This window comes from Streptomyces lincolnensis, assembly GCF_021173675.1.
Classification (GTDB): Bacteria; Actinomycetota; Actinomycetes; order Streptomycetales; family Streptomycetaceae; genus Streptomyces; species Streptomyces lincolnensis_B.
Map to the genome: position 1 here is coordinate 227156 of NZ_JAIHON010000013.1, position 115343 is coordinate 342498.

General features: G+C 72.5%; 91 protein-coding genes and 1 tRNA gene (2 of these 92 running past the window's edge). 48 read left to right on the top strand and 44 right to left on the bottom strand.

Going from position 1 to position 115343, the window contains the following annotated elements:
• Positions 1–73: the 5' portion of an SDR family oxidoreductase gene (locus K4B79_RS35095; protein ID WP_232031406.1), read on the bottom strand. 674 nt of this gene lie to the left of the window's left edge; the window shows 73 of its 747 coding nt (coding positions 1–73); the start codon lies at positions 71–73; its stop codon lies off the left edge, out of view.
• A gap of 164 nt (positions 74–237) precedes the next feature.
• A complete protein-coding gene (locus K4B79_RS35100; protein ID WP_232031534.1) occupies positions 238–1938 on the bottom strand; it encodes an L-aspartate oxidase in 1701 nt (566 codons plus the stop codon).
• Between the two features lie 262 nt (positions 1939–2200).
• Here K4B79_RS35100 and K4B79_RS35105 point away from each other — a divergent pair, with 262 nt between their 5' ends.
• Positions 2201–3274 (top strand): ferritin-like domain-containing protein, encoded by a 1074-nt coding sequence (locus K4B79_RS35105; protein WP_232031407.1) that lies wholly within the window; start codon positions 2201–2203, stop codon positions 3272–3274.
• Between the two features lie 224 nt (positions 3275–3498).
• Positions 3499–5313 carry an ABC transporter ATP-binding protein gene (locus tag K4B79_RS35110; RefSeq protein ID WP_232031408.1) on the top strand — a complete coding sequence of 605 codons (1815 nt, stop codon included), beginning with the start codon at positions 3499–3501 and terminating at the stop codon, positions 5311–5313.
• A 22-nt stretch (positions 5314–5335) separates the two neighbouring features.
• On the opposite strand, the gene K4B79_RS35115 is transcribed toward K4B79_RS35110, so the two are convergent.
• The 3 genes from K4B79_RS35115 to K4B79_RS35125 are packed head-to-tail and all read right to left on the bottom strand — an operon-like array spanning position 5336 to position 15306.
• The gene (locus tag K4B79_RS35115; RefSeq protein ID WP_232031409.1) at positions 5336–5629 is read right to left on the bottom strand and encodes a DUF1905 domain-containing protein; all 294 of its coding nucleotides are present in this window, start codon (positions 5627–5629) and stop codon (positions 5336–5338) included.
• A 39-nt stretch (positions 5630–5668) separates the two neighbouring features.
• Positions 5669–7174, bottom strand: coding sequence for a tryptophan 7-halogenase (locus K4B79_RS35120; RefSeq protein ID WP_232031410.1), 1506 nt, complete (start codon positions 7172–7174; stop codon positions 5669–5671).
• Positions 7171–15306, bottom strand: coding sequence for a type I polyketide synthase (locus K4B79_RS35125; RefSeq protein WP_232031411.1), 8136 nt, complete (start codon positions 15304–15306; stop codon positions 7171–7173). The genes K4B79_RS35120 and K4B79_RS35125 overlap by 4 nt, the downstream gene beginning before the upstream one ends.
• Positions 15307–15512: 206 nt before the next feature.
• On the opposite strand from K4B79_RS35125, the gene K4B79_RS35130 reads away from it, so the two are divergent.
• The 3 genes from K4B79_RS35130 (at position 15513) to K4B79_RS35140 (ending at position 18561) form a co-directional block, all read left to right on the top strand.
• Positions 15513–16181, top strand: a complete 669-nt coding sequence (locus tag K4B79_RS35130) for an NUDIX domain-containing protein (RefSeq protein ID WP_232031413.1) — start codon at positions 15513–15515, stop codon at positions 16179–16181.
• 80 nt (positions 16182–16261) lie between these two features.
• Complete coding sequence (locus tag K4B79_RS35135; protein WP_232031414.1) at positions 16262–17245, top strand: aldo/keto reductase; 984 nt, start codon at positions 16262–16264, stop codon at positions 17243–17245.
• 206 nt (positions 17246–17451) lie between these two features.
• A complete protein-coding gene (locus K4B79_RS35140) occupies positions 17452–18561 on the top strand; it encodes a methyltransferase (protein ID WP_232031416.1) in 1110 nt (369 codons plus the stop codon).
• 18 nt (positions 18562–18579) lie between these two features.
• On the opposite strand, the gene K4B79_RS35145 is transcribed toward K4B79_RS35140, so the two are convergent.
• From K4B79_RS35145 to K4B79_RS35155, 3 genes are read right to left on the bottom strand one after another with little or no spacing between them, the layout of a single operon-like run.
• The gene (locus K4B79_RS35145) at positions 18580–19365 is read right to left on the bottom strand and encodes a GntR family transcriptional regulator (RefSeq protein ID WP_232031418.1); all 786 of its coding nucleotides are present in this window, start codon (positions 19363–19365) and stop codon (positions 18580–18582) included.
• Between the two features lie 34 nt (positions 19366–19399).
• A complete protein-coding gene (gene iolD / locus K4B79_RS35150; RefSeq protein WP_232031419.1) occupies positions 19400–21280 on the bottom strand; it encodes a 3D-(3,5/4)-trihydroxycyclohexane-1,2-dione acylhydrolase (decyclizing) in 1881 nt (626 codons plus the stop codon).
• A 48-nt stretch (positions 21281–21328) separates the two neighbouring features.
• Entirely contained in the window at positions 21329–22210 is an 882-nt protein-coding gene (locus K4B79_RS35155) for a PfkB family carbohydrate kinase (RefSeq protein WP_232031420.1), read from the bottom strand.
• Between the two features lie 299 nt (positions 22211–22509).
• Between K4B79_RS35155 and K4B79_RS35160 the strand changes: the two genes are divergently transcribed.
• The 6 genes from K4B79_RS35160 to K4B79_RS35185 all read left to right on the top strand — a co-directional run bounded on the left by K4B79_RS35160 (position 22510) and on the right by K4B79_RS35185 (position 29472).
• The gene (locus K4B79_RS35160; RefSeq protein ID WP_232031421.1) at positions 22510–23529 is read left to right on the top strand and encodes a sugar ABC transporter substrate-binding protein; all 1020 of its coding nucleotides are present in this window, start codon (positions 22510–22512) and stop codon (positions 23527–23529) included.
• Entirely contained in the window at positions 23529–24605 is a 1077-nt protein-coding gene (locus tag K4B79_RS35165) for an ABC transporter permease (RefSeq protein ID WP_232031422.1), read from the top strand. The genes K4B79_RS35160 and K4B79_RS35165 overlap by 1 nt, the downstream gene beginning before the upstream one ends.
• Before the next feature lie 5 nt (positions 24606–24610).
• Positions 24611–25528 (top strand): ATP-binding cassette domain-containing protein, encoded by a 918-nt coding sequence (locus K4B79_RS35170; RefSeq protein WP_232031423.1) that lies wholly within the window; start codon positions 24611–24613, stop codon positions 25526–25528.
• A 1-nt stretch (position 25529) separates the two neighbouring features.
• Complete coding sequence (locus K4B79_RS35175; protein ID WP_232031424.1) at positions 25530–26432, top strand: sugar phosphate isomerase/epimerase family protein; 903 nt, start codon at positions 25530–25532, stop codon at positions 26430–26432.
• 10 nt (positions 26433–26442) lie between these two features.
• Positions 26443–27462, top strand: coding sequence for a Gfo/Idh/MocA family protein (locus K4B79_RS35180; protein ID WP_232031425.1), 1020 nt, complete (start codon positions 26443–26445; stop codon positions 27460–27462).
• A gap of 1188 nt (positions 27463–28650) precedes the next feature.
• Entirely contained in the window at positions 28651–29472 is an 822-nt protein-coding gene (locus K4B79_RS35185; protein ID WP_232031536.1) for a hypothetical protein, read from the top strand.
• Positions 29473–29547: 75 nt separating this feature from the next.
• Here K4B79_RS35185 and K4B79_RS35190 read toward each other — a convergent pair whose 3' ends face one another.
• From K4B79_RS35190 to K4B79_RS35210, 5 genes are all read right to left on the bottom strand, one after another.
• Entirely contained in the window at positions 29548–30570 is a 1023-nt protein-coding gene (locus K4B79_RS35190) for a Gfo/Idh/MocA family protein (RefSeq protein ID WP_232031427.1), read from the bottom strand.
• Positions 30567–31955, bottom strand: coding sequence for an FAD-dependent oxidoreductase (locus tag K4B79_RS35195; protein WP_232031429.1), 1389 nt, complete (start codon positions 31953–31955; stop codon positions 30567–30569). Before K4B79_RS35195 ends, K4B79_RS35190 begins: the two co-directional genes overlap by 4 nt.
• A 113-nt stretch (positions 31956–32068) precedes the next feature.
• Positions 32069–33073 carry a Gfo/Idh/MocA family protein gene (locus K4B79_RS35200; protein ID WP_232031430.1) on the bottom strand — a complete coding sequence of 335 codons (1005 nt, stop codon included), beginning with the start codon at positions 33071–33073 and terminating at the stop codon, positions 32069–32071.
• Between the two features lie 108 nt (positions 33074–33181).
• Entirely contained in the window at positions 33182–33958 is a 777-nt protein-coding gene (locus K4B79_RS35205; protein ID WP_232031432.1) for an SDR family oxidoreductase, read from the bottom strand.
• A gap of 17 nt (positions 33959–33975) precedes the next feature.
• Positions 33976–35142: a phytanoyl-CoA dioxygenase family protein gene (locus K4B79_RS35210; protein WP_232031434.1), complete on the bottom strand. Its 1167-nt coding sequence runs from the start codon at positions 35140–35142 to the stop codon at positions 33976–33978.
• 182 nt (positions 35143–35324) lie between these two features.
• Between K4B79_RS35210 and K4B79_RS35215 the strand changes: the two genes are divergently transcribed.
• Together K4B79_RS35215 and K4B79_RS35220 are read left to right on the top strand one after the other, a co-directional pair.
• Entirely contained in the window at positions 35325–36356 is a 1032-nt protein-coding gene (locus K4B79_RS35215; RefSeq protein WP_232031435.1) for a LacI family DNA-binding transcriptional regulator, read from the top strand.
• Positions 36357–36365: 9 nt separating this feature from the next.
• Complete coding sequence (locus tag K4B79_RS35220; protein WP_232031437.1) at positions 36366–36959, top strand: poly-gamma-glutamate hydrolase family protein; 594 nt, start codon at positions 36366–36368, stop codon at positions 36957–36959.
• On the opposite strand, the gene K4B79_RS35225 is transcribed toward K4B79_RS35220, so the two are convergent.
• On the bottom strand, positions 36943–38100 hold the full coding sequence (locus tag K4B79_RS35225) for a Gfo/Idh/MocA family protein (RefSeq protein WP_232031438.1): 1158 nt from the start codon (positions 38098–38100) through the stop codon (positions 36943–36945). The two genes, K4B79_RS35220 and K4B79_RS35225, sit on opposite strands and share 17 nt — an antisense overlap.
• Positions 38101–38246: 146 nt before the next feature.
• Here K4B79_RS35225 and K4B79_RS35230 point away from each other — a divergent pair, with 146 nt between their 5' ends.
• Positions 38247–39254, top strand: a complete 1008-nt coding sequence (locus K4B79_RS35230; RefSeq protein ID WP_232031440.1) for a LacI family DNA-binding transcriptional regulator — start codon at positions 38247–38249, stop codon at positions 39252–39254.
• 124 nt (positions 39255–39378) lie between these two features.
• Entirely contained in the window at positions 39379–39891 is a 513-nt protein-coding gene (locus K4B79_RS35235; protein WP_232031442.1) for a hypothetical protein, read from the top strand.
• Between the two features lie 102 nt (positions 39892–39993).
• On the opposite strand, the gene K4B79_RS35240 is transcribed toward K4B79_RS35235, so the two are convergent.
• The 3 genes from K4B79_RS35240 to K4B79_RS35250 form a co-directional block, all read right to left on the bottom strand.
• Positions 39994–41475 carry an MFS transporter gene (locus tag K4B79_RS35240; protein WP_232031444.1) on the bottom strand — a complete coding sequence of 494 codons (1482 nt, stop codon included), beginning with the start codon at positions 41473–41475 and terminating at the stop codon, positions 39994–39996.
• Positions 41476–41586: 111 nt separating this feature from the next.
• Positions 41587–42786, bottom strand: a complete 1200-nt coding sequence (locus K4B79_RS35245) for a sensor histidine kinase (protein WP_232031446.1) — start codon at positions 42784–42786, stop codon at positions 41587–41589.
• Positions 42783–42941: a hypothetical protein gene (locus K4B79_RS35250; RefSeq protein WP_232031448.1), complete on the bottom strand. Its 159-nt coding sequence runs from the start codon at positions 42939–42941 to the stop codon at positions 42783–42785. Before K4B79_RS35250 ends, K4B79_RS35245 begins: the two co-directional genes overlap by 4 nt.
• A 211-nt stretch (positions 42942–43152) precedes the next feature.
• On the opposite strand from K4B79_RS35250, the gene K4B79_RS35255 reads away from it, so the two are divergent.
• From K4B79_RS35255 to K4B79_RS35275, 5 genes are read left to right on the top strand one after another with little or no spacing between them, the layout of a single operon-like run.
• On the top strand, positions 43153–43803 hold the full coding sequence (locus K4B79_RS35255) for a GntR family transcriptional regulator (protein WP_232031450.1): 651 nt from the start codon (positions 43153–43155) through the stop codon (positions 43801–43803).
• 51 nt (positions 43804–43854) lie between these two features.
• The gene (locus K4B79_RS35260; protein ID WP_232031452.1) at positions 43855–44604 is read left to right on the top strand and encodes a PIG-L deacetylase family protein; all 750 of its coding nucleotides are present in this window, start codon (positions 43855–43857) and stop codon (positions 44602–44604) included.
• The gene (locus K4B79_RS35265; protein ID WP_232031453.1) at positions 44601–45323 is read left to right on the top strand and encodes a 4-carboxy-4-hydroxy-2-oxoadipate aldolase/oxaloacetate decarboxylase; all 723 of its coding nucleotides are present in this window, start codon (positions 44601–44603) and stop codon (positions 45321–45323) included. Before K4B79_RS35260 ends, K4B79_RS35265 begins: the two co-directional genes overlap by 4 nt.
• A 23-nt stretch (positions 45324–45346) precedes the next feature.
• On the top strand, positions 45347–46405 hold the full coding sequence (locus tag K4B79_RS35270; protein ID WP_232031538.1) for a 4-oxalomesaconate tautomerase: 1059 nt from the start codon (positions 45347–45349) through the stop codon (positions 46403–46405).
• Positions 46402–47352: a VOC family protein gene (locus tag K4B79_RS35275; RefSeq protein ID WP_232031455.1), complete on the top strand. Its 951-nt coding sequence runs from the start codon at positions 46402–46404 to the stop codon at positions 47350–47352. Before K4B79_RS35270 ends, K4B79_RS35275 begins: the two co-directional genes overlap by 4 nt.
• Before the next feature lie 99 nt (positions 47353–47451).
• Here the strand turns inward: K4B79_RS35275 and K4B79_RS35280 are convergent, their stop codons facing one another.
• Together K4B79_RS35280 and K4B79_RS35285 are read right to left on the bottom strand one after the other, a co-directional pair.
• Positions 47452–49272 carry a hypothetical protein gene (locus K4B79_RS35280; protein ID WP_232031456.1) on the bottom strand — a complete coding sequence of 607 codons (1821 nt, stop codon included), beginning with the start codon at positions 49270–49272 and terminating at the stop codon, positions 47452–47454.
• Between the two features lie 116 nt (positions 49273–49388).
• Positions 49389–49961, bottom strand: coding sequence for a TetR/AcrR family transcriptional regulator (locus tag K4B79_RS35285; protein ID WP_232031457.1), 573 nt, complete (start codon positions 49959–49961; stop codon positions 49389–49391).
• Between the two features lie 304 nt (positions 49962–50265).
• Between K4B79_RS35285 and K4B79_RS35290 the strand changes: the two genes are divergently transcribed.
• From K4B79_RS35290 to K4B79_RS35300, 3 genes are all read left to right on the top strand, one after another.
• Positions 50266–51720, top strand: a complete 1455-nt coding sequence (locus K4B79_RS35290; protein ID WP_232031458.1) for an MFS transporter — start codon at positions 50266–50268, stop codon at positions 51718–51720.
• A 59-nt stretch (positions 51721–51779) separates the two neighbouring features.
• Positions 51780–51853: transfer RNA gene (locus tag K4B79_RS35295), tRNA-Pro, on the top strand.
• Between the two features lie 83 nt (positions 51854–51936).
• On the top strand, positions 51937–53316 hold the full coding sequence (locus K4B79_RS35300; RefSeq protein ID WP_232031459.1) for an MFS transporter: 1380 nt from the start codon (positions 51937–51939) through the stop codon (positions 53314–53316).
• Here the strand turns inward: K4B79_RS35300 and upp are convergent.
• From upp to K4B79_RS35320, 4 genes are read right to left on the bottom strand one after another with little or no spacing between them, the layout of a single operon-like run.
• Entirely contained in the window at positions 53295–53972 is a 678-nt protein-coding gene (upp, locus tag K4B79_RS35305; RefSeq protein WP_232031460.1) for a uracil phosphoribosyltransferase, read from the bottom strand. The genes K4B79_RS35300 and upp overlap by 22 nt on opposite strands.
• A gap of 2 nt (positions 53973–53974) precedes the next feature.
• A complete protein-coding gene (locus tag K4B79_RS35310) occupies positions 53975–55861 on the bottom strand; it encodes an HAD-IA family hydrolase (protein ID WP_232031461.1) in 1887 nt (628 codons plus the stop codon).
• A gap of 47 nt (positions 55862–55908) precedes the next feature.
• Positions 55909–56853, bottom strand: coding sequence for a pseudouridine-5'-phosphate glycosidase (locus tag K4B79_RS35315; RefSeq protein WP_374208543.1), 945 nt, complete (start codon positions 56851–56853; stop codon positions 55909–55911).
• Between the two features lie 36 nt (positions 56854–56889).
• Entirely contained in the window at positions 56890–61029 is a 4140-nt protein-coding gene (locus K4B79_RS35320; RefSeq protein WP_232031464.1) for an amino acid adenylation domain-containing protein, read from the bottom strand.
• Positions 61030–61501: 472 nt separating this feature from the next.
• Between K4B79_RS35320 and K4B79_RS35325 the strand changes: the two genes are divergently transcribed.
• The 9 genes from K4B79_RS35325 to K4B79_RS35365 all read left to right on the top strand — a co-directional run bounded on the left by K4B79_RS35325 (position 61502) and on the right by K4B79_RS35365 (position 71338).
• Positions 61502–62950: a hypothetical protein gene (locus tag K4B79_RS35325; RefSeq protein WP_232031465.1), complete on the top strand. Its 1449-nt coding sequence runs from the start codon at positions 61502–61504 to the stop codon at positions 62948–62950.
• Positions 62951–63082: 132 nt separating this feature from the next.
• Positions 63083–63433 (top strand): NADH-quinone oxidoreductase subunit A, encoded by a 351-nt coding sequence (locus K4B79_RS35330; RefSeq protein ID WP_232031466.1) that lies wholly within the window; start codon positions 63083–63085, stop codon positions 63431–63433.
• Positions 63434–63456: 23 nt separating this feature from the next.
• On the top strand, positions 63457–64752 hold the full coding sequence (locus K4B79_RS35335) for a hypothetical protein (RefSeq protein WP_232031467.1): 1296 nt from the start codon (positions 63457–63459) through the stop codon (positions 64750–64752).
• Positions 64745–65689 carry an NADH-quinone oxidoreductase subunit H gene (locus tag K4B79_RS35340; protein ID WP_232031468.1) on the top strand — a complete coding sequence of 315 codons (945 nt, stop codon included), beginning with the start codon at positions 64745–64747 and terminating at the stop codon, positions 65687–65689. Before K4B79_RS35335 ends, K4B79_RS35340 begins: the two co-directional genes overlap by 8 nt.
• Positions 65690–65699: 10 nt before the next feature.
• The gene (locus tag K4B79_RS35345; RefSeq protein ID WP_232031469.1) at positions 65700–66263 is read left to right on the top strand and encodes an NADH-quinone oxidoreductase subunit J; all 564 of its coding nucleotides are present in this window, start codon (positions 65700–65702) and stop codon (positions 66261–66263) included.
• On the top strand, positions 66260–66565 hold the full coding sequence (gene nuoK, locus K4B79_RS35350; RefSeq protein WP_232031470.1) for an NADH-quinone oxidoreductase subunit NuoK: 306 nt from the start codon (positions 66260–66262) through the stop codon (positions 66563–66565). Before K4B79_RS35345 ends, nuoK begins: the two co-directional genes overlap by 4 nt.
• On the top strand, positions 66562–68397 hold the full coding sequence (locus K4B79_RS35355; RefSeq protein ID WP_232031471.1) for an NADH-quinone oxidoreductase subunit 5 family protein: 1836 nt from the start codon (positions 66562–66564) through the stop codon (positions 68395–68397). The genes nuoK and K4B79_RS35355 overlap by 4 nt, the downstream gene beginning before the upstream one ends.
• Positions 68398–68402: 5 nt before the next feature.
• The gene (locus K4B79_RS35360; RefSeq protein ID WP_232031472.1) at positions 68403–69911 is read left to right on the top strand and encodes a complex I subunit 4 family protein; all 1509 of its coding nucleotides are present in this window, start codon (positions 68403–68405) and stop codon (positions 69909–69911) included.
• Between the two features lie 5 nt (positions 69912–69916).
• On the top strand, positions 69917–71338 hold the full coding sequence (locus K4B79_RS35365; RefSeq protein ID WP_232031541.1) for an NADH-quinone oxidoreductase subunit N: 1422 nt from the start codon (positions 69917–69919) through the stop codon (positions 71336–71338).
• A 64-nt stretch (positions 71339–71402) separates the two neighbouring features.
• On the opposite strand, the gene K4B79_RS35370 is transcribed toward K4B79_RS35365, so the two are convergent.
• Positions 71403–71711 (bottom strand): hypothetical protein, encoded by a 309-nt coding sequence (locus tag K4B79_RS35370; RefSeq protein ID WP_232031473.1) that lies wholly within the window; start codon positions 71709–71711, stop codon positions 71403–71405.
• 207 nt (positions 71712–71918) lie between these two features.
• On the opposite strand from K4B79_RS35370, the gene K4B79_RS35375 reads away from it, so the two are divergent.
• The 8 genes from K4B79_RS35375 to K4B79_RS35400 all read left to right on the top strand — a co-directional run bounded on the left by K4B79_RS35375 (position 71919) and on the right by K4B79_RS35400 (position 82266).
• The gene (locus K4B79_RS35375) at positions 71919–76634 is read left to right on the top strand and encodes an RHS repeat-associated core domain-containing protein (protein ID WP_232031474.1); all 4716 of its coding nucleotides are present in this window, start codon (positions 71919–71921) and stop codon (positions 76632–76634) included.
• 9 nt (positions 76635–76643) lie between these two features.
• On the top strand, positions 76644–77654 hold the full coding sequence (locus K4B79_RS35380; RefSeq protein WP_232031475.1) for a hypothetical protein: 1011 nt from the start codon (positions 76644–76646) through the stop codon (positions 77652–77654).
• Positions 77655–77994: 340 nt separating this feature from the next.
• The gene (locus K4B79_RS35385; RefSeq protein ID WP_232031476.1) at positions 77995–78150 is read left to right on the top strand and encodes a hypothetical protein; all 156 of its coding nucleotides are present in this window, start codon (positions 77995–77997) and stop codon (positions 78148–78150) included.
• Positions 78151–78251: 101 nt separating this feature from the next.
• Positions 78252–78374, top strand: coding sequence for a putative leader peptide (locus K4B79_RS48015; protein WP_269464314.1), 123 nt, complete (start codon positions 78252–78254; stop codon positions 78372–78374).
• 72 nt (positions 78375–78446) lie between these two features.
• Complete coding sequence (locus tag K4B79_RS35390) at positions 78447–79316, top strand: glutathione S-transferase C-terminal domain-containing protein (protein ID WP_232031477.1); 870 nt, start codon at positions 78447–78449, stop codon at positions 79314–79316.
• A 154-nt stretch (positions 79317–79470) separates the two neighbouring features.
• Positions 79471–79557 (top strand): putative leader peptide, encoded by an 87-nt coding sequence (locus K4B79_RS48710; RefSeq protein ID WP_374208544.1) that lies wholly within the window; start codon positions 79471–79473, stop codon positions 79555–79557.
• A gap of 84 nt (positions 79558–79641) precedes the next feature.
• Positions 79642–80859, top strand: coding sequence for an LLM class flavin-dependent oxidoreductase (locus K4B79_RS35395; RefSeq protein ID WP_232031478.1), 1218 nt, complete (start codon positions 79642–79644; stop codon positions 80857–80859).
• Positions 80860–80889: 30 nt separating this feature from the next.
• On the top strand, positions 80890–82266 hold the full coding sequence (locus K4B79_RS35400) for an NtaA/DmoA family FMN-dependent monooxygenase (RefSeq protein ID WP_232031479.1): 1377 nt from the start codon (positions 80890–80892) through the stop codon (positions 82264–82266).
• Positions 82267–82390: 124 nt separating this feature from the next.
• Here K4B79_RS35400 and absR1 read toward each other — a convergent pair whose 3' ends face one another.
• Entirely contained in the window at positions 82391–83476 is a 1086-nt protein-coding gene (absR1, locus tag K4B79_RS35405; RefSeq protein WP_232031480.1) for a beta-glucuronidase AbsR1, read from the bottom strand.
• Positions 83477–83548: 72 nt separating this feature from the next.
• Here absR1 and K4B79_RS35410 point away from each other — a divergent pair, with 72 nt between their 5' ends.
• Positions 83549–85357 carry a LuxR family transcriptional regulator AbsR2 gene (locus tag K4B79_RS35410; protein WP_232031481.1) on the top strand — a complete coding sequence of 603 codons (1809 nt, stop codon included), beginning with the start codon at positions 83549–83551 and terminating at the stop codon, positions 85355–85357.
• 107 nt (positions 85358–85464) lie between these two features.
• On the opposite strand, the gene K4B79_RS35415 is transcribed toward K4B79_RS35410, so the two are convergent.
• The gene (locus K4B79_RS35415; protein WP_232031543.1) at positions 85465–88032 is read right to left on the bottom strand and encodes a CHAT domain-containing protein; all 2568 of its coding nucleotides are present in this window, start codon (positions 88030–88032) and stop codon (positions 85465–85467) included.
• A gap of 170 nt (positions 88033–88202) precedes the next feature.
• On the opposite strand from K4B79_RS35415, the gene K4B79_RS35420 reads away from it, so the two are divergent.
• Genes K4B79_RS35420 through K4B79_RS35430 form a run of 3 tightly spaced genes read left to right on the top strand, consistent with a single transcriptional unit; the run spans position 88203 to position 90786 of the window.
• The gene (locus K4B79_RS35420) at positions 88203–89654 is read left to right on the top strand and encodes a S8/S53 family peptidase (RefSeq protein WP_232031482.1); all 1452 of its coding nucleotides are present in this window, start codon (positions 88203–88205) and stop codon (positions 89652–89654) included.
• A gap of 59 nt (positions 89655–89713) precedes the next feature.
• Positions 89714–90289 (top strand): RNA polymerase sigma factor, encoded by a 576-nt coding sequence (locus K4B79_RS35425; RefSeq protein WP_232031483.1) that lies wholly within the window; start codon positions 89714–89716, stop codon positions 90287–90289.
• A gap of 5 nt (positions 90290–90294) precedes the next feature.
• Positions 90295–90786 (top strand): hypothetical protein, encoded by a 492-nt coding sequence (locus K4B79_RS35430; RefSeq protein WP_232031545.1) that lies wholly within the window; start codon positions 90295–90297, stop codon positions 90784–90786.
• 18 nt (positions 90787–90804) lie between these two features.
• Here the strand turns inward: K4B79_RS35430 and K4B79_RS35435 are convergent, their stop codons facing one another.
• The 8 genes from K4B79_RS35435 to K4B79_RS35470 form a co-directional block, all read right to left on the bottom strand.
• Complete coding sequence (locus K4B79_RS35435) at positions 90805–92028, bottom strand: cytochrome P450 (RefSeq protein ID WP_232031484.1); 1224 nt, start codon at positions 92026–92028, stop codon at positions 90805–90807.
• Positions 92029–92107: 79 nt separating this feature from the next.
• Positions 92108–92905 (bottom strand): N-formylglutamate amidohydrolase, encoded by a 798-nt coding sequence (locus K4B79_RS35440; RefSeq protein ID WP_232031486.1) that lies wholly within the window; start codon positions 92903–92905, stop codon positions 92108–92110.
• 34 nt (positions 92906–92939) lie between these two features.
• On the bottom strand, positions 92940–93161 hold the full coding sequence (locus K4B79_RS35445) for a DUF1963 domain-containing protein (RefSeq protein WP_232031488.1): 222 nt from the start codon (positions 93159–93161) through the stop codon (positions 92940–92942).
• Positions 93109–93723, bottom strand: coding sequence for a DUF1963 domain-containing protein (locus tag K4B79_RS35450; RefSeq protein WP_232031490.1), 615 nt, complete (start codon positions 93721–93723; stop codon positions 93109–93111). The genes K4B79_RS35445 and K4B79_RS35450 overlap by 53 nt, the downstream gene beginning before the upstream one ends.
• Positions 93724–93873: 150 nt before the next feature.
• On the bottom strand, positions 93874–96093 hold the full coding sequence (locus K4B79_RS35455; RefSeq protein ID WP_232031492.1) for an NADP-dependent isocitrate dehydrogenase: 2220 nt from the start codon (positions 96091–96093) through the stop codon (positions 93874–93876).
• A 121-nt stretch (positions 96094–96214) separates the two neighbouring features.
• Positions 96215–97300 carry a mechanosensitive ion channel family protein gene (locus K4B79_RS35460; protein WP_232031547.1) on the bottom strand — a complete coding sequence of 362 codons (1086 nt, stop codon included), beginning with the start codon at positions 97298–97300 and terminating at the stop codon, positions 96215–96217.
• 155 nt (positions 97301–97455) lie between these two features.
• Positions 97456–98994, bottom strand: coding sequence for an amino acid permease (locus K4B79_RS35465; RefSeq protein ID WP_232031493.1), 1539 nt, complete (start codon positions 98992–98994; stop codon positions 97456–97458).
• A 50-nt stretch (positions 98995–99044) separates the two neighbouring features.
• Positions 99045–100040, bottom strand: a complete 996-nt coding sequence (locus K4B79_RS35470) for a hypothetical protein (RefSeq protein ID WP_232031494.1) — start codon at positions 100038–100040, stop codon at positions 99045–99047.
• 288 nt (positions 100041–100328) lie between these two features.
• Here K4B79_RS35470 and K4B79_RS35475 point away from each other — a divergent pair, with 288 nt between their 5' ends.
• Genes K4B79_RS35475 through K4B79_RS35485 form a run of 3 tightly spaced genes read left to right on the top strand, consistent with a single transcriptional unit; the run spans position 100329 to position 104376 of the window.
• Positions 100329–101768: an FGGY family carbohydrate kinase gene (locus K4B79_RS35475; RefSeq protein WP_232031496.1), complete on the top strand. Its 1440-nt coding sequence runs from the start codon at positions 100329–100331 to the stop codon at positions 101766–101768.
• Complete coding sequence (locus tag K4B79_RS35480; protein WP_232031498.1) at positions 101765–103156, top strand: FAD-dependent oxidoreductase; 1392 nt, start codon at positions 101765–101767, stop codon at positions 103154–103156. Before K4B79_RS35475 ends, K4B79_RS35480 begins: the two co-directional genes overlap by 4 nt.
• Entirely contained in the window at positions 103153–104376 is a 1224-nt protein-coding gene (locus K4B79_RS35485; protein WP_232031499.1) for an NAD(P)/FAD-dependent oxidoreductase, read from the top strand. Before K4B79_RS35480 ends, K4B79_RS35485 begins: the two co-directional genes overlap by 4 nt.
• Here K4B79_RS35485 and K4B79_RS35490 read toward each other — a convergent pair.
• Both K4B79_RS35490 and K4B79_RS35495 read right to left on the bottom strand, forming a co-directional pair.
• Entirely contained in the window at positions 104363–105127 is a 765-nt protein-coding gene (locus tag K4B79_RS35490) for a crotonase/enoyl-CoA hydratase family protein (protein ID WP_232031501.1), read from the bottom strand. The two genes, K4B79_RS35485 and K4B79_RS35490, sit on opposite strands and share 14 nt — an antisense overlap.
• Positions 105128–105185: 58 nt before the next feature.
• Positions 105186–106178: a lysylphosphatidylglycerol synthase transmembrane domain-containing protein gene (locus K4B79_RS35495; RefSeq protein WP_232031503.1), complete on the bottom strand. Its 993-nt coding sequence runs from the start codon at positions 106176–106178 to the stop codon at positions 105186–105188.
• Positions 106179–106445: 267 nt separating this feature from the next.
• On the opposite strand from K4B79_RS35495, the gene K4B79_RS35500 reads away from it, so the two are divergent.
• The gene (locus K4B79_RS35500; protein ID WP_232031549.1) at positions 106446–108368 is read left to right on the top strand and encodes an ABC transporter ATP-binding protein; all 1923 of its coding nucleotides are present in this window, start codon (positions 106446–106448) and stop codon (positions 108366–108368) included.
• 33 nt (positions 108369–108401) lie between these two features.
• On the opposite strand, the gene K4B79_RS35505 is transcribed toward K4B79_RS35500, so the two are convergent.
• The 8 genes from K4B79_RS35505 to K4B79_RS35540 all read right to left on the bottom strand — a co-directional run.
• Positions 108402–109583 (bottom strand): PP2C family protein-serine/threonine phosphatase, encoded by a 1182-nt coding sequence (locus K4B79_RS35505; RefSeq protein ID WP_269464358.1) that lies wholly within the window; start codon positions 109581–109583, stop codon positions 108402–108404.
• Positions 109584–109730: 147 nt separating this feature from the next.
• Positions 109731–110429, bottom strand: coding sequence for a carboxypeptidase-like regulatory domain-containing protein (locus K4B79_RS48715; protein WP_374208542.1), 699 nt, complete (start codon positions 110427–110429; stop codon positions 109731–109733).
• On the bottom strand, positions 110426–111016 hold the full coding sequence (locus tag K4B79_RS35515; protein WP_232031507.1) for a TetR/AcrR family transcriptional regulator: 591 nt from the start codon (positions 111014–111016) through the stop codon (positions 110426–110428). The genes K4B79_RS48715 and K4B79_RS35515 overlap by 4 nt, the downstream gene beginning before the upstream one ends.
• 152 nt (positions 111017–111168) lie before the next feature.
• A complete protein-coding gene (locus tag K4B79_RS35520) occupies positions 111169–111750 on the bottom strand; it encodes a TetR/AcrR family transcriptional regulator (protein WP_232031508.1) in 582 nt (193 codons plus the stop codon).
• 133 nt (positions 111751–111883) lie between these two features.
• The gene (locus K4B79_RS35525; protein WP_232031511.1) at positions 111884–112633 is read right to left on the bottom strand and encodes an SDR family oxidoreductase; all 750 of its coding nucleotides are present in this window, start codon (positions 112631–112633) and stop codon (positions 111884–111886) included.
• A complete protein-coding gene (locus K4B79_RS35530) occupies positions 112630–113418 on the bottom strand; it encodes an enoyl-CoA hydratase/isomerase family protein (RefSeq protein ID WP_232031512.1) in 789 nt (262 codons plus the stop codon). The genes K4B79_RS35525 and K4B79_RS35530 overlap by 4 nt, the downstream gene beginning before the upstream one ends.
• Positions 113415–115058 carry an AMP-binding protein gene (locus K4B79_RS35535; protein ID WP_232031514.1) on the bottom strand — a complete coding sequence of 548 codons (1644 nt, stop codon included), beginning with the start codon at positions 115056–115058 and terminating at the stop codon, positions 113415–113417. Before K4B79_RS35535 ends, K4B79_RS35530 begins: the two co-directional genes overlap by 4 nt.
• Positions 115055–115343 carry the final stretch of a CocE/NonD family hydrolase gene (locus tag K4B79_RS35540; protein WP_232031516.1) on the bottom strand. 1463 nt of this gene lie beyond the right edge of the window, so 289 of the gene's 1752 nt are visible here — the last part of the coding sequence; its start codon lies off the right edge, out of view — the gene reads right to left on this strand; the stop codon is at positions 115055–115057. The genes K4B79_RS35535 and K4B79_RS35540 overlap by 4 nt, the downstream gene beginning before the upstream one ends.

Consider the following 115343-nt stretch of genomic DNA (forward strand, 5'->3'; position numbering starts at 1 on the left):
GGCCGTGCTCGCCGAGCCTGGCGACCACCTTCGAGCCGATGAGCCCGGTTCCACCGATCACTACGACCTTCATGACGGAATTCCTCTCGGGTTTTCCTGGTGCCTGCACCAGATGAGTTCTGGTGCCTTTACCAGGGGAGACAGGGCAACGGCTCCGCTTGTGACACGCGCTCGGCGTCATCGGGGGAATTCCCGCAGATTTTCCCGCAGAGCTGCCCGCCGCCGCCCTCGAACGGGCTATTCGGCCAGCTTGCCCTCGGTCGAGACCTCCTCCATCAGGGAGGAGATCTCGGCAGGGACGGCCGGAATGCTCTCGCGCGTGACACCCGTCGTCGGCGACCACACGAGGTTGACCCGCAGAGCGGGATCAGCCTCCGGGTAGTCGCTGCGGTTGTGACAGCCGCGGGTCTCACGCCGTTCCAGTGCCGCTTCGAGCGTGGCCCGGGCCGCCAGTGCGGCGGACTTCAGGTCGAAGGCGTGCGCGAGGTCCTGGTAGCCGGCGATGTCCGGGTGCACGCCGACGTCCTCCATCCTCTTCTCGATCCCCGCGAGCTCCGCCAGCCCGGCGCGCAGGCCCTCTTCGTCCCGTACGACGCCCGCGTGCTCGGTCATGGTGTCGCGGATGGCGCGTTGCAGGGCGCGCACGTTCTCCGGACCGTCGGCGGCGAGCAGGTCGTCGACCTCCGCGCGGGCCCGGGCGACGGCCGGCGCGGACCGCGGCTGCGCGGTGAGGGACCGCGAGTAGGCGGCGACCGCCCGGCCCGTGATCCGGCCGAACACCAGCAGCTCGATGAGGCTGTTCCCGCCGAGCCGGTTGGCTCCGTGCAGCCCGCTGGAGGCCTCGCCGATGGCGTACAGGCCGCGCACGTCGGTGCTGTGGTCCTCGGGGCGCACCCACACGCCGCCCATCGAGTAGTGCGCGGTGGGCGCGATCTCGACCGGGTCGCGGGTGATGTCCAGCATCTGGAGGTCCAGCAGGGTCTGGTACACGCGGGGGAGTCGCGTCATGATCGTCTGCCGGGGCAGGTGGGAGACGTCGAGCCACACGCCGCCCTTGGGCGTTCCGCGCCCCTCCTTGATCTCCGTGTAGGAGGCCAGGGCCACGCGGTCGCGGGTGGACAGCTCCATGCGCTCGGGGTCGTAGCGGGACATGAACCGCTCGCCGAGCGCGTTGCGCAGGATGCCGCCCTCACCGCGGGCGGCCTCGCTGACGAGGGTGCCGGCCGCGTTCTCCGGCTCGATGATCCCGGAGGGATGGAACTGCACCAACTCGGCGTCCCGCAGGCGGGCCCCGGCCTCCACGGCCAGCCGGAACGAGTCGCCGGTGTTCTCGTCGCGCCGCGACGACGTACGCCGCCAGATGCGGGTGTGGCCGCCGGCGGCGAGGATGACCGCGTCCGCGTGGATCAGGTAGCGCTTTCCGCTCGCGAGGTCGAAGCCGTAGGCCCCGAAGACGGCACCGTCGTGCACCAGGAGCCGGGTGATGTAGACGCCGTCGAGCACGGGGATGTCGAGCTGTTCCGCGCGCCGGACCAGGGTGCGCTGGATCTCCAGACCGGTGTAGTCGCCGGCGAAGGCGGTGCGCCGGAACTTGTGGGCACCGAAGAACCGTTGGGAGATACGGCCGTCCTCCTCCCGGGCGAAGGCCATGCCGTAGCGCTCCAGGTCCTCGATGCCGCGGGCGGCACCCTGGGTGACGATCTCCACCGTGCGCGGGTCCGCGAGGAGGTAGCTCTCCTTGAGGGTGTCGGCGGCGTGCTGCTGCCAGCTGTCCTCGGGATCCACGGTGGCCAGCGCCGCGTTGATGCCGCCGGCCGCGAGTGCCGTATGCGCGTCCTCCTTGGGGCGCTTGCCGACGGCGAGGACGTCGACACCGGCCTCGGCCAGCTCGATAGCCGCCCGCAGACCGGCTCCTCCGGTGCCGATCACCAGCACCATGGTGGCAATACGTTGTTCTGTCACGGCCACGGTCCACTCCGATCGCCTGGGTCTTCACCCACTAGGACCGAGGGGTCCCGCGATCTGTGACATCCCGGCCGTGACCTCCCGGCCGTGACATCGCTGCACCGACATCGCCGCACCGCGTGTGTCACACATCCGCCCCGAGCCCTGTCATCCCTGCGAGACGGCCATGAGAGCCATGGCGCGGGGGGCCGTGCCGTCGCCTCTTCCTTCCTTCGACAGCCGAAGCGAGAACATCATGAATCACTCGGAGCACCTCGGCATGCCCGAGGCCCCTTCGACCGCACGGATCGCGACGCTCGACAGCCTGCGCGAGCACCTTCAGTGGGCGATCGAACTGGAACACGCGACTCTGCCGCCCTATCTCTGCGCCCTCTACTCGCTCGACCCGTCTCGGAATCCGGACGCCGTCCAGGTGCTGAGCGGCGTCTTCGTCGAGGAGATGATCCACCTGGCGCTGGCGGCGAACCTCCTCAACGCGGTCGGCGGGCGCCCCCGCCTGGACGCTCCGCACCTGCTGCCCCGCCATCCCCGGCCCCTGCCGCACGCGGACCCCTCCCTGGAGCTGTCACTGGTTCCCTTCGGACCCGAGGCACTGGAGATGTTCCTCCGCCTCGAACAGCCGGCGCTGCCCGGTGCCCCGGCCGAGGGCGACGGCTACGAGACGATCGGACAGTTCTACGACGCCGTGGAAGAGGGACTGCGTCACCTGTGCGCCGAACTCGGTGAACGGGAGGTCTTCCGCGGCGACCCGGCTCGCCAGGTCACCGCCGGCCCCTTCGCCCACACGGGCGGACAACTGACCGCGGTCACCGACCTCTCCTCGGCCCTGGCGGCGCTGGAGGAGATCGTCGAGCAGGGCGAGGGCACGGCCCGCGGCGAGGTCTGGGACGGCGACCAGGACATCTTCCACCCCGAACGCGACGAGGTCTCCCACTACTACCGCTTCCAGGAGCTCAAGCTGGGCCGCCGCTACCGGAAGGGCGACACACCGAAATCCGGCCCCACGGGTGACCCGGTAGCCGTCGACCTCACCGGCATCCGACCCGTACGCCCCAACCAGCGGATGGCGGATTTCCCCGTGGGCAGCCCGATCAGGGCCGCCCAGGAGGGGTTCAACCGGACGTACTGCGACCTGCTCCGTCTGCTGGAGCAGGCGTTCAACGGCAGCCCCCAGACACTCGGGCCCGCGACCGGCACGATGTACGCGCTCAAGGCCCAGGCCCAGGGCCTGATGGAGATGCCCGCCGGGGACGGCACGACGGCCGGCCCCACCTTCGAGTACGTCCCGGCCGAGTCCCGGTCGTCGTAGGAGTCGGCCGAGGGCGCGGCTGCCTGGCGGGTCTGCCGGTGTCGGCGGACCCGCCGGACGCGGGCGGGGCAGATGTGTTCGACCCCTTGCGCATGGCCGAGAAAAATGCATGGACGCCGTCCGCGCCGACGCGGGACACTCCGTTCCTGATCCGCTCGTACTCGCACAGTGACGAAACAAGCACTCTTCGTGTGCGGGCCGCCGTACGAGACCACAGGATGGGGATGGACGCGCCTACATCGCGCGAGGTTCCGCCGGGCAAAGGCCCCGTGATCCTCGCGCTTCGTTATTACGGACGGGAACTGGCCCGGCTCCGGTGGCTGACGCTGCCCGGGATGCTGTTGCCCGCGCTGGGAAACATCGGTCTCTACTACATCGCACCCCTGGTCGTCGCGAAGCTCGTCGGCCACATCGCGGGCGACACCGACACCACCGTCGGCGCCGCCCTGCCCTACCTCCTCGCCTTCGCCGGCGTGATGCTCCTCGCGGAGGCGCTGTGGCGCGTCGGCCTGCACTGTCTGAACCGCCTCGACGCCCGGGGCATCGAGAACCTGTACGTCATCGGCATGGACGAACTGTTCGCCAAGGACGCCGCGTTCTTCCACGACAACTTCGCCGGCTCGCTGACCAAGCGCGTCCTGAGCTTCGCCTCCCGCTTCGAGCAGTTCGTCGACACGATGACCTTCAACGTCGTGGCCAACTTCGTGCCGCTGATGTTCGGCGCGGTGGTCCTGTGGCGCTACGAACCGCTGCTCGTGGTCGGGCTGTTGGTGATGATCGCCGTGACCGCGCTGTGCGTGGCGCCCCTCATCCGCCGCCGCCAGAGGCTCGTCCGGCTGCGCGAGGAGGCCATCGCCCGCGTCTCGGGGCACGTCGCCGACAGCCTGATGAATATGGACACGGTCCGCGCCTTCGCCGCCGAGGACCGCGAGGCCGCCGAGCACCGCTCCCGCGTCGCGGAGTCCCGACGCCTCTCGCTCAGGTCCTGGGACTACGGCAATCTGCGCATCGACACCCTGGTCGCACCGCTGTCCGTACTGACCAACGTGCTGGGCCTGCTGCTCGCGGTCACGCTCGGCGGGGGCGGACAGGGCGTGGAGGCGGTGGTGGTCGCCTTCACCTACTACACCAACGCGACCCGGATCATGTTCGAGTTCAACCAGATCTACCGTCGGCTGGAGAGCGCGATGACGGAGGCCGCCCAGTTCACCGAACTGCTCCTGACCCCGCCCACCGTACTGGACCCGGTGGCGCCGGAACCACTGGCGCCCAGCGCCGCCGACGTCCGCTTCGACCGGGTGACCTTCGCGCACGCGGGCGCGGACCGGCTCTTCGACGACCTCGACCTGACCGTGCCCAGCGGGACGAAGGTCGGTCTCGTCGGCCGCTCCGGGGGAGGCAAGACCACGCTCTCCCGGCTGCTGCTGCGGATGACCGACATCGACGGCGGCCGCATCCTGATCGGGGGCCAGGACATCAGCAGGCTGCGCCAGGCGGACCTGCGCAGCCTGATCGCGTACGTGCCGCAGGACCCGGCGATGTTCCACCGCACCCTGCGCGACAACATCGCCTTCGCCCGCCCGGACGCCACCGAGGCCGAGATCCGCCGCGCCGCCGAGGCCGCCCACGTCACCGAGTTCGCCGACACGCTGCCCGACGGCTTCGACACCATGGTGGGCGAGCGTGGCATCAAGCTGTCCGGCGGTCAGCGCCAGCGGGTCGCGCTCGCGCGGGCGATCCTGCGGGACGCGCCGATCCTGCTGCTCGACGAGGCGACCAGCGCGCTGGACTCCGAGAGCGAGCTGCTGGTCCAGGAGGCGCTGTGGCGGCTCATGGAGAGGCGGACCGCGCTCGTGGTGGCGCATCGGCTGAGCACGGTCGCCGGCATGGACCGGCTCGTCGTCCTCGACCGCGGCCGGATCGTCGAGCAGGGCACCCACCAGGAACTGCTCGCCTCGGACGGCGCCTACGCCAAACTCTGGCAACACCAGTCGGGCGGCTTCCTCGACGACAGCTCCGAGCAGGCCGACCTGGTGTGAACGAGCGCCCGGCGGGCGGCGGCTAGGTGCCGAGGAGGACGGTCATCTCCACGGCCACGTCGTCGCCCGCCGCGAGGCCCTGCGGGGTGCGTACGGCCTTCTTCAGCGGCAGCAGATAGCCGCCGTCCTTGGGGAAGAGCGAGGTCTCGAAGGAGGTCCCGCCGATGCGGGCCGCGACCGGGACGACGCCCCAGCCGTAGGTGGCCATCGCGGCCACCTCGCGGATGTCGGCGGACTCCTCGTCCGGCACGACGACGAAGTAGTACGGCGCGGGACCGCGCCATTCGATCACCGGTCCGGCGAAGACGAGTCGCATGCGGTCAGTCTCCCCGATCGGGAACGGCGATGTCCCGGGTCACTCGGCCACCCATGTGAGGCCGTCCTCCGAGGCCACCAGACCACCGGGCCGGACCGGGGTCTCGTCCTCCAACGGACCGCCCAGGAGCCCCCGTTCCTGAAGGACCGTGCCCTCCCGGAACACCTGGCGGAAGGTGCTGGACTCGTAGAGCGGATTGCGCAGGCCGTCGGAGTCCGGGAGCCGGCCCACGGCCCGGTCGAAGTCCGAGGCGGCCTGCGCCAGCCGCACCCCCGCCCGTCCGTCGCCGCCGAGGGACGAGTCGCCGGAGGCCAGACCGCCGACCAGCTCCACGAACGACTCCAGCTCGGAGGTGCCCAGCCGGGTGACCTTGCGTGCCGTCCAGAAGTACGACCGCTCGTCCTGGTGCATGTCGTAGAAGGAGACCAGGAACTCGTGGAACAGGCCGTACTCGTGCCGGTAGCGGGTCTCGAACTCCTCGAACACGCGCTCCTCGTCCTGCGTCCCCGCGAGGCAGCTGTTCAGGGAGCGGGCCGCGAGCAGGGCGCCGTACGTGGCGAGATGGACGCCGGAGGACAGCACCGGGTCGACGAAGCAGGCCGCGTCGCCGACGAGGACCATGCCGGGCCGCCACAGCCGGGACTTCCAGTACGACCAGTCCTTGCGCACCCGCACCTGGTCGTACGGCGCCTCGGTGGCCCGGGGCACCCCGGTCAGGAGGTCGCGGACCTCGGGACAGGCGTCGATCAGGCGCCGCCAGGCGGCCACCGGATCACGCTGGATGTCGGCGGCGTTCTCCCGGCTGACCACCGCGCCCACGCTGGTGAGGTCGTCCCGGAGCGGGATGTACCAGAGCCAGCCCTCGTCGAAGGCGGCACAGAAGATGTTGCCGTCGTTCGGTGCAGGGAGGCGGGCGCCGCCGGCGAAGTAGCCGAACACCGCGATGTTGCGGAAGAAGTCGGAGTACGTCCGCTTCCCGCCGACCTCGCCGTGGATCCTGCTGCCGTTGCCGGAGGCGTCCACGACATACCGCGCCCGCGCCTCGCGCGGCTCCCCGTCGGCGCCGGCGTCCGTCCACTCGACGCCCCGGACGCGTTCCTCGTCGGCCAGTACGCCCTTGACGCGGCAGCCCTCCCGGACGTCCACGCCGAGGCGGCGGGCGTTGTCCAGGAGGATCTGGTCGAAGCGGGACCGCTCGACCTGGTAGGCGTACGAGGTCGGGTCGGCCAGTCGGGGGGAGAGCGCGAAGGAGAACTGCCACGGGTCCCGGTTCCGGCCCCACCGGAAGGTGCCGCCGCGCTTCGGCTTGAAGCCCGCCCGGGCGACCTCCTCCTCGACGCCCAGGATGCGGCACACGCCGTGCACGGTCGAGGGCAGCAGCGACTCACCGATCTGGTAGCGGGGGAACGTCTGCTGTTCCAGGAGGAGGACGCGGTGGCCCTTCAGGGCGACGGCCGACGCGACGGTCGAGCCGGCCGGACCGCCGCCCACGACCACGACGTCGAACTCCTCCGCCGTCTGCGCCGCTCGGTTCGGGGACGTCACTGCTCACCCTCCATGGTGGTCGGAGTGCCGATGGTCGTCAGAGTGCCGATCCAGGCGCGGACGGCCGCCGCCGTCTCCCCGGCGTGCTCCCGCAGGAACGAGAAGTGGTCGCCGGAGACGTCGACGCTGTCGTGGGCCGACGGCCAGGAGGTCCGCCACTCGTCCGGGCCCGCGCCCGCCGCCATCTCGGGGGTGGGCCGGGTGGCCCGCACCAGCAGGGTGGGCGTGGCGACCGGTTCCGGTTCCCAGTCGAGGAACATCCGGGTGTACGCGCCGAGCGCCGCCACGCCGGAGTCCTCGTCCCCGGTGAACCGGCCACCGCCCAGGCGCGGTGCGATGGCCGCGGGCAGGGACAGCAGCCAGTCCTTGTCGTTGTTGCGATCGTTGATGAGGTACGTGTCCAGGAGCACCTGTCCGACCGGGGCCCGCCCCTCGGTCTCCAGCCGCCGGGTCACGGCGTGGGCGACGGCGCCACCGGTGGAGGCGCCCATGACCACGAAGGGCCGGTCGCCGACGTGCCGGAGCACCGTCTCGGCGTGGACCCGGGCGAGCGTCCCGCGGTCGGCCGGCACGGCGGGGCCCGCGCCGATCCCGGGATGCGGGAGTTCGAGGACGTCCCACTCGCCGTCGAAGCAGCGGTGGAAGGCGGCGAACTCACCGCCCGGCGCGCCGAACGGCGGGTGGTGGCCGGTGAAGAACACCAGCACCGGCCCCTTCCCGGAACCGTGCGCGCGCCGCAGCGGCGGTAGCGCGTGCCTCGGGGCGTCCTCGGGGCCGAAGGTCGGCACCGCCCAGGACGCCGTGACCAGCATCTGCATCGCCGCGACGACCTGACCCGCCTCGCAGACGCGCCGGTAGAGGGCGGCCAGCGACTGCGCGGGCCGGATGTCGTCCGTCGGCGGGCCGGTCTTCCCGGAGGGCGGATCGGTCTCGTCAGTCGGCGGCCCGGTCTCCGCGGTCGGCGGGGCGGCCGGCAGGTCGTCGAGGAGCCCGAGGACATGACGGGCCAGATCCCGGGCCGTCGCGTGCTCGAAGATCACGGCGGCCGGCAGCCTGAGCCGCAGGGCCATGCTCAGCCGGTTGCGGACCTGGACCGCCATCAGCGAGTCGAAGCCCAGCTCGGCGAAGGACCTGCCCTCCGGCAGCGCGTCGGCGCCCGGGTGTCCCAGCACGGCCGCGACATCGCCGCGCATCAACTCCGCCAGCGCTTCCTCCCGTTCGGCCTCCGGCAGCCCGGCCAGCACCGTCCGCCAGGCCCCCGGCTCCCACGGCTGCTCGGCGTCGGAAGCCTCCGCGGGACGCGCGGCCGACGTGCCGGGGCCACCCGGCCCGACCAGTCCCCGCAAAAGCGGCGGCACCGCGTCGGCTTCGGCGCGGAGGCCGGTCCGGTCCAGCAGGACCGGCGCCAGCACGGGCTCGCCCGCGCGCAGCGCCGCGTCGAACAGCGCGAGCCCCTGCTCCACGGACAGGGGGCGCACCACCTCGGCCCGCCCCTTCGGCGGCCCGCCGGTCATCCCGCGGTGGGTGTCCCACGCCCCCCAGGCCATCGAGACCGCGGGCAACCCCAGCCGGGCGCGGTGACGGGCCAGGGAGTCCAGGAAGACGTTGGCCGCCGCGTAGGTGGCCTGCCCGGCGCGGCCCAGCAGCCCGGACACCGAGGAGAACAGCACGAACGCCGACAGATCCAGGTCCCGGGTCAGTTCGTGCAGATGCCAGGCCGCGTCCGCCTTGGGCCGCAGTACCGCGGCCAGACGCTCGGGCGTGAGCGTGGCCAGCACGCCGTCGTCGAGCACCCCGGCGCAGTGCACCACGGCGGTCAGGGCGGGCGCACAACCCTTGACCACCTCGGCAAGGGCGGCCCGGTCGGCCACGTCACAGGGCACGATCCGTACCTCGGCGCCCAACTCCTCCAGCGTTCCCCGCAGTTCCGTGGCGCCCGGCGCCGACGGACCCCGGCGTCCGGTGAGCAGCAGATGGCGTACGCCGTACGACGTGACGAGATGGCGTGCGATCTCCGCGCCCAGCGCACCGGTTCCGCCCGTGATCAGCACCGTGCCGTCCGGGCCGAAGGCGGGGGCGGCCGTGGTCGGCGCCGGGGCCGCCCCGGTCAGCCGCGGGGCCGTCAACCTCCCGGCACGTACGGACAGTTGTGGCTCACCGGTCGCCACCGCGGCCGGAAGGGCCCGCAGGGACTCCGGCCGCCCGTCGGTGTCGACCAGCAGGATCCGCCCGGGCGTCTCCGCCTGGGCCGCCCGTACCAGCCCCCACACCGCGGCCCCCGCCAGGTCGGGAGTGTCCGCGGTGGCGTCCCGGGTGACCACCAGCAGGCGCGCGCCGGCCGTCCGTGGATCGTCCTGCCAGTCCTGGAGCGCACCGAGCACACGAGCGGTCAACCGGTGCACGGCGGCCGGCGGACCGGGATCCGGGACCGGCGCGACGGCGGTGACGACCACGACAGCCGGCTCCGGGCCCGCCGAGCCCACCACGCCGGGAAGGGCCGGGCCGAGTCCCAGCTCGTCCGGACCGGCGAGCACCCACGGGCCCGCGTCCGCGCGGGTCGGCTCGACCGTCACCCAGTCCTCGCGGAACAGCGCGCGCCGCACCACGTCCGCCGCCGATCCGCCTGTGCCGACGGGGAGTTCACGCAACGTCAGGGATTCCACCCGCGCCACCGCACGACCCGCCCGGTCGGCGAGCGTCACGGACACGGTGTCCCTTCCGCTCGGCGTGACCCGCACCCGCACGTCCGACGCGCCCGTGGCGTACAGCCGCACACCGTTCCAGGCGAACGGCACCCGGACCGCGCCGGGTTCGGGTGCCGGTCCCGCGAGCTGCGGGGCGTGCAGTGCCGCGTCCAGCAGGGCCGGGTGGAGGCCGAACCGGTCGGCGGTCGCCGACTCCGCCTCCGGCAGGCGGACTTCGGCGAACAGGTCGTCGCCGCGCCGCCATACCGCCCGTACGCCCCGGAAGGCCGGCCCGTAGGCGAGGCCGCCGTCCGCGAGACCGTCGTAGGCGTCGGAGAGGTCGATCCGGGTCGCGCCCCGCGGTGGCCACGCCGTCAGGTCCGTCTCCGGGGGTACGGGTTGTGCGGGAGCCGGAGCGAGCGTGCCGGTTGCGTGCCGGGTCCAGCCCGGATCCGGGTCTGTTCCCGTGTCGGCGTTGGTCTTGGCGTCATCGGGGCGGGCGTAGATGTCGACCGGGCGGCGGCCGGTTCCGTCCGGGGCGCCCACCACGACCTGGACGCGGGCCGCGGAGGCCAGGGTGAGCGGGGCGAGGACCACGAGTTCGTCCAGTGCGCCGCAGCCCAGTTCACCGCCCGCCCGCAGGGCCAGCTCGACAAGGGCGGTCGCGGGGACGAGGACCGACCCGCCGACCACGTGATCGGCCAGCCAGGGGTGGGCCGAGGGGGAGAGCAGACCGGGGAACACGGTCCGGTCGGTGTCCGGGACCGCGAAGGCCGGGCCCAGCAGCGGGGTGTCCGACGCGCCCGCGGCCGGGAGGGGCGGGGCCTCCAGCCAGTAGCGCCGCCGCTGGAAGGCGTACGTCGGAAGGTCGACCCGGCGCGCCCCGGAGCCCGCGAACACGGCGGCCCAGTCGACATCGACCCCGTGCACATGGAGTCGGGCCACGGCGGACAGGAGGGACTCCGGTTCGCGCTCACCGCCGCGGATGGCCGCGGCGAGCACCGGAGCGTCGCCGTCCGGGCGGGTCAGGCAGTCCTCGGCCGCCGTCGTGAGCACGGGGCCGGGGCCGATCTCCAGGAATGCGGACACCCCCTGGTCGCCGAGCCGGCGCACCGCGTCGGCGAACCGCACCGTGCGGCGGGCGTGCCGTACCCAGTACTCCGGCGAACACAGCTCGTCGGCGTCGGCCGGGCGGCCCGTCACGGTCGACACCACCGGGATCCGCGGCGGCCGGAACACGAGCCCTTCGGCCACCCGGCGGAAGTCGTCGAGCACGGGCTCCACCAGCGGTGAGTGGAAGGCGTGCGAGACCCGCAGGCGTACGGCCCTGCGGCCCCGCGCCTCGAACGCGGCGGCCACGGTCAGGACCGCGTCCCGGGCGCCCGAGATCACCGTGGAGCGGGGGCCGTTGACCGAGGCGATCGCCACCCGGTCGGCGACCTCCGTGAGTGCGGTGGCGGCCTCCTCCTCCGTGGCGTGCAGGGCCACCATCGCCCCGCCCTCGGGAAGGGCGCGCATCAACCGGCCGCGCGCCGCGACGAGTTCCGCCGCGTCGGCCAGATCCAGCACTCCGGCGACATGGGCCGCCGCCAGTTCGCCCACCGAGTGGCCGACCAGGTGGTCGGGGCGCACTCCCCAGGACTCCAGCAGCCGGAACAGGGCCACCTCGAAGGCGAACAGACCGGCCTGGGCGAAGTCCGTACGGTCGAGCAGGGCGGCCCGAGGGGAACCCTCGGCGGCGGACAGCACCTGGCCGAGCGGCTGCTCCAGGTGCCCGTCCAGCTCCTGGCACACCTCGTCGAAGGCGGCGGCGAAAGCGGGGAACGCGGCGCGCAACTCGGCGCCCATACCGGCGCGTTGGGCGCCCTGGCCGGTGAAGAGGAAGGCGGTGCGGATACCGGGTTCCGCGACCGCCCGCACCACGCCGGCACCGTCCCGTCCCCCGGACAGCGCCTCCAGTGCCTCCAGCGCCGCCGGGAGCCGCGAGGGGTCGTCGCCCGCCGGCACCAGCGCGCGGTGGGTGAGCGCCGACCTCGACACCGCCAGCGAGAACCCCACATCGGCCGTCGACAGACCGGGTCGGGCCGCCAGATGGGCGGCCAGCCGCCGCGCCTGGGCGCGGAGGGCGGCTTCGTCGGCGCCGGAGAGCAGCCAAGGGGCGCCTGCGACGGCACTCGGTGCGGTCGTCCCGGTGTGCGGCCGAGCCGTTTCCGGGACGTCCGCCGGACCGTGGTGGAGCGGCGGTGCCTCCTCCAGGATCACATGCGCGTTCGTCCCGCTGATGCCGAACGCCGACACACCGGCCCGTCGCCGCCGGTCCGGTGAAGCCGGCCACGGGCGGGCCTCCGCCAGCAGTTCCACGTGTCCCGTGGACCAGTCGACGTGCGGGGTGGGGGTCTGCGCGTGCAGCGTCCGGGGGAGCTCCTCGTGCCGCAGGGCCTGCACCATCTTGATCACACCGGCGACCCCGGCGGCCGCCTGGGTGTGCCCCAGGTTGGACTTGACCGAGCCCAGCCACAGCGGTGGCCGGTCCGTGCCCCGGTCCTGCCCGTACGCGGCGAGCAGGGCACCGGCCTCCACGGGGTCGCCGAGCCGGGTGCCCGTGCCGTGCGCCTCGACCGCGTCCACGTCGTCCGCGCGCAGCCCGGCGTCGGCCAACGCCTGCGCGATCAGCCGCTGTTGGGCCTGGCCGTTGGGTGCCGACAGACCGTTGGAGGCCCCGTCGGAGTTGACGGCGGAGCCCCGCAGCACGGCCAGGACCGGGTGGCCGTGGCGCCGGGCGTCGGAGAGCCGCTCCAGCAGCACCAGGCCCACGCCCTCGCTCCAGGCGGTGCCGTCCGCCGACGCCGCGAACGACTTGCAGCGGCCGTCCGGGGAGAGACCGCGCTGACGGCTGAACACGGTGAACGGCTTCGGCGTCGACATCACCGTGACCCCGCCGGCCAGCGCGAGGGAGCACTCGCCGGAGCGCAGCGCCCGCACCGCCCAGTGCAGCGCCACCAGCGAGGAGGAGCACGCGGTGTCGAGCGTGATCGAGGGCCCGCGCAGGCCGTAGACGTAGGAGATCCGGCCGGAGGCCACGCTGCGGGCCGTGCCCAGGCCGAGGTGGGCCTCCAGGTCGTGCCGGGCGAAGCGGGCGGAGTAGTCGCTGTGCATCACGCCGACGAACACGCCGGTGTCGCTGTCCCGCAGGGTGCCCCGGTCGATGCCCGCCCGCTCCCAGACCTCCCACGAGGTCTCCAGTAGCAGCCGGTGCTGCGGGTCCATGGCCAGCGCCTCGCGCGGCGAGATGCCGAACAGGCCGGCGTCGAACTCCCCGGCCCGGTGCAGGAATCCGCCGTACCGGGTGTACGACGTGCCGGTCCGGTCCGGATCGGGGTGGTAGAGGCCGGCGAGGTCCCAGCCCCGGTCGGCCGGGAAGTCCGAGATGGTGTCGCGGCCCTCGGTGACCACCCGCCACAGGTCCTCGGGGGAGCCGACGTCACCGGGATAGCGGCAGCCCATGGCGACGATCACGATCGGGTCGTCCGGTTCCGTCGCCGCGGTGGAGCGGGCCGGAGCGTCGGACACCGGGGGAAACAGCAGGGAGTGCGTGTACCGGGCCAGTGCGGCCGGGGTCGGGTGGTCGAACACCAGCGTCGACGGCAGCCGCAGTCCGGTCGCCTCGCCCAGCCGCTCGATCAGCGTGACGGCACCCGTCGAGGTCAGCCCGAGATCGGTGAACGGGCTGTCGGCGTCGAGCCGTTGACCCAGGTCGCCGCCGCAGACCGCGGCCGTCTCGGTGAGTACCGCCTCGCGCAGCGCGCGTTCCCGTCCCTCGGGCGGCAGGGACAGCAGCCGTCGGCGCAGGGCCCCGTCGGCGGCCGTGGGGGAGGGGAGCGCCGGGCGGGCGGCGGTCACGGGCCGGGCGAGTCCCGGGACGACGGCGTGCCGGGCGATCTTGCCGGACGCCGTCCGTGGCACGGCCGCGATCTCGTGGATCTCGGCCGGCAGCTTGTACGCGGCCAGCCGGGTCCGGCACGCGGCCATGACCCGCTCCGGATCGATCCCCTCCGGTCCCGGGACGACGTAGGCCACGGGGACCTCGCCGAGCACCTCGTGCGGCCTGCCGACCACCACCGCGTCCCGCACGCCCGGAGAGCGCAGCAGGGCCTCCTCCACCTCCGTGGGGTGGATGTTCTCCCCGCCGCGGATGATCAGTTCGGCGACCCGGCCGGTGAGCACGAGATGGCCGTGCTCCACGCGCCGGCCCAGGTCCCCGGTCCGGTACCAGCCGTCCCGCAGCGCGGCCCGCGTCGCCTCGGGCTGCCGGTGGTACCCGCTCATCAGGCTCGGGCCCCGCACCCAGACCTCGCCCTCCGCCCCGTCGGCGGCGTCCTCGCCGGAACCCGGATCGACGAGCCGTACGTCCACCCCCGGCACCGGCGTCCCGCAGGACCCCTCGACCCGCGGCCCGTCCGGCCGGTTCACCGCGATCATCCCGCAGGTCTCGGTGCTGCCGTAGGCGTCCAGCAGCGGCGCGCCGAGCAGTTCCTCCACCGCCCGGCGCAAGGACGGCGCGCTCGGCGCACCCGCCACCAGACAGGTCCGCAGAGCCGGCGGGGTCGGGCCCTTTCCGGCCGAGGCCAGCACCTGGTGGTAGACGGCGGGCACCCCGGCCAGCACGGTGTAGGGACCCTCGTCGTGCGCGGCGCACAGCTCCCGCAACAGGCCCTCGGGCGGCAGGAGTTCGCCGGTGATCCGGGCACTCGCGCCCACGGCGGTGACGCCCAGGATCGCCAGCGAGTGTCCGAAACTGTGGAAGAGCGGGAGCGGCCAGAGCAGCCGGTCCTCGGCCGAGAGCCCGAAGATCGGGGCGTAGCAGGCCGCGACCGACCACAGGGCGGCGCGCTGGGTGGACAGCACGCCCTTGGGGCGGTGGGTGGTGCCCGAGGTGTAGAGCATCCAGGCCGGCTCGTCGAGGCCGAGGTCGTCCCGCGGTGCCTCGGCGGCCTCGCTCTCGGCCGCGTCACGGAACAGGACCGTTCCCCCGGGCGCGTCCGCCGGGACCGGTCCGGTGCCGGTGAGCAGGACGCGCACCGGGCGGGACCCCAGGAGGGGCAGGTGCGCCGGGTCGGTGACGACCACCGTGGCGCCGCTGTCGTCGAGGAAGTGGGCGAGTTCGGCTTCGGAGGACCGGGGGTTGAGGGGGACGCCGATCGCCCCCGCCCGGACGGCGGCGAGGACGCTCTCCACCATCTCCACGCGGTTGCCCAGACAGATCGCCACCCGGTCACCGCGCCGGACACCGGTGCCCGCCAGATACGCGGCCAGCCGGCCGGTGCGCCGCTCCAACTCGGCGTAGGTGACCCGCCGTACGTCGTCGGCGAAGGCCACCCGCGCGGGCGCCGCCGCGGCATGGGCCCGCAATAACTCGGCCAGCGGCCGGATCAGCCCCTCGTCCGTCATGTCTCCGCCCCTCTCGGGACGTGCCGCAGCACCCCCGACCCCGATTCCGCGTGCAGAACAACGAGGTCGAGCCTACGGCCGGCACCCCCGGAAGATCGAACATCTCAGCGACCGGCCGTGGCGGGCGGCCACCGCGAACCGGTCCGGAGTGATAGAAGCTCAGACATGACCAACTCGTACTCCGCCTCCCTGCCGGCAGGCCCGCGATGACCGCCGGTGTCGACACCCCCGACCGCCGCGGCCGCACCGGGCTCGACCGGACGGGCCTGGACCTGACCGGCAATCCGCGCGTCAAGGTGCGGGACGTACAACTGCTGTCCAGCCACTGGTACGTCGAGCGCGCCACCACCTTCGACTACCAGCACGCCGACGGCACCTGGAGAACCCAGCAGCGCGAGACCCACGACCGCGGCAACGGCGCCACCATGCTGCTCTACGACGCGGAACGCGAAACCGTCCTGCTCACCCGCCAGTTCCGCTTCCCGGTGTACGTCAACGGACACCCCGACGGCATGCTCGTCGAGACCCCGGGCGGACTCCTCGACGACGATGACGAGCACCCCGAGATCGCCGTACGCCGTGAGGTCGTCGAGGAGACCGGGCACACCATCGGCGAGGTCCGGCACGTCTTCGACGTCTACATGAGCCCGGGCTCGGTCACCGAACGGGTCAGCTTCTACGCCGCCGCCTACGGCCCCGCCACCCGCACCCACGAAGGGGGCGGCCTGGACGAGGAGGGCGAGGACATCGAGATCCTCGAACTGCCCTTCCGCCGGGCCCTGGAGATGATCCGCACCGGCGGGATCAACGACGCCAAGACCATCATGCTGCTCCAATGGGCGGCGCTGGAGGGGCCGTTCGCGCCGGGCGCGTGACATGCCTTGACTTGGAGAGCACTTCAACAAGAAGACTTCCGTTCGTGCCCCGAGTGCGGGCACGAACGGGAGGGACGACCATGAAGTACCGCACCATCGGCACCGCTGCGACCACCCGCCGCGAGGTCAGCGTCCTCGCCCTCGGCGCGATGCTGTTCGGCTCCCGGACGGACGAGAAGACCTCCTTCGCCGTGCTCGACCGCTATGTCGAGGCCGGCGGCACCTTCATCGACACCTCCGACAACTACGCCTTCTGGGAGGACGGCGGCCAGGGCGGCCAGAGCGAGGAACTCCTCGGGCGCTGGCGCAGGAGCCGGGGCGTCGGCGACGAGATCGTCATCGCCACCAAGCTCGGCGCCCGCCCCCTGGCCCCTGGCACCAGCTACACGGACAACGCCGAGGGCCTGTCGGCGAAGGTGATCCGCGAGTCCGCCGAACGCAGCCGGGAACGGCTCGGCGTGGACAGGCTGGACCTGTTGTACGCACACATCGAGGACCGCGGGGTCCCGCTGCGCGAGACCGTCGAGGGCTTCGCCGAACTCGTCGCCGAGGGCACGGTCGGACTGCTCGGCGCGAGCAATCACGCCGCCTGGCGGGTGGAACGGGCCCGCGCCCTCGCCGCCGCCGAGGGCCTGCCGGGCTACGAGGTGCTCCAGTACGCCCACAGCCATCTGCGGCCGCGCACCGACATCCCCGACGACCTCTTCCCCGACGGCAGCCTCGGACACGCGGGCGCCGACCTGCTCGGCTATCTGCGGGAGGAGCCCGGACTGACCCTGGTCGCCTACTCGCCGCTGCTCAAGGGCGCCTACACCCACCCGGACCGGCTGCCCGCGGACTTCGACCACCCGGGCACACCCGCCCGTCTGAAGGTGCTGCGCGAGGTGGCCGAGGAGACCGGCGCCACCGTCAACCAGGTCGTCCTGGCCTGGCAGTTGGGCGCCGACCTGCCGATCGTCCCGCTGGTCGGGGCGTCCTCGGTGGCCCAACTCGACGAGAGTCTGGCCGCGGTGGATCTGGAGCTGACGCCCGACCAGCGGGAACGGCTGGACGCGGCCCACTGACCGGCGGGCCGCTGATAATCTGACACGGCACCTTTCGTGAAGGGACGGCTCGATGACATCCGGCATGTTGCTCGGCATGGTCCTCGGCGACGTCCGCCCCCGTGCTTCGACGCGGGAGCGGTAGGCCCGACCCTCCTTCTCACGCTCCCGCTCCTCGTCGAAGCGCTCTTCGTGCCCTTGCACGTCCCTTCACGAGGAGTACGCCCGTGTCCGCCATCAGCTGGACCGAGGACCACACCACCCGCACCGCCCGTTGGCACTCCGAGAGCCAGAGCCCGCCGCCCCGGCGGACCGTCGTCGCCGACGACCGGCTGCGTGCCGCCACCGCCCACCGCCTGGCCCGCGAGGGCACGGCCCTGCTGTGGCGGGGCGACTACCAGGGCGCCCGCCAACTGCTCGCCGCCATGGGCCGCCGTGTCGATCGCGAGCCCCCGCGACCGGGCGACGGCCCGGCGGAGTCCTTCCACCTCTACCGCCGGGCCCGCGCGCACCGCGCCCGGGTCCTGGGCGGGCTGCTCGTCCTGCTGGACGACGGCCACACGCTGAACCTGCGCCGGGCACCCGACGTACGCCAGGCGTGCACCGCGGCCTACGGCCCCTGGTCCGGCCCGACGGTCGTCCCGCTGCGCGAACTGCTCGGCGTGCTCGGCGCCTGGCAGTGGCGGGTCAGGGGCGTGGAGGTACCGGCCCTCGGCGCCCGCGTCCACCCGCACTACGGCGTCTTCGCCCCCGTCCGGCGCGAGTACGTCGACCTCGTCGACCGGGCGCCCCTGCACGGCCGTACCGCGTTCGACCTGGGCACCGGTACGGGAGTGCTGGCGGCCGTGCTCGCCCGGCGCGGGGTGGAGCGCGTGGTCGCCACCGACATCGGTCCGCGCGCCCTGGTCTGCGCGCGCGAGAACCTTCACCGGCTCGGACTCGCCGGCCGCGTCGAGGTGACCGGTCCGGCCCTGTACCCCGTGGGCCGCGCCGACCTCGTCGTCTGCAACCCGCCGTGGCTGCCCGCCCGGCCCCACTCCGACCTGGAGTACGGCGTGTACGACCCGGACGCCGCCATGCTCCGCGGCTTCCTCGACGGTCTCGCCGCCCACCTCACCCCCGGCGGTGAGGGCTGGCTCGTCCTGTCCGACCTGGCCGAACGGCTCGGGCTCCGGACCCGGGACGATCTGCTCGCCCTGATCCGCGCGGCCGGCCTGCGGGTCGTGGACCGGCTCGACACCCGCCCACGGCATCCTCGGACCCGGGACACCGACGACCCGCTGCACGCCGCCCGCGCGGCCGAGGTCACCTCGCTGTGGCGCCTGGCCGTGCGGTGACCCCGTACGCGGGGACTCTCAGGGCCTGACCAGCAGCTGGAAGTCGAACGCGTACCGGGACGCGCGGTAGACGTGCGTCGCGTACTCGACCGGCCGGCCGGTGTCGTCGTAGGCCGTGCGCTGCATGGTCAGCAGCGCGGATCCCTCGCGCTCGTCGAGGAGCCGGGCCTCCTCGGCGGTGGCGCTGCGGGCGCCGATGGTCTGGCGGGCGCTGTGCAGGGTGACGCCGGCCGAACGCATCATCCGGTACAGGCCGGTCGACTCCAGCCGGGCCGTGTCGAGGTCGAGCAGGCCCGGGGGGAGGTAGTTGCACAGGAAGGCGACCGGCTGGCCGTGTGTGGAGCGCAGCCGCTCCAGACAGGTGACCTCGCCGCCCTCGGCGACCCCGAGGGCGGCCGCCACGTCGGCGGAGGCCGGAACGCCCTCGTTGCGCATCACCCGGGTCGCCGGTCCCTGCCCGGCCTCCTCCAGGTCGTCGTAGAGACTGCTCAGTTCCAGGGGGCGCTTGACCTGGCTGTGCACCACCTGCGTGCCCACCCCGCGCCGGCGGACCAGGAGCCCCTTGTCGACCAGGGACTGGATGGCCTGGCGGACGGTCGGCCGGGACAGGCCGAGCCGTACGGACAGGTCGATCTCGTTGCCCAGGAGGTTGCCCGGGGCGAGGACGCCGTGCTCGATGGCCGCCTCCAGCTGCTGGGCCAGCTGGTAGTACAGCGGCACCGGGCTGGCGCGGTCCAGGGCGAAGTCCAGGGAGCTCAGCGCGGGGGCGGGCACGGCACGTGAGGAATGGCCGGTCTTCGCCATGGAGGTACCTCCCTCGAAGGGTGGGGAGCGGGGGTCAGAGATGGTGACGCCGGGCGGCGACTTCCCGGTCGTAGTGCTCACGTGCCTGTACGGCCGCCTCACGGGACGCCACCTCGGCCACCGGCACGTCCCACCAGGCCTCGGCCGGGGGAGCGGCCGGGCCGGCGGTGTCGGTCTCGACGTAGACGCAGGTCGGGCGGTCGGCGGCGCGGGCCGTGGCCAGCGCCTCGCGCAGCTCGCGGACCGTCTTGGCGCGCAGGACGTCCATGCCGAGGCTGGCCGCGTTGGCGGCCAGGTCGACCGGGAGCGGGGCGCCGGTGAAGGTGCCGTCGGCGGCCCGGTAGCGGTACGCGGTACCGAAGCGCTCGCCGCCGACCGACTCCGAGAGGCCCCCGATGGAGGCGTAGCCGTGGTTCTGGATCAGGACCAGGTTGATCTGGAGGCCCTCCTGGACGGCGGTGACGATCTCCGTCGGCATCATCAGATACGTGCCGTCGCCGACCAGCGCCCACACGGGCGTGTCCGGGGTGGCCTGCTGGACGCCGATCGCGGCCGGGATCTCGTAGCCCATGCAGGAGTAGCCGTACTCCAGGTGGTACTGGCGCGGGCTGCGGGCCCGCCACAGCTTGTGCAGGTCGCCCGGGAGCGAGCCGGCCGCGTTGATCACCACGTCCTCGTCGCCCACGACCGCGTCCAGCGCGCCGAGCACCTGTGTCTGGGTCGGGACAGCGTTGTCGTCGGCGGCCTCGAAGGCGGCCTCGACGACCTGCTCCCAGCGTTCCTTGCCGGTGCCGTACTCCGTGACGTACGCGGGATCCACGCGATGGCCGGCCACGGCCGCGGTGAGCGCCTCAAGGCCCGCCCGCGCGTCGCAGACCAGGGTGCGGGCGGTCAGCTTGTGGGCGTCGAAGGCGGCGATGTTGAGGTTCAGGAAACGGACGTCGGGGTTCTGGAAAAGCGTGCCGGAGGCGGTGGTGAAGTCGGTGTAGCGCGTGCCCACGCCGATGACCAGGTCGGCGGTGCGGGCCAGGTCGTCGCAGACCGCGGTGCCGGTGTGGCCGATGCCGCCGAGGTCGGCGGGGTGGTCGTGGCGCAGGGAGCCCTTGCCGGCCTGGGTGGAGGCGACCGGGATGCCAGTGGCGTCCACCAGCGCCTTCAGCGCCTCCTCGGCCTTGCTGTGGTGGACCCCGCCGCCCGCGACGATCAGGGGGCGCGCGGCGGCCCGGATCGCGCGTACGGCCTCGGCCAGCTCGACCGGATCGGGCGCGGGACGCCGTACGTGCCACACGCGCTCCGCGAAGAACTCCTCGGGCCAGTCGTACGCCTCCGCCTGCACGTCCTGCGGCAGGGCGAGGGTGACGGCGCCGGTCTCGGCCGGGTCGGCGAGGACCCGCATGGCCTGGAGGGCGGACGGGATCAGCGCCTCGGGCCGGGTGATCCGGTCGAAGTACCGCGACACCGGGCGCAGGGTGTCGTTGACGGACACGTCCGCCTCGGTGGGGTGCTCCAGTTGCTGGAGCAGTGGGTCGGCGGGGCGGGTGGCGAAGGAGTCGCCGGGCAGCAGCAGGACCGGCAGGCGGTTGATCGTCGCGAGCGCCGCGCCGGTGACCAGGTTGGTGGCGCCGGGTCCGATGGACGTCGTCACGGCCTGCGCGGAGAGCCGGTCGAGCTGCCGGGCGTAGCCCACCGCCGCGTGCACCATGGCCTGCTCGTTGCGGCCCTGGTGGAACGGCATCGCGTCCTCGCCGACCTCCACGAGCGCCTGCCCGATGCCCGCCACGTTGCCGTGGCCGAAGATGCCCCAGGTACCGGCGATCAGCCGCTGCCGGACGCCGTCCCGCTCGGTGTGCTGGACGGACAGGAACCGCACCAGCGCCTGGGCGACGGTCAGGCGGGCGGTCGGGGGGTGGCTCATCGGGGACCTCACTGGGAAAGGGGTGTGCGCAAAGGGGGCGTCGGGTGGTCAGGGGGTCGTGCTCGGCTGTGGGGTCTGTGCGAGGAGGTCCTCGATCTCCGCCGCGGTCGGCATCCCCGTGGACTCGGCGGGCCGGGAGGCCATCAGGGCACCGGCCGCGTGGGCGTACCGCGCGAGGCGTTCCGCCTCCCAGCCGGACAGCAGCCCGTGGCACAGCGCGCCCCCGAAAGCGTCCCCCGCGTCCGGGGCGTCGGCCACCTCGGCGGTCACGGACGGGATCTCGGTCGCCGTTCCGTCGCGGTGCACGGCGAGCACGCCCCCGGGCCGTTTCACCAGGGCGAGTTCCACGCCCGCGGCGAGCAACGCCTCGGCGCACGCGCGGGGTTCACGGACCCCGGTGGCGATCTCGCACGCGTCGAGGTCGCCGACCGCGACCGTCGCGTGCCGCACGGCCTCCGCGTAGTAGGGCCGGGCCTCCTCCGGGCTCACCCAGCAGGCGGGGCGCCAGTCGAGGTCGAACACCGTCGTGCCCGTCCGGCCGCGGGCCTTGAGGGCGGCCAGGGTGGCCGAGCGGGTCGGTTCCGCGCTGAGTCCGGAGCCGGTGATCCAGAGGATCCGGGCCGCGCGGACCGCGAAGTAGTCGAGTGCGTCGGTCGTCGACTCCGACGCGGTCACCCATCGGTCGTCCACGCCGGACGCGGTGAGGGTCTGGTGGAGATACGTGCCGAAGGGATCCGCGCCCGTCCGGGTGATCACGGCGGTGGAGCGGCCGAGCCGGGCGGCGGCCACCGCCACGTTGGCGGCCGAGCCGCCGAGGGAGCCGTTGAAGCCCCCTACCTGCGGCGACGGGGTGCCGGACCGGGGCGGGTAGAGATCAACTCCGATACGGCCCATACTGATCACGTCGTAGTGCTGGACTGACTCGGCCATGCGCGACGCTCCTCGATCCGACCTCGGGGGTGCAGGCCCTTCGGGCCTGCCGCTTCCCAAGGTGTAGGACTCGAAGGGCAACCCTGTCAATAGTTTGTACTTACATTCGGACCTGCTTGTGAAATGATGTCTTAACAAAGTATTGACAGTGGCGGCGGCAAGGGATTGGATCCCGTGCCAAGCGAACCGTGCATGCGGTACATGACCCGGACCTTTCGGAGCCCGGGCCCCGGATCCCCGTGATCCCACCCCCTTTATCCCGTCGTTCTTTCTCGTTCGCACAGTGAGGTGCCGGTAAGATGGACCGCTCTTCTCACCCCCGCTCCCGCCGACTCGTCCCGGTGGTGGCCCTGGCCGCGGCGGCGGCCCTGACCCTGGCCGGCTGCTCCAGCGGCTCGGGCGGCAAGAAAGCCGAGGAGAGCGCGGACGGCGCCTCCGCGGGCAAGGCCACCACTCCCCGGATGACGGTCGCGCTGGTCACCCACCAGGCCGCCGGTGACACCTTCTGGGACATCGTCCGCAAGGGCGCCGAGGCCGCCGCGGCCAAGGACAACATCAAGCTGATCTACTCCAACGACCCGAACGCGGGCAACCAGGCCAACCTGGTCCAGAACGCGATCGACCAGAAGGTCGACGGCATCGCGATCACGCTCGCCAAGCCGGACGCCATGAAGGACGTCGTCAGCAAGGCGAAGGCCGCGAACATACCGGTCGTCGGCCTCAACTCCGGGGTGAGCGACTGGCAGAAGCTCGGTCTGATGGAGTTCTTCGGCCAGGACGAGACGGTGGCGGGCGAGGCGCTCGGCAAGCGGCTGAACGAGGACGGCGCGAAGAACGCCGTCTGTGTCATCCAGGAGCAGGGCAACATCGGTCTCACCCAGCGCTGCGACGGTGTGGAGAAGACCTTCACCGGCAAGCTCCAGACGCTGTTCGTCAACGGCACCGACATGCCGTCCGTGAAGTCGACGATCACCGCCAAGCTCACCCAGGACAAGTCCATCGACCACGTCGTCACGCTGGGCGCGCCCTTCGCCATGACCGCGGTGCAGTCGGTGTCCGAGGCGGGCAGCAAGGCCAAGATCGCTACCTTCGACCTCAACAAGGAACTGACCGGCGCCATCTCGGCCGGGACGATCGAGTTCGCGGTGGACCAGCAGCCCTACCTCCAGGGCTACCTGGCCGTCGACTCCCTGTGGCTCTACAAGAACAACGGCAACTACAGCGGTGGCGGCGAGCAGCCCGTGCTGACCGGTCCGGCGTTCGTGGACAAGACGAACGTGGAGACGATCGCCAAGTTCGCCGCGAAGGGCACCCGGTGATGAGTATGACCCAGCACGCCGAGCCGGCGGTGACCACACCGCCGGCCCCCGGCCGCAAGGAGTCCGACGGCCGGACCGCCCAACGCCCCCTCGCACTGCGCCTGTTGGCCCGCCCCGAGGTCGGTGTCTTCCTCGGCGCGGCAGCCGTGTACGTGTTCTTCCTGATCGCCGCCCCGCCGGTGCGCGACGGCAGCTCCATGGCCACCGTCCTCTACCAGGCCTCCACGCTGGGCATCATGACGCTGCCGGTCGCCCTGCTGATGATCGGCGGCGAGTTCGACCTGTCGTCCGGTGTCGCGGTGCTCACCTCGGCGCTCACCGCGTCCATGACCACCTATCAGCTCACCCTGAACGTATGGATGGGCGTGATCGTCGCCCTGATCGTGTCGCTGGCGGTCGGGTTCTTCAACGGCTGGATGGTCGTCAAGACCGGTCTGCCCAGCTTCCTGGTCACCCTCGGCACCTTCCTGATCCTCCAGGGCGCCAACCTCGCGGTGACCAAGCTGGTGACCACCAACGTGGCCACCGACGACATCAGCGACATGGACGGCTTCGACCAGGCCAAGAAGATCTTCGCGTCGTCCTTCGACATCGGCGGCGTCCAGGTCAAGATCACCGTCTTCTACTGGCTGGTCTTCGCCGCGCTCGCCACCTGGGTGCTGCTGCGCACCAAGTACGGCAACTGGATCTTCGCCGTCGGCGGCAACAAGGAGTCCGCGCGGGCCGTCGGTGTCCCGGTCACCTTCACCAAGATCTCGCTGTTCATGCTGGTCGGCCTGGGCGCCTGGTTCGTCGGCATGCACCAGCTGTTCACCTTCAACACCGTCCAGTCCGGCGAGGGCGTCGGCCAGGAGCTCATCTACATCGCGGGTGCGGTGATCGGCGGCTGTCTGCTGACCGGCGGCTACGGCTCGGCGATCGGTCCGGTCTTCGGTGCCTTCATGTTCGGCATGGTCAACCAGGGCATCGTGTTCGCCGGCTGGAACCCCGACTGGTTCAAGGCCTTCCTCGGCGTGATGCTGCTGGGCGCCGTTCTGATCAATCTGTGGGTCCGCCAGTCGGCGACCCGGAGGTGACACCCATGACTTCCACCCCTGAGACCGGCACGCACGGCGCCATCGTGACCGACACCGCCCCCGAGTCCTCGGACGGCGCGATCGTCGAACTGCGCGGCGCCGGCAAGTCCTACGGCAACATCCGCGCCCTGCACGGCGTCGACCTCAAGGTCCACGCCGGCCAGGTCACCTGTGTGCTGGGTGACAACGGCGCCGGCAAGTCCACCCTGATCAAGATCATCTCCGGGCTGCACCAGCACACCGAGGGCGACTTCCTCGTCGACGGTGCCCCGGTGCGGTTCACCACACCGCGTGAGGCCCTGGACAAGGGCATCGCCACGGTCTACCAGGACCTGGCCGTGGTCCCGCTGATGCCGGTGTGGCGCAACTTCTTCCTCGGCTCCGAGATGACCAAGGGCCCCTGGCCGGTCCGTCGTCTGGACATCGAGGCGATGAAGAAGACCGCGGACACCGAACTGCGCAACATGGGCATCGTCCTGGACGACCTGGAACAGCCCATCGGCACGCTGTCCGGCGGCCAGCGCCAGTGCGTGGCGATCGCCCGCGCCGTCTACTTCGGCGCCCGCGTCCTCATCCTGGACGAGCCGACCGCCGCCCTCGGTGTCAAGCAGTCCGGTGTGGTGCTGAAGTACATCGCCGCCGCCCGCGAGCGCGGTCTGGGCGTCATCTTCATCACCCACAACCCGCACCACGCCTACATGGTCGGCGACCACTTCAGCGTGCTGCGCCTGGGCACCATGGAGCTGTCCGCCTCGCGGGCCGAGGTGAGCCTGGAGGAGCTGACCAACCACATGGCCGGCGGCAGCGAACTGGCCGCGCTCAAGCACGAGTTGAGCCAGGTCAGTGGCGTCGACGTCGAGGAGCTCCCCGAGGAGAAGGACCTCACCGCACCGGTGGCGTCCGCTCCCGAGGGGAAGGCCTGAGATGGCGGCCTCCCTCGACCGCATCCGGATCGGTTCCGCGCCCGACTCCTGGGGGGTGTGGTTCCCGGACGATCCGGTACAGGTGCCCTGGGAACGCTTCCTGGACGAGGTCGCCGAGGCCGGATACCCGTGGATCGAGCTGGGTCCGTACGGCTATCTGCCGACCGACCCGGCCCGGCTCACCGACGAGGTGTCCCGGCGGAACCTCTCGGTCTCGGCGGGCACGGTCTTCACCGGGCTGCACCGCGGTCCCGCGGTCTGGGAGGCCACCTGGGAACACGTCGGCCAGGTCGCCGCGCTCACCCAGGCGATGGGAGCGAAGCACCTCGTCGTCATCCCCTCGTTCTGGCGGGACGACAAGACCGCCGAGATCCTGGAGCCGCCGGAGCTGACCGGCGAGCAGTGGGGCCATCTCACCCGGGGCATGGAGCGGTTGGGCCACCAGGTCAAGGAGACCTACGGCCTCGACATCGTGGTCCACCCGCACGCCGACACCCACATCGACACCGAGGCCCACGTCGAGCGGTTCCTCGACTCGACCGACTCCGACCTGGTCAACCTCTGTCTGGACACCGGGCACTACGCCTACTGCGGCGGCGACAGCGTCAAGCTCATCGAGACGTACGGCGAACGCATCGGCTATCTGCACCTCAAGCAGGTCGACCCGGAGATCCTGGCCGACGTCGTCAAGAACGAGGTGCCGTTCGGGCCCGCCGTGCAGCGCGGCGTGATGTGCGAACCGCCGTCCGGTGTACCGGAGTTGGAACCGGTGCTGGTGGCGGCGCAGAAGCTCGGCGTGGAGCTGTTCGCCATCGTCGAGCAGGACATGTATCCGTGCGAGCCGGACAAGCCGCTGCCCATCGCGGTCCGTACCCGCGCCTTCCTGAGGTCCTGCGGCGCCTGAAGGGACGACCATGACCGGGAAAGGAACCCTCGGCGTCGCCGTCATCGGCGCGGGCCGGATGGGTGCCGACCATGTCCGACGGATCCACGAGGTCACCAGCGGGGCTCGGGTGGCCGCCGTGGTGGACGTCGACGCGGAGCGCGCCAAGGCCGTGGCCGCCCGCGTCGGCGGCGCCTCGGTCCACACCGACCCGGCGGCCGCCATGGCCGCCGCCGACGTCGACGCCGTCCTGATCGCCTCACCGGGCCCCGCCCACGAGGCCACCCTGCTCGCGGCCTTCGAGCGGGACCTGCCGGTGCTGTGCGAGAAACCGCTCACCCCCGACGCGGCGTCCGCGCTGCGGGTCCTGGAGGCCGAGCGCGAACTCGGCCGGCGCCGGGTCCAGGTCGGCTTCATGCGGCGCTACGACGCCGAGTACGCCAAGCTCAAGGCCCTCCTGGGAACAGGGCAGTTGGGCCGCCCGCTGATGCTGCACAACCGGCACCGCAACGTGGCCAGCCCGCCCTTCTTCACCAGCTCCATGCTCATCAGCGACTCCGTGGCCCACGAGGCCGACGTGACCCGCTGGCTGCTCGGCCACGAGATCACCGCCGTCACCGTGCTGCGGCCGACCCCGTCCGCGAACGCGCCGGACGACCTCCAGGACCCGCAGTTCGTCGTCTTCGAGACCGACGGCGGCGCGGTCGTCGACGTCGAGATCTTCGTCAACTGCGGTTTCGGCTACCAGGTCCAGGCCGAGATCGTCTGCGAACGCGGCACCGCCCGCCTCGGCGACGGCCACGCCCTGGTCACCAACATGGCCGGCCGCTGGGGCGGCACCATCGCCCAGGACTACACCGAACGCTTCGCCGACGCCTACGACCGCGAGATCCAGGCCTGGGTGGACGCCACCCGCGACGACCGCGTCACCGGCCCGAGCATCTGGGACGGCTACGCCGCGGCGACGGTCTGCGAGGCGGGGGTACGGGCGCTGGAGGAGGGGGGCCGGGTGGAGGTGGAGCTCGTGGAACGGCCCGCGATGTACGGGTGATTGCCGCAAGGCGTGGCCGGAATTCCTGAACCCTTTCACTTGACATGCCGGAGCCCTACGCTCTGGAGGCGGGTTCCGAGGGCCGGACCCGCCTCTCGTACCAGCAGGGGGAGCATTGGACGTAGCGACGCTGGCCCTGTTGGGGGCGGCGGGAGGTGCGCTGCGCGGAGTCCTCGACGTCTACATCCGGTTCCTCGACTGGCACCGGGACCGGCGTGTCCACCTCCGATTACCGACAGGGCAAGAGGGCGGACCTCCCGGATTCCGGAGCTACTTCGACCCTGTCGGCGATCCTGTCGCGGCTGTGGTGCACAGTGCCATGGGTGCCGGAGCGGCAGTACTCCTGGGTACCACGGGACAGATCAGTGGGGCGTACGCTGCTGTCGTCGTAGGGATGTCGGCGCCGGTGATCCTCACTCAACTGGGTCGCGCGCAAACAGTCGGTGAGGCTCTCGCGACCGTGGCACCGGCAGAGGCAGGGGCCCAGCAGGGGCCGACCGAGGTGGCGCCCCAGCCGTCGGCATCCGGGCAGCCGACGGAACACGCTCCCGCTCAACCCGCGGATCCGGCCGGCGGGTCGCCCCTGCACTCTGCTCAGCTCGCTCCCCCGGTTGCCGTTCGTCCTCCCGGCCCGCACCTGGTCCAACCCGTCGCCTTGGACGGCGAAGGGCCCCAGGCGGACGTGCGGGCAGGGGGCCGCCCTGTGGAACCCGGTCAGGCGCTTCCCAACGGTCGGCCGCTGGATCCGGCGAGTGGCTCGAACCGCGGGGTCGGCAGCCGTGACGCTCCGCCCATGGCTCAAGGGCCCACCGGCGCAGAGGAGGGGACGGGATGACCGAACGAACATCCGTGGCTCGGCGCATCGCCGCGGGCGTCCTCGGCAGCGGCCGCCCCGGACGCAGGGCGCCCACGGTGGAGGAGCAACGCCGCCTTCCCCTGAAACGTCGAATCCTGGCGTCTGTTCTGGGGATCCGCGTCCGTCCGTCCGTACCTCGTGTCTACGCGAGGGATGCCGCGGAAGTCCGCGCGACCTCGGCGATGACGCCACCCCTTGAGCGACGGGCAACCGCGCCACGCCGCAATGATTTTTCCGAGTACGCACCCGAACCGCTGCCGAGGCCGTCGTCGACCCGTCGGCCGACGCCAACGCGGACGGCCCCCGCGGACTGGGGTTCCGTTCCGCAGCATCTGCTGAGTGAGGACCGTCAGGAATACGAGCGGATCCTCGATGAGGCGCTGCGCTCCGCACCACACCGCCCGGAACTGGCCGCTGTCGGCCAGCGGCTCAACCCGGAACAGCTGCGCACCATGGCGCTCAACGCCACCCCGCTCATCACGGCGGCCGCGGCGACCGAGTACCAGCACTACGTGAAGGTCCGCGAGGAACTGCGCCATCCGGCGCCGTCCACCCCGTCGTCCTCGCGCGAGTCCGGCTCCGCGGAGCCGGCCACCGGCGCGATGGGGCTCGCCACCACCATGGGAGAGGTCGCCGAGACCGCCGGCGCGGGCGCCGTCGCCGTCGTCGCGGTGCTGGCTCCCGTCCTGGCCGGAACCGCAGCGGCGATCTTCCTGCTCGTGGGCTTCATCCTGAAGATGCTCAATCCCGAGCCGGCCTTCGCCCAGACCGTGCTCACCATCGGATGGGTGTTCGGCGCCATGACCGCGGCCGCGATCCTCGTCGCCGCCGTCGGTCTGCTCCTCACCGCCCTGCGCAACGGCCCCTCGCTCGAAGCCGGTCCCTACGGCGAGTTGAACGCGGAGGTGACCCGGGCCAGGGACGCCTGGCGCGAGGCCCTGCTGGAGCGCGGCATCCTGCCGTTCCTGCGCGAGGCCCTGGCCGACCCGAGTGGCGCATTGCGGCACACCGCGTCGACCAGCCGGACTCCGGGACTCGGGTACGGCCGCCCCGGTTTCAGCAGTCCGGAAGGAGGGCCTTCCGGACCACGCCCCAGTTTCACCGGTCCGGATTACGCCAGCCCGGACTTCGGCGGTCCCGACGAACGCGAGTGACCCGGCGGGCACGGAGTTCCGAGCACGCGAAGCGATGGGGTCGACAGGTCTTTGCCCGGTCGACCCCGTCGGCCCTCAGTTCCCGAGCTGAGTCCGCGGCCGGGGCTCGAACCCCGCCGCCCGGTAGCTCGCGTCGATCAGTGTCATCGTCTCCAGCGCGTCGTCGGCGTCCAGTGGGACGGGCGTGCCCGTGCGGACGCGGGCCGCGAAGGACTCCAGTTGGTAGGTGTACGACGAGCGGGTGCCGAGATGCTCCGTGCGTTCGCCCTCGGCCGTGCGGACGATGATGCGGTCGTCGAGCTGGGGGAGGACGAAGTTCGGGGCGGAGGCCTCGCCGCGGGAGCCGACGATGCGGCAGCTCATCTCCAGCCGGTCGTGGTCCATGTGGCAGCGGGCGGAGGCGGTGGCGCCGCCGGGGAAGTCCAGGTCGGCGTCGAGCCACTCGTCGACACCGGGCGCGCCGGCCCGCTCCCCGCCCCGGGCGGAGACGAGGCGCGGGGCACCGCCCGCCCAGGGGGCGAGCATCCGTACCGCGTGCAGGCTGTAGCAGCCGAGGTCCATCACCGCGCCGCCGGCCAGCGGCAGCGACCAGCGGGGGTCGGCGGCGCCCGGCGCGGGAATGGCGACGAGCGTCTCCACACGCTGGAGCTCGCCGAGTTCGCCGCTGTCCAGGAGCTCGTGCAGGCGCCGGGTGAGCGGGTGGAAGAGGTAGTGGAAGGCCTCCATGAAGACGGCCCCGGACTTGGCCGCCGCCTCCCGTACCTCGGCGGCCTCCTCGGCGTTGCTCGCCGACGGCTTCTCCGACAGCACGTGCTTGCCCGCCGCCAGGGCGGCGAGGTTCCACGGCCCGTGCAGTCCGTTGGCGAGCGGGTTGTAGACGACCTCGACCTCGGGATCGGCCAGCACGTCGGCGTAGGAGTCGCACACCCGCTCCACGCCGTGCGCCGCCGCGTACGCCTCGGCGCGGGACCGGTCGCGGGCGGCCACCGCGACCACGCGGTGGCCGGTCGCCCGGGCCGGGTCGATCAGGGAACGCTCGGTGATGTTCGCCGCGCCCAGTACGCCGATGCGCAGGGGCTCCCGGCCGGATTCGCTCATGTCTGCTGTTCCTCCTGGAGGGTGACAGGACGATCTTCCTGCACGGGCGGTGTGCCGTCCACGGGTGGGAAGTGGCGGCGGGCGAGGTCCTGCGCGTGGGCGACGGCGCACTCGACCAGTTCGAAGGCGGGCAGTCCGCCGACGTGGTAGGTGTGGAACCGCCCCTGCAGGGCGTCCAGCCGGTCGAGGACACCGCCCGCGAGGTCCGCGCCGCCGAAGTGCGGCATGAACGCCCACGCGCGCTGGAGATGCACCTCCTCCACCCGCCCGCCGAGCCCGGCGACGTCCTCCCGTAACAGCGCGCCGACCTCCTCGGGACGGCCGTAGGAGTAGAAGGTCCGCACATCGCTGTCCGGGTAACGGTGGTGGTACGACACACAGTGGCCGCTCGCCTCACGGGTCGCGGTGTGGCGGTCGAGGAAGTAGAAGGCGTTCTCCGGCAGGCCGGACGCGGTGGCGAGGACGGTGTGGTAGGCGTTCGAGCGGATCCGGGCGGCCACGTCGCGTTCCTCCGCGGTGGCGTCGAGGACCGGCAGGATCCGGTCCAACGGCACGGCGAGCACCAGGTCGTCGGCGGTCACCGGCCCGGCGTCGGTGTGCACCCGCACCCCGCCCGTCCGTCCGCCCGTCCATGCGCCGGTCCGTCGGCCCGCCCATCCGTCCGTGCCTCCGCCCGTATGCCGCTCCACCGAGGTCACGCGCACCCCGCACCGCACGTCCTTCAGTTCCTCGGCGATCCGGCGCCACAGCGTGGCGAAGCCGCCCACCAGGGTGAAGTCGCCCTCGTGCCCGAGCAGTTCGCGGCCGTCCCCGGACAACAGCCCGGTCATCTCGGCGTACTTCACGAAGTACAGCGCGGGCACGTCGTCGTCGAGATAGCCGTACCCGGCCGCCGTGTACCCGGTGCCGAACGACTCGGCCATGGCTTCGAGGCCGTGCTCGGCGAGCCATGCGGAGACGGGAGCGGCGAGCGCCCGCGCGGAGTGGGCGAGCCCGGGTTCGCCGATGTGCGGGAACTCCCGCTCGCGCAGCGCCTGGTAGCGCCGGAGAGTGCCGTCGCGCAGGAACGCCATGGACTGCCGGACCGCGGTGCGTGCGGCGACGTCGAGGACGCGGTAACGGGTGGTGCGTTCCGTCTCGACGCCCAGCTCCGTCACCAACTGCGCCGTCCGCTCGTACCGGTTGGTGCATATGTGGCCGCCGAGGTCGAAGGTGTGGCCGTCGACACTCACGCTCTGGCATTTCCCGGCCACCGAGTCCTGCTCCTCCAGCACGGTGACACGATGGCCGGCCCGCTCCAGTTCACGGGCGGCGGCGAGACCGCCGGGTCCGGCGCCGATGACGACGACGCTCCGGGAGGGCACGGGTGCGTGGCTGGCGTCCAAGGTCGTCGCTCCTGGATCCGTCGGGCATGGATGCGTCTCATGGTCGTAGGGAGAGATCACACGGCCGTAAACGGAATCCAGGAGCGTGGTGTTCAGCCGTCGGGGTTGAGCCGTCAGGCCGTGCGGACCTCCGCGATCGTCACCGGCCGGTGCTCGTGCAGCGACAGCGTGCACGCGTCGGCGATCCAGCCGGCCTCCAGGGCGTCCTCGATCGTGCAGGGGGAGGGCCGGGTGCCCGCCACGACCTCGGTGAACGCGGTGAGTTCGGCGCGGTAGGCCGCGGTGAAGCGGTCCATGAAGAAGTCGTGCGGGGTGCCCGCCGGGAAGGTCACCCCGGGCTCGACCGAGCGCAGCGGCAGCTTGTCCTCCAGGCCCACGGCGATGGAGTCGGTGAAGCCGTGGATCTCCATGCGGACGTCGTAACCCCGGGCGTTGTGGCGGGAGTTGGAGACCACCGCGATCGTGCCGTCGTCCAGGGTGAGGATCGCGCCCGTGGTGTCGGCGTCGCCCGCCTCCTTGATGTAGTCGGCACCGCGGTTGCCGCCGACCGCGTACACCTCGGTCACCTCGCGGCCGGTCACCCAGCGGATGATGTCGAAGTCGTGCACCGAGCAGTCCCGGAAGATGCCGCCGGAGGCGGCGATGTACGCGGCCGGCGGCGGCGCCGGGTCCAGCGTGGTCGACCGCACGGTGTGCAGCTTGCCCAGCTCACCGCTCTGCACGGCCGCTCGCGCGTTGACGAACCCGGTGTCGAAGCGGCGGTTGTAGCCGATCTGGATCGGAACGTCGCTGCCCTGGACGGCCTTGAGGACCTCGACGCCCTCGCTCATGGTCTTGGCGACGGGCTTCTCGCAGAAGACGGGGATGCCCGCCTCCACGCCGGCCAGGATCAGCCCGGGGTGGGCGTCCGTCGCGGCGGCGACCACGATGCCGTCCACCCCGGCGGCCAGCAGGGCCTGGGGCGAGTCCACGACCTCGCCGCCGAACCGCTCCGCGGCCGACTTGGCGGCGTCCGTGAACGGGTCGGTCAGGACGAGCGACTCGACCGCGTCGAGCCCGGAGAGAGTCTCGGCATGAAAGGCGCCGATACGGCCGAGGCCGAGGATTCCGATACGCATAAGGGGTCACTCCTTGAGAAAGGGGGGTGCGCCCCAAAGGGGCGCGGGGAACCGCGCGACCAGCCACGACGAACCCGCAGCCGACCACGGACAAACTGCGGCAAATCCTTAGTCGAGACCCCCCAGAACGTTCTGATCCCAGTCGATCACAGACCCGGTCACCACGCCCGACCGGTCCGACAGCAGCAACACCACGAAATCGGCGATCTCATCGGGTTGGCCGAGCTTGCCCATCGGCAACCGCGCCGCGGCCTCCTCCCGCCAGTCGTCCCCCGCACCGTGGAACGCCCTCTGCGTCGCGTCCTCGCCCTCCGTCGCCGTCCAGCCGATGTTCAGGCCGTTGATCCGGATCCGGTCCCAGCGGTGCGCGTGCGCCGCGTTGCGGGTCAGGCCGATCAGACCGGCCTTGGCGGAGACGTACGGCGCCAGGAAGGGCTGCCCGCCGTGCGCCGAGGAGGTGATGATGTTGACGATCGTGCCGGGCGCCTTGCGCGCGACCATGTCCGCGACGGCCGCCTGCATGGCGAAGAACGGCGCCTTGAGGTTGATCGCGATGTGCTGGTCGAACAGCTCGGGCGTGGTGTCGAGGAGGGTGCCGCGGGAGGTCAGCCCCGCGGAGTTCACCAGGCAGTCGATCCGGCCGTACGCCTCGACGACCCGGGTGACGGAGGACCTGGCCTGCTCGGCGTCCGCCAGGTCGGCGCGGACGAAGAGGGCCTTGCCCCCGGCCGCCTCCAGCTCCGCGACCAGCGCCTCACCCGGTTCCGGGCGCCGGCCGGTGACGGCGACGACCGCCCCCTCGCGGACGGCGGCCCGCGCGATGGCGGCACCGACGCCCTGGCTGCCGCCGTTGACGAGGACGATCCTGTCGTCGAGAAGTCCCATGAGTTCTGTCGGCCCTTTCAGCTCTCGCGCCGTACGGCGCCTGCTCGCAGTTCGTCCCGCAGCGCCCGCGGGGTCCAGCCCTCACGCAGCGCCCGGCGTACCACGTCGGCCTGCGAGGGCGGGGCCATGCCGTCGACCGGCGGATCGCTGTCGAGGTTGGTGGGGAACGGATAGCCCTCGGCGCTCGCGGCGATCACCTGCTCCAGCCACGCCTCGCCCACGCCCTCGGACCGGCGCCTGCGCAGCACCGGGTAGACGGCGTTCGACACGGCCTCCCGGTCCACCGTCTCCATGGCCCGCCCGAAGGCGGAGGACACCTGGAGCAGATTGGCCATGCGCCGCACGTCCAGCGTGCGGTTGGTGCCGGCCGCGTGGAACACGGCCGGGTTGAAGAAGACGGCGTCGCCCTTCGCCATCGGCAGCTGGACGTGCCGTGCCTTGAAGTACGCCTGGAACTCCGGCAGTCGCCAGGCCAGATAGCCGGGCTCGTAGGTCTGCGAGTACGGCAGGTACATGGTCGGGCCGGACTCCACGGGCATGTCGCCGTGCGCGACCGCGCCCTGGAGGGTGAGCACGGGGGAGAGGCGGTGCACGTGCGCGGGGTAGCCGGCCGCCACCTCGTTGGAGAGGAACCCCAGGTGGTAGTCGCGGTGGGCGGTCTGCGCGGCGCCGCCCGCGTTGACCACGTTGACCTGCGAGGTCATCTGGTAGCCGGGGCCCAGCCAGGCGGCCGGGGCCAGCGCCAGGATGTCGTTGGCGTAGTAGTCGGCGAACGCCTCCGGGTCGTACAGGGCGGCCTTCTCCAGCGCGTTCCACACCCGGTCGTTGGCGCCCGGCTTGGCGAAGTGGTCGCCGGAGTCCGCCCCCGAGGCCCGCTGCTCGGCGATCAGGGCGTCGAACACGCCGGTGAGCCGGTCCACCACCGCGGGATCGGGGAAGGCACGGCGGAAGACGACGACACCGGGGCCGTCGGTGAAGGCCCGGATCAGCTCGGCCCGGATCTCGGGGGCCGAACCGGTGGCGCGGAGCCGCTCGCTGTCGTACACGAGGATGTTGTCCTCGACCGACGCGGCGTGCGGGTACCCGGCGATGTCCGTGCTGCGCTCGACCAGCGAGCGGAAGACATCGAGATCGCAGTCCTGCTCGGTCGGCCAGGCACGGTTCCGGTCCGCGGTGACGGACATCCTCGTCCTTCTTTCGGTCACGGGAAGCGACCTTCTCTCGGTCACGGGGAGTGACCCTCTCTCGGTCACGGGAGCGACACGCAGCCGGCCGCCCGGGAGCGACGCGACTCTGACATTCTTGTCAGTACAAACCCCTCGAACAACCAGCAGTCGTCCATCAAAAACCCCTCAAGGAGCCTCGCGTGGGTCACCCCTACCCGATCCGGGAGATCGCACGTCAGGCAGGCCTGAGCGAGGCGACCGTCGACCGGGTCCTGAACGGCCGGGGAGGGGTGCGGGAGAGCACCTCCCGGGAGGTCCGGCAGGCCATCGCCGACCTGGACCGGCAGCGCACCCAGGTCCGGCTGGTCGGCCGTACCTTCATGATCGACATCGTGATGCAGGCACCGGAACGTTTCACCACCGCCGTACGGGCCGCCCTGGAGGCCGAACTGCCCTCCCTGCATCCCGCCGTGGTGCGTTCGCGCTTCCACTTCCGCGAGACCGGCCCGCAGGAGGAGCTGATCCGGACCCTGGACCGGATCGCCCGGCGCGGCTCGCAGGGGGTCGTCCTCAAGGCCCCGGACGTCCCCGAGGTCTCGGCCGCCGTCGGCCGGCTCGCGGAGGCCGGCATCCCCGTCGTCACCCTGGTCACCGACCTGCCCTCCACCGCCCGGCTGGCCTACGTCGGCATCGACAACCGGGCGGCGGGCGCCACGGCCGCCTATCTCATGGGCCAGTGGCTGGGCGACCGGCCCGGCAATGTGCTCACCAGCCTCAGCAGCGGCTTCTTCCGCAACGAGGAGGAGCGCGAGATGGGCTTCCGCAGCGTCATGCGCGCCCGCCACCCCGACCGCGCGCTGGTCGAGATCACCGAGGGCCAGGGCCTGGACGCCACCCAGTACGACCTGGTCCGGGCCGCGCTGGAACGCGACCCGGACATCCGCGCCGTCTACTCGATCGGCGGCGGCAACATCGCCACCCTGCGGGCCTTCGAGGACCAGGGCCGGGAGTGCGCGGTGTTCGTCGCGCACGACCTCGACGGCGACAACACCCGCCTGCTGAGCGAGCAGCGACTGTCCGCCGTGCTCCACCACGACCTGCGCCAGGACATGCGCGAGGCCTGCCACCTCGTGATGCGCGCCCACGGCGCCCTGCCGCCCACGGGGCCGACGCCGCCGTCCTCCATCCAGGTCGTGACCCCGTACAACATGCCCCCGCAGGCGACGAGCTGAGAGGTACGAGTGGAGCAGCGCACGGAACACGTGGAGATCGAGGGCACCGGCTTCGTCGCCAGGCTGACGCCCGGCGGCCGGGTCGGACTGCTGGCGTTGCACGCGAGCAACGAGGGCGGCACCGGCGAACTGGCCGAGACCGTGGCCCGGCGCACGGGCGCCACCAGCCTGGTCTTCACCCAGCCGGACGCGCCGCGGCCCGTGCACATCACCTCGCGGCGCATGGCGGTGGACCACTGCATGCTGCTCAAGGACTTCCTCGCGCACGTCCGGATCACCGTCTCCCTGCACGGCCACATGAGGAGCACGGCGATCTTCGTGGGCGGCGGCAACCGGGACGCCGCCCACCTCCTGGCCTCCGGACTGAGCGCCCTGCACCCGGAGTTCCCCCTGGTCACCGACCTCGCTCGGATCCCCGCCGCACTGCGCGGCCTGCACGCCGGGAACCCGGTCAACATGGCCCGCGACGGGGGCGTACAGCTGGAACTCCCGCTCCCCGCCCGCACCTCGGGCGCCACGGACGTGCCGCCGCGGCGGGTCGTCGACGCCCTGACCGCGGGCGTGCGGCTGCTGGCGGCGCGGGCCGTCACTCCGCCACGGTGACCCAGGCGCCGCTCTCGGCCGACCGCGCCATCGCCTCCAGTACGACGGCACTGTGCACGGCGTCCGCCAGGGTCGCCCCGTGCGGGGTGCCCTCGGCGACCGACCGCAGGAAGCGGTACGCCTCCACGACCTTCAGGTCGTCGTAGCCCATGGCGTTGGCCGCACCGGGCTGGAACGCCCCGAACTCGCCGTCGCCGGGACCGACGTAGACCGTGCTGACCGGCTGGTCCTGGTAGCGGTCGCCGCGGCTGACGCCCAGCTCGTTCATCCGGCGGAAGTCCCAGAAGACCGCGCCCTTGGTGCCGTGCACCTCGAAGCCGTAGTTGTTCTGCTCGCCGACCGAGACCCGGCAGGCCTCCAGGACGCCGCGGGCGCCGGAGGTGAAGCGCAGCAGGCAGTTGACGTAGTCCTCGTTCTCGACCGGGCCGAGCTCGCCGCCCGAGGCGCGGCTGTGACCGGCCGTGGCGCCGGTCGGACGGGCCCGCTCCGGGACGAAGACCGCCGTGTCGGCGGTCAGCGAGGCGAGGTCGCCGAGCAGGTACCGGGCCAGGTCGGCGCCGTGCGAGGCCAGGTCGCCCAGCACTCCGCTGCCGCCGCGCTCCCGCTCGTACCGCCAGGTCAGCGCGCCCTCGGGGTGGGCCGCGTAGTCGCTGAACAGACGGAAGCGGGCGTGCGTAACCGTGCCCAGCTCGCCGGAGGCGATCAGCTCGCGGGCGGTCTCGACGGCGGGCGCGTTGCGGTAGTTGAAGCCGACGGCGCCCTGCACGCCCGCCTTGGCGACCGCGTCCGCGACCGCCCGGGCGTCCGCCGCCGTCAGGCCCACCGGCTTCTCGATCCAGATGTGCTTGCCCGCCTCGGCCATCGCCACGCCGATCTCGCGGTGCAGGAAGTTCGGCGCGGTGATGCTGACCGCCCGCACCCGGGGATCGGCGGCCACCTCGCGCCAGTCGCGGGCCGTCGAGGCGAAGCCGTACTGCGCGGCGGCCTCCTCGGCCCGGCCCGGCACCTCCTCGGCGACGGCCACCAGCTCGGGACGCACTCCCAGGTGGGGGTAGTGGTGCGGGACGCGGGCGTACGCCTGGGTGTGCACCCGGCCCATCCAGCCGAACCCGACGACGGCGACCCCGAGCGTATCCACCATGACAGCCCTTCCTCCGGCCTCTTGGATGGCCTCTTCGGTCCCGGCTCTTTGGACCGGTCCACAATCTGTCCAGGCCACCCTGAGCGGGGTTTTGGCTGGTGTCAACCCTTTGACAGGACAAGGCGAGTCATGGAACGGTCCATCCCATGAGACAGCCGACGATCCGGGACGTGGCCGAGCGGGCCGGCGTCTCCAAGTCGCTCGTCTCGCTGGTCCTGCGCGGCTCCGAGCAGGTCCGGGCGGAGAAGCGGGAGGCCGTGCTGCGGGCCGTACGGGAGCTCGGCTACCGGCCGAACGCCGCCGCCCGCAGCCTCAGCGAACAGCGCACCCGGACGGTCGGCGTGCTCCTGAACGACCTGCGCAACCCCTGGTTCGTCGACCTGCTGGACGGACTGAACTCCCTGCTGCACGACCACGGTCTGCACATGCTGCTGGGCGACGCCCGCCTGAACCGCCGCACCGGCCAGGACCTGGCCCGGCCCTTCCTGGACGTCCAGGTCGACGGCCTGGTCGTGGTCGGCACCCTGCCCGACCCGGCCGCGCTCGGCGCGGTCGCCGCCCGCATCCCGGTGGTGGTCGCCGGCGCCCGCGAGGCCGTGCCGCCCGGTGTGGACGTCGTCGCGGGCGACGACGAGCGGGGCGCCGCGCTGGTCACCGAGCACCTCATCGGCCTCGGCCACCGCCGCGTCGCGCACCTCGCGGGCTACGGCGCCGTCGGCGCGCTGCGCCGCCGCAGCTTCGAGGCGGTCATGCGGGCCCACGGTCTCGGCGACCGGATGCCGGTCGAGGCCGGCGACCTGACCGAGGAGGGCGGCTTCCGCGCGGCCGTCCGGCTGCTGAGCCGCCCCGACCGGCCCACCGCCGTCGTCGCGGTCAACGACATCACGGCCGTCGGCGCGCTCTCGGCCGCCGAGGAACTGGGTCTGCGCGTCCCGCACGACCTCTCTGTCACCGGCTACGACAACACGAGCATCTCCCGGCTGCGCCACCTGTGGCTCACCACCGTCGACAACGCCGGCCACGAGGTCGGCCGCCGCGCCGCCCGCTGCCTCCTCGACCGCTTCGAGGGCGCCGGGGGAGAGGGGCGGCTCCACCTGGCCGCCCCCACCCTGGAGATGCGCGGCACCACGGCCCCGCCGCCCCGCACGGACTGATCGGGTACGCCTTCCCCCGGAACGGTGGGGCGAGGGCGGCGATGCCTGTGACCGGCGGCGCGCCCGCGCCCGGGTGATCGGTTGCGACTGGCGGCCCGCCCCGGCCCGGGTGATCGTGGAGGGCATGGTGGGCACCTCCGTCGCCGTCCCCGAGCGGCACCGGCACGACACGCGTGAGGCCGTCCTGTTCGGCGGCGTCTACGGCGCGGTCCTCGCGTGCTCCATGGTCGCCGCGCTCACCCAGTACGGCCACACCTCCCAGGACAGCCGCCGCTACGACGCCGCCTGGCTGCTGGTGACAGCCCTCGCCTCCGCCCTGGCACACGGCTACGCCCACTACATCGCCGAGCGCGGCCCGCACCGGCGCGGGGACGCCCTGCGCACCCTCGTCGACGAGTGGCCCCTCGTCGCGGCCGTGCTGCCCACGGTCGTCGTCCTGGCCGGCGCGGGCTGGGGCTGGTGGCCGGCGAACGGGGTGGAGTACCCGGCGTTCACGCTCAACATCGTCCTGCTGTTCACCCTGGGCCTGGTCACGGCGCGCCAGGTCCACCGCTCCTGGGCGGCCGCCCTGCTGATCGGTGTGGTGGACGCGCTCCTCGGTGTGGTGGTCGTCGTGGCGAACGCCGTCATCAAGTGACCCGGCCGGGATCGTGCACGGACGCGGGACGGCCGTGCACGGACGCGGGACGGCCGCCCCTCGATCGCGGGGCGGCCGTCCCGTTGTGTGAGCCGGGGCCCGTCAGGCCTTGGCCGCGGTGACCTCCGAGGGCTCCGTCGGCCCGTCCGTGGCCGGTGCGGCGGTGGCGGAGCGGCGCCGGGGGATGAGGGTGGCGACGGCGAAGGCCAGCAGGGCGGCGCCGGCGCCGATGGCCATCACGACCTTGAACCCGTTCTCGGAGGGCAGGGCGTGGCCGCCGAAGTCCGTGGTCATCTGGGCCAGGATGACGCCCGCGAGGGCACTGGCGAACGAGGTGCCCAGGGACCGCATCAGGGTGTTGAGGCTGTTGGCGGCGCCCGTCTGGGAGGGGTCCACGGCGCCCATGATCAGGGCGGGCAGCGCGCCGTAGGTGAAGCCGATACCGGCGCCGATGACGCAGGAGACCAGGATGAGGTGCCAGACCTCGGACATCAGGACGATGTTGAGTCCGTATCCGGCGGCGACGATCAGCGCACCGATCATCAGCGTGACCCTGGGGCCCTTGGCCTTGGTGACCCGCGCGGAGACGGCGGACATCACCATCATCACCAGACCCTGCGGCGCCAGCACCAGACCGACGGTCAGCATCGACCTGCCCAGGCCGTAGCCGGTCTGCTCGGGCAGCTGGAGCAGCTGCGGCAGGACCAGGGACATCGCGAACATCGAGAAGCCGAGCGCGATCGAGGCGAGGTTGGTGAACAGCACCTGCGGCTTCGCGGTGGTGCGCAGGTCGACCAGCGGCTGCGGGCTGCGCAGCTCCCACCAGCCCCAGCCGAGCAGGATCACCACGGCGGCGGCGCCCAGGCCCAGGGTGGTGCCACTGGTCCAGCCCCAGTCGCCGCCCTTGGACACGGCCAGCAGCAGGGCGACCAGACCGGCCGAAAGACCCAGCGCGCCGAACCCGTCGAAGCGGCCTCCGGTGCGCACCCTCGACTCCGGCACGATCAGCAGGACCAGCACGAGGGCGACGACACCCAGGGCGGCGGAGACCCAGAAGAGGAGGTGCCAGTCCCACCGGTCGGCGATGAACGCGGCGGCGGGCAGCCCCACGGCACCGCCGACGCCGAGCGAGGCGCTCATCAGGGCGGTGGACCCGGTCAGCCGGTCGGCGGGCAGGGCGTCCCGCATGATGCTGATGCCGAGCGGGACGACCGCGGCCGCGAGCCCCTGGAGCGTCCGCCCGATGATCATCGGGACGAGGGAGTCGGACAGCGCGGCGACCACCGAGCCGGACACCAGCAGCGCGATGCTGATCAGCAGCATCCGGCGCTTGCCGAACATGTCCCCGAGCCGGCCCACCACCGGGGTGGCGACGGCGGCCGCGAGCAGGGTGGCGGTGACCGCCCAGGCGGTGTTGGACGCCGAGGCGTCCAGGAGCCGCGGCAGTTCGGGCACGATCGGGATGATCAGGGTCTGCATCAGCGAGACGACGATTCCGGCCAGGGCCAGCACCGCCACCACGGCGTTCGGCCTGGGCGGGTTGGGTGCCCCCGCTTCGGCGGGTCGGGCAAGGGTGTCGGACATGGGGGAGCCTCCGTCAAGGAAGGGGTCTTTCTCGACCCTCAGGGGTTACTTGACTTACTCAAGCTAATGTCAATTGATTGACTTAAGCAAATGAAAAGTCTGTGGTGCGCGTCACGGCCGCACCGGCAGCTCCGCGACGACCTCGAATCCGCCCTCGGGCCGGTGGCCCATGCGGATGCGGCCGCCGACCGAGCGGGCCCGCTCGCGCATCCCGATGAGGCCGTAGCCGCCACTCGGGGCGGACGGACCGGCCGGGCGCGGGGGAGCGTCGTCGGTGATCGTGAGGACCAGCCCGTCGTGGGTGTGGACGAGCCGCACCCCGGCCGAGCGGCTCCCCGCGTGCTTGGTCACGTTGGTCAGTGCCTCCTGCGTGATCCGGTACGCCGTGAGCGCGACGCCCGCGGCGACCGGCCTCGGATCGCCCTCGACGGTGAGGGTGACCGTGAGTCCGGTGTGCCGGAAGGAGGCGGCGAGCTCGGGGAGTTCGGCCAGGCCGGGCGTGGGCGTCGGCGGCCGGTCGGAGCCGGGCGCCGCCTCCCCGCCCGGCGGAGCCGCCGTGTTGTCCGTGTGGCGGCGCAACAGGCCCACGGTGGACTTGGGTTCGCGCAGCGCCGAGGAGGTCGTGCCGGACAGGTCCGCGACGATCCTGCCCGCCTCCTCCGGCCGTGCGGGCAGCATCCGGGCCACGGCGCCGGCCTGGAGGTTGGCCAGGAGGAGATGGTGGGCGACGACGTCGTGCAGATCCCGGGCGATCCGCATCCGCTCCTCGGTGACCCGGCGCCGCGCCTCCTCCTCCCGGGTGCGTTCGGCGTGCTCGGCGCGCGCCCGCACCGCCTCCAGGTGGTCGCCGCGCAGCCGGACCACGGTGCCCAGTGCCGTGGGCAGCAGCAGCCAGGCGGTGGGACCGAGCACCTTGAGCACCAGGGGTTCGTCGTCGGGCCCGGTGATCAGGCCGGTCCCGACCAGCAGGGCGATGGTGGAGAAGGCGAAGGTGTTAGCGGTCCGCCGGTCGGTGCGGACGGCCAGCCAGTACAGAGCGACCATGAGCGGCCCCAGCAGCAGGGCCGTCAGGACGTAACCGAGGGTCGACACGGCGACCGCACAGGCGATCGTCACGGCCGCGGTGCCGCGCGGACGACCGCGGTGCCACAGCAGGGCGGCGCACGCGACGCCGGTGAGCAGGACACCGGGCCACCGGGCGGTCGGTGGATCGTCGCCGGGAAGAGTGATCAGGCTGCCCGGCGGCGAGCAGGCGAACAGGGCGGCGGCGAGTGCCGCGTCGGCGGCGCGGGGCCGCTGGTCTTCGGTCATGGTGCGGGAGGTCTCCGTCCGGAGCACGGCACCCGGTGACTGGTCAGCCGGGCGAACGGGTCCGTGTGCTCGGCGAGTTCCGGGGTGAGCTCGCTGAACGGCATGCCGCCGAACTCGCCCGCGGGTTCGTGGCCACCGGTCGGGACGGACTTCATGGCGGGCACGAGGGCTCGCCTACGGGGTCGGATGGGCCGAGTGCGGAGTTGCTTGACTTAGGCAAGCATATGTCAGTTACTTAAGTCAAGCAATATTGGTATGCCTGCGTGAACACCTGTCGAAGGCGTCACTGAATGTCGGACAAAATTGTTGACAATCTTGTCTGGATAGATTTAGGTTCGACAGGCACTCACTCAGGGGAGAGCAGCGATGCCGAAAGAAGCCCGTCCGGGCACCGGGGAGCAGGCCAAACAGCACGCGCTCGCGCAGCTGAGGCAGGCGATCCTGCACGGCGACATGGCACCGGCGCAGCGGCTGGTGGAGAACGAACTCGCCGAGCAGTTCGGTGTGACGCGGGCCAGCATCCGCGCGGCACTCATCGATCTGGAGGCCCAGGGCCTCGTCGAGCGGATCCGCAACCGTGGCTCACGGGTGCGGGTGGTGACCGTCCAGGAGGCGGTCGCCATCACCGAGTGCCGCATGGTCCTCGAAGGCCTGTGCGCGGCGAAGGCCGCCGTCGCCGCCAGCGACGGGCAACTGGCCGAACTCACCGACCTGGGCACGGCCATGACCAAGGCCGTGGCCGACGGCGAGCCGCTGACCTACTCCGACCTCAACCACGAACTGCACACCAGGATCCGGGAGTTCTCCGGCCAGCAGACGGCACGGGAACTGCTGGAACGGCTCAACGCCCAACTGGTGCGCCACCGCTTCCAGTTGGCGCTGAGGCCGGGGCGTCCGCAGCAGTCCCTGAACGAGCACCTGGCGATGATCGAGGCGATCACGGCCAGGGACCCGCAGGCGGCCGAGTCGGCCGTCCGCGCCCACCTCACCAGCGTGATCGAGGCGTTGAGCGACTGATCACACCCGTTGGGGCGGGCGCCCACCCGTTACCAAGGAGATCGATTCAGCATGACCCAGGCCAACGCGCCCGCCTGCCCCCGTTCGACACTCGTCATCACCGCGCACGCCGGGGACTTCGTGTGGCGCGCGGGCGGTGCCATCGCCCTGGCCGCCTCGCGCGGGGAGAAGGTCACCATCGCCTGTCTGACCTTCGGCGAGCGCGGGGAGTCCGCCAAGGCCTGGCGCGAGGGGAAGAAGCTGGACGAGATCAAGGCGCTCCGCCGGGACGAGGCGGAACGCGCCGCCGACACCCTGGGCGCGGAGGTCCGCTTCTTCGACGCCGGTGACTACCCGCTGCTCGTCACGCCCGAACTCACGGACACCCTCGTCGAGGTGTACCGCGCCACCCAGCCCGACGTCGTGCTCACCCATCCCGCCGAGGACCCCTACAACGGCGACCACCCGGCCGCCCACCGCATGGCCCTGGAGGCCCGGGTGCTCGCCCAGGCCATCGGGTATCCGGGGGAGGGGGAGATCATCGGCGCCCCGCCGGTCTTCTACTTCGAGCCGCACCAGCCGGAGATGAGCGGCTTCCGGCCCGAGGTGCTCCTCGACATCAGCGAGGTCTGGGAGACCAAGCGCAAGGCCATGGAGTGCCTGGCCGCCCAGCGGCACCTGTGGGACTACTACACCGACCTCGCCGTCCGCCGTGGCGTCCAGCTCAGGCGCAACGCGGGCCCGAACCTGGGACTGGCGCACAAGACCATGGCCGAGGCGTACATGCGCCCCTACCCGCAGATCGCGAAGGAGCTGGCATGAGCGGCGTCGTCGTCACCAACCCGCCCCGGGCCGAGCTGAAGGACGTCGACGCGCTGGCCGGCTTCGGCGTCGCCACGGTGAGCGAGGCCATGGGCCGCACCGGTCTGCTGGGCCCGGAGATCCGTCCCGTCCAGCAGGGCGTACGGATCGCCGGCACCGCCGTCACCGTGCTCAGCTGGCCCGGCGACAACCTCATGATCCACGCCGCCGTCGAGCAGTGCGGCGAGGGCGACATGCTGGTCGTCACCACCACCTCGCCGTGCACCGACGGACTGTTCGGCGAGCTGTTCGCGACCGCGCTGCAGCGGCGCGGGGTGCGGGGTGTCGTGCTCAACACCGGTGTCCGGGACACCCAGGAGCTGCGGGAGATGGGCTTCGCCGCCTGGTCCCGGGCCGTCTCCTCGCAGGGCACGGTCAAGGCCACCGGAGGGTCGGTCAACGTGCCGATCGCCATCGACGGGCAGGTGATCCGCCCCGGTGACGCGATCCTCGCCGACGACGACGGTGTCGTGGTCGTCCCGCGCGAACGTGTCCGCGAGACGGTGCGCAGGTCCGAGGCGCGCGAGGCGAAGGAGGCCGCCAGCCGCGCCGCCTTCCTCGACGGCCAACTCGGCCTGGACCGCTACGGGTTGCGCGAGAAGCTCAAGGATCTCGGCGTCGAGTACCGGACGTACGAGGAACACGCGGCGCACGCGGCGTCCGAGGGGACGCGGTCGTGACCGACGGGGTGCCCTGTCTGCTGATGCGGGGCGGGACCTCCAAGGGCGCCTACTTCCTCGCCGCCGACCTCCCCGCCGAACCCGCCGCGCGCGACGACCTGTTGCTGCGGATCATGGGCAGCCCGGACGAGCGGCAGATCGACGGCCTGGGCGGCGCCCACCCGCTCACCAGCAAGGTGGCCGTGATCTCCCCGTCCGCCGACCCGGAGGCCGACGTCGACTACCTCTTCCTCCAAGTCGCCGTCGACCGGCCCGAGGTGAGCGACCGTCAGAACTGCGGGAACATCCTTGCCGGCGTCGGCTCGTTCGCCGTCGAACGCGGACTGGTCCCGGCGGGGGAGGAGGAGACCTCCGTCCGGATCCGCATGGTCAACTCCGGTGACCGGGCGACCGCGACCTTCCCGACCCCCGGCGGCCGGGTCGCCTACGCCGGTGACGCGGAGATCGCGGGAGTGCCGGGCACGGCCGCGCCGGTCGTGATCGAGTTCCCGCCCGGCGCCGGGCCGTTGCTCCCCACCGGCCGCGTCCGCGACGAGATCGACGGCGTCCAGGTGACCTGCGTCGACAACGGCATGCCGACCGTCCTCCTGGAGGCCACCGCCCTCAAGGTCACCGGCTACGAGCCTCCGGAGGACCTGGAGGCGGACACCGCTCTCACGGAACGGCTGCGCGCGATCCGACTGGCGGCGGGCCGCCTGATGGGCCTCGGTGACGTCTCCGACACCACCGTCCCCAAGCTCACGCTCCTCGCCCCGCCCCGCGCCGGCGGAGCGATCACCACCCGCACCTTCATCCCCGTGCGCTGCCACACCTCCATCGGGGTGCTGGGCGCGGCCGGTGTGGCCGCCGGGCTGCGGATCGAGGGCGCCGTGGGCGCGGACCTCGCGGTGCTCGGCACGGGCGGTGACCGCGTGCGCATCGAACATCCCACCGGATTCCTGGACATCGACAGCAGCCTGACCACCGGCCCCGACGGCCTGCCCGCGGCCCGCCGTACCGCCGTGGTCCGCACCGCCCGCAAGATCTTCGACGGCACCGTCTTCCCCAGGGCCGTCGCCCGACCCCGAGGAGGTCACCGATGACTCCGCCGCTCGGCGACATCGCCCACATCGGCCACGCCCAGCTGTTCACCCCGGACCTGGACGCCAGCGTCGCCTTCTTCACCGACTACCTCGGCCTCACGGTCAACGGCCAGGACGGCGACACCGTCCGCCTGCGCACCTTCGACGACTACGAGCACCACAGCCTGGTCCTCACCGCCCGCGCACAGCCCGGCCTCGGCCGGCTCGCCCTGCGCACCTCCAGCGAGGAGGCCCTGCACCGCCGTATCAAAGCGATCGAGGAGGCCGGCGGCACCGGCACGTGGGTCGAGGACGAGCCCGGCCTCGGCAAGCTGTACGTCACCACCGACCCGGACGGCCACGAGCACGCCCTGTACTGGGAGAGCGAGCACTACCGGGCCCCCGAGGAGCTCAGGCCCGCGCTGAAGAACCAGCCCCAGGCCAAGCCCAACCGGGGTGTGGGCGTACGGCGGTTGGACCACATCAACTTCCTCGCCGCCGACGTGCTCGCCAACGCCGAGTTCCAGCAGAACGTGCTGGGCGCCCGCCCGACCGAGCAGATCCGGCTGGACAGCGGGCGGATCGCGGCGCGCTGGCTGACGTACACGAACAAGTCGTACGACGTCGTCTACACCTCGGACTGGACCGGCAGCGCGGGGCGGCTGCACCACATCGCCTTCGCGACCGACACCCGCGAGGACATCCTGCGCGCGGCCGATCTCGCCATCGACACCGGGGTGTTCATCGAGACGGGACCGCACAAGCACGCCATCCAGCAGACCTTCTTCCTGTACGTCTACGAGCCGGGCGGCAACCGCATCGAGCTGTGCAACCCGCTCACCCGGCTGGTGCTGGCGCCGGACTGGCCGCTGATCACCTGGACCGAGGAGGAGCGGCGGAAGGGCCAGGCCTGGGGCCTGAAGACGATCGAGTCGTTCCACACGCACGGGACGCCGCCGGTCGCCTGAGCAGGCGTGGGAGCAGTGGTCCATTGACCCGCCGCCCTCGGACCCGCCGCCCTCGGACCCGCCGCCCTCGGACACACGGCCCGGGGGCGGCGTTCGGCGTCAGCGGACGCTGTCGAAGCCGAGCGTCGTCCGCTCGGCCGCGCCGGTGGTGACGTTGACGGCGCGCACCTGGATGTCGGCCTCGCCGAACTTCATGTAGACGTCCACGCCACGCTCCGCCCGCGGCAGGTGCATGGCTCCTTCGAGGCCGACCTCCATCGTGCCGACCAGCGTCATCCCCGGGTCGGTGACATAACGGCCGTCCTGTTCCTCGGTCGAGTAGAAGGTGAACGTGATGGCGGTCTGCTCCGCCGTCGTCGGACACAGGCGCTGACAGACCTCCCGGCCGACGGGGACCTTCTCGTCGGCCGCGACGAAGCGCAGGAACCGCTTGCGCGACTTGGGAACGCCCTCGTCGTCCTTGAAGACGAGCTCCGGGTCGTCGCCGTCCATGACCGGCAGGTCGCACTCACAGCCGTAGGTGTAGCGCGCCCGACGCGCCCGCAGCAGCGTCGGCTCGTAGCAGTAGTGCACGGCACCGAACAGCACCGCACGCTCGGGGCGCGGCGCCGTCCTGAGCGGTATGCGGCCCTGGAGACGGTCCTCCAGGCGGCGCCGCAGATACGGCGACCGGGCGAAGCCTCCGACCAGGAAGGCGGTGTCGCCCGCTCCCGCCGGGTCGGGCGGCCGGTCCCAGCGCGCGAGTTGCTCGTCGACCAGTGCCAGGACGGGGTCGACGACCGAGTCCAGGATGGCCCGCACCTCGTCGGCCGGCAGGACGATCGTGTCGTCCACGTCGTTCTGCCGCATCTCGGCCATCCAGCTCAACGCGCCCTCGCTCAGCGACGCGTACAGCCGGGCGGGGAACGGCACGGTGATCGGACGCCGCCGGTCGACGGTGAACGCGTCGCGCTCGCGCTCCCACGCGGCGGCCAGCTCGGCGAACTGGTCGGCATGGGTCAGATGCAGTCCCTCGAAGTCCACCGCACCGCCGAACCGCAGGGCGAGCGCCTTGCGCAGGAAGCCATCGTGTCCCTGGGTGGTGTACTCCGCGCCGAACGGGCCCCCGCTCGGCCGGCACAGCTGCTCGACGGAGCCGTCGGAGCCGATCCGGTAGCTCACCAGGTCGGCCGTGCCGCCCCCGCAGTCCAGGACGAGGAACCGCATCCCGGGCCGCAACAGCCCCGGACGCGGGCCGTCGTCGTCCTCGCCGGTGGTCGTGCCGACGACGTCGCAGTAGAGCGCCGCCGCGTCCGGCTCCGGGACGAGCAGCAGCCGGGCGGGGTCGTCGGGCAGCCCGGCCACCACGGCCGCCCTGCGCATACGGTCCATCGACGCCTCGCTCCAGAACGCCGGGACGGTCAGACACCAGCGGACGTCGGAGGCGGCGTACCGCCCGTCACGCGTGATGTCGGCCAGTGCGGCCCGGACCACCTCGGCGAGATACAGCGAGATCAACGCCGTCGGATCGCCCAGGTCGTCCGCCAGACCGCGGCCCCGGCCGCCGCCGTCGCGCGCGGGGTCGTCCCGCCCGCGGAGCGACATCTTCATCCCGTAGTAGTACCGGTGACGAGCCCGCTCCCGCTCGCTCGCGAGGGGCAGACCGGCCTCCACCGCCCTGACGTCCTCGCTGTGCCAGCGCCTCTCCAGCCCGGCACGGAGCCGCGCCGCCGTGTGCCCCCACGCCAGGACCTCCTCGTCGCGCAGGAGCAGCGCGGTGAGTGTCTTGGGGGAGGGCACCCCGTCGGCGTCGGGCCAGTCCTCCCTGTCCTGGATGGCGCGGTCCGCCTTGTGCCGGATCCGCGGATCGAGCACGGCCCACGCGTAACCGGTGCCGTACGTGCCGAAGTCGATGGCCGCGACCACTCGGTCGGTGCTCATCAGGTCCCCCCTCGGGCAGTCCGACGAACTTCGAGGGGTCTGCCCGGGACGGGACGGTCGAACGCCTGGTTCCGGTGTATCGATGGGCGGCTCCGCCGCGTGCGTGACCGGTGGCCCTAGGCGCGAACCCCGTCCATCGCGATGCCCAGGACCCGGTCCCGCTGGGCGTCGTCGTCGAAGGTCGTCGCGGTGATCCCCGCGACCATCCGCAGCAGCTCGACGAAGGTCATGTCCGTGCGGGCCCGGCCCGCCGACTGGGCCCGCTCGAAGAGCGGGCCTCCGGCCGCGTACATCGACTCCCGACAGGCCGCGAAGATCTCCGACTCGTCGTTGAGGGCTTCGCGGACGGCACGCTTGGTGACCATGTAGCCCGCGAACCGGTCGAGCCAGGAGACCAGCGCGTCCCAGGGCTCCTGGTCGGCGACCTCCTGGGCCACCTGCACCAGGGCGTTCACCTCGTCCGCGTACACGCTCTCGAAGAGTTCGCGCCGGGACGGGAAGTTCCGGTACAGCGTGCCGATGCCGACACCCGCGCGGCGCGCGATGTCCTCCAGGGAGGCTTCCGCTCCGTGCTCGGCGAACGCCTCGCGAGCGGCGGCGAGCAGGGCGTCGTAGTTGCGGGCCGCGTCCTTCCGGTGGGGTCGCCGGGACGCGACGATCTCGGTGACGGGGAACGACCGGTCGGTCACGACTGCCTCCCGAGGGCGGACTCGGTTGAAACGGAGGTATGCCTCCGCTAGAGTGGAGGCGTACCTCCACTTTACCAGTGCGAGGTGCGTTCGCCGTCGACGCGTGCGGCCGCGCGCATCGGCGACGGTGCCTTCATCTGCACGGGCCCTGCCCCACGGGCACCGCCCGCCCCGCCATCCCCTCCGCGACCGCTCACCACGGCCGTCGCCCCCGCCCTGCCCGGGTTCCCCGTCTTCCCTGTTCTCCCAGCGTTCTCTGCTTTCCCTGCGTTCTTTGTGTTCTCTGTGTTCGGAGAGGCCTTTCATGCCCCGCAAGTCCACCCGCCTCACCTTCGCGGTCCTCGCGACCGGTGCCGGCGTGTTCGCCATGCTCCAGTCGCTGATCGCGCCGGCCCTGCCGACCGTCCAGCACGCGCTGCACACCTCGCAGTCCACCGCGACCTGGGTGATGACGGCCTATCTGCTGTCCGCCTCGATCTTCACCCCGATCCTCGGCCGCGTCGGCGACCTGATCGGCAAGAAGCGCACCCTGGTCGTCGTCCTCGTCACGGTCGCGGTGGGCTGTCTGCTCGCCGCGCTGGCGCCCTCCATCGGCGTCCTGATCCTCGCCCGGGTCGTCCAGGGCGTGGGCGGCGCTCTGCTCCCGCTCTCCTTCGGCATCATCCGGGACGAGTTCGCCGCGTCCGAGGTGAGCGGCAGCATCAGCAACCTCTCCGCGGTGATCGCGGCCGGTGGTGGCGTCGGCATGGTCGCCGCCGGGCCCATCGTCACCGCGCTCGACTTCCGCTGGCTGTTCTGGATCCCGGTCGCCGTCGTCGTGGCCGTCACCCTGATCGCCGTACGCTATGTGCCCGAGTCGCCCAACCGGGCGCAGGGGCAGGTCAATTGGCTCGGTGCCGCCCTGCTGTCGGCCTGGCTGGTCGCGCTGCTGCTGCCCCTGAGCCAGGCCAGCGTGTGGGGATGGGGCTCCGCGCGGGTGCTCGGACTGTTCGCCGTGGCCGTGGTGCTGTTCGCGCTGTGGCTGTACGCCGAGGCGCGCTCCCGCACCCCGCTGATCGACCTGCGGGTCATGCGACTGCCCGCCGTCTGGACCACCAACACCGCCGCGTTCCTGTTCGGTGCCGGCATGTACGCGATCTGGTCCTTCCTGCCGGGCTTCGTCCAGACGCCCTCGTCGGCCGGGTACGGCTTCGGCGCGAGCGTCACCGCCGCCGGGCTGCTCATGCTGCCGATGCTGGTCGCGATGTTCCTCTCCGGCGTGCTCACCGGCCGTCTGGAGCCGGTCCTCGGGGCCAAGACCCTCCTGACCGCCGGGGCCGCGCTCGGCGCGCTGGCCTGCGGCTTCCTCGCGCTCTGGCACGCCGAGCAGTGGCAGATCGCCCTCGTCGCGGGCCTGTTCGGCCTCGGTATCGGACTGGCCTTCTCCTCCATGGCCAACCTGATCGTGGGCAGCGTCCCCGCCGACCAGACCGGCGCCGCCACCGGGATGAACGCCAACATCCGCACCATCGGCGGCTCCATCGGCGCCGCCGTCACCAGCGTCCTGGTCACCGGCCGGCTCCAGCCCTCGGGCCTGCCGTACGCCTCCGGCTACACCCACGGCTTCGCCCTGCTCGCCGTCCTGTGCCTCGCCGCGGCCCTGGCCGCGCTGCTCGTCCCGGTCCGGCGCACCGGCGGCGGCCACAACGGCACCGCTCGTGCGACGAGTGAGGCGCCCGGTGCGCGGCAGCAGGCCGTGGCGCCCGGCGCGCGCGGCTGACACACGCGCATGCGGTAGGGTTGATCCGCGCGCTCACACGGGCCACCGTGGGAGCGCACCGGGACGTGGCGCAGCTTGGTAGCGCACTTGACTGGGGGTCAAGGGGTCGCAGGTTCAAATCCTGTCGTCCCGACTTTGCGAAGTCGCCGGTCAGGGGCCGTTTCAGAGGAGATCTGAGGCGGCCCCTCGGCCATTTCCGGGGGAGGCTCACAGACCGTGCCCGTTCCTCCTGCTCCCGTGCCGGGTGCCCGTTTGCTGACGGCCCTGGCCGGGGCGCAGTTGCTGGTGGCGCTGGACTTCTCGATCATCTATGTCGCGCTGCCCGACATCGGGACCAGCCTCCACTTCTCCTCGGTGGCGCTGCAGTGGATCGTGAGCGCGTACGCGATCTTCTTCGCCGGATTCCTGCTGCTGGGCGGGCAGTTGGCGGACGTCTTCGGGGCCGGCCGGGTGTACCTCGTCGCTCAGCTGCTCTTCGCCGCCGCCTCGATCGGTGCCGCACTCGCGTCCTCTGCCACGTTGCTGATCGCCGCACGGGTCGTGCAGGGGGTGGCGGCGGCCCTGCTGGTGCCCGCGACGCTGGGCCTGCTCAGCTCCGCCTACCCGGCCGGGCCGGAGCGCGACCGGGCCGTGAGTGTGTGGGGCACCACCGGCGCGGTCGGGCTCGCCCTCGGTGTCACCGTCGGCGGAGGCATCCTCGCGGTGGCCTCCTGGCAGTGGATCTTCTGGATCAACCTCCCCATCGTGGCGCTGTGCCTGCTCGCCGCCGGGAACGCGGTCCGCTCCACCACGTCCGGGGCCCGGGCCCCCGTGGCCGCCATGGCCACCATCTCCGCGTGCACGGCGGTCGTCGCCCTCGTCGTGGCCTTCACCGAACTCTCCCGGGCCCGCCCCTCCCTCCCCGTCGTCGCCGCCACACTGGCGGTGGCCGTCCTGGCGGGAGGGCTGCTCATGCGGTGCCAGAACGGGCGCAGACCGCTGGTGCCCCGCGCCCTGCTGCGGGTGCGGACCCTCCAAGTGGCCTGTCTGGTGGCGGCGTTGCACATGGCGAGCTTCGGAGCCGAGTTCTACCTCGTCACCCTCTACCTCCAGGAAGCGCGGGACTACAGCGCGCTCGCCGCCGGCATGGCCTTTCTCCCGCTGGCCGCGGCCGTCACCGTGGGGAACACGGTGGCCGGCCGGGTGGCGGGACGCCTGTCCCTGAGGGTGCTGCTGTCCACGGCCTTCCTCACCGGCGCGACCGGACTCGTGGTGCTCGCCCTGGCCGTCGGCGCCGACGGCGGGTACGCGCCGGGCATTCTCCCGGGGCTGCTGCTCAGCGGTCTGGGCCAGGGGATGGCCTTCACCGGCATGTTCATCACCGGGACTCGCGATCTCCCGCCGACGAGCAACGCGATGGGGAGTGCCCTGGTGAACACGGCCCAGTACATCGGTGGCTCCATCGGCCTGGCTCTGCTGGTCCTCCTCCACGGCGAGCACCCGACCGCCCCGGACTTCGTCCGCACCTTCTACGCCACCGCGGTCATCGCCACGGCGGCCGTGCCGGCGGCTCTGCTCCTGCTCACCCGAGCACGCTATGCGTCCGTGCCGAAGTAGCGGTCCCCGAAGTCGCCGATGCCGGGCACCATGTAGGCGTTCTCGTTCAGCCGCCGCTCGATGGACGACGTCACGATCCGTACGCGGGGGAACCGCTCGCACACGGCGGTGACCCCCTCGGGCGCGGCGATGAAGTTGACGAAGACGATGTGCTCCTCGCTCACCCCGTGCTCCAGCAGCAGCTCGACGGAGGCCACGGCGGTTCCTCCCGTGGCCAGCATCGGGTCGAGGAGGAGAACATGCCGCTCGGCGATGTCGGCGGGCAGCTTGGCGTAGTACAGCCGGGGCAGCTTGGTGACCGGATCCCGCTGGATGAGGATCTTCCCGATCGGCATGCCGGGGCACACCGCGCGCAGTTCCGTCTCCATGCTCTCCCCGGCCCTCATCACCGGCACACCGCACAGTTCGGCCGCGAGGCGCAGACCGGGGTAGGTGCCGCCGACCGGGGTCCGGATGTCGTACGGCTCGAAGGGCAGCAGGTTCAGTCCCGCCTCGATCAGCAGGCGGATGATGCGGCCGGAGTGGAGCACGAAGTCCTCGCGGCGGGCGTTCCGGTCGCGGACGAGGGTGTGAAGGGCGCGCAACTGGTCGGTCTGGGGCAGCAGATGGACGTTCGTGCCGAGGTACTTCTCGGCGGACGGCGCGATGGTGGTCATGATCAGGCCTCCTCGTCGTTGGGCGGCTCTTCGAAGGTGGCGGGGAGGGCCGGCCTGGTGGTGAACTGGCCCGCCGCGACCCGGTAGAGGGACAGTCCGCCGGTCAGGCACCACATCTCGTGCATGACGTACACCAGCTTGGGGTTGTGTTCCTCGTCCTCCTCGACCGCCCGCGCGATCAGCCAGTCCCACTCCCGGGCCCAGCGCGGGTCGTCCAGGTCGTCCAGGGCGGTGTCGAAGAGGGAGGCCAGCGCCGCGAGCTTGCGCGGCCGGGAGAAGTGGCCGCGGGAGAACAGCACACCGACGAGGCCCGTCCAGTGGCAGCGGACCGCCTCGTGGCGCCGGTCGGCGGGGAGAGCGTCGGCGATGTGGCGCATGGCGTGCACCGAGGTGATCAGGTGCACCAGCAGGAAGTCGCCGGGTTCCGCGAGGTAGAGCAGGGTGATCAGGCGGGTGAGTTCGTTCCAGCTGATGGTGGGATCCTGGCCGGTGACCCAGGAGGGGGTCTCGTGGATCAGCGGGTGGCCGACGCGGTGCATCCGGGCGATGCGGTACTGGATCCCCGAGCGCAGGATCTCGGGGTTGATGCCGGTCATCGCCTCGGGAGAGGTGTCACCGACCAGGTCCTCCACCCAGTCGGAGAGTTCCTGCCGGTTGTCCTCCCAGAAGGTGGCGATGCGCATCAGGGATTCCAGCGGGCTCTTCTCGTCGTGGTCGGTGGCGGGGAAGGTGCGCTCGGGGTGACAGGAGACATGGCCGAAGGCGAGGTAGGCGAGCCCCTCGATCGTCATCCGGCGGCTGCCCGCGTCCAGCGCCCAGCCGAGGTGGATGGTGGGGTGCGTCAGCGCGCCGACCCAGCCGGGCAGCAGGTGGGGCAGACAGCGGCGGAGCACCTCCGGCAGCCCCAGTTCCCGCTCGCGGCGGTCGAAGAAGTCGCAGTACGCGGTGAAGTCGGTGCGCCTGCCCAGCAGGTCGAGCCAGGTGTCGTCGTCGATCGTGCGCCGCGCGGGCCGGGCCGGCTCCACGCGGAAGCCGTACGACGTGAGGCTCACATAGGCGTCGTGGTACTCCTCGATCCGCCGTGGGTCCACGCCGAGGCCGGCCAGGGCCACCACGGCGTGTTTGATGTGGTCGGTGAGGTGACCGTTGAACTCGATGTGCCGACTGCTGTCGGCGAGCAGCCGGTCGACCACCTCGGTGGAGGTCGTGCGGACCCGGCCGTCCCTCGGCAGTTCCTTCACCAGGTGTGCCACGACCTCCTCGAAGCTGTCGGCGATGCGGGACGGGGCGGCCGCGGCGAGCGCCGAGCGCGTGTGGACCCCGTAGGTGACCGCCACCGAGCGGATCCCGGCGGCCCGGGCCATGAGCAGGTCGTGGTGGGTGTCGCCGACCATCACCGCCCGCTCCGGCCCGGTGGCGCACCGGGTCAGGATGGTCAGCCCCGACTCGGGATGCGGCTTGGGGTGGGTGACGTCGTCGGCGCCGACGAGGACCGTGAAGCAGTCCCTGAGGCCGGCCGCGCCGAGCAGGGCGTCGGCGCTCGCGTGGACCTTGCTGGTGGCCACCGCCAGTGTGATGCCCTGGCGGCGCAGCTCGGCGAGTCCTTCCGCGACACCGGGGAAGACCAGTTCGGCGGCCCGGGGCAGGACCGCGGTGCGGAACGCCTCCTGGTAGCGGGCCACGCCCTCGGCGACCCGGGGGTCGTGCCGGCCCACGCCCAGCAGATCCGCGAACGCCCGCTCCAGCGGAAGCCCGATGGTGGCCCGCACCTCCGCCGGGTCCCGTGGCTCGACGCCCATAGCCTCGAAGGCGGCCGCGAAGGTCCGCACGATCGCCTTCGGGGAGTCCATGAGGGTCCCGTCGAGGTCGAAGATCGCCACACGCGTCATGTTCGTCTCCTGCCTACGGCTGTCGGCACGTGCCATGTGACGGCCGGTCATCGGTTCTCCTGGCGGCGGTACTCGCTGTGGGCCGCGGCGAGCCGGCCGCCGGCCTCGGCGGTGTGGACGAGGACCGCCGCGTTGGCCGCGGCCGACCGGCCCTCGGTGGCCCGGTCCACGGCCCGCATGACGTTTTTCGTCACCGCGCCGCCGCGCACCCCGCCCCGCTCGGCGCTCCGCAGAGCCTCGGCGATGGCCGCCTCGATCTCGTCGCCGTCGATGGCGTCCTCCTCGGTGGTGGGGCTGGTGACGAGGACGGCACCGCCGTTGCCCAGCGCCCAGTGGGTCTCCACCGCGCGGGCGATCAGCGTCTCGTCGTCCAGCCGGTGCGGGGCGCGCAGGCCGCTGGAGCGGCAGTAGAACGCGGGGAAGTCGTCGAAGCCGTAGGAGATGACCGGGACGCAGTGGGTCTCCAGGAACTCCAGGGTCAGGCCCAGGTCGAGGATCTTCTTGGCGCCCGCGCAGACCACCGCCACCTTCGAACGGGTGAACTGGATCAGGTCGGAGGAGATGTCCATGCTGGTCTCGGCCCCGCGGTGGACGCCCCCGATGCCGGCCGAGGCGAAGAACGGGATCCCGGCCAGCTCCGCCGCCACCAGGGAGGAGGCGACCGTGGTGGCGCCCGGCGTCCCGGCGGCGAGGACGACCGGCAGATCCCGGCTGCTCACCTTGGGGATGCCGGCGGTGGCGGCGAAGCGCTCGATGTCCGCGTCGGCCATGCCGACCAGGATCCCGCCGCCGTCGACGCCGAGGGTGGCCGGCACCGCGCCGCCCGCGCGGACGGCCTGTTCGACCTTGCGGGCGGTGGCCGCGTTGTCGGGATAGGGCAGGCCGTGGGTGATGACGTTGGACTCCAGGGCCACCACGGGGTCGCCCGCGGCGAGCGCGGTGGCCACCTCGTCGGTGTACACCAGCGGTACGCGGCGGTGCGCGCCCGGCATGTACGTGGTCATGTCGGTCGGTCCTTCCGGGACGGCTCAGTAGGTGGGGGCCTTGCGCAGCAGGTCCTTCCGCTCGACGATCTCCGGGACGTACACGCGCTCGTTCCACGCCTTCCGCTCGACGGGTTCGAGGGCGATGGACACCACGTCCTCCGCGCAGCCGAAGGCGTTGCGCACCGCGGTGGTCACCGCGGCGATGAGCTCGCTCTCCTGGTCCTGGGTGAGGGGCGCCGGGAAGTGCTTGATGTTGACGTGGGGCACGGTGACCTCCTGGAACGGCACACGGGGGACGGGGGCGGCGGAGCCGGTGGTGCGGGACGGGGCCGCCAGCCGGTCGCGGATCAGAGCGGCCGGCTCGGCGACGTGCGGTTCGCGCAGCACGGCGTAGTGACCGGCGCCGAGCCGGTGGACCGCGGGCGGCCCGGCCGAGTAGCCGCCCCGGCTCTCCACGAAGGAGTAGTCGTCGTCGGCGGCCTTGAGGAGCGTCACCGGAGCGTTCAGCCGACGCCCCGTCAGCTCGTGGAACTCGTACGTCAGGGAGTAGGTCCGCTTGACGATCGCGGTGACGGCCCGGACCAGCTTCTCGTCCAGGCGAGGGAACCGGGCGGTGACGAAGGCGGTGAATCCGTCCTCGTCGTCGACGGTCCGCAGACATTCGTCCAGCACCGGTCCGTTCAGCGTGCCGGCGAAGACGGAGAAGAGCAGGGCGAGGAAGGCCCGGTCGGCGAAGTCAGCGGTGCCGCCGGCCGCGGCCGCGGCCGCGTCCTCGGGCCGCAGCCGCGGCTGCCCGGGGGCGACGAGGAACAGCTGCTCCACGCGTTCGCCGGCCTGCTCCAGCCGGTACGCCGCCTCGAAGGCGACCCGGGCGCCGAAGGAGTACCCGCACAGGAGATACGGCCCCGACGGCTGGACCTCCCTGATGGCCTCGATGTCCGCCGACGCCATCTCGCGCACCGTGCCGTAGGGGATCTCGCCCTGGTTGATGCCGTGTGCCTGGACGCCGTAGACAGGTCGGTCGGTGCCCAGGGCGGCGGCCAGCGGACGCAGGTTCATGGGGTAGCCGCCCAGGCCCGGCCAGCAGTGCAGGGGGGTGCCGGTGCCCTCGGGCTGCAACGGCACCAGCCGGGAGACGGGCGCGGGGGACTCGGCGTCCAGCCTGCGGGCGAGCTTCTCCACCGTCGGCGCCTCGAACAGCGTCTGGAACGGCAGCGCGCTGCCGAAGGTCCTGTTCAGCCGGTGGATGAGCGCCACGGCGAGCAGGGAGTTGCCGCCGCTGCCGAAGAAGTCGTCGCGGACCGAGACCTGGTCACGCTTGAGGACCGTCCGCCACACGTCCCGCACCCGGCGCTCGGTGCGGGAGCGCGGGGCGACGAAAACCCGCCTGGAAAGGGAGAGTTCGGCCTCCTGGGAGGATTCCAGCGCCTTGGTGTCGATCTTGCCGTTGGCGGTCAGCGGCAGCCGGTCCAGGACCACGACGCGGTGGGGCACCATGTAGTGCGGCAGCAACCCGGCCAGATCCTCCTTGATCAGTTCCGCCGGGCCCTGCATGTGGACCGTGTCCTCCTTCATCCCCTCGCTGCGCACCTGCTCGTCGCTGACCCGCCCGCCGACGAAGAAGTACGACGGTCCCGTGGGCAGCCCGCAGGAGACGAGGAGCTGCTCCAGACGCCGGGCCGCGGGCAGGTCGTTGCCGGACCGGGAGCTGTAGCCCGACGCCATGAGGCCGATGCCCAGGTCGTTGGTCTGCAGGCGCTGCAGCGCGCGGCCGAGGCCGACATGGCGTCCGGCATCGCCACGGGACACCACCGCGATGCCGAAGGCGGCGCGCTCGTACACCCGCTGGTTGATGGCGACCACGTGCTTCTTCCGCACGAGCGAGTCGCCGACCCGCTCCAGGCGGCCGTCGGCGTACCGGTACAGCCCGGCGGCCAGGTCCGCGATCTTCCCGGGATGGGACTGGACGTAGACGTCGAGCGGGTCCGCGGGCGCGGCGGTGCCGTACGGCACCCAGTCGAAAGAGCCGAGGAAGTGGTCCTCCGGCGCGCAGTCGAGGTGCTCCTGGACTGCGGGGCGGAAGGCGGTGGCCGTGATGTCGAGGCCGTGTTCCGGCAGGACCTCCTCGAACAGGCCGACCATGTGCCCGGCCTCGATCTCCAGAACCTCCCGGATGTTGTCGCGGTACACCGGCTCGATCGCTCGGTGCTTGCCGAGGAAGTGGACGCGTACGGTGGGGCCGGGGCGCGGCGGCCCGGGTCGCGGGGCGGCCGTGCCGATGCGCACCAGGTGGTGGCGCACGGGGTGGTAGTAGTACAGACCCGGGAACACCCCGGCCAGACCGGTGAGTTCGAGGTACAGCTGCGTCGCGTACAGGGAGCCGGGGGAGGCGTAGGCGAACTTCGGCAGCAGCCGTTCGTCGCTGAGGTACTGCCCGAAGTTCCGCAGGACGGAGCCCAGTTCGTCGAGGTCCAGGCTGTCGGGCGTACGGGGTGGGACGTCGTCCCGGACGGTCGGGCGGGTGCGTGAGAGGAGCCGCAGGAGGTCGTCCCGGCGGACCTCGCCGCCCTCGTAGAACCGGTACGTCTTGCGGGCGAAGGCGAGAGCGCGCTGTCGGGGTGTGGCTTTCGCTCCGGGCAGTTCGATCACCGGTCGGCCGGCCAGGTCCGCCTCGTCGCGGCAGCCGTTGTTGGACAGTTGGGCCCTGACCTGGAGCCTGCTGCCCTTGGACCGGTGGTGGGCGCTGTGATTGCCCTGGTCCATCAGGGCCGCTTCCCTGGGGTTCAGCTCCACGAAGGCGACCAGGTTCTGGAAACCGGTGGCGCTGTCGTCGCGCAGCAGGACGGCGGAGTTCCTGACCCAGTCGTGGGACTCGACGGTCCGGCTGATCTCGTCCAGCTCCACGCGGTAGCCCCGCAGCTTCACCTGGTTGTCGGCGCGTCCGACGAACTGAACGGTCCCGTCCGGGTTCCGGTGCGCCAGGTCGCCGGTGCGGTACAGGCGCGCGCCGGGCTCGGCGGCGAAGGGGTCCTCCATGAAGCGCTCGGCGGTGAGGTCCGGGCGGTTGAGGTAGCCGCGGGCCACCTGCACCCCGCCGATGTGGAGTTCGCCGACCTCCCCGGCCGGGGCCGGCCGTCCTCGGGCGTCCAGGACGTGGAAGGTGGTGCCGTGGACGGGCGTGCCGATCGGCAGGGTGGGGGGTCCGTCCTCGACGGCCGTCCGGTCGACGACGTAGGCCGAGGCGTTGATGGTGCACTCGGTGGGCCCGTAGAGATTGACGAACCGGCAGTCCGGCAGGGCGTCGAGGCACTGCCGGGCCAGCCGGCGGGAGAGCGCCTCGCCACCGCTGAAGACCTGCCGCAGCGAACGGCAGGAGGACAGCTCCTCGGTGTCGATCAGTGCCTGGAGCAGAGTGGGCACGCACTGGAGCGTCGTGACGTCGTACCGGACGATGGTGTCGATGAGCGCTTCCGGGTCCCGGTACATCCCCGGTTCGCCCATGACGACCGCCGCTCCACAGGCGGGCGCGAGAATTTCCCACTGCGCGGCGTCAAAACTTATCGGGGTCTTCTGGAGAATCCTCTTGTCGTCGTTCACCGCGCAGGCGTCACGCAGCCATTCCAACTGGTTCACCAGAGCACGATGCTCGATCATCACGCCTTTCGGTTTTCCGGTGCTGCCGGAGGTGTGGATGACGTAGGCCAGATCATCGGGTCGCGGTGGGGATAATCGCCGCCCGGTATGCGCTGTCGCCTTCCGGGTCTCGCCCATCGTGAAAACCCTCACGCCCGGATCGGCCACATCCCGGAGATCGCAGCGAAGATGCTCCTGAGTGAGGACGACGGTCACGTCCGCGTCCCGCATCATGTACGCGAGGCGCTCCTCCGGGTATTCCGGGGACAGCGGAAGATAGGCGCCTCCCGAGAAGAGGGTGCCCCAGATGCCGACCATCAGGTCGATGGACGGCTCCATGAGCACACCCACCCGGCTGTCGCGCGTCACTCCCGCGTCCACCAGGAAAGCACCCACGTCGCGGGCGCTGTCCGCCAGTTCGGAATAACTGAGGCGGTGTTCACCGTGGACAACGGCCACCCGATCGGGAGTGCGGCGCCTCTGCTCCAGCAGCAGATCGGGGAGGCAGACGCCGGAAGGGCGCTTGGGGAGTTTTTCGTTCGCATTCATATGTCCCCCTGTATTGCTGAGCCGCAACGGACGGTCAGTCCAACACGGCCCCCGCCCGCTCGACAGCCGTGAACGGGGCCTACGCGGTGCATACCGTGCGGCTTCGTGAACTTGTGAAGAGTGGAGGGTGCGGCGGCCCACTGATTGCGTGTCAAGCGGGTTCTCATGGCGAACGAATGCCCACGGGCGCACTTCCCGCGCTCGGGGTGTGCGCACGGCACGTGAGGTGGGAACCGACTGTGTGAATATGCCCCGCGCACACGCTTACCTCTGCCCGGCCGCTCGGCTTGACTGCCGTACCTCAACCGAAACGCCCATATAACGGCCGCATCGCACGCGTGGAGGGGGACCCGCTGTGCAAGATCCTTTCTTAACCGCCACTGTCCTGTCCGTCCGGAACCGAGAGGCCGGGCGACATCGCGCGGGCGCGGCGCACCTCCAGGTGAGGCCGCGCCATGGAGCCGGGAACCGCGTGAGCCAGGTGGATCCGCCCGAAGTACGGCTTGAACGGGCGGTGGAGGACCCTCCCCGGCCGCCAGTACCCACCGGTGCGTCACCCCTGCCCGCCCGGGAGGCGGCCAGGCCGCACGCCCCGAACGCGCGATTGCGGCTCCTGTTGCAGGACGCCGGATGGGGGCCGGCCCAACTCGCCCTGGCCATCGGCAAGGCGGCGGCCGAGCGGGACCTCGGCCTGGTGTGTCATCGCACCACGGCGGGGCGCTGGTTGGAGGGTGTCCAGCCGAGGCCGCCCTTTGCGGCGCTCGTCCTGGAATGCCTCTCGCGTCGCCTGGGCAGGCGCGTCACCGCGCAGGAGGCCGGGCTCACCCGCGCCCCCGCCGCCGTCGCGGACCTGTCCTGGGAGGCCGATCCCGTGCGCAAGCTCACCCACCTCACCGACGCCGAACTCGACCCGCGACGCCGCACCCTGCCGGGAGCGGGCGTCTTCACCCTCAGCGCCCTCGCCCTGCCGTACGCGCCGTCCGCGTCCCGTGCCGCCGACCGGCTCCCGGGGCGCGCTCGCGATGCCGGGGCGGAGCAGATGCGCACCATGGCCGCCGTGTTCGCCGCCGCGGCCGACCAGCAGGGCGGGCAGCACGTACGCGCGACGCTGAGCGCCTACCTCGCCCACCAGGTCATCCCGCGCCTGCACGCCGCCACCCGCGCACAAGCGCGCGCCGACGTACTGTCCGCGGCGGCGCAACTGACGCTGCTCCTCGGCGGGATGTGCGTCGACGCGGGCCACGACGGCGCCGCTCAGCACTATCAGCAGATCGCCGCCCGGCTCGCCGCCGACGCCGACGACCGCACCACCCTCGCCATCGCGCTGCGCACCATGGCCGCCCACGCCCACGACCTGAGTCACCACACCCCGGCCGTCCTCAACCTCGCCGAGCAGGCCGCCCGGCACGCCCGCCACGCCCCACCCGCCGTCCGGTCCTACGCCCACGTCCAACTGGCCGTCCTCCAGGCCCACCACGACCGGCGCGCGGCACTGAACTCCCTCGCCCAGGCCGAGAAGCTCTTCACCCGCGCCGACAGCACCCCCGGGCCGTTCAGCAGTTACCCGCCCGGCGCCCTGCATTACCAGCGCGCTTCGACGCTGGCCACCGTCGGAGACCACGGCGCGGCCCTGAAGGCGCTGACCGTCTCCCTGCGGTTGCGCGCACCGGGCGAGCGGCTTCCCGCCGCCCTGACGCGTGCCCGTCTGGCCGAGACCCACCTCCGACTCGGCCACCTCGACCAGGCGCTACCGCACTGGCGGGCCTTCCTCGACGTCTACCCCACCCTCAACTCCCTGCGGGCCAGCCGCTGTCTGACCGCAGCGGCCCGGCATCTCCGCCCCTACCGACGCCACCACGGTGCCGCGGGCGTGCTCGACAGCGTCCACGCGCTCGCCGGAAACCGGAGGAACCTGCCGTAGCCGCGCCGGCCCCGTCGAGTGCGGCTGCTCGCGGTGTCCTCACGTGTTGCTCCTTTCCTGTGCGGGCCGCCCCGTGATATACCCCCAGGGGGTAAGGTGGCCCGGGTCTGGAGCGTGGGGAGGTCGGACGGCATGGACGGATGGCAGCCGATGCTGGTCCTGCTCGGCGTGGTCGGGGCGGGCCTGGCCGCGCTGTACGGACTGGGGCTGTGGCTGGCGGCGGCGCGCACTCCTCTGGAAGCCGGGCCGTTCGCCGGGGGCCTGAAACCCGGCGAGCACGCCGTGTCGCGGTTCCACGTGCGCTGGTACCCCGTCACCATGATCTTTCTGGCCTTCGACATGGAGATGCTCTTCATGTATCCCTGGGTCAAGGTCGTCTCGGAGGTGGGCACCACGGCCGTCGTGGAGATGTTCCTCTTTCTCGGCATCCTGTTCGCCGCGGTGGCGTACGCCTGGCGCGAGGGGGCTCTGCGGTGGACCTGAGGGCCTTTCTGCGGCGTACGGCGATGAGTCGTCCGGCGGTCCTGGTGGTCACCCTGCCCGGCGCGACGCGACTCCGGCTGGAGGTGGAGGCGGAGCTGCGTCGGCGGGAGTGGCCGGTGGTGGGAGCTCCGGCCGCGGCGGACCTGCTGGTCGTGTGTGGCGATCCGGCGGCGCAGGGCGCGTGGCCGGAGTGGCTGGACGACATCGAGCGGTCGATGCCGGAGCCGGCGGCGCGGGCCGTGATGGGGGAGAGCGCGCGGGTCGGGGGTGCGCTGGATGCGGGGCGGGGGGAGGTGACTGGCCGGGCGGTGGCTCCGCGGGGGGATGGCGGCCGCCATGAAGACCGTGCCGCGCCCTCCGGAGACGGGCATCACCGGCCTGCTGACCACGCGGAGCACATGGACCACGCGGAGCACATGGACCACCACGCGAGCCACATGGATCACCAAGACCACAGCCCTGGTGGCCACATGGACCATACGGGCCACATGGACCACGCGGGCCACGACATGCACGCCATGGCCGACATCGCCGGCCTCCCCATGGCCGAACGCGCCGACGACCGCGACGAGTTGAGGCTGGATCGGCTGCACGTCCCGATCGGCCCCGGTCTGACCGACTGGCCGACGGGCCTCATCCTCCGTCTCGCCCTGCAAGGAGACGTCGTCCAAGGAGTCGAGGTCGACCACCTCCCCGTACCGCCCGCCCATCGCCCGCCCTTCTGGGACGAACCGTGGCTGCGGGCCGCCCGCGGCGAGGAAGTCACCCGGGGCGGCGCGGCGCGCCGGCGCTGTGCCGCGCATCTGGACAGTGCCGGACGGCTCCTCGCCGTAGTCGGCTGGGACGACGTCGCCGCGCCATTCCGGCGGCTGCGGGACGAGTTGCTGGCGGGGGCGTCGCGTACCGAGGTCGCCGGTGAGGTGCACAGGACGGTGCGCCGGGTCGGCCGGTCCCGGGTCCTGCGCTGGTCGATCGCCGGCCTGGGGCGACTTCCGGCGGACACGGCACGGGCGGCCGGGGTGTCCGGGCCGGCGCTGGCCGCGACCGGGGACGCGTACGACCGGCTGCTGATGTGGCTGGGGGAGATCGAACGCGGCCTCGAAGTCCTGGACGACACACGGCCGTTGGCGCCGGACGACCGGACCGGCCCCCGGGGTCGGCTCGACGGACCTCGGCCGCCCTCGCAGGCGTTGCTCGACGTCCTGCCCGATCTGCTGACCGGCGTGGAGTTCGCCTGCGCGAGGATCGTCGTGGCCAGCCTGGACCCAGACCTCGACGAACTCGCGCTCGCGCCCGTGACGGGAGCGGCCCATGCCTGAGAACGCGCCCGTGTGGGCGATCGTCGTCCTGCCCGTCGCCCTGGCGGTGGCGGCCGTGGTCACCGCGGGATTCGACGCCGTGCTGTCCGGGGCGGCCGGGCGCGGTCACGCCGGAGGAATCCGTAGGGCGGGGCGGCGGGCGGCGACCCCCGTGCGCGAGGCGCTGCGGCTGCTCGTCCAGCAGCCCCGCCGTACGACGGCCGCCGACCGGCTGCTGGGACGGCTGGGCGTGGTGCTGGTGCCGGTGGCCGCGGTGCTCGCGGGTGCCGTCCTGCCCTGGGGCTTCCGGGCCGTGAGCGATCCGTCCGTCGGCGTCGTGTGGTTCAACGCGATGGAGGCGCTGGCCTGGGCCGCGGTGTGGCTGGCGGGCTGGGGGCCGAACTCGGCGCTGTCGCTGATCAGCGGCTACCGGTTCCTCGCGCAGGGGCTGGCGTACGAGCTTCCGCACATGTTCGCGCTCACCACCGCCGCGCTCGGTGCAGAGTCCCTGCGGGTCGGGGACGTGGTCGCGGCCCAGGAGGGCGTGTGGTTCGTGGTGTGGATGCCGGTCGCGTTCGCCGCCTATCTGCTGAGCGCCCTCGCGATGGCCTTCTGGGGGCCGTTCGCCCATCCGCTCGCGCGGGACGCGGCCGGGGGCGCCGCCGCCGAACTGGCGGGCGTGGACCGGCTGGTGTTCCTCGGCGGGCGGTGGCTGCTGCTGGTGGTGACCGCGGGCTTCAGCGTGCCGCTGTTCCTGGGCGGCGGCCACGGACCGCTGCTGCCGGGCTGGGCGTGGACGCTGCTGAAGACGGCGGCCGTGCTGGCCCTGCTGGTGATCCTGCGGCGGGCCCTGCCCGTGCTGCGGATGGAGCGGTACATGGAGGCGGCGTGGATGGTGCTGGTGCCTCTGACGCTGCTTCAGGCGCTGTTCGTCGCCGTCGTCGTCCTCAACCGATAGGCGAGAGGCCATGTTTGACGATGTGATCTTCTGGTCCCTGGCCATGCTGGCGGTGGCCGCCGGCGTCATGGTGTTCCGGTTCGACTCCATGGCGCGGGCGACGTACGCGCTGCTGCTCTCGCTGCTGTGCGTCGGCGGCGAGGTGCTGCTCCTGGGGCTCGACTACCTCGGTGTCGTGATCGTGCTGATGATGACCATCGAAATGGCCATCATGGCCGTTTTCATGGTGATGTACATGATGAACCCGGCCGGGCTCATGCCGATGACCATGATCCACAACAAGAGGGGCGCGGCGGTGATCTGCGCGGTGGTCTTCGCCGCCCTCGCCGCCGGGATCCTCCTCACCCCCTGGCCCGCGCGCCGCGGCCGGGCGTCGGCCGATCCGACCATGGATCTCGGCATGTCGCTGATGGGGCCGCAGATGCTCACCATGATGACCCTGGGCCTCGCCCTGTTCGCCACGATCGTCGTGACCGTCGTCCTGGCCACCCGTCGGGGCCGCTACGACCGGTTCGGCGACGACCTGAAGGCACGCACCGCCGACGATCCCGTACGGGGAGGGGTGGGCCGATGAGTCTGGAACTGTTCCTGCTGCTCGCCGCCGCCCTGTTCAGCATCGGCCTGTTCGGCGCGCTCGCCCAGCAGTCGGTCGTGATGCTGATGATGGGCCTCGAACTGATGCTGGGCGGAGTCATCGTCGGCGCGGCCGCCGTCTGGCACTACATCGCGCCCGATGCCGCCGACGGACAGGTGCTGGTGGTCCTGGCGGTCACGGTGATGGCGGTGGAGATGGCCGTCGGCTTCGCCGTGGTCACCGCGCTGTTCCGGGCGCGTGAGGTCGACATGACCGACATGGCCGCGGAGTTGAAGGAGTGAGCGCGCTGCTGTGGGCGCTGGTCGCGCTGCCGCTGACCGTGGGGACGCTGCTCGCGGTCGCCGGCCGCCCGGCGGACCGGTACGCCCCCGCCCTCGCGGTCGGTACGGCGGTCGCCGCGTTCGGCCTCGCCGTCGCGGTGGCGTTCGGGCACCCGAGGGTCGAGGCGCCGCTGCTGGAAGGGCTGCCCGCCGGGCTGGCGGTCGACGGGCTGTCGGGCCTCATGGTCGTCACCGTCACGGCGGTGACCGCGGCCGTCCTGCTGTTCGGTGTCGCGGACATCGGACCGGGCGAGGCACGGGCCCGCTTCTTCGGCCTGATGCTCCTCTTCGGCGGCGCGATGCTCACGACGGTCACCGCGACCACGCTGCCGGTCCTGCTGATGGCGTGGGAGGTGATGGGCGCGACCTCCTGGGCGCTGATCGGCTACTGGTGGCGCGACCCGGCACGCGGCGACGCCGCCACCACCGCCTTTCTCACCACCCGCGCCGCCGACCTCGGCCTCTACCTCGCGGCCGGGGCGGCGCTGGCGAGCGGGCAGGGCGGGTCCCTCGCGGATCTCCCGGACGCGGCGGATCCGTGGCAGGCGGTCATCACCGCCGGCGTGATCGTGGCCGCGCTCGGCAAGTCGGCCCAACTCCCCTTCAGTTTCTGGCTGTCCAGGGCCATGCAGGGTCCGAGCCCGGTCTCCGCCCTGCTGCACTCGGCGACCATGGTCGTGGCCGGCGCCTATCTGCTGCTGCGCCTGGAACCGCTGCTCGCGCGATCCGGCTGGGGCGGGCCCGTGGTGGCGTGGACGGGCGCGGTGACGGCCGTACTGCTCGGCCTGGTCGCCGTGGCGCAGACCGACCTCAAGCAGCTGCTCGCCGCCTCGACCTGTGCCCAGATCGGCTTCATGGTGCTCGCCGCCGGGACCGGCGCGGTCACCGGCGGCACCCTGCAACTCATCGCCCACGCCGCCGCGAAGAGCCTGGCCTTCCTCGTGGCGGGCGCGTGGCTGACGGCCCTCGGTACCAAGGCGCTGCCCGCCCTGCGCGGCGCGGCCCGACGGCACCGTACGGCCGGGATCACCTTCAGTGTGGCGGCCCTGACGCTGGCCGGGGTCCCGCCCCTGTCGCTGTGGGCGGCGAAGGACGTACTGCTCGCCGGAGCCCTTGAGGACAGCGCGGCGCTCTACGTCGTCGGGCTGACCGGAGCGGTGATCTCCGCGGTCTACAGCGTCAAGGCGCTGTGGTTCGTCTGGCAGCCGGCGCCCGGGGCGGACCGGCGCGAGGAGCCACCGCCGTACGCGACCCGGCTGCCGCTCGTGCTTCTCGCCGTCGCCTGTCTCGCGCTGACCGTCACCTCCTTCCCGCCCGTGCGGGACGCCGTCGAGCGGGTGCTCGGGGGCGAGGCGGCGGCCCGACCCGGGCCGCACGCCTGGGAGTTCGCCCTGTCCGGCGCTCTCGCCCTCGCCGCCTCCGCGCTCGTGTGGATCCGCGGTCCCCACCTTCGCGCCCTCACCGTCCAGACCCAGTGGCTCCACCTGGAGACCGCCGCGCACGTTCTCCTCGTCCGTCCGGTGACGCGTCTCGCCGACGCCCTCGCCGCCTTCGACGACCGGGTGCTGGACCGTGCCGTCGACGGCGCCGCCCGTGGCTCGGTCCGGCTCGCGCGGTGGACCGACGCCCAGGTGGAGCGGCTGGTCGACGGGGCCGCGGAGGGCGTGGCGAGCGGGGCGCGGGCGCTCGGCCGCCTGGCGCGCCGGCCGCAGACCGGGCAGCTGCACCAGTACCTCGCTCAGGCGGTCGCCGCCTTCACCGTCCTCGCCGTCGTCCTCGTCCTCGTGAGGTGAGAGCCGTGCTCACGGCCATCGTCCTGCTCCCGACCGCCGTGGCGGCCCTCCTGCTGTGCGTGCCGCGCGGCGCGCCCCGCACCCTGTTCCTGACGGCCTGGGCGTCGACCACCGCCGTCGAACTGATCCTGACCGTGATCGTCTGGGCGGGCTACCGGACCGACGGCGGCATGCAGTACGAGACGCGGGCCCGCTGGATCCCCAGCGCCGGCATCAGCTACCACGTCGGCGTGGACGGCCTGTCGCTCCCGCTCGTCGCCCTCACCTGCGTGCTGTTCCTCGCCTGCGCCCTGTACGCCTGGCGCGACACCCGGCGGGTCAGGGAGTTCGCGGCCCTGTTCCTCTTCCTGCAGACCACCTGCCTCGGCCTGTTCGTCGCCCTCGACCTGATCCTCTTCTTCGTCTTCTTCGACCTGTCCATCGTCGCGATGTACTTCGTCATCGCCGGATGGGGACACAAGAACGCGGCCCGCTCCGCCCTGAAGTTCTTCCTCTACACCTTCATCGGCTCCCTCGCCCTGTTGCTGGGCTTCATCGGCCTCTACCTCGCCGCCGACCCGCACACCTTCGACATCGTCGACCTGACCACGGCCAACCCCCTTGCGGGGCACGCCACTTACGGCGCGCTCGTCCTGCTCGCGATCGGCGTCGGCCTCGCCGTCAAGACACCGACCGTGCCCTTCCACACCTGGCTGCCGCCCGCCCACACCGACGCTCCCGCCGCCGGATCGGCGATCCTCGCCGGCGTACTGCTGAAGATGGGCACCTACGGCTTCCTGCGCATCGCCCTGCCCGTCCTGCCGGGCGCCTGGCGTGAGTACGCCCTCGTCTTCGTCGTCGTCGGTGTCGTCTCGGTGCTGTACGGGGCGCTGGTCGCCCTCGCCCAGACCGACTTCAAGCGGATGATCGCCTACACCTCCGTCAACCACATGGGCTACATCGTCCTGGCGATCGGCGCGGCCGGGGCCGTCGGCGCGAACCAGGAGGAGGCCCGGCGGCTCGCGGTCACCGGATCGGTCTTCCAGATGGTCAGCCACGGGCTGCTGACCGGAGCCCTGTTCCTGCTCTCGGGCGTGCTGTACGAGCGGGGGCGCACCTACGAGATGTCCGCGTACTCGGGGGTCGCCGGGCGTGCGCCCGTCTTCGCCGCGCTGACCGGCGTCGCCGCCTTCGCCTCGCTCGGGCTGCCGGGCTTCTCCGGGTTCATCGCCGAGTTCCAGATCCTCGCCGGGAGCCTGGGACCCGAACCGGTGGCCACCGGCCTGGCCGTGCTCGGCATCCTGCTCACCGCCGGCCTGTTCCTGCGCGCCCTGCAACAGATGCTCCTCGGACCGCTGCGGCTGCCGGTCGCCGCGCCCGGCACCGACCGGCCGTTCCCGGACCTCCGCCTCCACGAGGGGCTCGCGGTCGTCCCGCTGCTGGTCCTGGGCGTCGTCCTCGGCCTCGCTCCCCGGTTCGTCCTCGATGTCGTCGAACCGGCCTCGCGCACCGTGCTGGAGCTGCTCGGGCGATGAACGAGATGACCGAGATGAACGAGAACCCCCTCTACCTCCTGCCCGAGGTGCTGCTCGCCGCGTCCGCCGTGCTCGGCCTGCTGCTCGGCGCCTGGCTGCCGCGCCGCCGCCAGTGGCTGACCGGCGCCCTGGCGGCCGTCGCCTGCACCGCGGGAATCGTGGCCGCCGCGATCGCCGCCGCCGCCCCCGTGAAGACGGTCTTCGGAGACTCCTTCGCCCTCGACACACTCACGGCCGGCGCCAGGATCGTCATCCTCGGCGCGACCCTGCTGGTCCTCGCCCTCGCCGCACCGCGCATGCACGCCGACGCACGGGAGACGGAGTTCTACGTCCTGCTCCAACTCGCCTCCCTCGGCACCCTGATGCTGGCCGGAGCCCAGGACCTGCTCCTCCTCGCCGCCGCCTACCTGCTCGCGAGCGTGCCCGCCTACGCGCTCGCCGGATTCCGCAAGGACGGCCCCGGCACCGAGGCGGCCCTGAAGTTCTACGTCGTCGGCGCGCTGCTCGGCGTGGTCATGCTCACCGGCGTCACCGTCCTCCTCGCCGCCGGGCGGACCACGTCGTACCCCATGCTCCGGACCGAACTCGCCGAAGCCCCGGGCGGGTTGGTGGCGGTCGGCACGCTCGCCCTGCTCGCCGGTCTGCTGTTCAAGGCCGGCGGCGTGCCCGGCCACTTCTGGGTGCCGGACGCCGTCCAGGGCAGCTCGGGGACGGTGGCCGCCTTCCTCGCCACCGTCCCCAAGATCGGTGCCCTGGCGGCCTTCTACCGGCTCGCCGCCGTGCCGCTCGCGGACGCGGACCTGCCGTGGGCCGACCTGGTCGCGGTGCTCGCGGTCGCGTCCATGACCCTGGGCAACCTGGCGGCCTTCTTCCAGCAGGACGTCAAACGGCTGCTCGCCTACTCCACGATCAGCCAGGTCGGCTACCTCCTGCTCCCGGTGGCCGTCGCCGGACGCACCGACCTCGACCAGCCGGCGCTGCTGTACTACCTGGCCGGGTACGCGCTGACCAACCTCGGCGCCTTCGCCGTCGTCTGCGCCCTGCCCCGCGCCCACACCCTCGACGACTACCGGGGCCTGGCACGGGCGCACCCGGCCCTGCTCGCCTCGCTCGCCGTGTGTCTGCTGGGCCTGGTGGGCACGCCCCCGACCGCCGTCTTCCTCGGCAAGCTGGAGGTCTTCAGCGCCGCCTTCGACGGCGGCTACGCCTGGCTCGCGGTGGCCGCGGCCGTCAACACGGTCGCCTCGCTCTTCTACTACCTGCGCTGGATCGGCCCGGCGTTCCGCACGTCCGAGGCCGTGGGCGAGCAGCGCGTCACGTCGAGGCCGGCCGCCGTGGTCGCCTACGCGGCGGCCACCGGTTCCGTCGTACTCGGAGTGCTGGGCGGTGTCGTCCTGGACGTGCTGGACGGCCCGCTCGCGCGCTGAGCCCGGCCGGGCTGCCACGCGGGCTCCGCCCTCACCTACCGTCCCGGCACGCGAGGCGCGACGCTCACTGCCGCGGCGGGTTCTGCCAGCCGCGCTGGTGCTGCTGCACCGGCGGCTGGTAGCCCTGCTGCGGCGCGTACTGCGGCGGCGCCGTGGGCTGCGGAGGACGGACGGCGGAACCTCCCTGCGGGCGGGCCAGGAGACAGGCGACGGCGCCGATCATCAGGCCGATGCCGAGGTGCGAACTCGCCTCCCGGATCTGCATGAACTCGACGCTCTCCACGTCGCTGCGTTCGGCGATCATCGGCATGGCGAACCCCTGGACGAGGAAGTACAGGCCGAGCACGAGGAAGATCCAACCCAAGACTCTCATGGCCGGTACCTTACTGGCGCCGTCGCGGCCGCCCGCACCGTTGCGTTCGCAAGGGGCCGGCCTTGTTCCCACGACACTCCCTGTGCCCCTGGAACCGATTCGCACACCCGTGGCATCCTGAAGATCAGTGGGAATCTCTTGAAACCGCCTTGGTACAACGGGGGTTGACAGGCCGTGGGATACACCATTCCTGAAGGCGTCGACACGATGCTGGACATCGTCGGGGTGGGCTGGCCCAACGTCGACGAGGACGCCTACCGCGACATGGCGGACTCGCTGCGGGAGTTCGCGGACAACGCGGAAACCGATGCCTACGACGGACACCAGTACATTCAGCGGCTGCTGTCCAGCGGCCGGAGCGAGTCACTCAACGCGCTGGACGAGCACTGGCGCAAGGTCGAGGGCAAGCAGAAGGATCTGGCCGCTGCGGCCCGGATCGTCGGCGGGGCGCTGGACCGGGTGGCGGACATCATCGTCGCCCGGAAGATCGCCGCCGTCGCCGAACTCGCCGACCTGTGCGCCACGGTGGGTGTCACGCTCGCCTTCGCACCCGTGACGGCGGGACTGTCGACCCTGCTCGCCGGGGCCAAGATCGCGGCCACCCGCATCGCCTTCAAGCGGATCCTGAAGGAGATGGCCGAGGCCGCCGTCTCCGAGATCGTCGCCACCCTCACCGAACCCGCGGTCGCCGCCATCGAGAACGTCGTGGCGGACCTCGCCATCCAGACCGCCATGAACGTCACCGGTCTCCAGGACGGTTATGACACCGGGCAGACCGCGCAGGCCGCCAAGGACGGCATGCGGCTCAACTCCGCGGGCGGCGGCGGTGGTTCGGGTGCCAGTGGCGGCGGTGGCGGGGGCAGGCTCGGCATCGACTACGACGCGCACGGCCGCGCCGGGCTGGACCTCGCCGGAGTACAGGTCAACATGAAGAGCAGGACGGGCGGTTCGCTCGGCAAGGCCAAGGGGCACCACGGCCGGGCCAAGGGCAAGGACTCCCTGACGGCCGTGCTGGACACCACCATCGACGGCGTGGTCACCAAACTGGGCAAGGCGCTCGACGACCTCGGCGACCACGTCGGCGACAAGCTCCCCAGGGCCATGAGGGGCAGCGCGAAGACCCACAACGACACCGACCTGGACGTCCGCGACCGCGTCGACCGCGTCGACGGGCGCGACGGCAAGGGCGGCACCGGCCGCGGCGCCAAGGGCGGAGTGGACGAGGGCCGGCGCCGCAACCCGCCCACCTCGCTCGCCGGCGCCAAGGACAACCCGCGCGAGAACGCGATCCCGCTGGACAAGCGCCGCTGCAAGTCCGACCCGGTCGACATCGCGGGCGGCGAGCTGGTGCTGCCCCAGACGGACCTGGAACTGGCTGCCGTCCTGCCGCTCGTGCTGCGCCGCACCCATCTGTCCGGCTACACCTATGGCCGGTCGTTCGGCCCCAGTTGGGCCGCCACGCTCGACGAGCGCCTGGAGCTGACCGGCACCGGCGTCGCCTGGGCCCGCGAGGACGGCTCGGTGCTCCTCTATCCGCGCCTGCCGGGCGAGGACGGCGAGGAGGTGCTGCCCCTGGAGGGCGAGCGGCTGCCGCTGACCTTCGTCGAGCGGGGCGTCCTGGGCGAGGTCACCTACGCGGTCACCGACTGCCGTACCGGCGGCCTGATCCGCCGCTTCACCGGCAGCCCCTACCAGGGCTCGGCCCTGTACTGGCTGACCGAGGTCGAGGACCGCAACGGCAACACCCTGCGCTTCGGCCGCGACGAGGACGGCCTGCCCGCCACCGTCGACCACGACGGCGGCTACCACGTCACCGTCACCACCGACCCGGCCCTCGGCCGCGTCACCGCCCTCGCCCTGCACACCCCGGACGGCCCCGCCCGGCTCGCCGCCTTCGACTACGACGAGGACGGCAACCTCGCCGCGGTCACCAACTCCTCCGGCCTGCCCCTGCGGTTCACCTACGACCAGGACCGCCGCCTCACCTCCTGGACGGACCGCAACGACTCCACGTACCGCTACGAGTACGACGCCTCGGGCCGCGTCGTCCGCACGATCGGGCCCGACGGTTTCCTGTCCTCGACCTTCGCCTACTCCACGTACGGCGACGACGGCCTGCGCGTCACTCACTTCACCGACTCCACCGGCGCCACCACCGTCTTCCGCCTCAACCACCTCCTCCAGGTCGTCGCCGAGACCGACCCCCTCGGAGACACCGTCACCCAGACCTGGGACCGCTACGACCGCCTGCTCCGCCGTACCGACGGACAGGGCCGCACCACCGAGTGGACCTGGGACGAACACGGCAACCTCCTCGCCGTCCACGAGGCCGACGGGACCGTCACCACCGCCGAGTACGACGACCAGGGCATGCCGCTCGTCGTCACCGGACCCGACGGGGCCGTCTGGCGGCGCGAGTACGACGAGGCCGGCAACAACACCGCGCTGATCGCGCCCGACGGGACGGTCACCCGCTACGCGCACGACGCGCGCGGCGGCATCACCGCCATCACGGACCCCACCGGCGCCACGGAGACGTTCCGGCCGAACGCGGCCGGCCTGCCCATGGCCCGCACCGACGCCCTCGGCCACACCCACACCTTCACCCGGGACGCGTTCGGCCGCCCGACCTCGATCACCGACCCGCTCGGCCACGTCACCCGCCTGGAGTGGACCACCGAGGGGCGCCTGGTGCGCCGCGTCGAGCCCGACGGCACCGAGTCCACCTGGACCTACGACGCCGAGGGCAACTGCCTCACCGAGACCGACGCGAGCGGCGGCACCACCCGCTACGAGTACACCCACTTCGACCTGCTCGCGGCCCGCGTCCGACCGGGCGGCACCCGGCACGAGTTCACCTACGACACCGAGATGCGTCTCACCGGGGTCCGCAACTCGGCGGGCCGGACGTGGAGTTACACCCACGACGCGGCGGGCCGGGTCACGTCCGAGACCGACTTCGACGGCCGCACCCTCACCTACGCCTACGACCCCCTGGGCGGCTGGATCTCCCGCACCAACCCCCTCGGCCAGACCGTCACCCAACACCGTGACGCCCTCGGCCGCCTCACCGCGAAGGACGTCGACGGAACCGTCACCACCTTCGCCCACGACCCGGCCGGCCGCCTGGTCCGGGCCGAATCCCCGGATTCCGTCCTGGAGTTGGAGTGGGACACCCAGGGCCGCCCGGTCGCCGAGACGGTCGACGGCCGCACCCACCGCTACACCTACGACGCGGCAGGCCGCCGCACCGCCCGCACCACACCCACCGGCACGGTCACCACCCAGACCTACGACGTGGCCGGCAACCGCACGGCGCTGCACCTCGCGGGCCACCGGCTGCACTTCACCCACGACGCCCTCGGCCGAGAACTCACCCGCACCTTCGGCGCCGCCGACCACGCCGTGACCCTCGCGACCTCCTGGGACGCCCTCGGCCGGGTCGGCGAACAGAGCCTCGCCGCCCACGGCCGCACCCTGCGCGCCCGCGCCTACACCTACCGGCCCGACCACCACCTCCTCGCCGTCACCAACCAACTCACCGGCGAGCAACGGCAGTTCACACTCGACCCGGACGGCCGACCGACCGGTGTCGACGCCCGCGGCTGGACCGAGCGCTACCTCTACGACAGCGAGGGCAACCAGACCGAGGCCGCCTGGCCCGACCGCGCCCCGCACCCCGACGCCCGCGGCCCTCGCACCTACGACGGCGGACGGCTGCGCAGCGCCGGGTCCCTGCACTACACCTACGACGCCGCCGGCCGTGTCGTCGAACGCCGCCGCAAGCGCCTGTCCCGCAAGCCCGAGGTCTGGCGCTACACCTGGGACGCCGAGGACCGTCTCACCTCCTGCACCACCCCCGACGGCACGCTGTGGACGTACACCTACGACGCCTTCGCCCGCCGCACCGCCAAGCGCCGGCACGCCGCCGACGGCACGGTCGTCGAGCAGACCGTCTTCTCCTGGGACGGCGGACGTCTCTCCGAACAGACCGACAGCACCACGCACACGACGCTGACCTGGGAGTACGACGGCATGCGGCCGCTCGCCCAGGCGGAGAGACGGTACGCGGGCGAGGACCGGAAGGATCGGGCGGACGAGGGGGACCAGAGAGACCAACGGGACACCGACTCCCGCTTCTTCGCCATCGTCACCGACCTCATCGGCACCCCCACCGAACTCGTCGACGACACCGGCGCCATCGCCTGGCACAGCCGCACCACCGAGTGGGGCAGCACCGCCTGGAGCCGCGACGCCACCGCGTACACCCCCCTGCGCTTCCCCGGCCAGTACGCCGACCCCGAGACCGGCCTGCACTACAACCACTTCCGCCACTACGACCCCGAACCGGGCCGCTATGTCACCCCGGACCCCCTGGGCCTGGCACCCGCGCCCAACCCGGCGGGGTACGTGGACAATCCGGCGACGACTGGCGATCCGATGGGGCTGGCGCCGTGCATGCAGGCGCTGGAGGACATGGCGACGCAGATCAACAACCTCAAGCCGGAGGGCCGGGCCCGCAACAGCCAGGTGGTCGCCCTGATCCACGCTCAGACGCCCAAGGGGCCGGTCACCTTCGTCGCCGGCACCAGCAAGAGCAAACTCGACGACGCACAGGTCCAACTGGCCAAGTCCCTGGGGCTCGTACCGATTCCCAACGACGCCTACATGAAGGTGGCTCCGGGGGTGAAGGGCGGGCACGCCGAACAGAACATCCTCGCGTACCTCAGTCGTCTGAACGACGGAAAGCAGACGCCGGACTGGCTGCCCACGCACGGCGCGGCATCCAACGTCGTGTGTACGGACTTCTGCTCCCCGCTGATCCGGGGCAGCAACGGAGCGATGTACGGCGAGGTGTATCCAGGCACCCAGGGCACCCAGCAGAAACAGTTCTACTGGCCCGCACGGCACTCACCGAGGTAGACAACACCCATGAACTACGCACACGTCTCCGCCGAGCTCCTGGCCGAAGAGGAACTGCCGGGCTACGGGAGCCGATCGGGCCGTTACGACTCCTTCCTGGTGCGCGACCGCGCCTGCTGGCTGGTCTCCGCGACCGGAGACGAACCGCTGGTGGGGCGCGTGGCGGCGGAGACCTCCCGCCTCTTCGCAGAGCAGCGCCGCTGGCCCGCCCCCCGGCCCGGTCACGGGCACGGATTCGCCTCGCCTCTGCCGGACGGAGGGCTCGCGACGGTCGACAACGGCCTGGTCACGGTGTACGACGGGGCGTCCGGCGTGCGGTGGCGGCATGAGTTCGATCCGTGGTCCGACTCGGAGAACGCCGGTGCGTCCTGCGTCGCCGATGCCTCGGGCCGCCGCCTCCTCGTCACCACCACGGGCGATCTCGGTGCGGACGGGTCCTACGCGGGGGACCTGTGCGTCGCCCTCGATCTGGCCGACGGGCGACCCGTCACCGAGACGGTGCTGCCGTCGGCGACCGCGGGCTATGTCTTCCAGCAGTCCCTGACCGACCCAGCACAGCTGTTCCTCGACGCGCTGATGGGTGACACCTTCCACTCGCTGGCGGTCACCTTGCGCGACGACATCCTGCGCGTGGAGAACATCGGCGTGGAGAACGATCCGTTCGGTGGGCTCGCCCTGAACGGCGCGGTGATCAAGACGGATGTCGGCGGCGGGTGGCTGAGCCGCTGGGAGGAGGGCCAGGAGGACATCGTCACCGAAGCCGAGGACGTCCTCCCCGAGGGGATGCTTTTCGTCGGACACCGCCCCGGCTTCCTGGACAAGAACCGGGTCCTGGCCGCCGCGTCGGAGGAAGACGACGCGACGGCCAACCGGCACCTCGTCCTCGACGCCCACACCCTCCGCCCCGTCGCCGAACTCGACTACCCCGGCACCGCTTCCCAGGATCCCCTGGCCCTCGGCGACGGCACCTGGCTGACCGCGTCGGGGGACGTCGTACGGCGTTGGCGGGTGGCCGACTGAGCACGCGTGTCGCCGCGCACCTCCTCGCGGAGGACCGGCTGCCCGGTATCGGCGTCCGCATCGGCCGCTACGACGGCCGGCTGGTACGGCGGCGGACCAACTGGCTGGTCGCCGAGGACGCGGGGCGGATCGTCGTGGGCCGGATCGCCCAGGATCCGGCCCGGGTGTTCAGCCGCGGACACCGGTGGCCGTCGCCCGACCCCGCGCGGAGCCACGGCTACGCCTTCCAACAGTCCCTCACGGACCCGGCCCAACTGTTCCTCGACGCGGCGATGGGGGCACCGGACACCTGGACAAGAACCGCGTCCTGGCGGCTGCGGCCGAGGAGGAGTGGTCCCAGGTGTCCCGCCACCTCCTCCTCGACAGTCGCACGCTGCGACCGGTCGCCGAAGTCCGGTATCCCGGCACGTCCTGCCTCGACCCCATCGCCCTCGGCGACGGCACCTGGCTGACCACGGACGGCGATCTGGTGCGGCGGTGGCGGTCGGCCGGCTGACCGGGGGCCGCCCCCGTGCCCACCCCGTGGACGCCCCCTTGACGCGGACCGGGTGCCGATCGAGACTCCACTTGGGAATCCTAGTGAACAGGTAGGGAAACATGGGGCGCCTTGAGCCGGTCGGTGCGCGGGTGAGCCGTACGTCCGGACCGTCGCCCCTGCTGACGTCCCGCCGTCACATCGATCTGCTGCGGGTGTGCAGCGCGCTCGGGCCCCTGGGCTGAGCCCTCGCGCCGCTGGTACCCGACGACGCCTCCGCCGCGCGTACGTCCGCGCGCCGAACCCCGGGGAGACCCATGACCGTCACACCGTTCGCCCCCGTCCCCTCCGCCCAGCAGACCCCGGCCTTCCGCGGACGGATCGGGCGGGACGCGCGCAGCGGGCACTACGCCGTGCCGCGCCGCTACCGCCTCCACCTGTCCACGACCTGTCCCGACGGTCTCCGGATCGCCGTGACGCACAGCCTGCTCGGGCTCGACGACGTCTGTACCGTCACGCCGTTGGACGCGGTCCCGGACTGTCCCGACGGCGGGCACTCCGCGCTGCGCCCGCTGTACGAGGCGAGCGTGCACCGGTACCGGGGCGCGGCCGTCGGGCCGGTGCTGAGCGACGACTGGTCGGGGCGGATCGTCAGCACCCACGCGCCCGACATCACCCGTGACCTGGCCCGGCACTTCGGCGGCGGCCGCCCCACGCCGTACCCGTGCGGGGCGGAGTCGGAGATCGAGGCCGTGGAGCGGATGTGCGCGCAGGGGATCGAGAGGGCCGCCCAGCTTGCCGGCGCCGCCGGTTCCGACCCGGCGGAACGGGACACGGCGCTCGGGAACCTGCTGCACACCCTGGGCGTGCTGGAGCGTCGGCTCGTGGCGGAGGAGTACCTGATCCGGGATCGGATCACCGCCGCCGACGTGGAGTTGTGGGTCGCGCTGGTGCAGCTCGACACCGTGCACCGCCACCACCTGGACGCCGCCGCCGTGCACCGCGTCGCCCACCATCCCGCCCTGTGGGCCTACGCCCGCCGCCTGGCCGCCCACCCGGCCTTCGGCGCGCACCTCGACCTCGACGGCATCGCCCGCCGTCACCACGCCCGTTGCCGGGGCCTGGAGGCCGCCGGGTCGGCCGTGCAGATCCTGGACTGGGAGTCCCACGCGGCCGGTCGGCCGTAGCCGAAGGGCAGAGGGCAGGGGGCAGGGGGCAGGGGGCAGGGGGCAGGGGAACACATCCCGGGCCCGGGGTGTTGTCACGCATGACGAGATCCGTCGGGCGCTGCCGCGCGCCCGACGCGCCCGAAAGGGCACCCGCCAGGAGGAGGTGACGGACGTGACGCGCACACTCCGCTCCGTCCACCTGTACTCCCGGCCGCACATCGATCTCCAGCGCGTGTCCGCCGCGCTCTGTCGCTCCTGACTGACCCGTCCCGGCCCCAGCCGCCGTGCCCCGCCCGTGCGCGGGCCGGCGTACTCGTACGGACCTTCAGGAAGGCACCTCCTCGTGTCCCCTTCTTCGTCTTCTGCCGCTTCTCTCCCTCCGCTGCACCTCGCCGTCGCCCTGGACGGCACCGGCTGGCACCCCGCCTCCTGGCGCGAGCCGGTGGCCCGACCCCGTGAGCTGTTCACCGCCGGCTACTGGGCCGACCTGGTCGCCGAGGCCGAACGCGGTCTGCTCGACTTCGTCACCTTCGAGGACGGCCTGGGCCTTCAGTCCTCGCACCACCTGGAGCTGGACGGCCGCACGGACCAGGTCCGCGGCCGCCTGGACGCCGTACTGATCGCCTCGCGCGTCGCACCCCTCTCCCGCCACATAGGTCTGGTGCCGACCGTGGTTGCCACCCACACGGAGCCGTTCCACATCTCCAAGGCGATCGCCACCCTCGACTACGTCAGCACCGGCCGCGCGGGTCTGCGCGTGCAGATCTCCGCCCGCCCGCACGAGGCCGACCACTTCGGCCGCCGTACCGTCCCGCCCGTCGAGGAATACGCCGAGGGGTACGACAGCCCGGTGGTGACCGAGCTCCTCGACGAGGCCGCCGACCACGTCGAGGTCGTGCGACGGCTCTGGGACAGCTGGGAGGACGACGCCGAGATCCGGGACGTGGCCACCGGCCGTTTCGTCGACCGGGACAAGCTGCACCACATCGACTTCAAGGGCAGGCACTTCGACGTCAAGGGCCCCTCCATCACCCCGCGCCCGCCCCAGGGCCAGCCGCTCGTCACCGCCCTCGCCCACGGGACCGTCCCCTACCGGCTGGTGGCCCGCCGGGCCGACCTCGGCCACGTCACCCCGCACGACGCCGACGACGCCCGAGCGATCGTCGCCGAGATCCGCGCCGAACAGGAGAACGCGGGCCGGGCGGCCGAACCCCTGCACGTCTTCGGCGATCTCGTGGTCTTCCTGGACGACGACCCGGCCGAGGCCGCCGCCCGCCGGGACCGGCTCGACGCGCTCACCCCGGAGCCGTACACGAGTGACGCCCGCGTCTTCACCGGGACGCCCGCCCAACTCGCCGACCTGCTCCTGGAGTTGCGGTCGGCCGGTCTGACCGGCTTCCGGCTGCGTCCCGCGGTCCTCGGCCACGATCTGCCGGCCATCACCCGCGGACTGGTCCCCGAACTCCAGCGCCGGGGCGTCTTCCGTACCGCCTACGAGGCGGACACCCTGCGCGGCCTGCTGGGCCTCGCCCGCCCCGCCAGCCGCTACGCCGCCGTCTGAGCCTCCGCGTCGGAAGGACCCGCAGATCCCATGAGCAAGCCGCTGAAGCAGATCCATCTGGCCGCGCACTTCCCCGGTGTCAACAACACCACCGTGTGGAGCGACCCCGAGGCCGGCAGCCACATCGAGTTCAGCTCCTTCGCGCACTTCGCGCGCACCGCCGAACGCGCCAGGTTCGACTTCCTGTTCCTCGCCGAGGGCCTGCGGCTGCGTGAACAGGGCGGAAAGATCTACGACCTGGACGTCGTGGGCCGCCCCGACACCTTCACCGTCCTCGCCGCGCTCGCCGCCGTCACCGAGCACCTCGGCCTGACCGGCACCATCAACTCCACCTTCAACGAGCCCTACGAGGTGGCCCGCCAGTTCGCCAGCCTCGACCATCTCTCCGGCGGCCGCTCCGCCTGGAACGTCGTCACCTCCTGGGACGCCTTCACCGGCGAGAACTTCCGCCGCGGCGGCTTCCTGCCGCAGCAGGAGCGCTACTCCCGCGCCAAGGAGTTCCTGGCCACCGCGCACGAACTCTTCGACTCCTGGCACGGCGACGAGATCCTCGCCGACCAGGCGGCGGGACAGTTCCTGCGGGACGCCAAGGCCGGCTCCTTCGTCCACACCGGCAGGCACTTCGACATCCACGGCCAGTTCAACGTCCCGCGCTCCCCGCAGGGCCGCCCGGTGATCTTCCAGGCCGGCGACTCCGACGAGGGCCGCGAGTTCGCCGCCTCGGACGCCGACGCGATCTTCAGCCGGTACGCCGGCCTGGAGGAGGGCCGGGCCTTCTACACCGACGTCAAGAACCGCCTCGCCAAGTACGGCCGCCGCCCCGACCAGTTGCTGATCCTGCCCGCCGCCACCTTCGCCCTCGCCGACACCGACGCCGAGGCGGAGGAACTCGCGCGCGAGGTGCGCCGACAGCAGGTCAGCGGGGCCACCGCCCTCAAGCACCTGGAGTTCGTCTGGAACCGGGACCTGTCCTCCTACGACCCGGACGGCCCGCTGCCCGACATCGACCCGGACGTCCACGAGAACCACATCTCCCAGGGGCGCGCCCAGGTCCGCATGTACCGGGACCCGCTGGCCACCGCCCGCGAGTGGCGCGAGCTCGCCGCCGCCCGCGACTGGTCCATCCGCGACCTGGTCATCAACACCGGCAACCGGCAGAACTTCGTGGGCTCACCCGAGACCGTCGCCCGCACGATCGACGCGTACGTCCAGGCCGACGCCAGCGACGGCTTCATCCTGGTCCCGCACCTCACCCCGACCGGGCTCGACGCCTTCGCCGACAAGGTCGTACCCCTGCTCCAGGAACGGGGTGTGTTCCGTACCGAGTACGAGGGGCCGACCCTGCGCCACCACCTCGGTCTGGCTCATCCGGACGACGTGCGCGGTGAGCAACGGGCAGCGTCCTGAGCGTCCCCGGCGTGGCGTGGTCGGGGGAACGTCTCCCTCCCCCGAAGGTGACGTTCCCCCGACCGCTTCCCCCGGCGCCGGACTGATGGTCCGATCCTCGTCCGTGTGCGACCCGTACGTGCTCTCACCAGCACATCACGGCCGTTTCCCCCGAACCCCAGCCGGAGTACAGGCGCACACGGACGAAGTAGCGTCGGCCCTTGACGAGATGGGCCTTGATCGTGGCGTTGCGGTCGGTGCCGCCGTCGTCCTGGCCGGTGAGGTAGCGGGGCTCGCCGTCCCGCTCCTCGAAGACCACGACGAGGGCGTCGCTCTCGCCGAAGGTGCCCACGGTGTACTCGCGGGTCTCCGGCGGCTCGACGGTGAAGTCGGCCTGCTCGCCCGGCCCGAGGGCGAGCGGGGCCGAACGGAAGGGCACCAGGGCCTGCGGCCGCGGCGGGCGGGCCGCCGGGTACCAGCGCAGGACGTACTCCTGGTCGGCGGGGGAGAGGACGCCGGGCGGGTCGATGCCCGCGCGGTACTGCTCCGGCTCCAGGATCAGCCCCGCCTCGAAGGGGTACTGCATGATCGACTGCGGGTCCCAGACGGAGCCGTTGACCTCGTCCGGGTCGAGCTTGCGCAGGATGTTGAAGAAGGTCCGCTCCCGGTTCCAGAAGTTCGGCGGGCCCGCCAGGTCGGCGTAGACGGCCTCGTCGTCCCAGTGGATGCCGGCGAACGGGCTCTGGTGCTCGTGCAGCATGCCGAGCGCGTGCCCGATCTCGTGCAGGGCCGTCCCGCGCTCCCCGGGCGCGGTCAGGTCCCAGCCGAAGTTCATGGTCCGCTCGTTCAGCCCGACCTGGAGCGCGTCCTTGCCCACGGTCGACCAGGAGCCGTCCCCGACCTGGAAGCCGATCCGCAGTTCGGCCTCCGAGCGGTCGGTGACCTCGGCGAACGTCACGCCGATGCCGAGGTCCTGCCACTCGCGGAAGCACTCCCGTACGACGTCCCGCTGCTCCTTGGCGCCGGCCCATGTCACCCGCCGGGTCGCCCCGGTGCCCGGGACGGGGATGACGGACCCGTCGGCGTCGTCGTCGAAGAAGTAGTAGTGCAGCACGGTGTTGTTGACCCACATACGGCTGCCGCCGATGAGCGCACTGAGCCGCTCGGCTGCCAGACCCGGCGCGAAGGCGCGGTCCGGCGCCTGTGCGAGGGAGCAGTAGCGCGCGGTCATGGCGACCACCCTGCCGTCGGCGTGCTCCCGGTGACTTGAGTCGGGGGCTACTCAAGTCACCCTGTATCAGGGATGAGTAGGCGTGCTCCATCTACCGTGACGCCATTCGCACGGGACGCCAAGACGCTGGAACTGCCCTGGCCCTTCACCGGCCGGGAGGACGAACTCGAACTGGTCCGCAGGGCCCTGACCGGCTCCCGCCACGGCATCGTGGTGACCGGTCCGGCGGGCACGGGCAAGACCCGCCTCGCCACGGAGGCCCTGCGCGGCGCGGACTGCGTGAAGGTGGCCGGGACGCCCGAGACCCGGCAGCTGCCCTTCGCCGCGTTCGCGCCCGTACTGCCCGAGTCGGTGTCCCTGCACCGCGCGCTCCACCTGCTGTCCGGCACCCGGCTGCTGCTGGTCGACGACGCCCATCTGCTGGACGACGCCTCCGCCGCCCTGGTCCACCAGCTGGCCGTGCACGGACGCACCCGGCTGCTGGTCGTCGCCACCGACGGGGTCCCGGTGCCCGGCGCGATCTCCCGTCTGTGGACCGGGGAGCTGCTGCCGCGCCTGGCCCTGGAACCGCTGCCCCGGGACGAGACGGCCCTGCTGCTGACGGCGGGCGCCGGGCAGGGGCTGGAACCGCTCACCGTCGGCCGGCTGTACCGCCTGTGCCGGGGCGACCTGCGGTTGCTGCGCGACCTGGTGGGCGCGGTGCGCGAGCTGCTCGTGCGTGTTCCGGGTACGGACACCTGGGCCTGGCGCGGCCCGGTGCCGGTCACCGCGACCGTCCGCGAGCGCGCCGGGCACGTCCTGGACCGCGCCTGCCCCGAGGAGCGCGAGACCCTGGAGCGCGTGGCCTTCGGCGAGCCCCTGCCGCTCGACGCCGACGACCTCGACCTGCGCGTCCTCGAACGCCTGGAGGCCGACGGCCTGGTCCATGTGGACGACCGCGGCGCCGTCCGTCTCGCCCACCCCCTGCACGGGCCGGTGCTGCGCGCCGCGGCGGGCCGTCTGCGGGCCAAACGGCTGGCCCGCACCCCGGACAGCTGTGCCACGGCCCTGGCGGCGGAGTCGGCCGCCCTGAGCCGGGGCATCGCCCAGGACGACGTGCGGGAGGTCCCGACGCCGGTGGGGGAGTGGCTGGTGGCGGAGGGCGCCACGGTCCCGGCCGGACACGCCGCGCTGCGCGCGCGGTTCGCACGCCTGCGGGGGGAACTGCGGGAGGCGGCGGCCTGGGCGAGGGAGGGACTGCGGGACGCTGCCGATGACCCGTCCTGCCGTACCGAACTCGCCCTGGCCGCCGCGCAGTCGGGCGAGGTGTCCACCGAGCCGGACGCGGGCGCGGGCGTGTGGTGGGCGGCTGCCCGCGGTGACCTCGGCGTGGCGCTGGAGACGATCACCGACGATCCCTACGACGCCGTCCGCCTCGGCGCGCCCGAACGGGCCCTGGGCCGCCTCACCGGCGTGTTCGCCGCGCACGCCGAGGCGCTCGCCCGGGGCGACGGCCCGGCCCTGGACCGGGTGGCCGAGCAGTGGGAGGAGCGCGGCTTCCTGCTGTTCGCCGCCGAGGCCCGCGCCCAGGCCGTGGCCACACACCGCGACCCGCGCGCCGCCCGTGTCTCGCGGACCCGTGCCGTGGCCCTGGCCCGGCGCTGCCAGGGCGCCCGTACCCCGGCGCTGTCCGGCCCCGCCCTCGGTGAACTCACCGCCCGGCAACGGCAGATCGTCACGCTCGCCGCCGCGGGGCTCAGCAACCGGCAGATCGCCCAGCAGCTCACCCTGTCCGTCCGGACCGTGGGCAACCACCTCTACAGCGCCTACGCCCGGCTCGGCGCCGGTGACCGCGACGCCCTGTCGTGGCTGGTGGAGCAGCCGGAAACCCGGTCGGCCTGAGCCGACCGCCCCAGAACCGGCGGTCTGACCCCCAGGTTTCGGGGGAGGGGTCAGGCCGCCGACCCAACCGGTGCCACCGGAGTCGGGCCGCGCCGAACGACCGGGGGTCAGGCCGCGCCGAACGCCGAGAACGCCCAGCCGGTGGCCTGGTGGGTGGCGTCGCCCGGAAGCGCGGTCCGGGCGTCGCGCAGCGCCTCCGCCAGGGACAGCCCGGAGCTGAGCCCCTTGTGCAGCGCGAGCATCAACGGCACCACCGCGGCGTCGTTGACGGGCGCGCTGCACGCCACCACCCCGGCCGTGCCCAGCGGCAGCAGCGCGGTGACCAGGCCGAGCAGCTCGTCGGCGCCCACCGAGGCGAACCGGGCGGTGTCGCAGCAGGACAGGATGATCCGGTACGGGCTGCGGTCCAGCCGCTCGAAGTCGTGGACGATCAGCGGGCCGTCGGCCATCCGCAGCGCCGAGAACAGCGGGCTGTCCGCGCGGAACGTGCCGTGCGCGGCGATGTGCGCCAGCTCGGAGCCGTCCAGCTCCTCCAACACCCGGGGCACCCGGGCCTCTTCGTACTCCAGCACCGTCGACCCCCCGTACCGGTCGGCCAGTTCGGGCACCTCCGCGCCCTCCGTCGCCAGCCCCGGCCCGCGCACCAGCACCCGGCGGCCTCCCGGCGGCGGCACGGTGTCCCGGGACCGCAGCCAGCTGCTCGCCGACGGCGACACGCTGAACACCCGCTCCCGCAGCGACGGCAGCAGCGCCCAGGGCACCCGGTGCAGCCGGCCCGGCGGTACCACCACGACCGGGCCCGTGCCCAGCCGCTCCGCCGCCGGCCCGAACAGCAGCTCCTCCAGGCGCCGGCCCGCCGCCTCCACCACCGGAAGCCTGGCCTCCGCACCCGGGTGGGCCAGCCGCCGCAGGCTCGCCTGCACATGCTCGGCCTCGGTCTCCGCCTCGGCCAGCAGCCCGGCCTCGAACCGCCGCACCCGCCCCTGCCCGCACAGCAGTACCTGCACCCGCCCGTCGAGCACGGCCAGCTCCACCAGCCGTACGTCCTCGCCCAGCCGTTCCAGCAGCAGCGCCGGATCGAACCGGTGCCCGCCGCCGGGCGCCGCACCGCTGATGTGCAGGGTCCGGGAGCGGATCTCCCGCTCCAGGCGCCGCTGGTCACGCTCCAGCGCGGGGACGGGACGGCCGTCCATCCGGGCGGCCTCGGCGCGGGAGGCGATCTCCCGGAACGCGGTCAGCCCGCTGAGCAGGGCCGGGTCGGCGGGCGGCCGGGTGGGCGGCGCGGACAGGACGGTGGCCCGCCAGCGCTCGCTCCACGTCAGCAGCCGGCGCGGTCCGCCGGAGTCGAGACTCGCCCGCTGGGCCAGCGCGGCGAGCTCCGCGCCCTGCGCGGTCGCGCGGGCCCGCAGCTCCGACGCGCCGAGCGTGGTGCGGTGCGCGTCCAGCACGTCGAGGCCGTGCCGGCAGGCCTCCAGCACGCCCCGGCCGGAACCGGCCGCCCGGGCCCGCAGCGCCTGCGCCGCCCAGCCCGTCATCCGGGCCAGCGGCGGCCCGCCGTGCCGGCTGCGCGCGGCGACCTTCAGATGCAGTTCGGCGTCCGCCGTCCAGCCCAGGTCGAGCGCGATCCGCCCCGCCAGCAAGGACGCCTCCGGCGCGGCCGGCGCGCCGAACGCGGCCAGCCGCTCGGCCACCGCGGCCGCGTCCGCGACCAGCCGCCCCGAGGCCCGCCCCGCCGCGACCCGCGCCTCGATCAGCACCAGCCGGGCGTGCGCCTCCCACCAGGGCCTGCGCTGCCCGGCGAACAGCCGCACGGCCAGGGCCGCGCGCGCGATCGCCGTGTGCGGATCACCTCCGAGCCGGGCCGCCCGGGCGGCGGCGAGCAGCAGCTCTGCCTTGCGCGTCGACTGCCCGCCGATGCCGTCGAGCACGGCGATCGCCGCGTCCGCCTCGGCCAGCGCCTCCGGGGCGAGACCGGCGGCCATCAGAACCTCGCAGCGCCGGATGTTCAGCATGAACGTCGGCGTGCCGAGCTTGGCGTAGCGCTCCTCCGCCTCGTCCAGCAGCCGGAGCGCCGCCGGGATGTCGCCCGAGCGGAACGCGGCCAGACCGCGGCTCTCCACGGCGTCGGCCTTGTCGTGCTCCTGGCCCGTGGTGTCCCACAGCGACTCGGCCGCGGTGAAGTCCGCGGCCGCCCGCTCCACCGCGCCGAGCGCGAGATGCACGGTGGCGCGCAGGGTCAGCGCGCGCGCCGTCCAGATGACGTCGTCCGCCTGCCGCAGCACGGGGATCGACCGGCGTACGTCCTCCAGCGCCTCCCGGTGCCGCCCCAGCACCCACGAGGCGTACGCCCGCCGGAACAGCACCCGGGCCCTGGTGTGCCCGCCGCTCACCTCGACACCGCGTTCCAGCGCCCGCAGGCCCTCCCGGGTGCGGCCGGCGTGCACCAGCGCCACGCCGAGCGCGGCCAGCACGTCCGCCTCCCGGTCGGCCGACTCCGCGCGCACCGCCAGTTCCCGGGCGCGTCGCAGATGGTGCAGCGCGATCCTGAGGTCGCCCCAGTCCCGCTGCCAGATACCGATCACCTGGTGGGCGACGGAGGCGTGCAGGGGCGGGGGATCCGAGCCGAGTACCTCTTCCGCCCTCGCCAGCGCCTCGTTGGGCGCGGCGAACACCATCGGCAGCAGTTCGAGAACCGAGTCGCTTCCCGCTGTCACCTGATGGATGGTAGTGGTCCCGGACACACCCGAAACAGGCCTGCGCCGCATCAGCTGTATCCGTCCGCTGTATCAATCGAGGGCCCCGCCGCTCTGACTGACGACCACCGCCTCAGTGGGAGGGACACGCCATGGCACCTCAGCGATTCCATGAGCAGTTCGATCAGATCCAGCGCTCCATGCCCGACGTCCCCCTGGCCCTCGGCCCCGACGACGCCGCGGAGTTCATCTACGAGAAGGGTGTCGTCCTCGCCCGTGACGGTGAGGAGGCACGGATCGTCGAGGACAACGTGCGCACGCACTTCACCGCGGCGACCGGCCTGAGCGCCGACCAGGTGCGACGGGCCGGCCCGGAGACCAACCGCTCCGGCATCACCCGTATCCAGGTCGGCGACCCGGCCCACGGCGACATGCACGCCGACCGGGCCGTCGCGCACGCCCTGCGTGCCCTGCGCGAACCCGAGGGACGCGCCGGGCACCGGCTGATCAGCCGCAACCACGTGGTGTCGATCGCGGTGAACTCCTGTCCCGGCGACGAACCCGTGCCCGCCCCGCTCACGCAGGGCACCAACCCGGCCGCCGCCGAGGGCGGCCACACCGCGGACAGCGCCGTGGGCGTCCTGGTCGTCGACAACGGCCTCACCCACGACTACGCCTCCGTCCCGCTGCTCGCCCACGTCCAGGGCGACCTGCACGGCACCGAGACCGACAGCCGGGGCAACCTCCTGCAGTACATCGGCCACGGCACGTTCATCGCGGGGCTCGTCGCCGCCGTCGCGCCCAACACGGACGTCACCGTCCGCAGCACCCTCAACGACGCCGGCGCCATCCTGGAGTCCGAGTTCGGCGAGCGGCTCTTCGACGCCGTAGACCGGGACGGCTGGCCCGACGTCATCAGCCTCTCCGCCGGCACCTCCAACGGCCGCACCGACGGCCTTCTGGGCGTCGCCGCCTTCATGGAGGAACTCCGGCAGCAGCGCACCCTGTTGGTCGCCGCGGCCGGCAACAACGCCAGCGCCACCCCCTTCTGGCCCGCCGCCTACGCCGCGCTGCCCGAGTACCGGGACGTCGTGCTGTCGGTCGGCGCGCTGCGCGGCGACGGCGAGTTCGGCGCCTGCTTCAGCAACCACGGCCCCTGGGTGAACGCCTACGCCCCCGGCGAGCGCCTCACCAGCGCCCTGACCGGCTTCGACGCGCCCGTCCCGTACGAGTACCAGCACTCCACGTACGACGACTGCCGTTACGGCTTCACCTACGTGTGCACCTGCCAGTCGCCCCGCCACACCGGCGTGCTGAGCGAGAACGGCGCGAGTACCAAGCCCGACCAGGTGATGTTCGAGGGGTTCGCACACTGGAGCGGCACCTCCTTCGCCACCCCGGTCGTCGCCGGGATGATCGCCGCGCACATGACCGCGCACAAGGAGACCGACCCGCGCGCCGCCCGCAAGCAACTGATCGCCGCGAACGGAGAGTTCGCGGAGGTGCGCGGGGCCCATGTGCCGGCGCTGCGCCCGGCCACCTGGCGGCCGGTGCCGGTCGTACAGCGCTCGGTCCCGGCCGTGCAGCGCCCGGCCCGCGCATGAGGTCCGGAACCGTCCCTTCCACGGCGTACGATGACTTGCCGTACACGAGGGGTGGGGACGTGGACCGAGCAGATGTCGGCGGGCTCGTCCAGTCCGCCGTCGACGGTGACGCGGCGGCCTGGAAGGCGCTCGTGGAAGGGCTGAGCCCACTGGTGTGGTCCGTCGTGCGCGCGCACCGGCTCTCCGACGCCGACGCGCACGAGGTGTACCAGACGGTGTGGTTCCGCTTCGCCCAGCATCTGGGCCGGATCCGCGAACCGCAGAAGGCGGGCTCCTGGCTGGCGAGCACCGCACGTCACGAGTGCCTGAAGGTGCTCAAGGGCTTGAGGCGGCTGACGCCCACGGACGATCCGCACGTCCTGGACCGGGTCAGCGACGACCGGACGCCCGAGCAGTCGTTCCTCGACTCCGAGGAGGCCGCCGCCGAGTCGGAGCGGATCCGGCGCGTGTGGCAGGAGTTCGAGGAACTCGGTGAACGCTGCCGGCAGTTGCTGCGGGTGCTGATGGCGTCGCCGCCGCCCAGCTATCAGGAGGTGTCCGCCGCGCTCGGTATCGCGGTGGGCAGCATCGGGCCGCTGCGCCAGCGCTGTCTGCGCCGCCTGCGGGCCCGACTCGACGCACGGGGAGCGTTGTGAGCGACATGGACGACGAGACCTTTCCCGACGGGGGATTTCCCGAGGACGGCGCCGACGGCGCGGAGTTCGAGAACGACGTGCTGGAGGAGGAGCTGCGCCGGGCCGCGGGCATCCTGGACCCGGTCCCGCCCGCCCTGCGGCAACTCGCGGTGGAGGCCTACGCGTTGCACGACCTGGACGCCCGGCTCGCCGAGCTGACCTTCGACTCTCTGGTCGACGCGATTCCGGTGCGCGGGGCGACGGACGTCTCCCGCATGCTGACCTTCCACACCGGGGACGTCACGGTCGACGTCGAGGTGTCGTCGCAGGGGCTGATCGGGCAGGTGCTGCCCCCGCAGCCGGCGGGCATCGAGGTGCTCGTCGGACCGCATTCGGGCACCGCGCTGGTGGCCGACGCCATGGGGCGCTTCAGCTCCGACGTGACCCCCGCCGGCCCCTTCGCGCTGCGGCTGCGGACCGGCGGAGAGGTGGTGGTCACCGAGTGGCTGCGCGCCTGACCTCGCGGCGGCCGGCCCTCACCAGCTGACGGGCAGGGTCTGCGGCCCGCGGATCATCGTCTTCCGGCGCCAGGCAACCTCGTCGGCGGGCACCGCGAGCCGCAGGCCCGGCAACCGGTCCAGCAGGGTGCCGAGGAGCAGTTCGGTCTGCATGCGGGCGAGGACGGCACCGGTGCAGTGGTGGGGGCCGTTGCCGAACGCCAGGTGCGGGTGGGGATCGCGGTCCACGTCGATGCGCTCCGGGTCCGGGAACACCGCCGGGTCCCGGTTGGCGGCCAGGTAGGAGACGTACACCGCGTCGCCCGCGCCGATCCGGTGGCCGTGCAGGTCGACGTCCTCCAGGGCGATCCGGGCCAGGCCCACCGAGGTGCGGTGCGGGATGTGGCGCAGCAGCTCGTCGACGGCGACGCCGCGCGCCGCGGGGTCCTGCCGCAGCCGGGCCATCAGCTCGGGGCGGGTCAGCACCAGGTACAGCATCTGGCCGCAGTTGTGGGTGACGGCCTCGCCGCCGATCTGGAGCGGACCGGCGAGACCGACCGCCTCCTCCTCACCGAGGTCACCGCGGGCCACGGCCGCGCCGAGCAGGGAGTACACGTCGTCGCCGGTGCTGTGCGCGCGGGCACGGACGGTGTCCGTGATCCACCCGTACAGGCCGTTCTTGGCCCGCTCGGCCGCCTCGGCGCCGCCGGAGGTGGAGATGATCGTCCGCGTCCAGGCGTGCACCTGCTCCCGGTCGGCGGCGGGTACCCCCATGACCTCGCTGACGACGGCGATCGGGAAGGGTTCGAGGACCCGCTCCACCAGATCGGCCGGGGGCCCGGCCCGCACCATCCCGTCCACCAGCCCGTCCAGCATCTCCTGCGCCCGGGGCCGCAGCCGCTTCGCCGCCCCCACGGTGAACGCCCCCGCGACCGCCTTGCGCAGCCGGTTGTGGTCCGGCTGGTCGGCGAACGCGAGCGAACCGGGCCGCGGCTTGAAATGCGGGGCGAGCCGGGTGACCTGGCGGCCGGTGACCTCGGCCCGGCTGAACCGCGGATCGTTGGTGATCGCCTTGACGTCGTCGTAGCGGGTGGCCAGCCACGCCCAGCCCTCGCCGTGCGGCAGCTGGATCCGGGTCAGCGGCCCCTCGCGCATGAACTCGGCGAGCAGGGGATCGAACTCCGGCCCCTTCAGGTCGAGCGCGGGCCAGTGCCGCACCGGCGGCGGCGCCTGCGGGGTCAGCGTGGTGGTCTCCTCGGTCATGCCCCCACCCTCACCGCGGCCCGGACGCCTGTCGCGCGGGAGTGCTCCAGCCGGAGGTCGGCCGGCCGCGCCCACGAGGTCAGCTCACCGCGTCCACCAGCGCGGCCAGCGCCCGCGCGAGCCGGCCGAGCGCCGGCCCGGCCGGTCCGCCCGGCTCCGCCATGTACGTGTCCCGGCGGATCTCCACCATCAGGGCGCTCACCCGGGGATCACGGCCGTAGAACTCCAGGGGTACGTACGTCCCGCCGAACGGACTGTCGAGCCCCACCTCCCCGATCTCCCCGAACGCCTCTCGGGCCGCGGTGAGCGGCTCGGGCGGGGTGTGGAACGCGTCGGTGCCGAGGCAGACCGGCGGCCGGGGGCCCTCACCGTGCAGCTCGTACGGCAACGCCCGGGTCGGATACGAGTGCACGTCGATGATCACGGCCCGCCCGGTCGCCGCCAGCCGGTCCGACACGGCATCGGTCATGGCCTGTGCATACGGCCGGAAGTACCGCTCGATCAACGGCCCCGCGTCGAAACCGGCCGACCGCAGCACCTCCCGGTGCGTGGTCCGCGTGTACACCGCCCCCATCCCGACGGCGAGCATCTCCTCCCGCTCGTCCGGAAACCGCTCCGGATCCACGACCAGCCGCGACAGCCGGTTCACGAACCGCCAGGGCGGCACCCCGGCGAGCCCGGCCGCCGCCTCGGCGATCTCCGCCGTGTGCGCGTCGGTGATGTGGTCCAGCTCCCGCTCCAGGGCCGCGTCGTCCAGCACGATCCCGGCGCGCACGTCGGCCGGGATCTCCCGCGCGGAGTGCGGCACATGAAGGATCACGGGGGAGTCGGCGGCACCGGGCAGCAGTGCGTACGAGGTCGGTGCGGGGGCGGGCACGGGGCGGCTCCGGAGGGCTCGGGCGGGGGGCCGGTCAGGCCAATTCGACGTAGCGGTGGACCCGGTCGAAGCGCAGGGCCGCCAGGTCCCGGCGGCGGATCACCCAGTGGGCCGTGCCGGAGTCGAGTTCCGTGACGTCGTCGCCGCACCTCCAGGTGGCCAGGAGTGTCCAGTCGTCGGCGTCCTGGCCGGCGTCGCGGGCGTCATGAACGGGGTCGTTCTGGGGCGAGACCGGGTGGCCGCCGATCTGCAGCATCCAGGGGGGGTCGGTGGCCGCTCTCGTGCCACCAGGCGCCCTCCAGCTCCTCGGCGAGCTCGAACTGCTCCTCGTCGGCGTCCTCGCCCCAGGTGTCCAGGGCGAAGCTCTCGGGCATCTGGGGACCCGACTGGTGCCAGAGCGTGCGCAGTTCCCGCTCCTGGTACGGCTCGCGCCAGGGGTGTTCGACGGATTGCCGGGTGGTCGGCGTCCCGGCGGGGACGTACAGGACCGCGTCGTCCTCTTGTTTCCCGATGCCGCTCACGTCGGGCGCCGCGAAGAGGAGCAGATGGCCGTCGGAGGGGAGCGGGAGGTCGGTGGCGCCCGGCGGGAGGGCCGCGAGGTCGACGGAGGCCACGAAGGGCTCGGACGGTTGCGCGACGCCCCGCGGCAGCAGCGGGTCGCCGCCCACCCGGGCCACGAGGGGGCCGTCACCGCCCTCCGCCAGGTATGCCGCCGGCCGGACGCCGCGAATCCACTCCTCCACCGCCTCGGACGGCAGGTCCTGGGAGGCGGCCTCGGCCCGGAAGCGGTCCAGTCTGTGCGCGATCTCGTCAGTCACGCGATCACCCTAACGGGCATGTACGCGGGCGGTGTTGGGCGTCCCCGGCCGGGACATGCCGCCCCCCCCGCCGGACATGCCGCCGCCCCGGCCGGGCGCGATGCCGGCCGGGGCGGCGGGAGTGCTACGGCCCCGTCAGGGGCTCCCGCGTCAGCCGATCGACGCGAGGGCCTCGTTCCACGTGGTCGACGGGCGCATGACCGCGGCGGCCTTGGCCGGGTCGGGCTGGTAGTAGCCGCCGATCTCGGCCGGGCTGCCCTGGACGGCGTTCAGCTCGTCGACGATCTTCTGCTCGTTGGCGGAGAGCGTCTCGGCGAGCGGGGCGAAGGCCTTGGCCAGGTCGGCGTCGTCGGTCTGCTGGGCCAGCTCCTGCGCCCAGTACAGGGACAGGTAGAAGTGGCTGCCGCGGTTGTCGATGCCGCCGACGCGACGGGTCGGGGACTTGTCCTCGTTGAGGAAGGTCGCCGTGGCGCGGTCGAGGGTGTCGGCGAGGACCTTGGCCCGGGTGTTGCCGGTGGCCGTCGCGTACTGCTCCAGGGAGGGGACCAGCGCGAAGAACTCACCGAGGGAGTCCCAGCGCAGGTAGTTCTCCTTGACCAGCTGCTGGACGTGCTTCGGCGCGGAACCGCCGGCGCCCGTCTCGAACAGGCCGCCGCCCGCCATCAGCGGGACGACCGACAGCATCTTGGCGCTGGTGCCCAGCTCCAGGATCGGGAACAGGTCGGTCAGGTAGTCACGCAGCACGTTGCCGGTCACCGAGATGGTGTTCTCGCCGCGGCGGATGCGCTCCACCGACAGCTTGGTGGCCTCGACGGGGGCGAGGACGCGGATGTCCAGGCCCTCGGTGTCGTGCTCGGCCAGGTACTCGTTGACCTTGGCGATCAGGTTGGCGTCGTGCGCGCGGGTCTCGTCCAGCCAGAACACCGCCGGGTCGCCGGTGGCGCGGGCACGGGTGACGGCCAGCTTCACCCAGTCCCTGATCGGGGCGTCCTTGGTCTGGCAGGCGCGGAAGATGTCGCCGGCGGAGACGGTCTGCTCGATGAGGGCGGTGCCGTTCTGGTCGACCAGGCGGACCGTGCCGGTGACCGGGATCTCGAAGGTCTTGTCGTGGCTGCCGTACTCCTCGGCCTTCTGCGCCATGAGGCCGACGTTCGGGACGGAGCCCATGGTCGACGGGTCGTAGGCGCCGTTGGCCCGGCAGTCGTCGATCACGGCCTGGTAGACACCGGCGTAGGAGGAGTCCGGCAGGACCGCGAGGGTGTCGGCCTCCTGGCCGTTCGGGCCCCACATGTGGCCGGAGGTGCGGATCATGGCCGGCATCGAGGCGTCGACGATCACGTCGGACGGCACGTGCAGGTTGGTGATGCCCTTGTCTGAGTCGACCATGGCCAGCTGGGGGCCCTCGGCGAGCTCGGCGTCGAAGGAGGCCTTGATCTCGGCGCCCTCCGGCAGGGCCTCCAGGCCCTTGTGGATGCCGCCCAGACCGTCGTTCGGGGACAGACCGGCCGCGGCCAGCGTCTCGCCGTACTTCGCGAAGGTCTTCGGGAAGAAGGCGCGCACCACGTGACCGAAGACGATCGGGTCGGAGACCTTCATCATCGTGGCCTTGAGGTGCACGGAGAACAGCACGTCCTCGGCCTTGGCCCTGGCGATCTGCGCGGTCAGGAACTCGCGCAGCGGCGCGACGTGCATGACGGAGGCGTCGACGACCTCGCCCGCGAGGACCGGTACCGACTCGCGCAGCACGGTGGTGGAGCCGTCGTCGCCGACCAGCTCGATCTTCAGCGAGCCGGCCTCGGAGATCACGACGGACTTCTCGGTGGAGCGGAAGTCGTCCACGCCCATGGTCGCCACGTTCGTCTTGGACTCGGGGGTCCAGGCGCCCATGCGGTGCGGGTGGTTCTTGGCGTAGTTCTTGACCGAGGCGGGGGCGCGCCGGTCGGAGTTGCCCTCACGCAGGACCGGGTTGACCGCGGAGCCCTTGATCTTGTCGTAGCGGGCCTGGATCTCCCGCTCCTCGTCGGTCTTGGGGTCGTCCGGGTAGTTCGGCAGCGCGTAGCCCTGCGCCTGAAGCTCGGCGACGGCGGCCTTGAGCTGCGGGATGGACGCCGAGATGTTCGGCAGCTTGATGATGTTGGCCTCGGGCGTCTTGGCCAGTTCGCCCAGCTCGTGCAGGGCGTCCGGGATGCGCTGGTCCTCGGTCAGGTACTCCGGGAACACGGCGATGATCCGCCCGGCCAGCGAGATGTCCCGCGTCTCCACGGAGACACCCGCCTGCGAGGCGTACGCCTGGACCACCGGCAGGAACGAATACGTCGCCAGGGCCGGGGCCTCGTCAGTGTGCGTATAGATGATGGTCGAGTCAGTCACCGGGTGCTCCGCTCCACGTCTGCAACATTGCTCGACATCAAGATATCTCGTGACCGTCCCGGGCTCGACAGGGGTCCGCATCCGGATCAGGACATGCCGACGAGCCCGGAGGTCCCCAGGATCAGTCGATCCGGGCGACGGGCACCTCGCCCGCCTCGATCCCGCTCTCCGCGCCGCGCTGCTGCGGGATCGACACCGAGCCCTGCTGGAGGGCGACCGTGCGGGCGGGGGCCGGGATGCGGATGCCCTCGGCTCGGTAGCGCCGGTGCAGGCGCTTGATGAACTCGTGCTTGATCCGGTACTGGTCGCTGAACTCGCCGACGCCCAGGATCACCGTGAAGCCGATGCGCGAGTCGCCGAAGGTGTGGAAGCGGATGATCGGCTCGTGGTCCGGCAGGGCGCCCTCGACCTGTGTCATCACTTCGCCGATGACCTCGTTGGTCACCCGCTCGACGTGGTCCAGGTCGCTGTCGTAGGCCACCCCGACCTGGAGCAGGATCGTCAGCTCCTGCTCGGGACGCATGAAGTTGGTCATGTTCGTCCTGGCGAGTTCCCCGTTGGGGATCACGACCAGGTTGTTGGACAGGTTGCGGACGGTCGTCTGGCGCCAGTTGATGTCCTCGACATAGCCCTCCTCGCCGCTGCTCAGCTGGATGTAGTCGCCGGGCTGGACGGTCTTGGAGGCGAGGATGTGGATGCCCGCGAAGAGGTTGGCCAGGGTGTCCTGGAGGGCCAGGGCGACCGCGAGACCGCCGACGCCGAGGGCGGTGAGCATCGGCGCTATGGAGATGCCCAGGGTCTGGAGCACCACCAGGAAACCGAGGGCCAGGACCAGCACCCGGGTGATGTTGACGAAGATCGTGGCCGACCCGGCGACACCCGAGCGGGACGCGGTGACCGTCCGGACCAGCCCGGCCACCAGCCGGGCCGCCGCCACCGTGACGACGAAGATCAGCAGCACGGTCAGGACCTGGTTGACGGTCCGCTGGACCGCCGAGGTCAGCGGCAGCGCCGCGGCCGCCACGGCCACACCGCCCGCGACCGCCGCCGACGGCACCACGGTTCTGAGCGCGGCCACGATCACGTCGTCGCCGTTCCAGGTGGTGCGTCCGGCGTGCTTGCCCAGCCACTTGAGCAGCATGCGCAGCAGGAACGCCGCCACCAGCCCCGCCACCACGGCGATTCCGGCGACGACCAGGTCGTCCATGGTGAGATCCCGTTCAATTGCCGCCACGTTGCCACCTGTTCGCATTGCTGGATGTGCGGTCGCGCGACCGTGAAGGTTTCGTGGTCGCGCGACCGCTCATCCTGCCGTATCCGGTACAGGAGTTCGTACCGCGCCCGGCGCCGGATCGCCGGGTTTCAGACGATGCCCTCGGCCAGTTCGGCCTGTTCCCGGTCGGAGTAGGCGGCCGCGGTGGGCGTCCCGTACGAGCGGCGGGCGACGAACCACCACACGGTGGCCAGGAGCAGCACGACGGCCAGGGCGACGGACGCGTAGTTCATGGTGTCCACGGTCACCGGCGAGGACTGCGGCAGACAGAACAGGACCGTCACACAGGCCACCCACGTCACCGCCGTCCATCCGATCGGCTTGCTCCACCGCCCCAGATTCCAGGGACCTGGCTGGAAACGGTCGCCCGCGCGCAGCCGCAGCAGGACGGGAATGGCGTACGCCGGTGTGATGCCGATGACATTGATGGCCGTCACCGCGCCGTACGCGGTGGGCGAGTACAGCGAGGGCAGGGCGAGGACGCAGGCGACCGCGACCGACAGCCACACGGCGGGGACCGGGGTACGGGTGCGGTCGCTGACCTTGCGCCACAGCGCGGAGCCCGGCAGGGCCTTGTCACGGCTGAACGCGAACACCATCCGGCTGGCCGCCGCGACCTCGGCGTTGCCGCAGAACAGCTGGGCCACGATCACGACGAGCAGCAGCGCGCTCGCGCCGTCCGTGCCCAGCCCGTCGAGCAGGATCTGCGCGGGCGGCACCCCGGTCTCGCTGGCCCGCGTGGCGTCGTAGTCCTGGATCGCGAAGGTGAGTCCCGCCAGCAGCACGAAGCCCGCGAGCCACGACACCCAGATCGAGCGCACGATGCCCTTGGCGGCCGCCACCGAGGCGTTGGAGGTCTCCTCGGACAGATGGGCCGAGGCGTCGTAGCCGGAGAACGTGTACTGCGCGAGCAGCAGGCCGATCGCGGCGACGTAGATCGGATTCGACCAGCCGGTGTCGTTGACGAACTCGGTGAAGACGAAGGACGGGGACTGGTGGTGGTCGGGGACGATCGCCAGCGTGCCGACGATGAGCGCGACACCCGCCAGGTGCCACCACACGGAGATCGAGTTCAGCACGGAGACCAGCCGCACCCCGAACAGGTTCAGCACGGCGTGCAGCAGCAGGATCGCCATGAAGATCAGCATCGTCTTCTCCGGCGTCGGCTCGAAGCCCCACTGGAGGTTCAGGAAGGCGCCGGTGAACAGGGCGGCGCCGTAGTCGATGCCGGCGATCGCGCCGAGCAGGCCGAGCAGGTTCAGCCAGCCCGTGTACCAGCCCCAGCGGCGGCCGCCGAGCCGGTCGGCCATGTAGTACAGGGCGCCGGATGTCGGATACGCGCTGGTGACCTCGGCCAGCGCGAGTCCCACGCACAGCACGAACAGACCGACGCCCGCCCAGCCCCACAGCATCACCGCGGGTCCGCCGGCGCCCATGCCGAAGCCGTACAGGGTCATGCAGCCGGACAGGATGGAGATCACCGAGAAGCTGATCGCGAAGTTGCCGAAACCGCCCATGCGGCGGGCCAGCACCGGCCGGTAGCCGAGTTCGCGCAGGCGTCGCTCCTCGTCGTGGTGCGGTGCTCCCGGTGCTGTCGGAACTGTCGATGGGTCGGGGGTGGGTGACATACGGCGACCTCCAACGGGGGGAAGGCGGGGGAGGGGACAGGGGGTGGCTGTCAGGAGCCCGGGTCGTGGGCCGCGGACCGGCTGCGCGTACGGGCCCGGAGGAAGACCTCCACGGCCTGGGGCCGGTCGCCCGGGTCGGTGGTGCGGTGGGCCCAGGGCAGGGGCGTGTAGTAGGGGCCGAGCGCCTCGAAGACCCGGGCCGCGTCCTCGAACCGCAGCGCTCCCCACAGGGCGTGGGCCAGATGGTTGAGGTCGAGCGGGGTGCGTTCGACGGGGGTGGAGCGCTCGAACCAGTCGACGTACGCCCGCTGGGCCTCGCGGATGGCGTCCTCGGCGACCCAGTGCAGATCGAGGGCGGCGGAGTGCCCGCCGCCGCGCCGGTAGCGCTCGACCCGGACGTAGAGCGGCAGGACGTGCAGTGCGGAGCCCGGCGGTGCGGTGTCGGCGACCCAGTGCGCGAAGCCGGACGCCTCCGCGAGGCGTTCGCCGCCCGCCTGCGCGTACAGGAACTGGAGCACCCGGTGGTGGGCCTCGCGGTTGTGCGGGTCGCGTTTGTCGGCCTCGGCGAGCAGACCCCACGGGCCGGCCGGCAGCATCGGAGCGGGCGGCGGGACCCGGTGCTCCTCCCACAGCTGCCTGCGGTCCAGCTGGGCGAGCGCCAGCAGGCACACCCAGGGCACCGGGTCGTGGGGCGCGGCCCGGGTGGCGGCGTCGCTGACGTCCCAGGCCTCGATCCACAGTTCGTGCGTACGGCGATGCTCCTCGCGCCGGGCCCGTAACGCGCGCTCCACGGCCACCCGGGCCTGCATCACCGCGGCCGGGACGCTGTGCGGCTCCTCGGCGAGCCAGGCCCGCACCACGTCGGTGCCGGCCGCCGCCGCGGCCAGGACCTGGGTGCGCTGCGTCCACTGCCACCAGGTCGCGGTGTCCTCCAGCAGGGTGCGCATCGACATCCAGCGCCCGGTGCGCACCTCCTGCAGCGCGGCGCGCAACTCGGTGTCGGGCCCCGCGGGGTCGTAGGCGGGTCGTGCTCCGTCTCTGGCCATCAGCCGCCCGCCCCGGACTCAGGGTCGGGCAGGACAGCGGGCTGGAGTAACAACATCCCTCCTCTGGGCGGGAGTTGAGGAGATCACGTGGGACGGCGGTCACTATAGGGGTGCGGTATGCGTGACACCCGCGGTTCCCTGATCCTTGCGAACTCTTTTGCACACAAGACCATTTGACTGGCCATCAACCAGTGAACGAGGTGAGGTCGTCGCAGGTGAGGGGCCCTTGACGCGACGCGAGCGACGACGGCAGGCTGTCGGACCGGCGATCACTCAGGGGAGGGCGTGATGACGGGTCCGGTGCTCGCCGTCGACCAGGGCACGTCCGGCACCAAGGCCCTGGTGATCTGTCCCGAACGCGGCGTCATCGGCAGCGCGCTCGCCGAGGTGCGGCCCCGCCATCTGCCCGGCGGCCTGGTGGAGGCCGACCCCCGCGAGCTCTACGACTCCGTGGTCGACGCCGGGAGCCGGGCGCTCGCCGAGGCGGGGGAACCCGTCGCCGCGCTGGGCCTCGCCAACCAGGGCGAGACCGTACTCGCCTGGGACCCCGCCACCGGTCTGCCGCTCACCGACGCCCTCGTCTGGCAGGATCGCCGAGCGGAAACCGTGTGCGCCGAACTCGCCGATCACGCCGAGGAGTTGCGCCACCTCACCGGCCTGCCGCTCGACCCGTACTTCGCCGCCCCCAAGATGGCCTGGATACGACGGCACCTGACCGGCGGGGGAACCGTCACCACCAGCGACGCCTGGCTCGTCCACCGCCTCACCGGCGCCTGCGTCACGGACGCGGCGACCGCCGGCCGCACCCAGCTCCTCGACCTGGACCGGGCGGCCTGGTCGCCCCGCGCGCGGGAGCTGTACGGGCTGTCCGACGAGCGTCTCCCGGAGGTCGTCGACAATGCCGCCTTCGTCGGGACGACCACCGTCTTCGGGCCCGAGATCCCGCTCACCGGGCTCGCCGTCGACCAGCAGGCCGCCCTGCTCGCCCAGCGGATCACCTCGCCCGGCGGCGCCAAGTGCACCTACGGAACAGGGGCGTTCCTCCTCGCCCACACCGGGGACACACCCCGGCGCGGTACCTCCGGGCTGGTCAGCTGCGTCGCCTGGCGGCTCGGCGGACGTACCGCCTACTGCCTGGACGGGCAGGTCTACACGGCCGCCTCCGCCGTCCGCTGGCTCACCGACCTCGGCGTCGTCCGGGGCGCCGCGGACCTCGACACGGTGGGCGGCGCCGTACCGGACAGCGGCGGGGTCACCTTCGTGCCGGCCCTGGCCGGGCTCGCCGCCCCCTGGTGGCGCGGCGACCTGCGCGGCTCGCTCACCGGACTCGGCCTCGACACGGGTCCCGGGCATGTGGTGCGCGCCCTGTGCGAAGGGCTCGCGGCGCAGGTCGTGCTGCTCGCCGAGGCCGCCGCGACCGACCTCGGCGCGCCCCTGGACGTGCTGCGCGTCGACGGCGGCCTGACCCGCTCCGCGCTTCTCATGCAGACCCAGGCCGACCTGCTGCAACGCCCCGTGGAGGTGTCCGCGCTGCCCGACGCCACCGCGCTCGGCGTCGGCGCCCTGGCCCGCCTCGGCGCCGACCCCGGCCTGGACCTGGCCGAGGCGCTGCCGGACTGGAAGCCCGCCGCCGTGTACGAGCCGCGCGTTTCGGCCGACGCGGCCGCAGCCCTCCTGGACCGCTTCCGCGCCGCCGTGGCGACCCTGCTCGACGGGGCGCCCGGGTGACGGTCACCTCGCACGGACCGCTGCCCGCCACGACGTACGACGTGACGGTCGTCGGCGCCGGAGTCGTCGGCTCGGCCGTCGCCCGCGAACTCTCCCGCCACCCCGGTCTGCGCGTCGCCCTGGTGGAGGCGCAGGACGACGTCGGACAGGGCACCTCGAAGGCCAACACCGCGATCCTGCACACCGGTTTCGACGCGGTCCCCGGCTCCCTGGAGGCGCGGCTGGTCCGCGAGGGCGCCCGGCTGCTCGCCGCGTACGCCGCCGAGTCCGGCATCCCCGTCGAGCCCGTCGGCGCCCTGCTCGTGGCGTGGGACGAGGACCAACACGCCGCGCTGCCCGGCCTGTTGGAGAAGGCCGAGCACAACCAGTACCCGGACGCCCGGCTGTTGGGTCCCGCCGAGCTGTACGCCCGCGAACCGGCCCTCGGTCCCGGCGCCCTCGGTGCCCTGCACGTGCCCGGGGAGAGCATCATCTGCCCCTGGACGACGACCCTGGCGTACGCCACCCAGGCGGTGCGGGCCGGCGTCGACCTGCACCTCGACTGCCGGGTGGGCGCGGCCCGTCACGAGCAGGGCGTACACCACTTGACGACCTCCCGCGGCACCCTGCGCACCCGCCTGCTGGTCAACGCGGCCGGGCTGCACGCCGACACCCTCGACCGCGCCCTCGGCCACGACGACTTCACCGTCACCCCGCGCCGGGGACAGCTCCTCGTCTTCGACAAGCCCGCCCGCTCCCTCGTCCGCCACATCCTGCTGCCCGTCCCCACGGCCCTCGGCAAGGGCGTCCTGGTCGCCCCGACCGTGTACGGCAACGTCCTGCTCGGCCCCACCGCCGAGGACCTCGACGACAAGCGGGACACCGGCTCGACCGCCGAGGGGCTCGCGCTGCTGCGGGAGCAGGGCGGCCGCATCCTGCCCGCCCTGCTGGAGGAGGAGGTCACCGCCGTCTACGCGGGCCTGCGGGCCGCCACCGAGCAGGACGACTACCGCATCACCGCCCACCCCGAGGAGGGGTACGTCACGGTGGGCGGCATCCGCTCCACCGGACTGACGGCCTCACTGGCCATCGCCTCGTACGTCACCGGCCTGCTCCCCGGTCTCGGACCCACCCGGGAACTGGAACCGGTCCGCATGCCCAACCTCGGCGAGACCTTTCCGCGCCCCTACCAGCGGCCCGAACTCATCGCCGCCGACCCCGAGTACGGCACGCTCGTCTGCCACTGCGAGCGCGTCTCCCGCGGTGAGATCCGCGACGCCCTCGCCGCCACGATCCCCCCGGCCGGCCTCGACGGCCTGCGCCGCCGCACCCGGGCCCGGGCGGGCCGCTGCCAGGGGTTCTTCTGCGGGGCGGCGGTGCGGGCGCTGTGGGAAGAGGCCAGGTCATGACGGCCGTACGCGAGGTCGACGTCCTCGTCGTCGGCGCCGGGCCCGCCGGACTCGCGGCCGCCGCCCGGCTCGCCGCCGCCGGTGCGGGCCGCGTGGAGGTGCTGGACCGGGAGCAGCGGGCCGGGGGAGTGCCACGGCACTGCGCCCACGGCGGCTTCGGCACATGGTCGCGTCCGCTGACCGGCCCCGCGTACGCCCGCCTCCTCGCCGCCGGGGCCGAACGGGCCGGTGCCGTCGTGCGCACCGGGGTGACCGCCCTGGACTGGGCGGGGCCCCGGGCCCTGCACACCGTCGGCCCGCACGGTCCCGGGACGATCGCCGCCCGGGCCGTCGTCCTGGCCACCGGCGCCCGTGAACGGCCGCGCGCCGCACGGCTGGTGCCCGGCACCCGGCCCGCCGGGGTGTACACCACGGGCGAACTGCAGCAGGCGGTCCACCTGTACGGACAGCACGTCGGCGCCCGGGCGGTGGTGGTCGGCGCGGAGGACGTCTCCTACGCCGCCGCCGACACCGTACGGACCGCAGGAGCCCAGGTCGTCGCGCTGGTCACGGACCTGCCCCGGGCCCAGACCGCACCCGCCCGCGCCCTCGACTCCCGTCTGCGGCACGGCGTTCCGCTGCTGACCGACACCACCGTGGCCGAACTCCTGGGCCACGGACGGCTGTCGGGCGTGCGCGTGCGGCACCGCGACGGCAGGACGGCGGTACTGCCCTGCGACACCGTCGTGTTCACCGGCGACTTCGTGCCCGACCACGAACTGGCCCGGCGCGGCGGGCTGACCCTCGATGCCGGAACCCGCGGCCCGGCCGTCGACGGCTCGCTGCGCACCTCGCGGCCGGGCGTGTTCGCCGCCGGCAGCGTCCTGCACGCCGTGGAGAGCGCGGCTACCGCGGCCCGGGAGGGCGCCCACGTGGCGAGCGCCGTGCTGGACACGCTCGCCGGAACCTGGTGGCCCGACGGCGTCCCCCTGGTCGTCGACCCGCCCCTGCGCTGGATCGCTCCGAACCGTGTCGTCCCGGCCGACAGCCTGCCGTACGTCCTGCGGACCACGGCCTTCCTGTCCGGGGCCGTCGCCGAGGTCACCCAGGACGGCCGGCCCCTGCACCGTGAACGGATCGGGGCGGCGGTACCGAACCGCACGCTCCGGCTGACGGCACGCTGGACCTCCCGCGTCGACCCGGAGGGCGGGCCGGTGCGGGTGGGGCTCACAGGTCGGTGAAGGATCCGTGCCGTCCCGCACCCGAGGCGAACCGCGCGGCACCCTCCAGACCCTCCGCCAACACGTCCATGCCGTACCGGAGTTCGCCCCGCATGGCGGCCGTCTCGTCCAGGCCCTCCTGGTCCAGGACGGAGGCCCGGTCGCCGCGCAGACAGGCCTGCGGGAAGCGGGCGATCTCCGCGGCGAGCCGCTCCGCCTCGGCGCGGGCGGTGCCGGGGGCGACGAGACGGTTGGCCAGGCCCATCGCGTAGGCCTCCGGGGCCGGTACCGGCCGTCCCGTGAGGATCATGTCCAGCGCGCGGCTCGTGCCGATCAGCCGGGGCAGCCGTACCGTACCGCCGTCGATCAGGGGGACGCCCCAGCGGCGGCAGAACACCCCGAAGACCGCGTCCTCCTCGGCGACCCGCAGATCGCACCAGAGCGCCAGCTCCAGGCCGCCGGCCACGGCGTGCCCCGCGACCGCGGCGATCACCGGCTTGGACAGCCGCAGCCGGGTCGGCCCCATCGGGCCGTCACCGTCCTCCGCGACCCGGTTGCCGCGCTCGCTGCCCAGCGCCTTGAGGTCCGCGCCCGCGCAGAACGTGCCGCCCTCACCCCACAGGACCGCCACCCGGGCCTCCTCGTCGGCCTCGAACCGGCGGAAGGCGGCGGTGAGTTCGGCGGCGGTGGGGCCGTCCACCGCGTTGCGGACGGCGGGGCGGGAGAGGACGACCGTGGTGACGTGACCCTCGTGTTCGGTGCGGACCGGCATGGCGGAGCCCCTTTCGGCGGGTCGGGTCCGCCAGATTACCCGCGGGTCGGGGCCGCGTTCAGATGACCTTCATCCGTACCAGCGCGCCCAGCGTCAACGCCCCCGGCAGCAGCGGCAGCCAGACGGTGATGATCCGGAACGCCAGCACCACGGCCGTCGCCACGGCTGCCGGGCCGCCCGCCGCCACCAGCGCCACGACGAGCGCCGCCTCGACGGAGCCGATGCCGCCCGGGGTGGGGATCAGCGCGACCGCCACCGTCGCCGCCAGATACGCGACCGCCATGTGCGCGGGCGGCACCGGCAGGCTCAACGCCTGCCCCACGGCGACCAGTACGGAGGCCTGGAGCGCGGGGAAGGCGAGCGAGCCGCCCCACAGGGCGAGCGCCCGGGCCGGACGGGTGTGCACCTCGCGCGCCTCGCCGAGGGCGGTGCGCAGGAAGGAGACGGCGGCCGTCCGCAGCCGCCGTACCGACGCCAGCACGACCGCCGCGACGACCAGGACCGCGCCGACGGCCAGCAGGAGCGGGCCCGCGGCGTTCTCCGGGAGTAGCGCGGAGAGCCGTAGCGCGTCCGGGAAGGCGATCAGCAGCACGGCCAGCAGACCCACCCGGCCCACCGTCTCGGCCAGCAGGTACAGCGCGAGCGCGGCGGAGGAGCGGGCCAGCGGCAGCCCGCACACCGTCATGAAGCGCAGATTGACCGCGCTCGCGCCGAGGCCGGTGGGCAGCAGGTGGTTGGCCGCGCCGGCCGCGAACTGCGTGGCCAGCAAACGGCGTTTGGGCAGCGCCTCGACCACGGCGCCCTGCCGTGTGCAGGAGGCGGCCACCCAGGTCAGGCAGGTGGCGCCGACGGCGGCCAGCAGCCAGGGCAGCTCCGCCGTGCGCAGATGACGGAAGCCCTCGGCGAGCACGGAGCGGTGCTGCACGGCCACGACGGAGACCAGCAGGAGCGGCAGCAGGCACAGGATCTGCCTCAGGCGGCGGGCCGGGACGCGTCGGGGGAGTCGTCCCGGGGAGACACGGGTGCTTTCGGGGAGTTGTACCGCAGTCACATCGGGACAGGGTCCCCATGCCGTGCCAACTGCGGGTTGCGTCACCGGAGACGGAGGCTTACGTGCGGTCATCGAGTCCTTCGGGAAATCCTTCTGGCGGGGAGACGGCACACGGGGAACGGACGTGCCGGATGCCATTGTGCGGGGAATCGCGGTGTATGGGGGAGGTGCTGTGTGGGGGGTCACTGTGTGAGTGGCCACTCTTCGCGCCACTCTTCGCGGCTTGACCTCAAGAATGCTTGAGGTTCTAACGTCGTCGTCATGAGCATGGAGACCACAGCCTGGACGCAGCTCCAGAGCGTCATGAGCGCCCAGCAGGAGCGCCGCCCCCTCGCCCGTGCCACGCTGCGCCGCATCGGCACGTTCGCCCGCCCGCACCACCGCCGGATCGCCCGTTTCGTGGCGCTCGGGGTGCTCACCGCACTCCTCGCCGTCGCCACCCCCGTCCTCGCCGGCCGCGTCGTCAACACGATCGTGTCGGGCGGTGACGAGGGCACGGTCGTCCGGCTCGCCCTGCTCATCGCCCTGATCGCGGTCGCGGAGGCGGCGCTCGGCATCCTCGGCCGGCGGCTGTCGGCGACGCTCGGGGAGGGGCTCATCCTCGATCTGCGGACGGCTGTGTTCGATCATGTGCAGCGCATGCCGGTCGCGTTCTTCACACGCACTCGTACGGGCGCGCTGGTCTCCCGACTCAACAACGACGTCATCGGCGCCCAGCGCGCCTTCAGCAACACCCTCTCCGGAGTCGTGAGCAACCTGGTCACGCTGCTGCTCACCCTCGCCGTGATGCTGACCCTGTCCTGGCAGATCACTTTGCTCGCCCTGGTGCTGCTGCCGGTGTTCGTGATCCCGGCCCGCCGCATGGGCCGCCGGATGGCCGCCATGCAGCGGGAGGCGGCGGCGCTGAACGCGGCCATGGGCACCCGGATGACCGAGCGCTTCTCCGCCCCCGGCGCCACCCTGGTCAAGCTCTTCGGCCGGCCCGAGGAGGAGTCCGCGGAGTTCGCGGACCGCGCCGGCCGCGTCCGGGACATCGGTGTGAAGACCGCCATGGCCCAGTCCGTGTTCATCACGGCCCTCACCCTGGTCTCGGCCCTGGCCCTGGCGCTGGTCTACGGCCTCGGCGGCTGGTTCGCCCTGCGCGGCACCCTCGACCCGGGAGCCGTCGTGGCCCTCGCCCTGCTGCTGACCCGCCTGTACGCGCCGCTCACCGCACTCGCCGGCGCCCGCGTCGAGGTGATGAGCGCCCTCGTCAGCTTCGAGCGCGTCTTCGAGGTGCTCGACCTCAAGCCCCTGATCGAGGACAAACCGGACGCCCGAGAGGTGCCCGACGGCCCGGTCGCCGTCGAGTTCGACCACGTCCGCTTCGGCTACCCGTCCGCCGACAAGGTCTCCCTCGCCTCCCTGGAGGAGGTCGCCGCCCTCGACACCCGCGGCGGCACCGAGGTCCTGCACGGCATCTCCTTCCGCGCCGAACCCGGCCAGACCGTCGCCCTCGTCGGCTCCTCCGGCGCCGGCAAGTCGACGGTGGCCCAGCTGCTGCCGCGCCTGTACGACGTCGACGAGGGCGCCGTACGCGTCGGCGGCGTCGACGTCCGCGACCTGAGCGCCGGCTCGCTGCGCGGCACCCTCGGCATGGTCACCCAGGACGGCCACCTCTTCCACGACACCGTCCGCGCCAACCTCCTCCTCGCCCGGCCCGCCGCGACCGAGGAGGAGGTCTGGGACGCCCTGCGCCGCTCCCGCCTGGACGACCTGGTCCGGTCCCTGCCCGACGGCCTCGACACGGTCGTCGGCGAGCGCGGCTACCGGCTCTCCGGCGGCGAACGCCAGCGCATGACCATCGCCCGCCTCCTCCTGGCCCGCCAGCGCGTCGTCATCCTCGACGAGGCCACCGCCCACCTGGACAACACCTCGGAGGCCGCAGTCCAGGAAGCCCTCGCCGAGGCCCTGGAGGGCAGGACGGCCGTCGTCATCGCCCACCGCCTCTCCACCATCCGCGGCGCCGACCAGATCCTGGTCGTGGAGTCCGGCCACATCGTGGAACGCGGCACCCACGAGGAGCTCCTCGCCGCCGACGGCCGCTACGCCGAACTCCACCGGACCCAGTTCGCCCGCGCCCCGCAGGCACAGGCGCAGGACGCCGCCGTGGCGGCGAACGGGACGCACCGGGTCACCATCCCCACGTAGGGGTTCCGGCAGGGCTTCACCGCCGGGCACCTTTCAGGGGACGAGCTGCTCCTGATGCCCGCCGCGCCACTCGGTGAGCAGGACGGTGGCGTCGTCCTCCAGCGTGCCGTCGTGATGGTCCAGTACGGCTGCCATCAGGCGGCGCAGGGTCTCGTGGAGGGTGTGTCCGCCGGAGTGCTGACGGCGGACGAAGTCGATGAACCGGTCCCGGCCGAACCGCCTGCCGCGGGCGTCGCGCGCCTCGACGACGCCGTCGGTGTACATCAACAGGCGGTCGCCGGGCTGGAGTTGCTCGGTCCGCTGGTGCACGGGGAGTCCGAGGGCCGCGCCCATCGGGCCGGCCGGGGGACAGGTCAGTTCGGTGGTCCACCGGTTGTCGCGCAGCAGGATCGGCAGCGGGTGACCTCGGTTGGTCCACGTCAGCCGGCCGGTCGCGAGGTCCAGTTCGGCCAGGATGCCCGTGACGTAGCGGCTCGTGCCGAACTGCTCGACCAGGGTCTCCTCCACCTGCCGGCCGGTGCCGACGAGGGACGCCCCTTGGCGGCGGGCGTTGCGGCAGGCGGCGACGGCGACGTTGGCGGTGATCCCGGCCGTGGTGTCGTGTCCCATGGCGTCGAAGACCGCCAGGCGGAGCGTGCGGTCGGCCACGGCGTAGTCGAAGGCGTCACCGCCGAACTGGTAGGCGGGCTCCATCACGGCTCCCACGGTCGCGTCGTGCCCGGCGAAGGCGTTCGGCGGTGTGAGGTTCCACTGCATCTCCGCGGCCACGTTCATCGGCTCGGTGCGCACCAGGCGGGCGAAGGAGTCGCTGAAGGACCGCTTGCTCAGCAGCAACAGGGCGGTCATCGACGCCAGTTCGCGCAGTGCCCGACGTGTGGGTTCGTCGTCGCCGTCGGTGTCCGCCCGCAGCACACCCAGCCGTTCCACGCCGTCCGTGATGGCCACCCACCACCGGCGACGGTCCCGGGAACCGCCGGTCCGCTCCTGTTCGTTGATCAGGTCCACCCGCTGGTAGGCCTGGCCGGGCAGGCTGCCCTGGACGGTGTACTCCTGCCCGCCGCCACCGGCGTCCGGTCCCGTGCCGGTGAGCCGGCGCAGCACCGTCTCACGGATGTCCACGACGAGCACGGCCGTGTCGTGCATCCCGGCCGCGGCGGCGTGCCGGGCGATCAGGTCCGGAAGTTGCTCAAGGGTGACCGTGTGGCTGGCCTGCATCAGCCGTATCAGCGACGCTGCGGCACCCTCCGCCACGGTGTGAGCCTCCTTCCCGCTCGGGGGCCGGGTACCCGCACCCGGCCCCCGCACGCAGCTCCGTCGGGGCGGTGGGTGTGCGGCCTGCCGTGCCGGGCCACGCGCCCGCCGTCAGGCGCCCTCGTGGTCGGACGTGACCGTCGCCAGCACATCGGTGACAACGACCAGGGCGCCCTCGACCGGCCACCCGCCGTCCCCGTCGGTCACGGTGCCCGCCAGCCCGCTGGTGCCGGAGAGCCGCACGTCGTACGTCACCGGCTCCTCGCCCACCACCACGGTGGCGGCCTGCGGGCGGTGGCCGTCGGCCGCCGCGATCAGGACGTACGAGCCGGCGCCCGGCGTCGGCAGCGTGTACCGGCCGTCGGTACGGGCGAGGGTCCGGCCGAGCTGGCGCCCCGACAGGGAGATCAGCGTCAGGGTGGCACCGTCCACGCCCGCGCCTTTCGGGCCACGGACCTGGCCGCCGGTGGACGGCCCGGCCGGGGCGGTGGTCGGGTCCCCGCTTGCGACCGGGGCGTACGCCGACGCCCGCTTCCGGAGCCCTCCGGCGCCCACGAGCGCCAGTTCGCGCTGCGGCTGCGGCTGCGGCTGGGACGCCGTGGCCGCAACCTCGGAGTCCGCGCTCTCCCGCTCGGCCTCCGCGCGCAGGCCCTCGCCCTCGACGTCCACGTCGGGCAGGGCGCGGTCCAGCCACTTCGGCAGCCACCAGGCAGCCTTGCCCAGCAGGGCCAGGACCGCCGGGACGATGGCCGTCCGGACGACGAACGCGTCGGGAATCGGGCGCTGCCGGGGACTGGGGGTGGGGTTCACACGCCGAGAGGGGGGAGGACCACGGCGTCGAGGTAGGACCGGAAGAACGCCTGTGTCGGCGGCCGGTTCTCGATCATGGCGCAGGTGATGAAGGCACCGATCATCATGTGGGGCACGTAGTCCAGCGCGGAGTTGTCCGCCCGGACCTCGCCGCGGTCGACGGCGCGCCGGAGCACCCGGCTCAACTCGTCCACCTCCGGTTCGATGAGCAGTTCGCGGAAGGCCCGTCTGAGGTCCGGGTTGTGGTGCATGGCCATGACCAGAGCACGCATCAACGCGGAGCTCTCCTCCAGGTCGGTGTCGTCCTCGTGCGACAGCAGGGCGTAGAAGTCGCCCCGCAGCGACCCGGTGTCGGTGTCGGCGACGCCGCCGGGCTTGTGGTGGCGCATCGCCCGGGCGACCAGCTCGGCCTTGCCGCCCCACTGCCGGTACAGCGTCGCCTTGCTGGCTCTGGTGCGCGCGGCCACGGTGTCCATGGTCAGCGAGTCGTAGCCGACCTCCCGGAGCAGGTCGAGCACGGCCGCGTACAGCTCCGCCTCGCGCTCCGGTGTGATCCGACCGCGACGGGGTGCTGCGACCTCCGTCATCCCACTCACCTCCCGTGTGAACGAAACGGTTTCGTACGGACGGTTCTCATGTCCCCGACCTTACTCCGAAAACTACGAAAACGAAACCGTTTCGTACATGAGTCCGACAGGGGACCGGAACGACGTGAACGGGAGTGGCCCCGCCCGGATCCTTAGCCGGGTGTGCCCTGCCCCGAACTGAGCCCGTCGATCAGGAGGTCCCCGAGTTCGGAGAAGGCGTCGCCGGCGGTCAGGCCGGTGCGCTCGAGCAGAACCCCCGACTGGACCGCGTCGATGGTCACGGCCACGACCTGGGCGGCGAAGTGCCCGTTGAGCGCGCGGAAGACGCCCGCCCGCACGCCCTCCTCGATCATTTCGTGGACCCGTTGCGCGGCGGCGGCGGAGTTCTTGCGGTAGATCTGCGCCGTCGGTTCGTAACCGACCATGTCGTCGTAGAAGGCGTGGGAATGACGGCGCATGGCGGTGCCGACGCCGGCGAGGTAGACCCGGATGCGCTGCCTGGGGTCGGGCTCGGCCTGGACGGCCTGCTCGATCTCGGCCGTCGCCTCCCGGAAGAAGGCGCGGGTGACCGCCAGCACCAGCTGTTCCTTCGTGGAGGCCAGGCTGTACAGCGTGGCCTTGGAGCACCCCAGTCGCTGGGCGAGCTCATCCATGGTCACCGCGGTGAAACCCTCGGCCAGGATGATCGCCTCGGCCTGGCGCAGCAGTTCGTCACGCCGACGGGTGTCGACCACCCGCCTGCGCGCCGTTCGGCGCGGGCGTCGGTCACGCGAGTCAGTTGGGGCCGTCACCACAGCAGTCTCCCATGGGCGTCTCCCCCGGAAGCGGGAGTCTCCCCGGAAGCGGTGGGTGACTGTCGCGGCGGCGTTATCGGATCGAGGATCCGATGGAGATGCCGCCGTCCACGTCCAGGACGACGCCGGTGATGTAACCGGCCGCCTCGCTGGCGAGGAAGGCCGCGGCTTCGGCGATGTCCTCGGGCCGGCCGGTGTGGCGCATGGGGATCTTGTGGGTGAGTTTGTCGCGTGCGGGGCCGTTCATGGAGGCGAGCATGGGGGTCTCGATGAGGCCCGGGGCGATGGCGTTGGCGGTGATGCCGTGCCGGGCGCCTTCGAGGGCGAGGGTGCGGGTCATGCCGACGATGCCGGCCTTGGCGGCCACGTAGTTGGTCTGGCCGAAGTTCCCGCGCCAGGACATGGAGGAGAAGCTGACGATACGGCCGTAGCCCTGGCGTTTCATGGGGCCGAACGCGGCGCGGGCGCAGTGGAAGCCGCCGGTGAGGCTGACGTCGATGACCGCGTGCCAGTCGTCGTCGGTGATGTCCTCGACGCGGTTGTCGCGGATGATGCCGGCGTTGTTGATCAGCACGTCGAGGCGGCCCAGTTCGCCGGTGACGCCGTCGATCCAGGCGTTGACCCGGGCCGAGTCGGTCACGTCCACCCTGTCGGTGCGGAGTGTCGCGTCGGTGATGGTCTCGGCGGCGCGGGTGAGGGCCTGTTCATTGACGTCGGCCAGCGCGACCGCGGCGCCCTCGGCGGCGAACCGGGTCGCCATGGCGAGGCCGAGGCCTTGTGCGGCGCCGGTGATGGCGACGACCCGTCCCTGGTAGCGATTCACTTGGTGTCCGTTTTCGTGGTGGAGGGAGCGAGGAAGTCCCGCAGGGCGTCGGCCACCGAGCTCGCCGACCAGTTGTCGGCGAAGGTGGCCAGTTCCTCGCGCAGGGCCTGCTCGGGGGCGATCCCGTCGATCCGGTGCAGCAGCGTCTTGAGGCGTTGCTGGGCGGGGCTGTGGCGGTCGGCCAACTGGTGGCAGATCCGGGTGGCGGTGGCGTCGAGGTCGGCCTCGGGCACGATCGCGTGGATCCAGCCGGTGGGCGCGAACGCGGTCGCGGGCAGCAGTTCGCCGGTCAGCAGGAGCCAGCGCGACAGACCCCGGCCGACCGCGCCGGGCAGCCGGACGCTGGACCCGCCGGCCGGCACCAGCCGCCTCTGCAGATGGCCGTCGCCGATGAGCGTGGTGTCGGCGGCGACGACGACATCGCAGGCCAGCGCGAGTTCCAGGCCCCCGGCGACGGCGTGACCGTGCAGCACGGCGACCCATGGCTTCGGGCTCGCCGCGATACGGCTGAAGCAGGCCGAGACGTCGGTCAGGAAGCCGACCGGGTTGTCGCCGCGGTCGTCCAGCTCGAGGAACTGGTGGAAGTCGCCGCCGGCACAGAAGCTCGGCCCTCTGCCCGCCACCGCGACGACCGCGGTGGCGGGGTCGGCCCCGGCGCTGGTGATCTGCTTGTCCAAGGCCTCGATCAGGGTGACGTCGAGGGCGTTGCGCCGCTCGGGGCGGTTGAGCAACAGCCACCGGACGGGGCCGCGTTGCTCGACGATGAGGGGGTCCGAGTCGGTCACTGTGTCTCTCGTTCGGTGAGTTCGACCCGTCGGCGTCTGCGCAGCAGGTAGCGCTGGGTCTTGCCGCTGGGCGTCTTGGGCAGGGCGTCGATGAAGTGGATCGAGCGCGGGTAGGCGTGGGCGGCATAGCGGGTCTTGACCAACCGCTGGAGTTCGGCGGCCAGTTCCGGTGAGCCGTCGCCGCCGTCGCGGAGGACGACGTACGCCTCGATGACCTCGCCGCGGACGTCGTCGGGTGCGCCGATGACACTGCACTCCACGACCGCGGGATGCTGGACGAGGACGCTCTCGATCTCGAACGGCCCGATCCGGTAACCGGCCATGATGATCACGTCGTCGTCGCGGGAGGAGAAGAAGAAGTCGCCCTCGGCGTCGACCCGCCCGGCGTCGCCGGTGAGGTAATAGCGGCCGTCGGGGGTGAACTTGGAATGGCTCTGCCCGGGAATCTGGTAGTCGCGGAAGGTCATCAGCGGGCTGGCCGCCACGTCGATCGCGACCCGTCCGAGCACGCCCGGTCCGGCGGGCTCGTCCTTCTCGTCGGCCAGCACGGTGAGGCTCCAGCCGGGCACCGGCCGGCCCATCGATCCCGCCTTGAGGGGGCGGGCGAGTTCGGGATGGTGGTGGTTGGCCAGGGGCATCCCGACCTCGGTCTGCCCGAAGTGGTCGTGCACGGCCAGGCCGAGCGCGGCGCCGGCCCACTCGTTGACCTCGGGAGTGAGGGGTTCACCCGCGCTGGAGGCCCGTCGCAGGCACAGCCCCGGCGGTACCGGCACCGACGAGGAGCGCAGCCCCCGGTACACGGTCGGCGCGGCGGTGAAGTCGGTGACCCGGTGGTCGACGAGGGTGCGCCAGGTCGTCTCGGCGGAGAACCCGCCGGACAGCAGCAGGCTGGGGATGCCGGCGGCCATCGGGGCGAGGACGGCGGCGTACAGCCCGTAGGCCCACCCGGGGTCGGCGGCGCACCAGTAGCCGCTGTCCCGGGTGACGCCGAGACCGTACTCCAGATAGATCTGCCATCCGGCGATGTAGGAGACGGGGTGGATGACCCCCTTGGGCTTGCCGGTGGTGCCGGAGGTGAACATGTGCACCAGGGGTCCGTCGCCGCTGGTGGTGACGGCGGGCACCGGCTCCGGTGACGCGGCCGCGACGAGGTCGGCGAGGAGGAGGTCGCCGTGCGAGGTGCCGGTTCCGGTCACGACGACGCGGCGCCGAGGATCGTCCGGCAGGTCGGGACCCGGATCGAGCTTGTGGCGCTGGTCCGGGTCGACGACCACCACGTGCGCACCCGCGCCCTCCAGGCGCAGGGCGATGGCCTGGGGTGCGAACGCGGTGAACAACGGGACGTAGACCGCGCCGAGCCGCCAGATCGCGAGGATGACGGTGACCAGGTCGGTGCTCTTGCCCATCAGGGTCGCCACCCGGTCACCCGGCCCGACCCCCAGCCCCTGCAGCGCCCGGGCGTACCGGTGCGAGTTTGCGGCGAGATCGCCGTACGACAGGGTGGAAGCCTTGCCGTCGCTGTCGACCACGGTGAACGCGACGCGGTCGGCGGGGTGCCGGTCGCACAGCAGCCCGGCGACGTCGAGGGAGGGAGCCGCGAAGGTCGCGGTCAGCTCGGCGACCCGGTCCGCGGCGCTCACGACCGGTCCTTGCGGTCGATGACCGGCAGCACCAGACGGCTGGGGTGGTTCGGCCCGTGATGGATGTGGTTGATCGCGGGGATCATCTGCTCCTCGCCCTCGTGAGCGATGACGCCGCCGGTGTTGGTGTTGCGGTCGTAGCGGGGGAAGTTGCTGCTGGAGACGTCCACGCGGATGCGGTGACCGGGCAGGAACACATTGGAGGTGCCGGTCATGTCGACGGTGATCTCGTAGACCCTGCCGGGCTCCATCAGTTCTTCCGTGGCCAGGCCGCCCCGGTAGCGG

What these genes read in the sequence shown, in the direction of transcription:
- K4B79_RS35100 (WP_232031534.1), bottom strand. Translation starts at nt 1,938, where the DNA reads ATGGTGCTGGTGATCGGCACCGGAGGAGCCGGTCTGCGGGCGGCTATC.
- K4B79_RS35105 (WP_232031407.1), top strand. Translation starts at nt 2,201, where the DNA reads ATGAATCACTCGGAGCACCTCGGCATGCCCGAGGCCCCTTCGACCGCA.
- K4B79_RS35110 (WP_232031408.1), top strand. Translation starts at nt 3,499, where the DNA reads ATGGACGCGCCTACATCGCGCGAGGTTCCGCCGGGCAAAGGCCCCGTG.
- K4B79_RS35115 (WP_232031409.1), bottom strand. Translation starts at nt 5,629, where the DNA reads ATGCGACTCGTCTTCGCCGGACCGGTGATCGAATGGCGCGGTCCCGCG.
- K4B79_RS35125 (WP_232031411.1), bottom strand. Translation starts at nt 15,306, where the DNA reads ATGACGGACGAGGGGCTGATCCGGCCGCTGGCCGAGTTATTGCGGGCC.
- K4B79_RS35130 (WP_232031413.1), top strand. Translation starts at nt 15,513, where the DNA reads ATGACCGCCGGTGTCGACACCCCCGACCGCCGCGGCCGCACCGGGCTC.
- K4B79_RS35135 (WP_232031414.1), top strand. Translation starts at nt 16,262, where the DNA reads ATGAAGTACCGCACCATCGGCACCGCTGCGACCACCCGCCGCGAGGTC.
- K4B79_RS35145 (WP_232031418.1), bottom strand. Translation starts at nt 19,365, where the DNA reads ATGGCGAAGACCGGCCATTCCTCACGTGCCGTGCCCGCCCCCGCGCTG.
- iolD (WP_232031419.1), bottom strand. Translation starts at nt 21,280, where the DNA reads ATGAGCCACCCCCCGACCGCCCGCCTGACCGTCGCCCAGGCGCTGGTG.
- K4B79_RS35155 (WP_232031420.1), bottom strand. Translation starts at nt 22,210, where the DNA reads ATGGCCGAGTCAGTCCAGCACTACGACGTGATCAGTATGGGCCGTATC.
- K4B79_RS35160 (WP_232031421.1), top strand. Translation starts at nt 22,510, where the DNA reads ATGGACCGCTCTTCTCACCCCCGCTCCCGCCGACTCGTCCCGGTGGTG.
- K4B79_RS35165 (WP_232031422.1), top strand. Translation starts at nt 23,529, where the DNA reads ATGAGTATGACCCAGCACGCCGAGCCGGCGGTGACCACACCGCCGGCC.
- K4B79_RS35170 (WP_232031423.1), top strand. Translation starts at nt 24,611, where the DNA reads ATGACTTCCACCCCTGAGACCGGCACGCACGGCGCCATCGTGACCGAC.
- K4B79_RS35175 (WP_232031424.1), top strand. Translation starts at nt 25,530, where the DNA reads ATGGCGGCCTCCCTCGACCGCATCCGGATCGGTTCCGCGCCCGACTCC.
- K4B79_RS35180 (WP_232031425.1), top strand. Translation starts at nt 26,443, where the DNA reads ATGACCGGGAAAGGAACCCTCGGCGTCGCCGTCATCGGCGCGGGCCGG.
- K4B79_RS35190 (WP_232031427.1), bottom strand. Translation starts at nt 30,570, where the DNA reads ATGAGCGAATCCGGCCGGGAGCCCCTGCGCATCGGCGTACTGGGCGCG.
- K4B79_RS35200 (WP_232031430.1), bottom strand. Translation starts at nt 33,073, where the DNA reads ATGCGTATCGGAATCCTCGGCCTCGGCCGTATCGGCGCCTTTCATGCC.
- K4B79_RS35205 (WP_232031432.1), bottom strand. Translation starts at nt 33,958, where the DNA reads ATGGGACTTCTCGACGACAGGATCGTCCTCGTCAACGGCGGCAGCCAG.
- K4B79_RS35210 (WP_232031434.1), bottom strand. Translation starts at nt 35,142, where the DNA reads ATGTCCGTCACCGCGGACCGGAACCGTGCCTGGCCGACCGAGCAGGAC.
- K4B79_RS35225 (WP_232031438.1), bottom strand. Translation starts at nt 38,100, where the DNA reads ATGGTGGATACGCTCGGGGTCGCCGTCGTCGGGTTCGGCTGGATGGGC.
- K4B79_RS35230 (WP_232031440.1), top strand. Translation starts at nt 38,247, where the DNA reads ATGAGACAGCCGACGATCCGGGACGTGGCCGAGCGGGCCGGCGTCTCC.
- K4B79_RS35235 (WP_232031442.1), top strand. Translation starts at nt 39,379, where the DNA reads ATGGTGGGCACCTCCGTCGCCGTCCCCGAGCGGCACCGGCACGACACG.
- K4B79_RS35240 (WP_232031444.1), bottom strand. Translation starts at nt 41,475, where the DNA reads ATGTCCGACACCCTTGCCCGACCCGCCGAAGCGGGGGCACCCAACCCG.
- K4B79_RS35245 (WP_232031446.1), bottom strand. Translation starts at nt 42,786, where the DNA reads ATGACCGAAGACCAGCGGCCCCGCGCCGCCGACGCGGCACTCGCCGCC.
- K4B79_RS35250 (WP_232031448.1), bottom strand. Translation starts at nt 42,941, where the DNA reads ATGAAGTCCGTCCCGACCGGTGGCCACGAACCCGCGGGCGAGTTCGGC.
- K4B79_RS35255 (WP_232031450.1), top strand. Translation starts at nt 43,153, where the DNA reads ATGCCGAAAGAAGCCCGTCCGGGCACCGGGGAGCAGGCCAAACAGCAC.
- K4B79_RS35260 (WP_232031452.1), top strand. Translation starts at nt 43,855, where the DNA reads ATGACCCAGGCCAACGCGCCCGCCTGCCCCCGTTCGACACTCGTCATC.
- K4B79_RS35265 (WP_232031453.1), top strand. Translation starts at nt 44,601, where the DNA reads ATGAGCGGCGTCGTCGTCACCAACCCGCCCCGGGCCGAGCTGAAGGAC.
- K4B79_RS35270 (WP_232031538.1), top strand. Translation starts at nt 45,347, where the DNA reads ATGCGGGGCGGGACCTCCAAGGGCGCCTACTTCCTCGCCGCCGACCTC.
- K4B79_RS35275 (WP_232031455.1), top strand. Translation starts at nt 46,402, where the DNA reads ATGACTCCGCCGCTCGGCGACATCGCCCACATCGGCCACGCCCAGCTG.
- K4B79_RS35280 (WP_232031456.1), bottom strand. Translation starts at nt 49,272, where the DNA reads ATGAGCACCGACCGAGTGGTCGCGGCCATCGACTTCGGCACGTACGGC.
- K4B79_RS35290 (WP_232031458.1), top strand. Translation starts at nt 50,266, where the DNA reads ATGCCCCGCAAGTCCACCCGCCTCACCTTCGCGGTCCTCGCGACCGGT.
- upp (WP_232031460.1), bottom strand. Translation starts at nt 53,972, where the DNA reads ATGACCACCATCGCGCCGTCCGCCGAGAAGTACCTCGGCACGAACGTC.
- K4B79_RS35310 (WP_232031461.1), bottom strand. Translation starts at nt 55,861, where the DNA reads ATGACGCGTGTGGCGATCTTCGACCTCGACGGGACCCTCATGGACTCC.
- K4B79_RS35315 (WP_374208543.1), bottom strand. Translation starts at nt 56,853, where the DNA reads ATGCCGGGCGCGCACCGCCGCGTACCGCTGGTGTACACCGACGAGGTG.
- K4B79_RS35320 (WP_232031464.1), bottom strand. Translation starts at nt 61,029, where the DNA reads ATGAATGCGAACGAAAAACTCCCCAAGCGCCCTTCCGGCGTCTGCCTC.
- K4B79_RS35330 (WP_232031466.1), top strand. Translation starts at nt 63,083, where the DNA reads ATGGACGGATGGCAGCCGATGCTGGTCCTGCTCGGCGTGGTCGGGGCG.
- K4B79_RS35335 (WP_232031467.1), top strand. Translation starts at nt 63,457, where the DNA reads ATGAGTCGTCCGGCGGTCCTGGTGGTCACCCTGCCCGGCGCGACGCGA.
- K4B79_RS35340 (WP_232031468.1), top strand. Translation starts at nt 64,745, where the DNA reads ATGCCTGAGAACGCGCCCGTGTGGGCGATCGTCGTCCTGCCCGTCGCC.
- K4B79_RS35345 (WP_232031469.1), top strand. Translation starts at nt 65,700, where the DNA reads ATGTTTGACGATGTGATCTTCTGGTCCCTGGCCATGCTGGCGGTGGCC.
- nuoK (WP_232031470.1), top strand. Translation starts at nt 66,260, where the DNA reads ATGAGTCTGGAACTGTTCCTGCTGCTCGCCGCCGCCCTGTTCAGCATC.
- K4B79_RS35365 (WP_232031541.1), top strand. Translation starts at nt 69,917, where the DNA reads ATGACCGAGATGAACGAGAACCCCCTCTACCTCCTGCCCGAGGTGCTG.
- K4B79_RS35370 (WP_232031473.1), bottom strand. Translation starts at nt 71,711, where the DNA reads ATGAGAGTCTTGGGTTGGATCTTCCTCGTGCTCGGCCTGTACTTCCTC.
- K4B79_RS35375 (WP_232031474.1), top strand. Translation starts at nt 71,919, where the DNA reads ATGCTGGACATCGTCGGGGTGGGCTGGCCCAACGTCGACGAGGACGCC.
- K4B79_RS35380 (WP_232031475.1), top strand. Translation starts at nt 76,644, where the DNA reads ATGAACTACGCACACGTCTCCGCCGAGCTCCTGGCCGAAGAGGAACTG.
- K4B79_RS48015 (WP_269464314.1), top strand. Translation starts at nt 78,252, where the DNA reads ATGGGGCGCCTTGAGCCGGTCGGTGCGCGGGTGAGCCGTACGTCCGGA.
- K4B79_RS35390 (WP_232031477.1), top strand. Translation starts at nt 78,447, where the DNA reads ATGACCGTCACACCGTTCGCCCCCGTCCCCTCCGCCCAGCAGACCCCG.
- K4B79_RS35400 (WP_232031479.1), top strand. Translation starts at nt 80,890, where the DNA reads ATGAGCAAGCCGCTGAAGCAGATCCATCTGGCCGCGCACTTCCCCGGT.
- absR1 (WP_232031480.1), bottom strand. Translation starts at nt 83,476, where the DNA reads ATGACCGCGCGCTACTGCTCCCTCGCACAGGCGCCGGACCGCGCCTTC.
- K4B79_RS35410 (WP_232031481.1), top strand. Translation starts at nt 83,549, where the DNA reads ATGAGTAGGCGTGCTCCATCTACCGTGACGCCATTCGCACGGGACGCC.
- K4B79_RS35415 (WP_232031543.1), bottom strand. Translation starts at nt 88,032, where the DNA reads ATGGTGTTCGCCGCGCCCAACGAGGCGCTGGCGAGGGCGGAAGAGGTA.
- K4B79_RS35420 (WP_232031482.1), top strand. Translation starts at nt 88,203, where the DNA reads ATGGCACCTCAGCGATTCCATGAGCAGTTCGATCAGATCCAGCGCTCC.
- K4B79_RS35430 (WP_232031545.1), top strand. Translation starts at nt 90,295, where the DNA reads ATGGACGACGAGACCTTTCCCGACGGGGGATTTCCCGAGGACGGCGCC.
- K4B79_RS35435 (WP_232031484.1), bottom strand. Translation starts at nt 92,028, where the DNA reads ATGACCGAGGAGACCACCACGCTGACCCCGCAGGCGCCGCCGCCGGTG.
- K4B79_RS35445 (WP_232031488.1), bottom strand. Translation starts at nt 93,161, where the DNA reads ATGCTGCAGATCGGCGGCCACCCGGTCTCGCCCCAGAACGACCCCGTT.
- K4B79_RS35460 (WP_232031547.1), bottom strand. Translation starts at nt 97,300, where the DNA reads ATGGACGACCTGGTCGTCGCCGGAATCGCCGTGGTGGCGGGGCTGGTG.
- K4B79_RS35465 (WP_232031493.1), bottom strand. Translation starts at nt 98,994, where the DNA reads ATGTCACCCACCCCCGACCCATCGACAGTTCCGACAGCACCGGGAGCA.
- K4B79_RS35470 (WP_232031494.1), bottom strand. Translation starts at nt 100,040, where the DNA reads ATGGCCAGAGACGGAGCACGACCCGCCTACGACCCCGCGGGGCCCGAC.
- K4B79_RS35475 (WP_232031496.1), top strand. Translation starts at nt 100,329, where the DNA reads ATGACGGGTCCGGTGCTCGCCGTCGACCAGGGCACGTCCGGCACCAAG.
- K4B79_RS35485 (WP_232031499.1), top strand. Translation starts at nt 103,153, where the DNA reads ATGACGGCCGTACGCGAGGTCGACGTCCTCGTCGTCGGCGCCGGGCCC.
- K4B79_RS35490 (WP_232031501.1), bottom strand. Translation starts at nt 105,127, where the DNA reads ATGCCGGTCCGCACCGAACACGAGGGTCACGTCACCACGGTCGTCCTC.
- K4B79_RS35500 (WP_232031549.1), top strand. Translation starts at nt 106,446, where the DNA reads ATGGAGACCACAGCCTGGACGCAGCTCCAGAGCGTCATGAGCGCCCAG.
- K4B79_RS35505 (WP_269464358.1), bottom strand. Translation starts at nt 109,583, where the DNA reads ATGCAGGCCAGCCACACGGTCACCCTTGAGCAACTTCCGGACCTGATC.
- K4B79_RS35515 (WP_232031507.1), bottom strand. Translation starts at nt 111,016, where the DNA reads ATGACGGAGGTCGCAGCACCCCGTCGCGGTCGGATCACACCGGAGCGC.